The 109,900-nt window shown below is 66.8% G+C and carries 109 protein-coding genes (1 of these 109 cut by a window edge); 55 read left to right on the top strand and 54 right to left on the bottom strand.

Features of this window, described 5'->3' with window-relative positions:
- The 3 genes from ACODRW_RS12860 to ACODRW_RS12850 all read right to left on the bottom strand — a co-directional run.
- Positions 1-643, bottom strand: partial view of a 6-phosphofructokinase gene (locus tag ACODRW_RS12860; RefSeq protein WP_227104020.1) — the 5' portion only. The gene continues 575 nt to the left of window position 1, outside the view; the window shows 643 of its 1,218 coding nt (coding positions 1-643); it begins with the start codon at positions 641-643; the stop codon falls past the left edge of the window.
- 182 nt (positions 644-825) lie between these two features.
- Positions 826-1,626, bottom strand: coding sequence for a 2,5-didehydrogluconate reductase DkgB (gene dkgB, locus ACODRW_RS12855; RefSeq protein ID WP_235087733.1), 801 nt, complete (start codon positions 1,624-1,626; stop codon positions 826-828).
- 63 nt (positions 1,627-1,689) lie between these two features.
- Positions 1,690-2,883 (bottom strand): MFS transporter, encoded by a 1,194-nt coding sequence (locus tag ACODRW_RS12850; protein WP_488905894.1) that lies wholly within the window; start codon positions 2,881-2,883, stop codon positions 1,690-1,692.
- Positions 2,884-3,012: 129 nt separating this feature from the next.
- Between ACODRW_RS12850 and ACODRW_RS12845 the strand changes: the two genes are divergently transcribed.
- Positions 3,013-3,948 (top strand): LysR substrate-binding domain-containing protein, encoded by a 936-nt coding sequence (locus tag ACODRW_RS12845; protein ID WP_488905893.1) that lies wholly within the window; start codon positions 3,013-3,015, stop codon positions 3,946-3,948.
- Between the two features lie 79 nt (positions 3,949-4,027).
- Positions 4,028-4,789, top strand: a complete 762-nt coding sequence (locus tag ACODRW_RS12840) for an alpha/beta fold hydrolase (RefSeq protein WP_107799747.1) — start codon at positions 4,028-4,030, stop codon at positions 4,787-4,789.
- Positions 4,790-4,831: 42 nt separating this feature from the next.
- Here the strand turns inward: ACODRW_RS12840 and ACODRW_RS12835 are convergent, their stop codons facing one another.
- Positions 4,832-5,341: a GNAT family N-acetyltransferase gene (locus tag ACODRW_RS12835; protein WP_107799748.1), complete on the bottom strand. Its 510-nt coding sequence runs from the start codon at positions 5,339-5,341 to the stop codon at positions 4,832-4,834.
- A gap of 120 nt (positions 5,342-5,461) precedes the next feature.
- On the opposite strand from ACODRW_RS12835, the gene ACODRW_RS12830 reads away from it, so the two are divergent.
- Complete coding sequence (locus ACODRW_RS12830; protein WP_488905892.1) at positions 5,462-6,262, top strand: substrate-binding periplasmic protein; 801 nt, start codon at positions 5,462-5,464, stop codon at positions 6,260-6,262.
- Positions 6,263-6,273: 11 nt separating this feature from the next.
- On the opposite strand, the gene ACODRW_RS12825 is transcribed toward ACODRW_RS12830, so the two are convergent.
- The 4 genes from ACODRW_RS12825 to ACODRW_RS12810 form a co-directional block, all read right to left on the bottom strand.
- A complete protein-coding gene (locus ACODRW_RS12825) occupies positions 6,274-7,026 on the bottom strand; it encodes a LytR/AlgR family response regulator transcription factor (RefSeq protein ID WP_227104034.1) in 753 nt (250 codons plus the stop codon).
- A gap of 29 nt (positions 7,027-7,055) precedes the next feature.
- Positions 7,056-7,961, bottom strand: coding sequence for a sensor histidine kinase (locus tag ACODRW_RS12820; protein ID WP_107799751.1), 906 nt, complete (start codon positions 7,959-7,961; stop codon positions 7,056-7,058).
- Positions 7,954-8,256, bottom strand: a complete 303-nt coding sequence (locus ACODRW_RS12815; protein ID WP_107799752.1) for a hypothetical protein — start codon at positions 8,254-8,256, stop codon at positions 7,954-7,956. The genes ACODRW_RS12820 and ACODRW_RS12815 overlap by 8 nt, the downstream gene beginning before the upstream one ends.
- Before the next feature lie 153 nt (positions 8,257-8,409).
- Positions 8,410-10,125, bottom strand: a complete 1,716-nt coding sequence (locus ACODRW_RS12810; protein ID WP_488905891.1) for an ABC-F family ATP-binding cassette domain-containing protein — start codon at positions 10,123-10,125, stop codon at positions 8,410-8,412.
- Between the two features lie 370 nt (positions 10,126-10,495).
- On the opposite strand from ACODRW_RS12810, the gene ACODRW_RS12805 reads away from it, so the two are divergent.
- Both ACODRW_RS12805 and ACODRW_RS12800 read left to right on the top strand, forming a co-directional pair.
- Positions 10,496-11,080 (top strand): HutD/Ves family protein, encoded by a 585-nt coding sequence (locus tag ACODRW_RS12805; RefSeq protein ID WP_488905890.1) that lies wholly within the window; start codon positions 10,496-10,498, stop codon positions 11,078-11,080.
- 68 nt (positions 11,081-11,148) lie between these two features.
- Positions 11,149-11,508: a VOC family protein gene (locus ACODRW_RS12800; RefSeq protein ID WP_107799755.1), complete on the top strand. Its 360-nt coding sequence runs from the start codon at positions 11,149-11,151 to the stop codon at positions 11,506-11,508.
- Between the two features lie 74 nt (positions 11,509-11,582).
- Here ACODRW_RS12800 and ACODRW_RS12795 read toward each other — a convergent pair whose 3' ends face one another.
- The 3 genes from ACODRW_RS12795 to ACODRW_RS12785 form a co-directional block, all read right to left on the bottom strand.
- Positions 11,583-12,569 carry a DUF1176 domain-containing protein gene (locus tag ACODRW_RS12795; protein ID WP_488905889.1) on the bottom strand — a complete coding sequence of 329 codons (987 nt, stop codon included), beginning with the start codon at positions 12,567-12,569 and terminating at the stop codon, positions 11,583-11,585.
- Positions 12,570-12,650: 81 nt separating this feature from the next.
- On the bottom strand, positions 12,651-13,022 hold the full coding sequence (locus ACODRW_RS12790; RefSeq protein WP_107799757.1) for a VOC family protein: 372 nt from the start codon (positions 13,020-13,022) through the stop codon (positions 12,651-12,653).
- Between the two features lie 79 nt (positions 13,023-13,101).
- Positions 13,102-14,514, bottom strand: a complete 1,413-nt coding sequence (locus ACODRW_RS12785; protein WP_488905888.1) for an MFS transporter — start codon at positions 14,512-14,514, stop codon at positions 13,102-13,104.
- 296 nt (positions 14,515-14,810) lie between these two features.
- On the opposite strand from ACODRW_RS12785, the gene ACODRW_RS12780 reads away from it, so the two are divergent.
- Entirely contained in the window at positions 14,811-15,725 is a 915-nt protein-coding gene (locus ACODRW_RS12780) for a LysR family transcriptional regulator (RefSeq protein ID WP_488905887.1), read from the top strand.
- A 178-nt stretch (positions 15,726-15,903) separates the two neighbouring features.
- Positions 15,904-16,383: a protease inhibitor I42 family protein gene (locus ACODRW_RS12775; RefSeq protein ID WP_488905886.1), complete on the top strand. Its 480-nt coding sequence runs from the start codon at positions 15,904-15,906 to the stop codon at positions 16,381-16,383.
- Between the two features lie 181 nt (positions 16,384-16,564).
- On the opposite strand, the gene ACODRW_RS12770 is transcribed toward ACODRW_RS12775, so the two are convergent.
- The 6 genes from ACODRW_RS12770 to ACODRW_RS12745 all read right to left on the bottom strand — a co-directional run bounded on the left by ACODRW_RS12770 (position 16,565) and on the right by ACODRW_RS12745 (position 21,455).
- A complete protein-coding gene (locus ACODRW_RS12770) occupies positions 16,565-17,344 on the bottom strand; it encodes a PhzF family phenazine biosynthesis protein (protein ID WP_488905885.1) in 780 nt (259 codons plus the stop codon).
- On the bottom strand, positions 17,341-18,057 hold the full coding sequence (locus ACODRW_RS12765) for a helix-turn-helix transcriptional regulator (RefSeq protein ID WP_107799762.1): 717 nt from the start codon (positions 18,055-18,057) through the stop codon (positions 17,341-17,343). Before ACODRW_RS12765 ends, ACODRW_RS12770 begins: the two co-directional genes overlap by 4 nt.
- Positions 18,058-18,068: 11 nt before the next feature.
- Positions 18,069-18,494, bottom strand: a complete 426-nt coding sequence (locus tag ACODRW_RS12760; protein ID WP_107799763.1) for a DUF2000 domain-containing protein — start codon at positions 18,492-18,494, stop codon at positions 18,069-18,071.
- Entirely contained in the window at positions 18,487-19,032 is a 546-nt protein-coding gene (locus ACODRW_RS12755; RefSeq protein ID WP_488905884.1) for a GNAT family N-acetyltransferase, read from the bottom strand. The genes ACODRW_RS12760 and ACODRW_RS12755 overlap by 8 nt, the downstream gene beginning before the upstream one ends.
- A gap of 95 nt (positions 19,033-19,127) precedes the next feature.
- Positions 19,128-20,321, bottom strand: coding sequence for a serine hydrolase domain-containing protein (locus tag ACODRW_RS12750; RefSeq protein WP_488905883.1), 1,194 nt, complete (start codon positions 20,319-20,321; stop codon positions 19,128-19,130).
- 114 nt (positions 20,322-20,435) lie between these two features.
- Positions 20,436-21,455, bottom strand: a complete 1,020-nt coding sequence (locus ACODRW_RS12745; protein WP_107799766.1) for a threonine aldolase family protein — start codon at positions 21,453-21,455, stop codon at positions 20,436-20,438.
- 268 nt (positions 21,456-21,723) lie between these two features.
- On the opposite strand from ACODRW_RS12745, the gene ACODRW_RS12740 reads away from it, so the two are divergent.
- Positions 21,724-22,986 (top strand): hypothetical protein, encoded by a 1,263-nt coding sequence (locus tag ACODRW_RS12740; RefSeq protein WP_488905882.1) that lies wholly within the window; start codon positions 21,724-21,726, stop codon positions 22,984-22,986.
- 171 nt (positions 22,987-23,157) lie between these two features.
- On the opposite strand, the gene ACODRW_RS12735 is transcribed toward ACODRW_RS12740, so the two are convergent.
- From ACODRW_RS12735 to ACODRW_RS12720, 4 genes are all read right to left on the bottom strand, one after another.
- Complete coding sequence (locus ACODRW_RS12735; protein ID WP_486635488.1) at positions 23,158-24,102, bottom strand: ornithine cyclodeaminase family protein; 945 nt, start codon at positions 24,100-24,102, stop codon at positions 23,158-23,160.
- Positions 24,099-25,061 carry a threonine/serine dehydratase gene (locus ACODRW_RS12730; RefSeq protein WP_233246696.1) on the bottom strand — a complete coding sequence of 321 codons (963 nt, stop codon included), beginning with the start codon at positions 25,059-25,061 and terminating at the stop codon, positions 24,099-24,101. Before ACODRW_RS12730 ends, ACODRW_RS12735 begins: the two co-directional genes overlap by 4 nt.
- Positions 25,058-25,663 (bottom strand): helix-turn-helix transcriptional regulator, encoded by a 606-nt coding sequence (locus ACODRW_RS12725; RefSeq protein ID WP_486635489.1) that lies wholly within the window; start codon positions 25,661-25,663, stop codon positions 25,058-25,060. Before ACODRW_RS12725 ends, ACODRW_RS12730 begins: the two co-directional genes overlap by 4 nt.
- A 168-nt stretch (positions 25,664-25,831) precedes the next feature.
- Positions 25,832-27,271 carry a PhoPQ-activated protein PqaA family protein gene (locus tag ACODRW_RS12720; protein WP_488905881.1) on the bottom strand — a complete coding sequence of 480 codons (1,440 nt, stop codon included), beginning with the start codon at positions 27,269-27,271 and terminating at the stop codon, positions 25,832-25,834.
- 259 nt (positions 27,272-27,530) lie between these two features.
- Here ACODRW_RS12720 and ACODRW_RS12715 point away from each other — a divergent pair, with 259 nt between their 5' ends.
- The 4 genes from ACODRW_RS12715 (at position 27,531) to ACODRW_RS12700 (ending at position 31,429) form a co-directional block, all read left to right on the top strand.
- Complete coding sequence (locus ACODRW_RS12715; protein ID WP_227104067.1) at positions 27,531-28,532, top strand: substrate-binding domain-containing protein; 1,002 nt, start codon at positions 27,531-27,533, stop codon at positions 28,530-28,532.
- Positions 28,529-29,287, top strand: coding sequence for a hypothetical protein (locus ACODRW_RS12710; protein WP_488905880.1), 759 nt, complete (start codon positions 28,529-28,531; stop codon positions 29,285-29,287). Before ACODRW_RS12715 ends, ACODRW_RS12710 begins: the two co-directional genes overlap by 4 nt.
- A gap of 349 nt (positions 29,288-29,636) precedes the next feature.
- Entirely contained in the window at positions 29,637-30,164 is a 528-nt protein-coding gene (locus ACODRW_RS12705; RefSeq protein ID WP_488905879.1) for a hypothetical protein, read from the top strand.
- A 428-nt stretch (positions 30,165-30,592) separates the two neighbouring features.
- A complete protein-coding gene (locus tag ACODRW_RS12700; RefSeq protein ID WP_488905878.1) occupies positions 30,593-31,429 on the top strand; it encodes a glycoside hydrolase family 16 protein in 837 nt (278 codons plus the stop codon).
- Positions 31,430-31,620: 191 nt separating this feature from the next.
- Here the strand turns inward: ACODRW_RS12700 and ACODRW_RS12695 are convergent, their stop codons facing one another.
- Positions 31,621-32,250 carry a LysE family translocator gene (locus tag ACODRW_RS12695; protein WP_107799778.1) on the bottom strand — a complete coding sequence of 210 codons (630 nt, stop codon included), beginning with the start codon at positions 32,248-32,250 and terminating at the stop codon, positions 31,621-31,623.
- A gap of 317 nt (positions 32,251-32,567) precedes the next feature.
- The gene (locus ACODRW_RS12690; protein WP_488905877.1) at positions 32,568-33,014 is read right to left on the bottom strand and encodes a GNAT family N-acetyltransferase; all 447 of its coding nucleotides are present in this window, start codon (positions 33,012-33,014) and stop codon (positions 32,568-32,570) included.
- A 200-nt stretch (positions 33,015-33,214) separates the two neighbouring features.
- Between ACODRW_RS12690 and ACODRW_RS12685 the strand changes: the two genes are divergently transcribed.
- The 4 genes from ACODRW_RS12685 (at position 33,215) to ACODRW_RS12670 (ending at position 37,726) form a co-directional block, all read left to right on the top strand.
- On the top strand, positions 33,215-33,529 hold the full coding sequence (locus tag ACODRW_RS12685) for a DnaJ domain-containing protein (RefSeq protein WP_107799780.1): 315 nt from the start codon (positions 33,215-33,217) through the stop codon (positions 33,527-33,529).
- Between the two features lie 276 nt (positions 33,530-33,805).
- A complete protein-coding gene (locus ACODRW_RS12680; RefSeq protein WP_488905876.1) occupies positions 33,806-35,254 on the top strand; it encodes an alkaline phosphatase in 1,449 nt (482 codons plus the stop codon).
- A 188-nt stretch (positions 35,255-35,442) separates the two neighbouring features.
- Positions 35,443-36,804, top strand: coding sequence for an alkaline phosphatase (locus tag ACODRW_RS12675; RefSeq protein WP_253315479.1), 1,362 nt, complete (start codon positions 35,443-35,445; stop codon positions 36,802-36,804).
- 250 nt (positions 36,805-37,054) lie between these two features.
- Positions 37,055-37,726, top strand: a complete 672-nt coding sequence (locus tag ACODRW_RS12670) for a hypothetical protein (protein ID WP_107799783.1) — start codon at positions 37,055-37,057, stop codon at positions 37,724-37,726.
- A gap of 117 nt (positions 37,727-37,843) precedes the next feature.
- Here ACODRW_RS12670 and ACODRW_RS12665 read toward each other — a convergent pair whose 3' ends face one another.
- From ACODRW_RS12665 to ACODRW_RS12640, 6 genes are all read right to left on the bottom strand, one after another.
- Positions 37,844-38,380 (bottom strand): GNAT family N-acetyltransferase, encoded by a 537-nt coding sequence (locus ACODRW_RS12665; RefSeq protein ID WP_488905875.1) that lies wholly within the window; start codon positions 38,378-38,380, stop codon positions 37,844-37,846.
- A gap of 343 nt (positions 38,381-38,723) precedes the next feature.
- A complete protein-coding gene (gene tssA / locus ACODRW_RS12660) occupies positions 38,724-39,824 on the bottom strand; it encodes a type VI secretion system protein TssA (RefSeq protein ID WP_488905874.1) in 1,101 nt (366 codons plus the stop codon).
- A 31-nt stretch (positions 39,825-39,855) separates the two neighbouring features.
- On the bottom strand, positions 39,856-43,707 hold the full coding sequence (locus ACODRW_RS12655) for a type VI secretion protein IcmF/TssM N-terminal domain-containing protein (protein ID WP_488905873.1): 3,852 nt from the start codon (positions 43,705-43,707) through the stop codon (positions 39,856-39,858).
- Complete coding sequence (locus ACODRW_RS12650; protein WP_486635501.1) at positions 43,704-44,468, bottom strand: DotU family type IV/VI secretion system protein; 765 nt, start codon at positions 44,466-44,468, stop codon at positions 43,704-43,706. Before ACODRW_RS12650 ends, ACODRW_RS12655 begins: the two co-directional genes overlap by 4 nt.
- Positions 44,458-45,804, bottom strand: a complete 1,347-nt coding sequence (tssK, locus tag ACODRW_RS12645; RefSeq protein WP_227108596.1) for a type VI secretion system baseplate subunit TssK — start codon at positions 45,802-45,804, stop codon at positions 44,458-44,460. Before tssK ends, ACODRW_RS12650 begins: the two co-directional genes overlap by 11 nt.
- Positions 45,805-45,828: 24 nt before the next feature.
- Positions 45,829-46,290, bottom strand: a complete 462-nt coding sequence (locus tag ACODRW_RS12640; protein ID WP_235087660.1) for a hypothetical protein — start codon at positions 46,288-46,290, stop codon at positions 45,829-45,831.
- Between the two features lie 275 nt (positions 46,291-46,565).
- Here ACODRW_RS12640 and tssB point away from each other — a divergent pair, with 275 nt between their 5' ends.
- The 15 genes from tssB (at position 46,566) to ACODRW_RS12565 (ending at position 62,554) form a co-directional block, all read left to right on the top strand.
- Positions 46,566-47,111, top strand: coding sequence for a type VI secretion system contractile sheath small subunit (gene tssB, locus ACODRW_RS12635; protein ID WP_081545015.1), 546 nt, complete (start codon positions 46,566-46,568; stop codon positions 47,109-47,111).
- A 35-nt stretch (positions 47,112-47,146) separates the two neighbouring features.
- Entirely contained in the window at positions 47,147-48,625 is a 1,479-nt protein-coding gene (gene tssC / locus ACODRW_RS12630; RefSeq protein ID WP_081545014.1) for a type VI secretion system contractile sheath large subunit, read from the top strand.
- 65 nt (positions 48,626-48,690) lie between these two features.
- Complete coding sequence (locus tag ACODRW_RS12625) at positions 48,691-49,188, top strand: Hcp family type VI secretion system effector (RefSeq protein ID WP_048409970.1); 498 nt, start codon at positions 48,691-48,693, stop codon at positions 49,186-49,188.
- A 394-nt stretch (positions 49,189-49,582) separates the two neighbouring features.
- Positions 49,583-50,050: a type VI secretion system baseplate subunit TssE gene (gene tssE / locus ACODRW_RS12620; RefSeq protein WP_235087658.1), complete on the top strand. Its 468-nt coding sequence runs from the start codon at positions 49,583-49,585 to the stop codon at positions 50,048-50,050.
- Positions 50,050-51,849 (top strand): type VI secretion system baseplate subunit TssF, encoded by a 1,800-nt coding sequence (gene tssF, locus ACODRW_RS12615; protein ID WP_253315697.1) that lies wholly within the window; start codon positions 50,050-50,052, stop codon positions 51,847-51,849. The genes tssE and tssF overlap by 1 nt, the downstream gene beginning before the upstream one ends.
- Entirely contained in the window at positions 51,813-52,862 is a 1,050-nt protein-coding gene (gene tssG, locus ACODRW_RS12610) for a type VI secretion system baseplate subunit TssG (protein ID WP_488905872.1), read from the top strand. Before tssF ends, tssG begins: the two co-directional genes overlap by 37 nt.
- Positions 52,859-55,441 (top strand): type VI secretion system ATPase TssH, encoded by a 2,583-nt coding sequence (tssH, locus tag ACODRW_RS12605; RefSeq protein WP_488905871.1) that lies wholly within the window; start codon positions 52,859-52,861, stop codon positions 55,439-55,441. The genes tssG and tssH overlap by 4 nt, the downstream gene beginning before the upstream one ends.
- 11 nt (positions 55,442-55,452) lie before the next feature.
- Positions 55,453-55,896 (top strand): hypothetical protein, encoded by a 444-nt coding sequence (locus tag ACODRW_RS12600; protein ID WP_146176658.1) that lies wholly within the window; start codon positions 55,453-55,455, stop codon positions 55,894-55,896.
- Positions 55,897-56,114: 218 nt separating this feature from the next.
- A complete protein-coding gene (locus tag ACODRW_RS12595) occupies positions 56,115-56,567 on the top strand; it encodes a hypothetical protein (RefSeq protein WP_486635506.1) in 453 nt (150 codons plus the stop codon).
- Between the two features lie 258 nt (positions 56,568-56,825).
- Positions 56,826-56,996 (top strand): hypothetical protein, encoded by a 171-nt coding sequence (locus tag ACODRW_RS12590; RefSeq protein WP_158274300.1) that lies wholly within the window; start codon positions 56,826-56,828, stop codon positions 56,994-56,996.
- Between the two features lie 96 nt (positions 56,997-57,092).
- Positions 57,093-58,049, top strand: coding sequence for a hypothetical protein (locus tag ACODRW_RS12585; RefSeq protein WP_488905870.1), 957 nt, complete (start codon positions 57,093-57,095; stop codon positions 58,047-58,049).
- A gap of 410 nt (positions 58,050-58,459) precedes the next feature.
- Complete coding sequence (locus ACODRW_RS12580) at positions 58,460-59,128, top strand: endonuclease/exonuclease/phosphatase family protein (RefSeq protein WP_107799793.1); 669 nt, start codon at positions 58,460-58,462, stop codon at positions 59,126-59,128.
- Positions 59,129-59,219: 91 nt separating this feature from the next.
- Entirely contained in the window at positions 59,220-59,801 is a 582-nt protein-coding gene (locus ACODRW_RS12575; RefSeq protein WP_156183856.1) for a hypothetical protein, read from the top strand.
- A gap of 214 nt (positions 59,802-60,015) precedes the next feature.
- Complete coding sequence (locus ACODRW_RS12570) at positions 60,016-62,022, top strand: type VI secretion system Vgr family protein (protein ID WP_488905869.1); 2,007 nt, start codon at positions 60,016-60,018, stop codon at positions 62,020-62,022.
- 4 nt (positions 62,023-62,026) lie between these two features.
- Positions 62,027-62,554, top strand: a complete 528-nt coding sequence (locus ACODRW_RS12565) for a toxin-antitoxin system YwqK family antitoxin (protein WP_227104103.1) — start codon at positions 62,027-62,029, stop codon at positions 62,552-62,554.
- 204 nt (positions 62,555-62,758) lie between these two features.
- Here the strand turns inward: ACODRW_RS12565 and ACODRW_RS12560 are convergent, their stop codons facing one another.
- Together ACODRW_RS12560 and ACODRW_RS12555 are read right to left on the bottom strand one after the other, a co-directional pair.
- Positions 62,759-63,112 carry a VOC family protein gene (locus ACODRW_RS12560; RefSeq protein ID WP_107799797.1) on the bottom strand — a complete coding sequence of 118 codons (354 nt, stop codon included), beginning with the start codon at positions 63,110-63,112 and terminating at the stop codon, positions 62,759-62,761.
- A 155-nt stretch (positions 63,113-63,267) separates the two neighbouring features.
- Positions 63,268-63,909, bottom strand: a complete 642-nt coding sequence (locus ACODRW_RS12555) for a S24 family peptidase (protein WP_146176661.1) — start codon at positions 63,907-63,909, stop codon at positions 63,268-63,270.
- Positions 63,910-64,286: 377 nt separating this feature from the next.
- Between ACODRW_RS12555 and ACODRW_RS12550 the strand changes: the two genes are divergently transcribed.
- The gene (locus ACODRW_RS12550) at positions 64,287-64,628 is read left to right on the top strand and encodes a hypothetical protein (RefSeq protein WP_107799799.1); all 342 of its coding nucleotides are present in this window, start codon (positions 64,287-64,289) and stop codon (positions 64,626-64,628) included.
- Positions 64,629-64,963: 335 nt separating this feature from the next.
- Here ACODRW_RS12550 and ACODRW_RS12545 read toward each other — a convergent pair whose 3' ends face one another.
- The 3 genes from ACODRW_RS12545 to ACODRW_RS12535 all read right to left on the bottom strand — a co-directional run bounded on the left by ACODRW_RS12545 (position 64,964) and on the right by ACODRW_RS12535 (position 66,752).
- Positions 64,964-65,911 carry a sugar-binding transcriptional regulator gene (locus ACODRW_RS12545; protein ID WP_107799800.1) on the bottom strand — a complete coding sequence of 316 codons (948 nt, stop codon included), beginning with the start codon at positions 65,909-65,911 and terminating at the stop codon, positions 64,964-64,966.
- 173 nt (positions 65,912-66,084) lie between these two features.
- A complete protein-coding gene (locus ACODRW_RS12540) occupies positions 66,085-66,501 on the bottom strand; it encodes a putative toxin-antitoxin system toxin component, PIN family (RefSeq protein WP_488905868.1) in 417 nt (138 codons plus the stop codon).
- An 11-nt stretch (positions 66,502-66,512) separates the two neighbouring features.
- Positions 66,513-66,752: a ribbon-helix-helix domain-containing protein gene (locus tag ACODRW_RS12535; protein WP_107799802.1), complete on the bottom strand. Its 240-nt coding sequence runs from the start codon at positions 66,750-66,752 to the stop codon at positions 66,513-66,515.
- Positions 66,753-67,001: 249 nt separating this feature from the next.
- Between ACODRW_RS12535 and ACODRW_RS12530 the strand changes: the two genes are divergently transcribed.
- The 9 genes from ACODRW_RS12530 (at position 67,002) to ACODRW_RS12490 (ending at position 76,781) form a co-directional block, all read left to right on the top strand.
- The gene (locus tag ACODRW_RS12530) at positions 67,002-67,778 is read left to right on the top strand and encodes an L-iditol 2-dehydrogenase (RefSeq protein ID WP_019102568.1); all 777 of its coding nucleotides are present in this window, start codon (positions 67,002-67,004) and stop codon (positions 67,776-67,778) included.
- A 154-nt stretch (positions 67,779-67,932) separates the two neighbouring features.
- On the top strand, positions 67,933-69,240 hold the full coding sequence (locus ACODRW_RS12525) for an ABC transporter substrate-binding protein (RefSeq protein WP_107799803.1): 1,308 nt from the start codon (positions 67,933-67,935) through the stop codon (positions 69,238-69,240).
- Between the two features lie 80 nt (positions 69,241-69,320).
- Positions 69,321-70,253 carry a carbohydrate ABC transporter permease gene (locus tag ACODRW_RS12520; protein WP_488905867.1) on the top strand — a complete coding sequence of 311 codons (933 nt, stop codon included), beginning with the start codon at positions 69,321-69,323 and terminating at the stop codon, positions 70,251-70,253.
- Entirely contained in the window at positions 70,250-71,074 is an 825-nt protein-coding gene (locus ACODRW_RS12515) for a carbohydrate ABC transporter permease (protein ID WP_488905866.1), read from the top strand. Before ACODRW_RS12520 ends, ACODRW_RS12515 begins: the two co-directional genes overlap by 4 nt.
- Positions 71,071-71,754, top strand: coding sequence for an HAD family hydrolase (locus tag ACODRW_RS12510; protein WP_488905865.1), 684 nt, complete (start codon positions 71,071-71,073; stop codon positions 71,752-71,754). The genes ACODRW_RS12515 and ACODRW_RS12510 overlap by 4 nt, the downstream gene beginning before the upstream one ends.
- A 21-nt stretch (positions 71,755-71,775) precedes the next feature.
- Positions 71,776-72,873, top strand: coding sequence for an ABC transporter ATP-binding protein (locus tag ACODRW_RS12505; protein ID WP_488905864.1), 1,098 nt, complete (start codon positions 71,776-71,778; stop codon positions 72,871-72,873).
- Positions 72,874-72,893: 20 nt separating this feature from the next.
- Positions 72,894-74,285: a D-arabinitol 4-dehydrogenase gene (gene dalD / locus ACODRW_RS12500; RefSeq protein WP_488905863.1), complete on the top strand. Its 1,392-nt coding sequence runs from the start codon at positions 72,894-72,896 to the stop codon at positions 74,283-74,285.
- A 55-nt stretch (positions 74,286-74,340) separates the two neighbouring features.
- The gene (gene xylB, locus ACODRW_RS12495) at positions 74,341-75,813 is read left to right on the top strand and encodes a xylulokinase (protein ID WP_488905862.1); all 1,473 of its coding nucleotides are present in this window, start codon (positions 74,341-74,343) and stop codon (positions 75,811-75,813) included.
- Entirely contained in the window at positions 75,810-76,781 is a 972-nt protein-coding gene (locus ACODRW_RS12490) for a carbohydrate kinase family protein (protein WP_488905861.1), read from the top strand. The genes xylB and ACODRW_RS12490 overlap by 4 nt, the downstream gene beginning before the upstream one ends.
- A gap of 141 nt (positions 76,782-76,922) precedes the next feature.
- Here ACODRW_RS12490 and ACODRW_RS12485 read toward each other — a convergent pair whose 3' ends face one another.
- Positions 76,923-77,885, bottom strand: a complete 963-nt coding sequence (locus ACODRW_RS12485) for a LysR family transcriptional regulator (RefSeq protein WP_253314509.1) — start codon at positions 77,883-77,885, stop codon at positions 76,923-76,925.
- 60 nt (positions 77,886-77,945) lie between these two features.
- Positions 77,946-79,034 carry an agmatine deiminase family protein gene (locus tag ACODRW_RS12480; RefSeq protein ID WP_107799810.1) on the bottom strand — a complete coding sequence of 363 codons (1,089 nt, stop codon included), beginning with the start codon at positions 79,032-79,034 and terminating at the stop codon, positions 77,946-77,948.
- 182 nt (positions 79,035-79,216) lie between these two features.
- Between ACODRW_RS12480 and ACODRW_RS12475 the strand changes: the two genes are divergently transcribed.
- A complete protein-coding gene (locus tag ACODRW_RS12475) occupies positions 79,217-80,041 on the top strand; it encodes a substrate-binding periplasmic protein (protein WP_253314510.1) in 825 nt (274 codons plus the stop codon).
- 368 nt (positions 80,042-80,409) lie between these two features.
- Here the strand turns inward: ACODRW_RS12475 and ACODRW_RS12470 are convergent, their stop codons facing one another.
- The 6 genes from ACODRW_RS12470 to ACODRW_RS12445 form a co-directional block, all read right to left on the bottom strand.
- Positions 80,410-80,910, bottom strand: coding sequence for a hypothetical protein (locus tag ACODRW_RS12470; RefSeq protein WP_488905860.1), 501 nt, complete (start codon positions 80,908-80,910; stop codon positions 80,410-80,412).
- A gap of 204 nt (positions 80,911-81,114) precedes the next feature.
- The gene (locus ACODRW_RS12465) at positions 81,115-81,507 is read right to left on the bottom strand and encodes a DUF4280 domain-containing protein (protein WP_081545670.1); all 393 of its coding nucleotides are present in this window, start codon (positions 81,505-81,507) and stop codon (positions 81,115-81,117) included.
- A gap of 60 nt (positions 81,508-81,567) precedes the next feature.
- The gene (locus ACODRW_RS12460) at positions 81,568-83,265 is read right to left on the bottom strand and encodes a putative 2-aminoethylphosphonate ABC transporter permease subunit (RefSeq protein WP_488905859.1); all 1,698 of its coding nucleotides are present in this window, start codon (positions 83,263-83,265) and stop codon (positions 81,568-81,570) included.
- Positions 83,259-84,359 carry a putative 2-aminoethylphosphonate ABC transporter ATP-binding protein gene (locus ACODRW_RS12455; RefSeq protein ID WP_227104124.1) on the bottom strand — a complete coding sequence of 367 codons (1,101 nt, stop codon included), beginning with the start codon at positions 84,357-84,359 and terminating at the stop codon, positions 83,259-83,261. Before ACODRW_RS12455 ends, ACODRW_RS12460 begins: the two co-directional genes overlap by 7 nt.
- A 213-nt stretch (positions 84,360-84,572) precedes the next feature.
- Complete coding sequence (locus ACODRW_RS12450) at positions 84,573-85,595, bottom strand: putative 2-aminoethylphosphonate ABC transporter substrate-binding protein (protein WP_488905858.1); 1,023 nt, start codon at positions 85,593-85,595, stop codon at positions 84,573-84,575.
- 155 nt (positions 85,596-85,750) lie between these two features.
- On the bottom strand, positions 85,751-86,431 hold the full coding sequence (locus ACODRW_RS12445) for a DAPG hydrolase family protein (RefSeq protein ID WP_107799816.1): 681 nt from the start codon (positions 86,429-86,431) through the stop codon (positions 85,751-85,753).
- A gap of 96 nt (positions 86,432-86,527) precedes the next feature.
- Here ACODRW_RS12445 and ACODRW_RS12440 point away from each other — a divergent pair, with 96 nt between their 5' ends.
- On the top strand, positions 86,528-87,175 hold the full coding sequence (locus ACODRW_RS12440) for a TetR/AcrR family transcriptional regulator (protein WP_488905857.1): 648 nt from the start codon (positions 86,528-86,530) through the stop codon (positions 87,173-87,175).
- A 76-nt stretch (positions 87,176-87,251) separates the two neighbouring features.
- Positions 87,252-88,874 carry a sensor domain-containing diguanylate cyclase gene (locus tag ACODRW_RS12435; protein ID WP_107799818.1) on the top strand — a complete coding sequence of 541 codons (1,623 nt, stop codon included), beginning with the start codon at positions 87,252-87,254 and terminating at the stop codon, positions 88,872-88,874.
- Positions 88,875-88,936: 62 nt separating this feature from the next.
- On the opposite strand, the gene ACODRW_RS12430 is transcribed toward ACODRW_RS12435, so the two are convergent.
- The 4 genes from ACODRW_RS12430 to phnF all read right to left on the bottom strand — a co-directional run bounded on the left by ACODRW_RS12430 (position 88,937) and on the right by phnF (position 91,538).
- Positions 88,937-89,266, bottom strand: a complete 330-nt coding sequence (locus ACODRW_RS12430) for a hypothetical protein (protein ID WP_107799819.1) — start codon at positions 89,264-89,266, stop codon at positions 88,937-88,939.
- Positions 89,267-89,564: 298 nt separating this feature from the next.
- Positions 89,565-90,134, bottom strand: coding sequence for a phosphonate metabolism protein/1,5-bisphosphokinase (PRPP-forming) PhnN (phnN, locus tag ACODRW_RS12425; protein ID WP_227104127.1), 570 nt, complete (start codon positions 90,132-90,134; stop codon positions 89,565-89,567).
- Positions 90,124-90,816: a DUF1045 domain-containing protein gene (locus tag ACODRW_RS12420; protein ID WP_488905856.1), complete on the bottom strand. Its 693-nt coding sequence runs from the start codon at positions 90,814-90,816 to the stop codon at positions 90,124-90,126. The genes phnN and ACODRW_RS12420 overlap by 11 nt, the downstream gene beginning before the upstream one ends.
- Entirely contained in the window at positions 90,816-91,538 is a 723-nt protein-coding gene (phnF, locus tag ACODRW_RS12415; RefSeq protein WP_227104129.1) for a phosphonate metabolism transcriptional regulator PhnF, read from the bottom strand. Before phnF ends, ACODRW_RS12420 begins: the two co-directional genes overlap by 1 nt.
- Before the next feature lie 168 nt (positions 91,539-91,706).
- Here phnF and phnG point away from each other — a divergent pair, with 168 nt between their 5' ends.
- The 7 genes from phnG to ACODRW_RS12380 are packed head-to-tail and all read left to right on the top strand — an operon-like array spanning position 91,707 to position 97,298.
- A complete protein-coding gene (gene phnG / locus ACODRW_RS12410; RefSeq protein WP_107799823.1) occupies positions 91,707-92,147 on the top strand; it encodes a phosphonate C-P lyase system protein PhnG in 441 nt (146 codons plus the stop codon).
- Position 92,148: 1 nt separating this feature from the next.
- Positions 92,149-92,730 carry a phosphonate C-P lyase system protein PhnH gene (phnH, locus tag ACODRW_RS12405; RefSeq protein WP_488905855.1) on the top strand — a complete coding sequence of 194 codons (582 nt, stop codon included), beginning with the start codon at positions 92,149-92,151 and terminating at the stop codon, positions 92,728-92,730.
- 1 nt (position 92,731) lies between these two features.
- A complete protein-coding gene (locus tag ACODRW_RS12400) occupies positions 92,732-93,817 on the top strand; it encodes a carbon-phosphorus lyase complex subunit (RefSeq protein ID WP_107799825.1) in 1,086 nt (361 codons plus the stop codon).
- Positions 93,814-94,671 (top strand): alpha-D-ribose 1-methylphosphonate 5-phosphate C-P-lyase PhnJ, encoded by an 858-nt coding sequence (locus ACODRW_RS12395; protein WP_107799826.1) that lies wholly within the window; start codon positions 93,814-93,816, stop codon positions 94,669-94,671. The genes ACODRW_RS12400 and ACODRW_RS12395 overlap by 4 nt, the downstream gene beginning before the upstream one ends.
- A complete protein-coding gene (phnK, locus tag ACODRW_RS12390; protein ID WP_488905854.1) occupies positions 94,668-95,441 on the top strand; it encodes a phosphonate C-P lyase system protein PhnK in 774 nt (257 codons plus the stop codon). Before ACODRW_RS12395 ends, phnK begins: the two co-directional genes overlap by 4 nt.
- A gap of 4 nt (positions 95,442-95,445) precedes the next feature.
- Positions 95,446-96,153 carry a phosphonate C-P lyase system protein PhnL gene (gene phnL, locus ACODRW_RS12385; RefSeq protein ID WP_227104137.1) on the top strand — a complete coding sequence of 236 codons (708 nt, stop codon included), beginning with the start codon at positions 95,446-95,448 and terminating at the stop codon, positions 96,151-96,153.
- On the top strand, positions 96,150-97,298 hold the full coding sequence (locus ACODRW_RS12380; RefSeq protein WP_486635526.1) for an alpha-D-ribose 1-methylphosphonate 5-triphosphate diphosphatase: 1,149 nt from the start codon (positions 96,150-96,152) through the stop codon (positions 97,296-97,298). The genes phnL and ACODRW_RS12380 overlap by 4 nt, the downstream gene beginning before the upstream one ends.
- 143 nt (positions 97,299-97,441) lie before the next feature.
- On the opposite strand, the gene ACODRW_RS12375 is transcribed toward ACODRW_RS12380, so the two are convergent.
- Positions 97,442-97,588 (bottom strand): hypothetical protein, encoded by a 147-nt coding sequence (locus ACODRW_RS12375; RefSeq protein WP_157222177.1) that lies wholly within the window; start codon positions 97,586-97,588, stop codon positions 97,442-97,444.
- 45 nt (positions 97,589-97,633) lie between these two features.
- Positions 97,634-97,900 carry a hypothetical protein gene (locus tag ACODRW_RS12370; RefSeq protein WP_146176662.1) on the bottom strand — a complete coding sequence of 89 codons (267 nt, stop codon included), beginning with the start codon at positions 97,898-97,900 and terminating at the stop codon, positions 97,634-97,636.
- A gap of 331 nt (positions 97,901-98,231) precedes the next feature.
- Between ACODRW_RS12370 and ACODRW_RS12365 the strand changes: the two genes are divergently transcribed.
- The 3 genes from ACODRW_RS12365 (at position 98,232) to ACODRW_RS12355 (ending at position 100,258) form a co-directional block, all read left to right on the top strand.
- The gene (locus tag ACODRW_RS12365; RefSeq protein ID WP_107799831.1) at positions 98,232-98,456 is read left to right on the top strand and encodes a hypothetical protein; all 225 of its coding nucleotides are present in this window, start codon (positions 98,232-98,234) and stop codon (positions 98,454-98,456) included.
- Between the two features lie 660 nt (positions 98,457-99,116).
- Positions 99,117-99,815: a winged helix-turn-helix domain-containing protein gene (locus tag ACODRW_RS12360; RefSeq protein WP_488905853.1), complete on the top strand. Its 699-nt coding sequence runs from the start codon at positions 99,117-99,119 to the stop codon at positions 99,813-99,815.
- The gene (locus ACODRW_RS12355; RefSeq protein WP_107799833.1) at positions 99,791-100,258 is read left to right on the top strand and encodes a hypothetical protein; all 468 of its coding nucleotides are present in this window, start codon (positions 99,791-99,793) and stop codon (positions 100,256-100,258) included. The genes ACODRW_RS12360 and ACODRW_RS12355 overlap by 25 nt, the downstream gene beginning before the upstream one ends.
- Before the next feature lie 211 nt (positions 100,259-100,469).
- Here the strand turns inward: ACODRW_RS12355 and ACODRW_RS12350 are convergent, their stop codons facing one another.
- From ACODRW_RS12350 to ACODRW_RS12330, 5 genes are all read right to left on the bottom strand, one after another.
- On the bottom strand, positions 100,470-102,098 hold the full coding sequence (locus ACODRW_RS12350; protein WP_488905917.1) for a lactate permease LctP family transporter: 1,629 nt from the start codon (positions 102,096-102,098) through the stop codon (positions 100,470-100,472).
- Positions 102,099-102,256: 158 nt separating this feature from the next.
- Positions 102,257-105,082: an FAD-binding and (Fe-S)-binding domain-containing protein gene (locus ACODRW_RS12345; RefSeq protein WP_488905852.1), complete on the bottom strand. Its 2,826-nt coding sequence runs from the start codon at positions 105,080-105,082 to the stop codon at positions 102,257-102,259.
- On the bottom strand, positions 105,079-106,542 hold the full coding sequence (locus tag ACODRW_RS12340; protein ID WP_107799835.1) for a LutB/LldF family L-lactate oxidation iron-sulfur protein: 1,464 nt from the start codon (positions 106,540-106,542) through the stop codon (positions 105,079-105,081). The genes ACODRW_RS12345 and ACODRW_RS12340 overlap by 4 nt, the downstream gene beginning before the upstream one ends.
- Positions 106,539-107,246, bottom strand: a complete 708-nt coding sequence (locus ACODRW_RS12335; protein ID WP_107799836.1) for a LutC/YkgG family protein — start codon at positions 107,244-107,246, stop codon at positions 106,539-106,541. The genes ACODRW_RS12340 and ACODRW_RS12335 overlap by 4 nt, the downstream gene beginning before the upstream one ends.
- Complete coding sequence (locus tag ACODRW_RS12330; RefSeq protein ID WP_107799837.1) at positions 107,243-107,983, bottom strand: (Fe-S)-binding protein; 741 nt, start codon at positions 107,981-107,983, stop codon at positions 107,243-107,245. Before ACODRW_RS12330 ends, ACODRW_RS12335 begins: the two co-directional genes overlap by 4 nt.
- Positions 107,984-108,146: 163 nt before the next feature.
- Between ACODRW_RS12330 and ACODRW_RS12325 the strand changes: the two genes are divergently transcribed.
- Complete coding sequence (locus tag ACODRW_RS12325) at positions 108,147-108,911, top strand: FCD domain-containing protein (RefSeq protein ID WP_235087612.1); 765 nt, start codon at positions 108,147-108,149, stop codon at positions 108,909-108,911.
- Between the two features lie 171 nt (positions 108,912-109,082).
- Here the strand turns inward: ACODRW_RS12325 and ACODRW_RS12320 are convergent, their stop codons facing one another.
- Positions 109,083-109,427, bottom strand: a complete 345-nt coding sequence (locus ACODRW_RS12320) for an H-NS histone family protein (RefSeq protein ID WP_107799839.1) — start codon at positions 109,425-109,427, stop codon at positions 109,083-109,085.
- Positions 109,428-109,900: the final 473 nt, after the last annotated feature.

Genomic DNA, 109,900 nt, shown 5'->3' with positions numbered 1-109,900 from the left:
CTTCCGGCAGCAGCAGCAAATGCGGCGCTTCGCGCTCATTGCGCGCCGCCGCGGCGCAGGCCGCCGCCAGCCAGCCGGTATGGCGGCCCATGGTTTCCATGATGAAGACCCGGCCCCAGCCCATGCTGGTCATGTCCAGGCCCACCTCGCGCATCGCGCTGGCCAGAAATTTGGCGGAGGAGCCGTAGCCGGGGCTGTTGTCGGTGCCCACCAGATCGTTGTCTATGGTCTTGGGAACGCCCACCACCTTGAGCGGATAGCCCATGTGGCGCTCGAACTCCGCCAGACGCTCGGCGCAGCCCAGCGAGCCGTTGCCGCCGTTGACCAGCAGATAATGGATGTCGTGCCGGGCCAACACTTCCCGCAGCCGCCGCCAGTCGTCGCCGGCCTCGGCGAAGCTCCCTATCATGCGCCGGCTGACGCCGAAGCTGCCGCCGGGCATGAAGGCCAGTTGGGCGATGGCCTCGTCCGATACCGCGTCGGTATTGCACAAGCGGTCCTCCAGCAGGCCGGCCAGACCGTCGAAAGCGCCGTACATCGACAGGCCGCGCTGGCGCGCGGTTTCTATCGCGCCCTGCGCGGAAGCGTTCAACACCGCAGTCGGACCGCCCGACTGCAAATATACGGCACGGGGTTTGGACATCATCGCCACCTGGAGAAATGGAGAATCAAACGGCGCGGCGCGCGGCCGGGCCGGGAATACCACAAACATACCACTGGCCGGAAAGCCGCCTCAAGCCGGACGGCGCCGCCATTCCCCATTTCCTTGACCGGCGGCAAATCCGCGCGCAAGTTGCCGCCGCGCTACAGGCGGCCTTGGCCCTCCTAATCCCAGCGCGGGCTGAACTCCGGATCGGCCAGCCGCTCGCCGCGCTCCAGGCCGGCGATGGCGTCCATATCGGCCTCGCTCAAACTCAGCGTCTCCGCCTGCAGATTGGCGGCCAGATTGGCGCGCCGGGTGGACGACGGAATCACGGCCAGCCCCTGACGCAACAACCAGGCCAAGGCCAGCTGCGCCGGGCTGGCCCGATGCCGAGCGGCGATTTCGCGCAATAGCGGCTCGTCCATCACCTTGCCGTAGGCCAGCGGCATATAGGCGGTGACCGGCACCCCCTGCTCTCGGCAAAAATCCAGCAGCTTGCGGTTTTGCAGGAAAGGATGCACTTCCACCTGCTGGCTGGCGATCTCCCCCGGCCCCACCGCGGCCAGCGCCCGGCGCAGATGGGCGATGGTGAAATTGGACACGCCTATCCGCCGCGTCAGCCCTTGCTGCTTGGCCAGGGCCAGCGCTTCCATATATTCCGCCACCGGCAGCGCGTCGCCGGGCGACGGCCAATGGATCAGCGTCATGTCCACCTGCTCCACGCCCAGCAAGTCCAGGCTGCGGCGCAGGCTGTCCGCCAATTTTTCCCGCCCCAGGTTCTCGGTCCAGATCTTGGTGGTCAGAAACACTTGCTCGCGCGGCAAGCCGCTCTGGCGCAGCGCCTGCCCCACCTCGGCCTCGTTGCCGTAAATCTGCGCGGTGTCGATGTGGCGGTAGCCCAGCTCCAGCCCGGTCAATACCGAATCCACCACTTGTTGCCCTTCCAGGCGGAAGGTGCCCAAACCTATTTTTGGCATATCCATGATGAAACGTCCTTTCAATTGCGCGCCCTGCGGCGCTTTATTTCCATTGTCCTGCTCCGGCGGTCAAGCCGCCTGCGAACACATTGCCGGCGTCCGCGCCGCGCGGCGGTCCAGCGCGCCGGACCAAGTGGTCAGGGCCAAGGCGGCCAACACCACCAGCGCGCCTATCCACGGCGTGGCCAGCAGGCCCAGCTCCGCCACCACCCAGCCGCCGGCCCAGGCGCCGCCGGCGATGCCCACATTGAAGGCGGCGATGTTCAGGCCGGAAGCCACGTTCACCGCCTGCGGCGCGTCGCGTTCCGCCTGCCGCACCACATAGAGCTGCAGGCCGGCCACATTGCCGAAAGCCACCGCGCCCCAGGCCAGCACCGTGACCAGCACCCACGCCGGCGACGGCGCGGTGAAGCTCAGCGCCAGCAGCACCAGCGCCAGCAAGGCGAAGATGATCTGCAAGGCGCGCACCGGCCCCTTGCGGTCCGCCAGCCGGCCGCCCCAGATATTGCCCGCCGCCACCGACACGCCGTACACCAGCATCACCAGCCCCACCCGCGACGGCGCGAAACCGCTGACCTGCTCCAGAATGGGCGCCAGATAGGTGAAGGCGATGAAAGAACCGCCGTAGCCCAAGGCCGTCATCGCGTACACCAGCAATAGCCGCGGCCGCTTCAACACCGCCAGCTGCGCGGCCAGCGAGGCCGGCGGCGGTTGGGGAATATCCTTGGGCACCAGCAGCAGGCTGCCGATGAAGGCCAGCACCCCCAGCAGGGACACCGCCAGAAAAGTGGCTTGCCAACCCAGGGTCTGGCCGATGAAGGTGCCCAGCGGCACCCCGCTCACCAGCGCCACCGTCAGGCCGCTGAACATCAGCGCGATGGCGCTGGCCGCCTTGTCCTTGCTCACCAGGCCGGTGGCGATGGTGGAGCCGATGGAAAAGAACACCCCGTGCGCCAGGCCGGTCAGCACCCGCGCCGCCATCAGCGCCTGGTAGCCCGGCGCCTGCCAGGCCACCAGATTCCCCAGGGTGAACAAGGCCATCAGCCCCAGCAGCAAGGGCTTGCGCGGCACGCGGCCGGTCAGCGCGGTCAACAGCGGCGCGCCCACCGCCACGCCCAAGGCGTAAAGACTGACCAATAGGCCGGCGGACGGCAGCGACACTCCCAGGCTGGAAGCGATGGTGGGAATCAGGCCCACGATGACGAATTCGGTGGTGCCAATGGCGAAGGCGCTCAAGGTCAGCGCCCATAAGGCAAGCGGCATGGTGTTCTCCCAAAGAAAAGCCGAATCGGGCCCGCCGCGGCGGGCAAACGAATAAGGCCGCATTCTCCACGCTTGCCAGCCGCGGAAAAATCCGCTTCACTGACAAAAACTTTTGCTCAGGAATCAACAATGCTACCCATGGAAGCGCTGATTGCGTTTGTCTCAGTCATAGACGCCGGCTCCTTCTCCGCCGCCGCGGAGCGTCTGGGCCAAACCCCGTCCGGCATCAGCCGCAGCGTCAGCCGGCTGGAAAAACAGCTGGGCGTGGCGCTGATCACCCGCACCACCCGCCGGCTGGACCTGACCGCGGAAGGCCGCTGGCTGCTGGAACGCGCGCGCCGCATCCTGGCCGAGCTGCAGGACACCGAGGCTCAGTTGGCCGCCAGCCTTGCCCAGCCCAGCGGCCTGCTGCGCGTCAACGCCGCCACCCCCATCCTCACCCGGCTGATCGCGCCGCTGGCCGCCGGCTTTCTGGAACGCTACCCGCAGGTGCGCCTGGAGTTGACGGGCGCGGAAGGCATCGTCGATCTGATAGAAGAGCGGGCCGACGTCGCCATTCGCGTCGGCATGGGCGCGCTGGCGGACTCCAGCCTCAGCGCCCGCCGCCTGGGCAACAGCCGCATCCGCCTGGTGGCCTCGCCGGACTATCTGAGCCGCCGCGGCGCGCCGGACAGCGCCGACGCGCTGGCGCGGCACCGGCTGCTGGGCTTCACCGCGCCGGAAACCCTCAATCAATGGCCGCTGCGCCACCGCGGCGGCAACGGGCTGGCCATCCAGCCCGCGCTGACCGCCTCCAGCGGCGAAACCCTGTTGCACCTGGCCTTGCACGGCGCCGGCATCGCCTGTCTCAACGACCTGCTCACCGCCGAAGATCTGCAAAGCGGCCGCTTGTTGCCGGTGCTGGACGCCGTCAGCCTGCCGTGGAGCCAGACTATCTGGGCGGTGTTCTACAAACAGGGCGCGCTGGCGCCGCGCGTCGGCGCCTGGGTGGATTATCTCGCCGCGGAGCTGGGCCAGAGGCTGGGACAGCCGACGACGATGGAAAAAAATCAGCGTCCTTCATGAAGTTCAGGAACTGAATTAATTTTTCACTTACAAAAACAATAAGATAGATCCATTACGGCGGCCGCCGCCCGCTTGCGCCATGACCACCCTGCCCCCCAAGCTCATCGTCGCCATCGACGGCGTCGCCATGGAGTACATCGCCGTCGGCGCCGCCGCGCCGCCCATCGTGCTGATCAACGACGCCGGCACGCCGATGGAGGGCTGGTACAAAGTGCTGCCGGCGCTGGAAACGCTCAGCGGCGTGTTCGCCTACAACCGCTGCGGCATAGGCAACAGCGGCAACGCCCGCGAAGCGCAGACCGGCGCCGCGATGATGGAAACCCTGCGCGCGCTGCTGTTCAAGGCGGACCTGGCCCCGCCCTATGTGCTGGTGGCCCACGCCTTGGGCGGCCTGATCGCCAATCTGTTCGCCCGCAGCTACGCCGGCGAAGTGGCCGCCGTGGTGCTGCTGGACGCCGCCGCGCCGGAAGACATCAGCGCGCTGGACGCGCGGCAAGGCCGGCTGGGCCAGTTGCTGCGCCGGGCGCTGGACCTGGCTCAGGACCGGGACACCCTGAACGAGACCGGCCACCTGCGCCGCAGCGCGGAACAGATCGCCGAAGCGCCGCCCTTCCCCGACATCCCTCTGTTTGTGATCAGCGGCGGCGCGCCGGGCTTGTCCTGGCTCACCTCCAAGGCGGTGCTGGACGCGCGCGCCGAGGGCCAGCGCCGACTGGCGGCGCTGTCGCCGCGCGGCCGCCACGTCATCGCCGCCCGCAGCGGCCATTTTCCGCAATTCTCGGAACCGGAACGGGTCGTCTCCGCGGTGCGCGACGCGCTGACGGCTATCGCCTCTAGCTAAACGCCCGCCCCATGATGGCGTTGGCCAACAAGCCCCGACGCCTCACAAGCGCTTGAAGTAATAGGCGGTGGGATGCAGGCGTCCGTCCGGACGGGCGGCGTAATCCGGGATCTCCCCGCTCTTGCTCCAGCCCAGTTTGCGGTAGACGTCCTCCGCGCCGGAACCGGCCTCGGTGTCCAACACCAGCAGGCGGATGCCCTGTTTGTGTGCATGATCCTCCAGCGCCGCCATCAATTGGCGCGCCACGCCGCGGCCGCGGCGGGCGGAGTGCACCAAGAGCTTCTGCACCTCGGCGCGGTGGCGGCCGTTGCCGCGCTGGCAAGGCGCCAGTTGCACGCAACCCAGCAGTTCCTCGCCCTCTTCCGCCAGCCATAATTGCAGGCCGGCGCCCAGCAGCGCGTCCACCTGCGCCCAGTAAGCCGCGGCCTCGGCCTCAGGCAAGGGCGCGAGGAAGCCCACCGACGCGCCGCCGGTCACGCAGTCGGCCAATAAGGCGCTCAGGCGCGAGTAATCCCTGGCCGCCAGCGCCGGCGTCATTCTGATCGTGCTCATCTTTTTTCCCCCTTGAACGCCGCGCGCGGACCGCGGCCACAAGCCGGGACAAGCAGTTTTCATGCCGGAGCGCGGCGCGGCAAACCTGCTAGTCTGGAACAAACCCTATCGGACGCTGCCATGGTTTGGTCCCCGATGCGCCTGGCGCTGATCTGCTGCGCCGTTCTCGCCCCGCCCTGCCTCGCCGCCACGCCGCCGCCGGCGCGGGAGGTGGTGCTGGCCAGCGGGGAGTGGCCGCCCTATCTATCCGCCAAGCTGCCGCAGCAGGGCTATGCCTCCCACATTGTCAGCGAAGCCTTCCGCCTGGCCGGGATCACGGTGCGCTACCGGCATTTCCCCTGGGCCCGGGCCGAGGCCATGGTGCGCGGCGGCGAGATCGCGGGATCGGTGGTGTGGTCGATCACGCCGGAGCGCGAGCGATTCGCGCTGTTCAGCCTGCCGGTGGTGGTGGATGAGGAGGTGGCGTTTCACTTGGCCAAACGCCCGCTTTCTCCGACGGAGATGCCGGATTTGTACGGCTTGCGCATGGCCACGCCCAACGGTTCCAAACTGGGGGTATGGGGCGAGGCGGTGCGCGCCGGCCATATTCGCAACGACAGCACTCAGGACATAGAAAGCGGCATGCGGCAGTTGCTGGCGGAGCGCATCGATTTTTTCCCCCTGGTCAAATCGGTGGGGCAATCCTTGCTGCGCCGGCGCTTCACGCCGGAGCAGCGCGCCGCCATCGTCTACGCGCCCAAGGTGTGGGAACGCAATGAGTACCGCCTGATGCTGAGCCGGGCGCAGCCGCAAAGCCAGTGGCTGCTGGACCGCTTCAACGAAGGCCTGGTCCGGCTTAAAAACAGCGCCCAATACCGGCGGATGGAGCGGGATTTCGAGGATGGGGCTTACGATCAGCCTGTCTCTACGGCAAAACCTTGAAGCCTCCCGGCTTACATGCGCTGAAAGAGATGAGCGTAGCTGCGGCTGACTTCCAGCGGTTCCGGATAGCCGCGCAATTGCAGCATGAGGCCGCGCTGGCCGTCGTCGCGCTTGATCTGTTCGATGGCGTCCACCCGCACCAGGGTGGAGCGGTGGATCTGCCAGAATTCGTCCGGGTCCAGCGCCTGCAACAGTTCCTTGATCGGCATGCGGATCAAGGCTTCGCAGCCGACGGTCTGCACCCGGGTGTACTTTTCGTCGGATTGGAAAAACAGCACTTCGCCGGTGCTGATCATGCGCAGGCTATTGCCCACCGAGGCCTTGATCCAGCGCAGATAGTCCGGCCGCGCCAGTTGACGGCTCAGCTGCTGCAAGGAGGCCTGCCAGTGCGTCGGCAGCGCCAGCTGCCGCTGCTCCCAGCGCTGGCGCGTGCGCAACAGCCGCTCGTCCTCCACCGGCTTGAGCAGATAATCCACCGCGCCTTCTTCAAAGGCCTTGATCGCGTATTGGTCGTAAGCGGTGACGAACACCACCGGGCACAGGCCGTCTATCTCCATCGCCGCGGCGATGCCGTTCTGCACCGGCATGGTGATGTCCAGAAAAGCCAGGTCCGGCCTATGCTCGCGGACCAACTCCACCGCCTCCGCGCCGTCGCGGGCCTCGGCCACTATCCTCAACTCCGGCCACACCCGTTGCAGGGCCATGCGCAGTTGCTCGCGCATCAGGCGCTCGTCGTCGGCGATCACCGCGCTCAATTTGCTCATTAACGCTGTCCTCTTTACAAGCGGGCCGCTCACACCAAGGCGAACGGCAGGCCTATGGTGGCGCGGGTGCCGCCTGTCGGCAACACCTCCAGCAACAGCTGCGCGCGCTCGCCGTGCAACATGGCCAGACGCTCGCGGATATTGCTCAGGCCCAGGCCCTGCCCCGGCTGCTCCGGGAAGCCGACGCCGCTGTCGCTGACCGCCACCCTAAGCTCGCCGGCCAGCACCTTGGCGTCGATGAGAATCTCGCCGCCTTCGGCCTTGGGCTCCAGACCGTGTTTGATCGCGTTCTCCACCAGGGTTTGCAGCATCATCACCGGAAAGCGCGCGTCCAGCAGCGACTCCGGCACCTCCAGCCGCACCCGCAGCCGGTCTTCCATCCGCAGCTGCATGATGTCCAGATAGGCGCGCGACAATTCCAGCTGCTGGCCCAGGCTGGTTTCCGCCGGGGACTCCCGCCACTCCGGCAGCGAGGAGCGCAGATAGCGGATCAGCGCCTTTTGCATCAGCAAGGCGCGTTCCGGCGCGGTTTCCATCAACTGGCACACCGAGGACAGGGTGTTGAACAGGAAGTGCGGCTCGATCTGCGCCTGCAGCGCTCCCATCCGCGCTTCCGCCAGCTGGCGTTGCAGCGCCTCCACCTCGGCCAGCTCCTCCGCCTGCCGGCTGCGCACCACCGCCGCGTCGGCGCGCTGCTCCGCCCGGCGCTTGCCTCTGGCCACGATCTTGACGATGCAGACGGTCACGCCCAGGAAGAAGGCCAGCGCCGGAATCCCGATGATGCCGCCCAGGATCAGGCCCAGAAAACAGATCAGCAGCAGCCGGCCCCAGCCGACGGCGGCCAGCCAGTCGAAAAACAGCCACCAGTAGATGGAAGCCTTGTGGCTGACGAGTTCAATGCCCGCCAGCGCCTCCGCATGTTTTTGCCTATCCATGATACGCCCCCCGGTCTTGCTTCATTTCTTCCTCGGTCCCCTGCGTCAGCGCCGCCGGCCTCGACGGCTTCGGCGCGACGCAGGCCTTGACCAGGAAGGACATCAGTATCAAAAAAACCACGGCGCCGCTCAAGGCCAGCACGCCGCTCAAAATCAAGGCCAGCAGCGAGACCAAGGCCAGCCGCCCCCAGCCGAGGCCGGCCAGCCAGTCTACATAAAGCCGCCAGTAAATGGCGATTTTGTGCTTGACGCCGTTCAGTCCGTCCAGGGCTTCCGCGTGTTTTTCCCGATCCATGTTCAGCTCCTTGCAATGCGTTGTGGTTGACGCTGCTCACTGTAGCCAGCGCCAAACGCGGCCGACAGCGGCTTGCGACGAAACGCGCAAGGCGATGGATGAAGCGGCGAAACACGCGACGAACGGGCGGCGTTTTTAACGCCGCCCTTCGCGTTACAAGCCCAGCTCCCGTTCCAGCGCCCCCATCTCCCGCCGCCATTCACGCTGCAATTGCGGCTTCTGATGCTTGGGCTTGCGCGCCAGATCCGCGCTCAGCAAGGCCTCCAGTTGATACAGGCGCTCCAGCTGCCGCTCCGCGCCCTTGGGAACGGACGCGTCGCCGGACGCCGTCGGCTGATCGGCCACGGCCGCGACGGCCTGCGGGGTGAACAGCTGGGCGTAGGCGCCGGCGGCGTCCGGCCACTCCCGCAGCCGGCCCTCGCTGACCACCCAGAAGCGGTTGCACGATTGCTCGATCAACTCGCGGTCGTGCGACACCAGCAGGAAGCCGCCGGCAAAGTCCGCCAGCGCCTCCGCCAGTTCCCGCTTGCCGTCCAGATCCAGGTGGTTGGTCGGCTCGTCCAGCCACAGCAGATGGTAGCTGGCCAGCGACAGCGCCAGGAACAGCAGCCGCGCGCGCTCTCCGCCGCTGAGAGTGGCCACGGTCTGTCCGTGGCGCGCATAGGCGAAACCGGCGGAAATCAGCGCCTGCCGCCGCTCCGCCTCGCTCAGCGGCGCGAAGGGGTACAGCGCGTCCGACAGCGCGGCCGCGTCGTCCAGCCGGCGCAGCGACTGATCGTAATACGCGACGCGCGCCGCCGGGTGCGGCCGCCAGCCCGCGCCGGCCTCGCCTTGCAGCCAGTCCTGCCAGCACTGGCGCAACAAGGAGGACTTGCCCGCGCCGTTGGCGCCCAGCAAGGCCACTTTGTCGCCGCTGCGCAGGCTCAGCTCGTCGGCCTCGAACAAGGCCGGCAAGCCGGGCGCGGCGCTCACCTGCAAGCCCTCGAAAGCCTGCAAGCGGTCCGCCGCCAGCGCTTGGCCTTGCAGCCGCAAGCGCCACGGACTGCCGCGGCTGACGAAGGCTTGCTCCTCCTTCAGCCGGTCCACCCGCTTCTGCATGGACTTGGCCTTGCGCACCAGCTTTTCGTTGTCGTGCTCGCGGCCCCAGATCGCCAGCCGCTTGCTGCTGGCGTTCAGGCGGTCTATCTCCTTCTGCTCGCCGGCGCGGCGCGCGCGCGCCGCGTCGTCCGCCTCCGCCAGCGCAACCCGCGCCTGGCTGCACGGCAGCTCGAAGCGGTACAGGCGCTGGTCCCGCAGAATCCAGCTGTGCGAAGTCACCGCGTCCAATAGCCGCGCGTCGTGAGACACCAGGATGAAGCCGCCCTGCCAGCGGCGCAGAAAGTCTTCCAGCCACAGCAGCGACGGCAGGTCCAGATGGTTGCTGGGCTCGTCCAGCAGCAGCAGATTGGGCTGGCGCAGCACCGCGCGCCCCAGCAGCAGCCGGGTGTGCTGGCCGCCGCTGAGACTGGCCGCCGGGGTGTCGGCCGCGGCCGACAATTCCAGCTCGTCCAGCAGGCTGTCCACCTGCCAGCGCTGCTCCGGCTGACGGTCCACCGCCTCCAGCAGCGCCGAGCGCGCGCTTAAGCCCGCCAGCCTCGCCGGCAGGTGCTGCTCTACGTATTGCAGCCGGCACAGGCCGGCGTATTGCACCGCGCCGGCATTGGCTTCGCGCTGGCCGGCCAGCACGTCCAGCAAGCTGCTCTTGCCGCAGCCGTTATGGCCCAACAGGCCGATGCGGTCGCCCAGTTTTACGGTAAAGGAAAGGTCCTGGAACAGCGGGCCGTGGCCGGCGTCCAGTTGCAGGGATTGCGCGGAAATCAGGGTTGTCATGCTCTTGCTCTCGTTTTTTCGGGACGTGACAGTCCCTGTCAACAGGAGCGCTGGCGACAACATGGGAGTCGGGAAAGACTCGGCGAGTGAAACTCGAAGTGAAGAGTGGCTTTGCTCCGACCCGGTTATCGCAGCGCGATGGAACTCGGGCAAGAGCCGGCAAATGCGCTAAACAAGCGAACCGACATTTCTGGGCGCGCAAATTGAAGCATATTTACCTCCTTTCTTTTTTATTCAAGGTGATGGAAACCCGAAGTGTAAACCAAGCGCGGCCGCCTATTCCAGTCCTGCCCGCGTCCGGCGACGCCGGCGGCGCGCTCCTGCTAGACTGGAGCGCCCTTCCCTCCCCGCAATCACTCAAAGGCCCGCCATGACGCTCATCCGCCTGCAAGACTGCCCGCCCAGCCCGTGGAAAAACGGCGGCGGCAGCACCCGGCAATTGCTGATCTCCCCGGCCGGGGCCGGCCTGGACGATTTCGACTACCGCGTCAGCCTGGCCAGCGTGGCCAGCGACGGGCCGTTCTCGCGCTTCGACGGCGTGGACCGGCAGTTGCTGATCCTGCAAGGCGCGGGGCTGGAGTTGGAATTGGACGGCCGCGGCCGTCTGCGGCTGACGCCGGGCGGCGAGCCGCTGGCCTTCGCCGGCGAAACCCCGGCGCAAAGCCGGCTGCTGGACGGCCCGCTGACCGATTTCAACGTGATGACGCGGCGCGGCCGCTACCGCTCGCGCCTGGACAGGCTGACGCTGGACGGCGCGCTGGAATTACGCGCCGACGCCGAGCTGACCCTGCTGCTGGCGCTGGAGGACGGCGCGCGGCTGTGGCATGACGGCCGGCCGCAGCCGCTGGCGGCCTGGGACGCCGCCGTCGCCCGGCGCGGCGAAACGCTGCGGCTGCAAGCCGCGCGACCGCTGTCGTTGTGGCGAGTGGAACTGGAAGCCGTCGATCCGGCCTGATCCGGCCTATAATCGTTTAGGCCGTTGAAATAGGCCAAAAGGCTTTTTCACCACAAAAGGAGATTCCCATGGCATCACCTGTTTCCTATATCGAGATCGGCGCCGGAGACGCGGCCCCTGTCGGCGCCTTCTTCGCCGAACTGTTCGGCTGGAGCTTCCATCCGATGGGCACGGACGGCGGCGGCTGGTTTCAGGCCGGATCGATTAAAGCCGGCCTGCACGGGGGGGATGCCGCGCCCCGGATCGATCTCTTCTTCCAGGTGCCGGACCTCACGGCCGCCGTGGAGCGCGTGCGGGCCTTGGGCGGCCAAATCGACGGCGGCATCGCGGAGGAGCCGGGCTTCGGCAAATTCGCTCAGTGCCATGCGCCCGGCGGCCTGAGCTTTGGCTTGCATCAGCCCGAAGCCGCCGCGTCCGCGTCGACATAAGCAAAGACCGGCGCCACGCCAACGACGGGATCTCGGTCCGCCCCCGCCACGGAGCGCGGGCGGACCGAGCCCGCTTATTTCTGCCGCGTCACCCAGCTGCGCAGCGACACGCCGCCGGGAATGCCGCGGCACTGCGGCGCCTCGGCGGCGTGCATCAGTTCGAAGCGGCCGCCGGTCCAGGCCCAGGCGCTGCTGACGTTGCAATCGCCTATGCCCCGCCCCTTGGCGTAGCTGCTGAGCACGCCCTGATTGAATTCGGCGTTCATCAAATAGGCGGCGTCGCCGTCGGCCAGCTTGGCCAGCGCCGGCCGATACGGCGGCTTATCGTTGGCTATCCACACGCTGAAGCCGCCCTGATAAGCGCCGCGGCCGCATTCGCGCAGCACCAGCACCTTGTCGGCGCTCAAGCGGTGGACGTCTATCGTCGGGTTCTCCGCATCCGGCATATCCTCCCAGCAGCCGCGCTCGCGCACCGCTTTGAGAATGGGCGCCGCCAGCGCGGCGTCGCCGGGCCGGGCCGCCGCCGCCGCCGGTTTCAGCAAAGGCGTCGGCAAGGCCGGCGGCACCGAGGCTTCCGGCTTCGCGCCCTTTTTTACCAGCGCGCCGGGCGTGCCCAGACGGCCCTGGACCTCGTCCATCTTCAGCAAGGCGGCCTTGAGGCCGGCCAGCGACAGCGTCCATTGCAGCTTGCCGTCGCCTAGGCTGATCGCGTCCGCGTTGAGCATGCGCGGCAGCAGCTGCGCCATCTGCCCGGCGCTCAAGCTCTGCTCCGTTTTCAAGCCGCTCAGTTTGAAATCGCCCAGCCGCAGCGTCAGCGGCCCCGCCTTGCCGTCGTCGGCGTCCGCCGCGATCAACTCCCCGGTCAGCGGCGCATTGGGGCCGCCGTCGCGCTTGAGCAAGAGGCTGACCGGATTATCGCCGTCCGCGGCCTGGGTGCCGTTGGCTTCGCAATGGCGGGTGTTGTCGCAGGCCACCGCCCAGTCCTTGTACGACTCCGTCTTGGCCCATGCCGCGGCGGGCAGACTCAGCGCCGCCAAGGCGGCCATGATGTGTATTCGCATGATTACCCTTCGTTGTATTCCATGCCGGCCGCGCAGCGGCGAGGCCAGACCGCCAAAGCGCAGCAGGCATGACGCAAACGCTCAGTCCCGCTGGCACACCCGCAGCCGATGCCCGTCCGGGTCCAGCATCAGAAAGGTGCGGCCGAAGACCTCGGTGCTCGGCGGCTGCGCGATGCGCAGATCGGGATCGTTCCGCCAGGCCTGATAGAGCTGGTCCACCGCCTCGCCGGATGCCAGCATGATACCGGCTTCGACGAATCTCGGGACGTCGGCATGCGGCGCGTCCCCGCCGCTCCACAGGGCGAACAGCGCCTCGCCGCCGGCGCTGAAGGCGACGTAACGCGGGCTGACGAATACCGGATCGGCGGCGAACAAACGGCGGTACAGCGCGGCGGAGCGCTGGATATCCGTCACATACAGCAATTGCAGATTGGCTTGGGGGGTCAAGGTCATGGCTTGCTCCTTTTCACTGAAATGCGGCTTGCGCCGTGGAAAAGAAGCAGTCTGCCTGCCCCCTGCTGACAGCATGGCGTCAGCAGAGCGCGGCTTTTCTGCGCCCATGCGCCGACGCCAACAGCGCCAGCAGCATCAGCGCCGCCGCCAGCCCAAAAGCGGCGCGCGCGCCGGCGGCCACTTGCTGCGGCGCGGCGGCGGCGATGTCCGCGGCTCCGCTGGCCGCGGCGAACACCGCGCCCATCAAGGACGCGCCGGTGATCAAACCCAGATTGCGCGACAGACTGAGCAGGCCGGACACTAGGCCGCGCTGCCGCGCCGCGGCGCCGGTCAGCGCCTGAGTGTTGTTGGCGGCCTGGAACAAGGCGTAGGCGGCGGTGATCAGGGTCAGCGGCAGCAAATAGCCGGCCAGGCCCAGGCTGGCCGGCAGCAAGGCCAGCGCCAGCGCGCCCGCGCCTATGCCCGCCAGGCCGGAGCGCGCCGCGATGTCCGAGCCATAGCGGTCCACCATCCGCCCGGCCGGCACGCCGCTCAAGGCCGCCACCAGCGGCCCCAGCGACATCGCCAGGCCGACGCCGGCGGCGTCCAGGCCCAGCCCCCGCGCCAGATAGAACGGCCCCACCACCAGGGTGGCCATCATCACCGTGGACACCAGGGCGTTGCCGAGCAGACCGGCGGCCAGCGCCGGGTCTCTTAGCAGAGCCAGGTTCAGCAAGGGCGAGGCGGCCTTGGACTCGGCCCGCAAGAAGGCGCGGCCGCCGACGACGGCCGCCAGCAACAAGACGGCGTTGAGCGCGCCGAAGCCCCCCTGGGCGTGACCGGGCTTCAGGGTCAAGCCCAGCGCGTAGGCGGCCAGGGTCAGCGCCAGCCAGCCGCTGCCGGCGAGGTCGAAACCGACGCGCTCGGCGGCGGGGCCGCTTGGCGCCGGCACGCTGCGCCAGACCAGGCCGAAAGCCAGCGCGCCCAGCGGCAACATCGGCCAGAACATCGCGCGCCAGCCGAAGCCCGCGATCAGCGCGCCGCCCAGCGACGGGCCCAGCGCGGTGCCGACGGCGGACATGGCGCCCAACAATCCCATCGCCCGCCCCACTTCGCCCTGCGGGGCGATGTCCGCGACAAAAGCCATGCCCAGGGCCAGCATCAAGGCCGCGCCTACGCCCTGCAAGGCGCGTCCGGCGATCAGCGCCCAGAAGGCGTCGGCCGCGCCGCAGCCGGCCGAGGCCGCGACGAACAAGGCGATGCCGGCCAGCAAGGCGCGCCGGCGGCCGAACTGATCGCCCAGCCGGCCGGCGTTGACGCTGGCCAGCGTGATCAGCAGCAGATAGGCCAGCACCACCCATTGCGCTTGCTGGAAGCTGATCCGAAAGGCCGCGGCCAAGGCCGGCAGACCGACGTTGGCCACGCTGGCGCCCAGCGAGGCCAGCAGGATAGACAGCGCCAGGCCGGCCAGCGCGGCGGCGGAAGAAGACGAAGAGGGTGGAGAAACAGACATGAGGGCGGCTCCCGCCCGCATCCGGCCCCGAACGCCGGGGCCGTCGACACGGACCCGATACAGGCTACGCCGCCGCCACAGCAGGCGGAAGACGCATGGTTTACACTAAATAGTTGCGTTTGACGCCAGGTATCGCTGTACTAATGAGTCTGTGTACCATCTGCGGCGGGATTGTAGACAAGAGCGTTGAAAACGGCTTCGAAATGCTCATCTACCACGTGTACATTCCGCTTTCTCAGCCGTTTTCGTCTTGCCCTTGCTCGCGAGACATTGAATAGGCTCTTTAAGGCGAAGCCATGCCCATACCCGATCTCAATCTGCTGATCACCCTGGACGCGCTGCTGAACGAAGGCAGCGTGGCCCGCGCCGCGCGCCGCCTGCAGCTCAGCCCCTCGGCGATGAGCCGCGCGCTGGCGCGCTTGCGCGAGGTCACCGGCGACCCGCTGCTGGTGCGCGCCGGCCGCGGCCTGACGCCGACGCCGCGCGCGCTGGAACTGCGCGAACGGGTGCACGCGCTGGTGCTGGACGCGGAAAGCGCGCTGCGCCCGGCCGGAACGCTGCGGCTGGACCGCTTGCAACGCAGCTTCACCCTGCGCTGCAGCGACGGTTTCGTCGAAAACTTCGGCCCGCGGCTGCTGGCGCGGCTGCAAGGCGAGGCGCCGGGCGTGCGTCTGCATTTCCTGCCCAAGCGCGACAAGGACAACGCGCCGCTGCGCGACGGCGCGGTGGATCTGGACACCGGCGTGGTGGGCCACGAAGCCGGGCCGGAGTTGCGGGTGCGCATGTTGTTCCGCGACCGCTTCGTCGGCGTGGTGCGCGCCGGCCATCCGCTGGCGGCCGACGCCATCGACATCGCCCGCTACGCCGCCGGCCGCCATGTGTTGGTGGCCCGCCGCGGCGGGCTGGTCGGGCCGGTGGACGAGGCGCTGAACGCGCAGGGGCAGCGCCGCGACGTCGCGGTCACCGTGGGCGGCTTCGCCGCCGCGCTGGCGCTGGCGCGCGCCAGCGATTTGATCGCCACCGTGCCCGAGCGCCATACCGGCCATCTGCGCGCCGGCCTGCACAGCTTCGCGCTGCCGCTGGCGGTTGCGGAGATCACCATTTCCATGATCTGGCATCCGCGCCTGGACGCGGACCCGGCGCAGCAATGGCTGCGCGCCTGCGTCAAGGCGGTGTGCGATGAACAATTGGCGGCGGAGGCCGCCGTTTGAAGCGCGCCGCTCTAAAAACCTGTTTACCTGCGTATCGCCGACGCGCAGCAGATCGTAAACAGGTTCTAAAGCGCTTCAGTAAGCTGGCGACTCCATGACTCGCTTCAACGCTGACTCGCTTGCCAATCCATTAGGCAGCCAATCAACTTCTGATCACTCATATTCAGCGAGATAAAGTATGCATAGTTTTTATAAGACACTGATGGTCACATCTTTTTGCTTAATTCCGGCAACTTGCTTTTCTTCTGAGAAAGGGGCTCAAATGAAATCAGATTCATTCGGCTATTATGATTTAAATATTGGCGATTATTCAGCGCCAGAACAACATCACGACCTGCCTAAAGAAGGGAATGGCCATATTGAAGTCAGCTTGGATCGTAATTTTTCGATTACCTTTCCTGACAATCCCTCAACAGGAGCCTCTTGGGGCTTAAGGACACTTCCTGCGGAATTGATGTTTCTGAGTTCCAGCCATAAACCATCTGACAAATGCGGCGGCGTCAACAATGAGGGCGTGCCGCCAGTTGGATGTGGCGGATTTACAAGCTATATATTTAAAGCATTAGAAAAAGGAACCGGGACAGTAAGATTTGAGTATGGCCAACAGTGGAGCAAGGATGCTAAAAAAGTCATAACGGTAAAAGTTACTGTTAAATAACGGAATAGTTCCGAACGATCATATCGGCACTATTCTCTCAGAACCTGTTGACGATCTCGGGAGCTAAGGCGAGACAAGGCGAAAACGAGCGAAAAAGCGGAATGTACGCGTGGTATATAAGCATTTTGAGCTTGTACTCACCTGCAATGCTTCACGAAGCGCTGCAGACATTGAACCGGCTCTAAACGTAAATCTCGCCCCTCAGATACAGCCGCGCCTGCCCCAGCAAAGCCACTTCCGCGCCTTCCACCCGGCACTCCAGGCTGCCGCGGCGCGCGCCGCCCTGGCGCGCCTGCAAGCAGGTCTTGCCCAGCACGCCGGCCCAGTACGGCGCCAGCCAGCAGTGGGCCGAGCCGGTGACCGGATCTTCGTCCACGCCCACGCCGGGGCCGAACCAGCGGCTGACGAAATCGCAGTCCGCGCCGCGCGCGGTCACCGCCACCCCGCGCTTGGGCAAGCCGCGCAGCCGCTGGAAGTCCGGCCGCAGCGCCGCCAGCCGCGCCGCGTCGTCCAGCACCACGATGTAGTCGTCGGCGGCCAGCACCTGGCCGGCATCCAGGCCCAGCGCCGCCAGCAGGCCGGGCGGCTCGGCGCAGGGGCGCGGCGTCACCGCGGGGAAGCGCAGCTCGATGCGCTCGCCGTCGCGCCGCGCCGTCAATTCACCGCTGCGGGTCTGGAAGACGATGCGTTCGCCGCGCCAGCCCAGCTCATGGAACAAGACCCAGGCGCTGGCCAGCGTGGCGTGACCGCACAAATCCACCTCGGTGGTGGGCGTGAACCAGCGCAGCGCCATCCGCTCGCCGTCCACCACCAGGAAGGCGGTCTCGGACAGATTGTTTTCCATGGCGATGGCTTGCAGCGCGGCGTCCGGCAGCCAGGCCGGCAAGGGACACACCGCCGCCGGATTGCCGTGGAACACCGCGTCGCAGAACGCGTCCACCTGGTAGATGGGAATCTTCATGCCTTGTCCTCCCGCGCATCGCCGCGGATTTCGTCCAGATAGTTGTAGACGGTGTAACGGCTGACGCCCAGCGCCTCCGCCGCGCGCTCCACCCCGCCTTTGACGATGAACAGGCCCTGCTCCAGCATCTGCGCCACCGCCTGTTTCTTGTCCGCCTTTTTCATCCGCGCCAGTGGCTTGCCGCCGCGCTCCAGCGCCTGGGCGATGATGTCCTGCATCGCCTCGTCCATGGCCGGCGGCTCCGGCGCGGCCGGAGGCGGCGGCGGCGCGCGGCCCACCAGCGCCTGCAGGCAGGCCAGCGCCGCTTCCAGCTGGCTGCGGTCGCTGTTCAGGCACAGCGCGGCGAAGGGTTCGCCGGCGGCGGTCTTGAAGACGGCGCTGGCGGACAGCAGCCGCCGGCCGTCGCGGCTCAGGGTGTGGTAGCCGGACACCAGCGCCGGTTCCGCGCCGCCCTGACGCATCGCCTGTTCGATGGCGGCGAAACCGCGGTCGCCGGCCGGGCCGCCCAGGATGGCGTCCCCTAGACGGCGGCCGGACACATGGCCGTTCTCGATGGCGACGACGGAGCGCTCCGGCCGGCTCAGATCATGCAGCACCACCTCGGTGTGCGCGTCCACCATGGCCCCCACCAATTTGACCGCGGCGCTCAAGGCGCGCAGCACCGCCTGTTTTTCCGCCTGGGCCGGATCGGCCGCCGGTTTCGGGTCTTCCATGCGGCCGCCCGTCAACGGTAAAGACTGAATTTGCGCGTCAGCGCGCCCAACGCCGCCTCGTCGCCGCACAAGGCCACGCCCCAGTATTCCAGCGCGGCGGCCGGGGTGGCCGCGGTGCGGCGCAGTTGTTCGGCGCTGCCGCCCTCGCCCATGGTGTCGGTGAAGTCGACGCAGACCACGCCGGCCTCGGCGGCGGCCTGGCGCAGCCGCTCCAGCTTGGCGGAGTTGTCCGCGCGCAGCACGATGAAGGGATCGGCCGAGATCGCCGGGTGCACGCCGCCGTCGGCATCCACATAGTCCACGTGGTTTGCCGCCGCGTCCGCGCGCCGCAGCCGGCAGGCCAGGGCCAGCGCCAGATGGCCCAGCACATTCATCGCCCGGCCCGGCTCCAGCCGCTTGTGGATCACCGCCACGTATTTGCGTTCCGCCTCACTCATCGCCGCCGTCCTCCGCCTCATGCTCCGCGCGCAACAAGGCGTAATTGGCCAGCGACAGATAGCGGCCGTCCTTCCATTCGCACTCGCGGCTGACGCCCTCCAGGGTAAAGCCGACGCTCCGCAACAGTTTACCGGAGCCCAGATTGTCCACTTCCACTTGCGCGTAGACGCGGTTGAGCGGGAAGCGGCGATAAGCCAGCCTCAGGAAACCGCGCAGGGCTTCCCGCATATAGCCGCGGCCCCAGTGTTCCGGCAGCAGCCAATAGCCCAGTTCGGCGCAATGGTGCTGTTCCGACCAGGAGCTGATGCCCACCGCGCCCAGGAAGCGCCCATCCTCCCGCGTTTCCAGCGCCAGCCACAGGCCGCTGCCGTCGGCGCGGATGTCGTCGAACCAGCGCATCTGCGCGCGGCAGTCCTCCTCGCTGGCGTAATGGATGCCGTAATGCTTGATCACTTCCGGGTGCGACAGCCCGTAAAACACATTGGGCAAATCCTCGGCGCGAAATTCGCGCAGCGTCAGCCGTTCCAATTGCAACATCGTTTCCCCTTCACGCCAGCGGCCCAAGCTCGAATCTTGCCGGGCTTGGGCCGCCATAATTCAACAATTTGTTGAAATTTACATTTTTGGTTGAATTATTGCAAGAGGGGCGCCACGCCGTAGACCGCGTCGCGCAGATCGGCGACGAAGCGCCCGGACATGCCTTCGTACAAGGTATTGGTGAAGGCCACCACGCTCAGGCCGCGCGCGCGGTCCACAAACCAGGAGTGGCCGTAAGCGCCGCCCCAGCGCCAGGTGCCGGGCGATTCCGGCGAGGCGGCGGCGGCCGGATCGCGCAGCACCGAGAAGCCCAGGCCGAAACCGAAGCCGGGCATTTCCGGCAGTTCCTGCGCTCCGGTGTGATTGCGCGCCATCTCCTCCACCCACTCCGGCGGCAGCAAGGGCGCGCCGCCCTGGCGCAACGCCTCCAGCAGGCGCAGGAAATCGTCGGCGCTGCCCACCATGCCGGCGCCGCCGGACGGATAGGCGCCGGCGTCCAGCGCCCGCTGCGGCGCAAAGCGTATGCCCACCGTGCCTTCGAACGGCGCCACGATCGCCGGCTGCTCCATCCGCCACGGTTCGGCCTCGCCGTTGACGTAGATCGCGGCCAGGCGGCCCGGCTCCAGCGCGTGAAAATCGGTGTCGTCCATGCCCAAGGGCTCTGTGACCCAGCGGCGCACCGCCTGCGGCAGCGGCTGGTCCGCCACCCGCTCCACCAGCGCGCCCAGCACGTCGGTGGCCAGCGAATAGCCCCAGGACTGGCCCGGCGTATACAGCAGCGGCACGCTGGCGATGCGGCGCAGATTCTCCGTCAGGGTGAGGCCGTCGGCGTCCATGCCGTCGGACACTCCGGCGCGGGCGTAGGGTCCGTCGCCGTCCTCCTCGAAAAAACGATAGCCCAGGCCGGCGGTATGGCTGAGCAGCTGCCGCGGCGTGATCCGCGCCGGCGCGCCGTCCGCCAGCCGCGCCCGGAATTCCGGCAGCCAGCGGGCGATGTCCTCGTCCAGGTCCAGCCGCCGCCGCGCCGCCAGCGCCATCGCCGCCGTGGAAACAATGGGCTTGCTGACGGAGGCGAGCCGGAACAGCGCGTCCTCCCGCATCGGCAAGCCGGCCTCCCGGTCCGCCCAGCCGGCCGCGCGGCGGTAGGCCGGCGCGCCGTCCTTGGCCACCAACACCACCGCCCCCACCAGCCGCCGCTCGCTCAGCGCCTGTTCCAGCACCGCGTCCACCCGCGCGTCCAGGCCCGCTTCCAGACGGCTGGGCCTCACGCCGCATTCCACATTCGACATATCGCTTCCTTTGGCTTCAAAACAGCCACCACGATAAGCGACGGCCGCGCCGGGAAAAAGCGGGCGGCGCTCCGCGCTATCGTGAGAAATTGTCCGGAATGGGAGACCGGCGCTTCAGAGGCTGGCGCGTATGATGTCCGCCGCCCGCTCCACCTGCCCGCGCGTCACCAGGCTGCTGCTGATGAAGCGCACCAGATCCGGTTTCCAGGCCAGCGCCAGCACGCCCCGCTCCGCCAGCCTGGCCACCATGGCCTTGGCGTCCGCCGCTTCGATGAACACCATATTGGTCTCCACCGGGTACTTCAGCCGCGCCGCCGCGCTCAATTTGTCGCCCAGGATGCGGGCCTTGTCATTGTCTTCCTGCGTCACCTGCTGCCAGCGCCGCATCTTGTCCAGCGCGATGCCGGCCATCAGGCCGGATTGGTGCAGGCAGCCGCCGTACCATTTGCGGAAGACCTTGGCCGCCTCTATCTTGCGGGCCGGGCCGGCCAGGATGGAGCCGAAGGGCGCGCCCACGCCCTTGGAGAAGCAGAAATTCAGCATGTCCGCCGGCCCCAAGTAACGCGCCGGCGACAGGTCCAGATGGCTGCAAGCGTTGAGCACCCGCGCGCCGTCCAGGTACAGGCTCAGCCCCATTTCGTCGCACAGCGCGCGCATGCGCAGCATTTCCGCCGCCGGATAGACGATGCCGCCGTAGGTGTTGATGCTGCTTTCTATCGCCACCGCCTTGGGCTCCGCGTACAGGCTGGACCAGCGCGCCTTGGCGTGAATGGCCCGGCGCGCGTCGTCGGCGGTGAGGATGCCGTCCGCGCTGTGGTAGGGGTTCAGCACCAGGCCGCTATTGGCGCTGACGGCGGAGGATTCGAAGAAATTGATGTGGTAGCCCACCTCGGTGACGATCTCGTCGCCGGGCCCGGCCAGGCAGCGCAGCCCCACTTGATTGCTCATGGTGCCTGAGGGCATGAACAAGGCCGCTTCCTTGCCGAACAAGTCCGCGCAGTAGGCTTCCAGCTCGCGCACATAGCGGTCTTCGCCGTAGCAATCGTCGCCGATCTTGGCGAAATCCAGCGTCTCCACGTCGCTCTTGCTGACCCGCGTCAGGGTGTCGCTTCTCAAATCGATGATGTCCGGCATGTCTGGCTCCGTTCGTGAACGTCGGCTGGAGGATGGCAAGCGGCGGCAAGGAAAGCGTCTGGCGAGCACGCGCGTCGGCGCCCGTCGTCCAGTCCGCGCCATTGGCGTGCCAATGAAACGCGAAGCCGATGCTAGGGGCCGGACATCAATGATTCAACACTACTTTTGATAAGGTAGCCGCCGGTCGGCGCGCTAGTTATTCGTACGGAGTGCGATTTTACGCTGGAGAACTACCATGGTAGCCACGCCGCCAATCAGCGAGGCCATCATGAAAAACCTGAAATATCACGGCTTGTGGGCAGGCCTGTTGCTGCTGGACATCGCCGCGCTGTACGGGCTGTCGCTGCTGATGGCGCAGCCCTTTTCCCGCCCGCAGCACGCCAGTCATTTCGCGCTGGGCCTGCTGACCACCGCGCTGGCGGCCGCGCCGATGATCCGCTTCCTGGTCATAGGCTGGGGCGCCCGCTACGAGGAATTCCGCAACCGGCTCAACAACGGCGCGCTGATCTATTATCTGCGCCAGTTCTGGCAGCCGCGCACCGACAAACACCCGCAGCTGAACGCCTGGCCGCTGCCGGAAAACGAGGAGGTGGAGGCCGCCGCCGAGCAATTGTTCGAGCAGATCTACCGCGAGCACTACGGCCGCGCCGCCTTTCTCACCCCGATGATGCTGATGCTGATCGCCACCCTGTGCATGAGCGTGCTCTATCTGCTCGCCGTCAACGGGCAGCTGGACCTGCCCTTCGGCACCCAGATCGTCTGCGCCGCCATCGCCGGCGCCTATCTGTTCGTGGTCAGCGATATGGTGCTGAGCGTGCGCAAGCGCAGCCTCAATGTGGCGGACGTGTACTGGTACGCGCTGCGCATGATGCTGGCCATTCCCATCGGCGCGGCCGTCAGCGCCGCCGGCGACTCCGAAACCGTCTCCGCCGCGCAGACCGTGGCCGCCTTCGCCGTCGGCGCCTTTCCGATGGACTCCCTGTTCAAGCTGCTGCGCCGGCTGGTGGCGCTGAACCTGAACGCCAAGGAACAGCCGCAGGAAAACGACCAACTGATCCAGCTGGAAGGCGTGACCGCCAATATTTCCGCCGCGCTGGCGGCCGAGGGCGTCAACTCGATAGAACAATTGGTGTGCATAGACCCGGTGCTGCTCTCCATCCGCACCGGCTTTCCGTTCAAATTCGTGTTGCGGCTGGGCTCCCAGGCCATCGTCTGGCGGCACTTCGGCCAACACGCCGCCGCCCTGTCCGCCATGGGGCTGGCGGACGCGCCCGCCATCGTCACCCTCAACGAGATGCTGAAAAAAGAAGCGGGCTCGGCGCTGCGCCAGCAGGCGGACAATGTGGTCGCCGACATCGTCGCCCGCTTGCAGGCCAAGGACGGCGCCGCGCTCTCTGCCGACACCGTCAAATTCAACTTCCGCCAGGTGGGCAAGGAAAACTACACCCGCTTTCTGATGGCGGCGCAAAAACAGGGCGGCCACGCCCGGCCGCCCTTGCGGCCGGTGCACGGTTTCCCGCACGCGGCCTGAGAACCTGTTTACGATCTGCTGCGTTTCGTGAGACGCCCCACGGTGAGCACGGCTTCGAAATGCTCATGTGCCAAGAGTACATTCCGCTTTCTCAGCCGTTTTCGCCTTGTCTCGCCCTTGCTCGCGAGACGTTGAACAGACTCTGAGAACCCCTTGACGGTCAAGCGCGTCTCAGGCCTGAGCCTCCAGCACGCATTTGGCGATCTGCGCGTCCTGCACCGCCAGTCCGGTCAGGTCCGCCAGCGTGATCTCGTCCTCGCTTTGCCGGCCCGCCTGCTCGCCGGCCAGCACCCGCCCCAGCTCCGTCAAGCGTTCGCGCTCCAGCAGGCCGGCGGCCAGCGCGTGCGACACCTCGCCGTAAGCCGCGCACTGAGCGACGGAGTCCACCACGATGCGGTCCGCGGCGGCCACCCATTCCGTCTCCAGTTCCTGCTTGCCGGCGGCGTCCGCGCCCACCGCGGTGACATGGCTGCCGGGCCGCAGCCAGCCGGCCCGCAGAATGGGCCTGGCGGACGGCGTGCAGGTGACGATCAGCCGGCAGGCGCGCGCCAGCGGCTCCGCGTCCAGCGTGGTCCGCACACGGTAGCCCTCGGCTTCGAACTCGGCGGCGAAGGCCGCCAGCTCGGTCTCGGAACGCCCCCACACCCACGTCTCCCGGCATGGCGTCACCGCCTGCAAGGCGCGCAATTGCAGCCGCGCCTGCAAGCCGGTGCCGACAATGCCTATCGCCTCCACCCGGCGTGGGGCCAAGACCCGCGCCGCCAGCCTGCCGGCCAGCGCGGTGCGCCAGGCGGTGAGCCAGCCCTCGTCCCGCAACAGCGCCAACGGCGCGCCGGTGCGGGCGCAGAAGCACAGCACCAGGCCCTGATTGCTGGGCAGGCCGCGCTTGGGATTGTCGTAGAAACCGGACGACACCTTGACCGCGAACAGGCTCTCGCCCTCCACATAGCCGGATTTCACGCAGCAATCGCCATTGGCCGCGGCAAAGGCGAAATGCTGCACCGGCGGCAGTTGCGCACGGCCGGCGGAATAAGCGATGAAACCCTGGCGCAGCAGCGCTTCCGCCCGCTCCAGATCCAGCCGCGCCAGGATTTCATCCTTGTTGAAGGTTTTCATGACACCGCCTTCAAAAACTTATCCAGCACGATGTTGCGGCCGCACAGCACCACCGCCACCTTTTTGCCCTGGTAGCGCGGCGCCTGCCGCAACAGGCCGGCCAGCGCCACGCCCGCCGCGCCCTCCGTCATCCAGCGCTCGCTTTGGGCCAGCAAGCGCAGCGCCGCGCGGATCTCCGCCTCGCTGACCAGCGCGCAATGGCGGATCAAGGCCTGGCACAGCTCGAAAGTCACCGCGCCCGGCTCCACCCCGCCGGCGGTGCCGTCGGACAGGGTGTCGCCCTCGTCCACCTCGACGATGCGGCCGGCTTGCAGACTGGCGTGCATGGTGGCCGCCGCCTCCGGCCAGCAGCCCACCAGTTCCGCGCCGGGCGCCAGGCGCCGCAAGGCCGCGCCGATGCCGGAAATCAGGCCGCCGCCGCCCACGGAGACAAAGACCGCGTCCAGCTCCGGGCACTGCTCGGCCAGCTCCATGCCCACCGTGCCCTGGCCGGCCACCACGTCCAGATCGTTGTACGGCGACACAAAGGGCAGACCCGCCCGCCGCGCCGCCTCGCCGGCGCTCAGTTCCGCCTCCAGCGCGCCGCCGTCCACCAGCTTGAGCTCCGCCCCCAGCGCGCGGATGGCGTCCAGCTTCACCGCGGCGGCGGACGCCGGCGCGTACACCGTCACCGGCACTTGCAACAGCCCGCCGGCCAAGGCCACCGCCTGGCCGTGGTTGCCGGTGGACGCGGCGATCACCCCTTCCCGCCGCGCCGCCGGGTCCAGCAGCCGCAGCTTGTTGCTGGCGCCGCGGAATTTGAAGGAGCCGGTGCGCTGCAGATGCTCGCACTTCAGATACACCTCGCAGCCGGTCAGGGCGGACAAGGCCGGGCTGTGCTCCAGCGGCGTGACCCGCGCCTGCGGGCGGATGGCCTGGTGGGCGGCGGCGATGGCGTCGAACAGGGAATCCAGTGTCATGCTTGCTCCTTCAGCTCTTTCAAATGCTTGAAAACCGTGGCGCGGCCCATGCCCAGCACATTGGCCACGTAGTTGGCGGCGTTCTTGCCGCGAAACGCGCCCTCGTGCAGCAGCGCCTCCACCAGCTCGCGCTTGTGCTCGCGGTTGAGAATGGACAGGCTGAGCTGGCGCTGTTGCAGCCAGCCGTGAATGAAACGGTTGATGCGCTCCTGCCAGTCGTCCTCGAACAACAAGGCCGGCTGCGCCACCAGCTTGCTGCCGGACAGGAACAGGTCCAGCGCCGCCCGCGCGCCCTCGAACACCGAGATGTCCAGGTTCACGCACATCATGCCGAGCACGACTCCGGCGTCGTCGCGCAGCACCACGCTGATGGAACGCAGCTTGCGGCCGTCCCAGTTCAGTTTTTCGTAAGGACCGATCACCGTCGCGTCCGGCGTGTTTTCCAGTTCGTCCAGGCCGGAATCGTCGCCCAGCTCGCGCTTGGAGAAATTGTTGGCGATATAGGCCACAGACTGGGTGGCCAGGTCGTGCAGCACCACTTCGGCATAGGGATAGAACAAGGTGGCGATGGCGTCGGCGATGGACTGGTAACGGGACAGCATGGCGGCACTCGCAATTGGATCAATGAATCCAGAGTAGACTTTGAAATCCAAAATGTAAACAAAAAAATCCAGATTGGACTAAAAAATACAAAACATGAGAAAAATAAAAGCCGGCTCAGCCGGCTTCGAGATCTGGCGCAGGCGGCCAAACCGCCCGCCCAAGCGCGATCAGCGCCCCAGTTGCAAACGCGGCGCGCCAAACGGCACCGGCTCGCCGTTGGGATAGGCGTGCGGCCACACCAAGGGCGGCGTGCTCCAGGCGAAATCCTGGCCCTCGAACTCGATGAAATAAGCCTGCCAGCCCGGCAGCGAAGCGTCCGGCTTGAACTCGAAACGGCAGTTGCCGCGGCGGCACTGGCCTTCAATCGCCTTGGGCTGATAACGGATGCCGGAATTGAAGCGGAAATCCCGGCTCGCGGGGTTATGCGCCAGCCACAGCGTCGCCTTGCCCGCCTCGCGCTCCGCCACGCTGACGCGCAGCCGGCCGCTGGCCGGGTCCGCGTCCACCTGCGCCCGCGGCATCGGCTTGCCGGCCAGCCAGCGGCGCATGAACTGCCGCAAGGCCTTGCCGATCTGATCGCCCTTCACATAGTGCGACTGATTGGGCAGATAGCGCAGCTGGGTGGGGCCGGCGAAGTCCGGCAGATAGCTCCAGGCGGAATCCGGCACCGCGAAGTCGTCGCCGGAAGCGGAAATCATATACTTGCTCAAACGCGCCATCCCGGCGCGGTAATTGACCACGTCCTCGAAGCGCAACAAGGCGTCCAGACCCGGCCCTCCTTGCAGCACATCCTCGGTGATGCCGTTGCGCTGATAATCGCGCAGCGCCGCCGGCCACTGCTGGCCGTAGCTGTTGTAGACGTGGGTGAAGTTAACGCGCACGTTCCAGAAATCCGCCACCACCGGCACGATGGCGCTCACCCGCTTATCGTTCAAACCGGCCAGCCAAGCGGCCCAGCCGCGCTTGGACGCGCCGGCCACCACGAAACGCTCGCTGCCCGGCAGGCTGCGCTGCAAGGCGTCCATCGTCGCGCTCACCGCCTGCGTCATCGGCAGATGCAGGGAGCTGAAACGCTCCGCCTGCGGCTGATCCACCGTTTTGCGCCAGGTATAGGCCACCAGCGCGTCCTCGCGGCCGGCCGGCTGCTCGTCCAATTGCAAATCCTGGTTCGGCACGAAATACAGCTCGGCCACCGGCACGCCCAGATCGCGCGCCAGCGCTTCCGCCGGCAAGCGGTCCGGCAGTTTGGGCGGCTGCGCGTGATTGCTGCCGCCGTTGACGTACAGCAGCACCGGCGCGCCCGGCTTGCGCGTCAAGGGCAGGGCCAGCTTGTACTGCTGCTCCCACAGCGGCGCATTGCTCCCAATGCCGCTGCCGGCTCCCGGCCATTGCTGCGACACCATCCGGTACATGCGCACCTCCACCCCGTCCTCCACCACCGAGCTGAGCAGCTCGGCCGGCTGCTGACTGGCCTTGGCCTGTTGCAGATAGTCGGCGACCACGGTGGAGGCGGGCTGAACCGGCAAGGACTTGGCCGGCGCGACGGCGGGCCATGACAAGCACAACGCGGCGCAGGCGCGCAGCGCGAGGGGGAGTGAAATGTTCATCGGCGGAATGTATTAATTGTTAGAGAGTAGGTGCTAGATTTTGCAGGGATTAGGGTAAACACTCAAGCGTCACTCCACACGCCCCCGCCAAGCGTCCTCTACGGCCATGTTTCCATAACAGCCGCCGCTGCGGCAGAGCTTGGCCTGCCCCCATCATGACGACGCCCATCGATGACGAGGGTGAGGCCAAACCCCTCAAGCGCATGGATAGTCCGCTCCTGCCGCCCTCCCCGCTGTGCTCTATAAAGAAGCCATATCCTTGAGCCTGGCCGCGCGGCCGGGCCTGGCCGGCGGCTTGCCGGCGCATTCATTCGACAGGCGGGGGAGCTCCATGCGGCGGCGCGCGTTTTTACTGGCATCTCTGGGCCTGCTGGCCTGGCCCCGGCTGGCGGCGGCCGCGACGAAGCCCGCGGTGACCCTGGTGCTCAAATCGCTGAGAAACCCTTTCTTCAGCGTGATGACGGCCGGCGCGCGCAGGCACCACGCGCAGCACAGCGGCGACTATCAGCTGACGATAGACGGGGTGCAGGGGGAGACCGACCTGGCCGGGCAGATCAAGATCGTTGAAGCCTGCATCGCCCGCCGCGAGCAGATCCTGCTGATCACGCCGGCGGACTCCCGCGCCATCATCCCGGCGCTGATCAAGGCGGTGCAAAGCGGCCTGTTGGTGATCAATCTGGACAACAAGCTGGACGACCGGGCGCTGGCCAGCCACGGCGTCAACATTCCCTTTGTCGGCCCCAGCAATTTCAGCGGCGCGCGCGCGGTGGGAGACTATGTGCTGCGGGCCTTGAAGCCGCGCAGCAAGGCGGCCATCATCGAGGGCCTGCCCGGCTCCATCAACGCCAAGGCGCGCAGCGACGGTTACCGGGAGGCGATAGCCAGCGCCAATATGACGCTGGCCGCCCTCGCCTGGGGCGATTGGGAGCGGGACGCCGGGCGGGCGGCGGCGCTGAAGCTGATGAAACAGACGCCGGACCTGGCCGCGCTCTTGTGCGGCAACGACAATATGGCGATTGGCGCGGCGCAGGCGGTGACGGAATTGAAGCGGGACGGCAAGGTCTTGATCGGCGGCTACGACAATATCCCGGAGATGGCCGCGCTGCTGGCGTCCAAGCGCATTTACGCCACCGCGGACCAGCACCCGGCCTTGCAGGCGGAGTACGCCATCCGCCTGGGGCTGGAATCCTTCAATAAGCGGCTGACGCAAAGCGAGATGCAGAGCATTGTGCGCACGCCGGTGGATCTGGTGAAGTCTTGAGCCCGTCGCCCGCGTTCAGACGGCTGGCGGCGGCGCTGGCCGGCGCCGCCTGCCTGGCCCAGGCCCAGCCGCTGCTGACCGTGGTGGCGGACGCGCATCCGCCCTATCTGACGCCGGCCCGAGACGGCCTCGGCGGCCCCTACGCCGACGCTTTCCGCTACCTGACGGCCAAGGCCGGGCTGGAGGTGGCGCTGAAAGGCGTGCCGGCCAAGCGCGCGTATTTCCTGGCCGCCGCGGAGAAGAACACCTGCGCGCTGGATGTGAACTTCGACCAGGGCAAGGCGGAAACCGTCAGCTATGTGGCCGCCATCTCGCCGGTGGTCTTGCAGGCCTACGTGGCCCGCGGCAACGCGGCGCCGTTCAAGAATCTGCGCGATATGCAGGGCATGACCCTGGGCACGGTGGACATCGCGGAAGCGCGCGATCTGCTCAGTTCCGCCCAACTGAGCTACATCCCCATCGCCAAACCGGCGCTGGGTTTCAAAATGCTGGCGGCCAAGCGGCTGGAGGTCTTCGTCAGCGACACCCCGCCCGCGCCGGAGGACGGCCCGCCGCCGCGCAAGGCGCTGGCGCTGACGCCGGCCGAGCGCTGGCTGATCTGCCATCCGGACACGCCGCCGGCGATTCTGGCCAAGCTCAGGCAGGCTTTGCGCGCCGGCTTGTTCGCCAAGGAAACGGCCTTCATCTGGGACAAATACCGGCTGCACGGCTTGTTCCTGGAAACCCAGGCCGCCTGGGAGCGGAGCCGCCAGTAGGACGCTTCCCCGCAAGCCGGACCGAGGCGGGGCCTTGCGGCTGAGACGGCGGCTTGGCGCATGGCCGGCCGCAGCCGCCCCGGAATATCGCCCAAGCACTCCTCTCCCTCACCGCCCCGCGCGGAAGTCGTTCTCAAGGCCGCGCCGCCGACGCCGGAGGCCTCCTCGGCCAGGCTTCGGCGCACGGCGCTCGCCCGCCACCTGTCCCAAAGCGCAGGCATCATTAATGCCTTTTGCATTAATCTTCAACGATAAATCGCGTCATGCCCTGTTGGCGCAATAACTTACAGCCGCCCGCTTTTAAAAAACCCCATCGGGCCTGCGCGCCCGACGTTTTCAGGATTCCCTCATGCCCAATCGCCTCCTCCCAATCTGTTCCGGCGCCGCGCTGACGGCGCTAACCCTATGCCTGTTGTCGGCTGCGCCGGTTCAGGCGGCGGATTGCCGCGTCACCCCGGATGTGAACGCCAGCGTCAAATCCATGGCGGACAACACCGCGATGGAAGGCCATGTCAGCATCCATATCCTCGGCCAGCCCACCCAGGCGGGCAAATCGCAGTTCGACAGCTGGGACCAGTTCAAGGCCGCCTTCACCACCTGGCAGGGTTATCCCGGGCCCAAAGGCCCCAAACCGGCCATATGCGGCACCCGGGCGGCGGAGTCCGATTGCGTGCCGGAGGGCACTCTCTATCCCAAGGGCTGGCCCGGCGCGCTGCCCAGCACCTGCAAGACAGTGAACGCGGCCGGAGTCTGCACCCTGTCCACCCCGTTTCCCGCAGGGCAGCCCATTTTCCTGTCATTCCGCTACGCCAAGAACAGCAAGGGCAAGTGGATCCTGAATACCGCCTATCCCAGCCTGAACTCGAATTGCTCCTAAGAACCTGTTCACGATCTACTGCGCTGCGGCGATACCGCGTTAAAAACAAGCTCAAAATGCTCATGTACCACGTGTACATTCCGCTTTTTCGCTCGTTTTTGCCTTGTCTCGCTCTTGCTCGCGAGATCGTGAACAGGCTCTAAGACCCGCTAACAAAACCCCTGATCCCGCGTTGCGCCTCCTTGTCGTACGACTTGTACTGCCTGCGTCGGCGCGCCTTGGCTCAGGTTCTCTGCGAGCTTTTGTTAGCGGCTCTAAGCAGCGGTTCAATGTCTGCCGCGCTTCAGCGATACGGCGTTGAACGGCTCTAAGCCGCGGGCCTGGCCGCGCTTGGTAAAACTGCCAAGCGCGGCCGCGCTGCGCCGCTCTCGCTTCCGGCTATGCTGGACGCTCGACAAACTCGCGCGAGATGAGCGATGAAAAGCAAGATGGCGGCAGCCGCCGCGATTACGGCGCTGCTGAGCAGCGGCGCAGCCGCGGCCAATTGGCAGTTGGCGTGGCAGGACGAATTCAACGGCGCGGCGCTGGACGGCGCCAAATGGCGGCTGGAATCCGGCCCCGGCCCGTGGGGCCTGCATGAGCTGCAGTACTACACCGCCGGAGACAATGTGGCCGTGCGCGACGGCGCGCTGCATATCGCCGCGCGGCGGCAGGCTTACGGCGGCCGCGACTATACCTCGGCGCGCCTGCGCAGCCAGGCCGCCTGGCGCTACGGCCGGATCGAGGCGCGCATCAAGCTGCCTTACGGCCAGGGCATGTTTCCAGCGTTCTGGATGCTGAACCAGCGCTGGGATCAGCCCGCGCATTACGGCGAGATCGACATCCTGGAAATGGTGGGCAGCGAGGCCGGCGCGGAAAACGCCACCGTCTGGGGCAGCGCGCACCGGCCCAAGCCCGGCGCGCCGGCCGGGACGGTGCAAACGGCGTCGGCCTCCTATGTCACGCCGGATCTGGGCTGGTTCAACGACCGTTTCCACGATTTCGCCGTGGAGTGGTCGCCGGCGGCGATCCGCTACTTCGTCGATGGCCGGCTCTATCAGACGGTGACGATGAAAACCGACGGCGGCGACGGCTGGAGCGCCTTGCAAGAACCGGCCTTCATCGTGCTGAATCTGGCGGTGGGCGGGGATTGGGCCGGCGCGCCGGACGCGTCCACGCGCTGGCCGCAGGAGATGGTGGTGGACTATGTGCGGGTGTACCGGGACGCCGCCGAACCCGCCGCGCGCCGTCGGGCGCCGGCGTCGGCCGCCTCGCCGCTGCGTTGAGCCGTCATCCCGCTGTCACGGGCGGCGGATATATTGGCCGGAGGGTTCAGGAACAAGTCCTCCCCTCCTTATGTATCTATCGATGTTCTCTTGCCGCCCCCAGGGGCGGCTTTTTGTCGCGCCCGGCGATAGGCCCACATAAAAAAACCCGCCGGATTCGGCGGGTTTTCCGTGGCGGCAAAACAGCGCGCTCAGCTCATATCGCTGCGGCGGTACAGGCTGAGGCCGATGGCCAGCACCGCCAGCATGCCGGCGCAGCTGCGGTTGATCCAGCCCATCACGCGGGCGGAGAAGGTGCGCATCGCGTGGCGGCCGCCGTAGGCGTAGATGAACATCATCACGCAGTCCACGCTGGCGGTGACCACGGCCAGAATCATGTATTGCGGCACCGCCGGCTGGTCCTGGCGGATGAACTGCGGCAGGAAGGCGGTGAAGAACAGCAGGCCCTTGGGATTGGACAGGCCCACCACCAGGGAACGCAAAAACGTGCCGCGGCCGCTGGCCTCGCCGCTCTGGGCGCTGGCGGCCAGCGCCTGGGTGGGCGCGCGCCACATCATCCAGGCCAGGTAGACCAGATAGGCGGCGCCGCCCCATTTGACGATGGAAAACAGTTGTTCCGACGCTTGCAGCAAGGCGCCCAGCCCGCAGCCCACGGCGGCGATCAGCAGCAGATCGGACAGCACCGCGCCGGCAAAGCCGTAGCTGGCGATGCGCATGCCGTGGCTGGCGCCGTTGTTGAGCGCCAGCAGCATGGACGGACCGGGGGTGATCATCACGGCGCTGACGGCGACGATGTACAGCAATAAGGTGGCGAAACTCATTCAAAACTCCAGGACGGCTATCATCTATGACTTGGCGCGGCCCCCCGGAAACAGTCGACGACGACGGCGCGCGAAACGCGGCGTCTTGGCATGAAGCAGGGAACTGGGTAATGCGGACAGGGGCGGCAAACAACGCAGAGCCGGCATCATAATATAAAAGCCGGCGCGGCTGTAGTGGCATATTGGCTTATGCTTATGCGCTTAAAGAAGAAGCGCTCCCTCTTTACCTGCCCGCCACGCGCCTCCGGACGCCCGGGAACGCGCGTATCCGGCACGCCCCCGGCCCCTTCAGTCTCGTCGCCGGAGGCGCGCCTCGCTCAGCCCTCGCGCCGCTTCTCGTACACCACATCTCCGCCCTCGGCCGGGCCGGCCTGCCGCCAGCCCTGACGCTGATAAAAACCGTTGGCGCGGATGGCCGCGTCGCCGTCGGTCGTCAGCCGGATCACCGGATGGCGTTGAAACAGCGCGGCCTCGGCCTGGCTCAGCAGTTGCCGGCCCAGGCCCAGACCCTCGAACGCCGGCTTGATGAACAAGGCGAACACTTCGCCGGCGTCCAGGTCCGCCATGGCGAATCCGGCCGGCTGGCCGTCCTGCTCCGCGATCCAGGCGCAGGGCGCGGCGGCGATGGTTTCGGCGATGGTCTCGGGCGTGATGCCCAGGTCGGCCAGTTGCTCGATGGAAAGGTGGTTTTGCCAGACGCTGGTGCGGATGTCGAACAGCGCGGCGATGTCGGCGCGGACGGCCGGACGGATGGTGGAACTCATACGCTTCCTTGCGGGCCGCCTCCTCCCCGGATCGGCAGGCGGCTCTAGATTAAAGAACATAACCGGGCCGGGTGGGACCGCCCGCCGGCGGCATAGTTCACCTACCGCGGCCCCGCGCCGGGAACCAGCGTCCGGCCAGCCGCTCCATATTGCTATTCCGTCCGCAAGCGCGGGCGGCCCTCTGCCAAGGAACCGTGTCGATGCGATTGATTGCGCTGCTGTTGTTTGCCCTGCTGGCCTACTGGCTGATCCGCCGGGCGCTGAGCCCGACGCGGCCGGACGCCCCGCCGTCCGGCGCCGTCTCCGAGACCGAGCGCGCCTGCCAGGTGCTGCAAGTCGCCTGGCCCTGCTCCGCGGAAGAACTGAAAGCCGCTTACCGGGCGCGGATGGCGGAATACCATCCGGACAAGGTCAGCGCCCTGGGCCTGGAGCTGCGCGAACTGGCGGAACGCAAGAGCAAGGACATCAACGCCGCCTATCAGCGGCTGCTGCCGCTGTGCGCCGACCGGCGCTAAGAACCTGTTTACGATCTCGCGAGCTAAAGCGAGACAAGGCGAAAACGGCTGAGAAAGCGGAATGTACAAATGGTACATGAGCATTTCGAAGGTGTGCTCACCGTGTAAGGCTCCACGACGCGCAGCAGATCGTAAACAGGTTCTAAGCGCAGCCCGCCAACGCCGGCCCCGCCTCGCCGGTTGACCCCGCAACAAAATCTTCATCAAACCCTCTCCTGGCCGAAACATGCGCCCACTATGCTGTGCCGGTTTTTTTCATGCCCGGAACATAACATCATGCGCATCCTCAGCCTGACCCTGGCCGTGACGGCCGCCATCGGCCTGGCCGCCTGCGGCAGCAGCGGCGGCTCCGCCAGCGGCTCCGCCAACAACAACCAGGGCCTCCGTCCCGCCGCCAAGAACGTGATCTTCTTCCTGGGCGACGGCATGGGCATCAACACCACCACCGCCGCCCGCATTTACTCCGTGGGCGAAGACGGCGAGCTGACCATGGACACGCTGCCGGAGAGCGGCTTTGTCAAAACCTTCTCCAACGACGCCCAGGTCACCGACAGCGCGCCGTCCATGTCCGCCTACATGACCGGCGTGAAGATGAACAACGAAGTCATCTCCATGTCCACCGACACCCAGGCCAAATCCCCCACCGCGGACTTCACCTCCAACTGCGGCAGCGGCAACGGCCAGCCGGTCAGCACCCTGCTGGAGCTGGCCAAGGCCGGCGGCAAGGCCACCGGCGTGGTCACCACCACCCGCGTCACCCACGCCACCCCGGCGGCCACTTACTCCCACGTTTGCCACCGCGACGCCGAATCCGACATCGCCGCCCAATTGGTGCCGGGCGGCGCGCTCTTCAACGCCAAGCTGCAAGACGGCGTGGACGTGGTCTTCGGCGGCGGCCGCCAGTTCTTCCTGCCCAAGGCCGCCGGCGGCAAGCGCGCCGACGGCCGCGATCTGGTGGCGGAGCTCAAAGCCAAGGGCTACGGCTACGCCGCGGACAAAACCGGCTTCAACGCGCTGGACCCGGCCAAGACCACCCGCGCCGTGGGCCTGTTCACCAGCAGCCACATGAGCTACGACCTGGACCGCGACGCCTCCAAGGAACCCAGCCTGGCCGAGATGACCGCCAAGGCCATCTCCATGCTGGCGGACCGCAAGGACAAGCAAGGCTTCTTCCTGATGGTGGAAGGCGGCCGCATCGACCACGCGCTGCATGAAACCACCGCCAAGAAAGCGCTGCAGGACACCGTGGCCTTCGATCAGGCGATCAAGACCGCCATCGACGCGATGAAACAGCGCGATCCGGACCTGAAAAACACCCTGATCGTGGTGACCGCGGACCACGACCACACCCTGGTGCTCAACGGCTACGCCCAGCGCACCGGCAAGACCACGGCCGGCAACCCCGGCGTGCTGGGCCTGGTGAAGAACTACAGCAACGGCAGCCTGGCCACCGACGCCGACGGCATGCCCTATTCCATCATCGGCTTCGGCAACGGCGAAAACCGCGTCAACGGCAACCGCAACGCCGCCGCCGCGCTGACCGACGCCGTGGTGTCCGCCAACGACTACCACCAGGAAGCGGCGGTGCGCATGCCGGCCGGCGGCGAAACCCACGGCGGCACCGATGTCTACATCGGCGCCATCGGCCAGGGTTCGGACGCCTTCCACGGCTTCCTAGAAAACATCGACGTGTTTGGCCTGGTGAAGAAAGCGGCCGCGCTCTGAGAACCTGTTTACGATCTCGCGAGCAAGGGCGAGACAAGGCGAAAACGGCTGAAAAAGCGGAGTGTACACACGGTACACGAGCATTTTGAAGACATTTTCAACGCCGTATCGCTGACGCGCAGCAGACCGTAAACAGGTTCTGAGCCGCCGCCCCCAAACGCTACACAAACCCATACAAGAGAACCGCAATGAAACCGATGATGAAACCGCTGCTCAGCGTCGCCGCGCTAGCCGCCGCCCTGCACGCGCTGCCGGCCCAGGCCGCGGGCGAAGCCAAGAACGTGATCTTCTTCCTGGGCGACGGCATGGGCCCCACCACCGTCACCGCCTCGCGCATCTACAAATACGGCGAAGCCGGCAAGCTGAACATGGAACAGCTGTCCCGCACCGCCCGCGTCAAGACCTTCTCCAACGACGCGCAAACCACCGACAGCGCGCCGTCCATGTCCGCCTATATGACCGGCGTGAAGATGAACAACGAAGTCATCTCCATGTCCGCCGACACCCGCGCCATCGACCCCAATAGCAACGGCACCGGCAATTGCGGCAGCGGCAACGGCCAGCCGGCGACCACCCTGCTGGAACTGGCCAAGGCCAAGGGCAAGGCCATCGGCGCGGTGACCACCACCCGCGTCACCCACGCTACCCCGGCCGCCACTTATTCCCACGTCTGCCACCGCGACGCCGAATCCGACATCGCCGCCCAGGCGGCGCCGGGCGGCGCCGGCTACAACGCCAAGCTGGGCGCCGGCCTGGACGTGCTGATGGGCGGCGGCAGCAAATTCTTCCTGCCCACCGCCTCCGGCGGCAAGCGCCCGGACGGCCGCAATCTGCTGACCGAAATGCAGGCCAAGGGCTACACCCTGGTGAGCAGCGGCAGCGAGCTGGCCGCCTTCAACCCGCAGTCCGGCAACAAACTGCTGGGCATCTTCAACAAGGACCACATGGACTACGAGCTGGACCGGGTGAAGAACAGCCTGAACCAGCCCAGCCTGGCCGACATGACCGCCAAGGCCATCGACACCCTGGCCCGCAACGGCAACGGCTATGTGCTGATGGTGGAAGGCGGCCGCATCGACCACGCGCTGCACGGCACCAACGCCAAGCGCGCGCTGGAAGACACCATCGCCTTCGACAACGCCATCAAGACCGCGCTGGCCAAGGTGGACCTGAACAACACCCTGATCGTGGTCACCGCGGACCATGACCACACCATGACCATCAACGGCTACGCCAAGCGCGGCAACCCCATCCACGACATCGTGCGCGGCTACGCCGACGGCAAGGAGTCCAAGGACGCGGACGGCGCCACTTACACCGCGCTGGTGTTCGGCAACGGCCCCAACCGCAAGGCCAGCCGCGTGTCGGTGGACTCCGCCACCGCGATGGGCGACGACTACCAGCAGGAAACCGGCATCCGTCTGTCCAGCGAAACCCACGGCGGCGGCGACGTGATGCTGATGTCCGGCGGCGCCGGCTCCAAGGGCTTCAAGGGCGTGATGGACAACACCAAGGTGTTCGGCCTGGTGAAAAGCGCGCTGGGCCTGTAAGAACCTGTTTACGATCTGCTGCGCGTCGTGAAGCGTTGCATGGTGAGTACGAGCTCAAAATGCTCATGTACCACGTGTACATTCCGCTTTTTCACTCGTTTTCGCCTTGTCTCGCTCTAGCTCGCGAAATCGTAAACAGGCTCTAAACCCCCGCGCCGGCGCCGCTCCAGGCCCGGCGCGGCCGTTCCGGATGCACCCCATTCGGCTTGCCCACGGGCAAGCCTACTTTTACGCATGAAGAAAGACCGCGATGAAAATCCTGCTGCCGCTGGCCCTGCTGGCCCTGTCCCCGGCGCTGCGCGCCGCCGCGCCGGATCTGGTGGCCACCATCCGCTACGAAACCGTCACCATCGGCAAGGACGGCGTGGAAAAAACCATACGCTATCGGGAAAAACTGACCCGCCAGGGTAAGCACGTCTGGCGCGAACGGCTGAACGCCCCCGCCGACGACCACGATCACGACGACGGCCACGGCCATGAGGACGGCCACGACCACATCGACTACGCCGCCGCCAGCCGCCACGTCTGGCTGGACGCCAAAGGCCAGCCGCGGCTGGAGTTCGCCCTGCCGCAACAGCGGCTGCTGGTGCAAGTGGGCCAGCGCGAATGGAGCGACGTGGGCTTCGACGGCTCCTGGATCCTGGCCAGCCAGCTGGTGGACATCGAAAAACTGAAAGGCTTCACCGTCAGCCCCGGCGCGGACGGCAGCCGCTGGTATCGCAAAACCGCCAAGGGCCACAGCAAGCAATTGCAATGGAGCGCGCGCTGGGCGATGCCGCTGCGGGTGGAATCGCGTTCGCAGGACGGCCGCCATCGCGAAAGCATGCGCGTGGAGATCCGCCCGCTGGCCGCCGGCCAGCCGCTGCCCTGGGCGCAAACCGGGCGGCTGCGAGGCAAGGACTATATGGACACGCTGGACTGAGCCCTTGCCCGCGCCGTCCTTCCGGGCCAGGCATCCTGGCCTTGGAGTCCGTTCGCGGTCCGCTGCGCGCGGCGCAGCGCGCCATGCGAGCAAGCCGCCTTCCCAAGCGGCCTCGCCCTAGCTCGCGGGAGCGTGAACGCGCTCCAGCAGCTGGCAGGGCCAGCCGTCCACATCGAATGCGGCGATGCGCTCATAACCGCAGGACTCGTAAAAACGCGCCAAGGCCCCCGTGCCCCCGCCATAGCAATCCACGCGCAAGCGCTTGACGCCGGCCAGCCTCGCCTGTTCGTCCGCGAAAGCCATCAAACGCCGGCCTACGCCCCGCGCGCCGGAGCGGCGGGAGGCGACCAGCAAGCGCACGTAGATTTCGGGCTCCGTCGCGGCCGGCGCATAGGGCATGGCCTCCCCCAGCACCAGGGCGGCCAACACGGCGCCGCCTTCCTCCTCCGCCACCCACGCTCCCGGCAGCGAGCACGCCTCGACCACCCGCTCCACTTGTCGCGGCTGGCTTGACCACGGCTCACTTCCCCATTGCTCCGCGTTGCCCATGGCGACGAACCAGGCGATGATTTCATCGAAAATTTTCAATACCGCGGGCGCGTCGGCCGCGCTCGCGCGGCGGATGATCAGCCCGTTCCACTCCACATTCGCCATCTGGCCGTCCTTCACTGAATGCCCGTCAAGCGGGAGGCGGCTTCTCCGCCTCAAGTCCCGTTTTTAAACGCCTGCTCAAAGCCTCGCGCACAAGGGCGAGACAAGGCGAAAACGAGCGAAAAAGCGAAGTGTACAAGAGGCAATGAGCATATTGAGCTTGTTCGCCGTATCGCCGACGCGCAGCAGACTTTGCACAGGCTCTGAGAACGTGTTTACGATCTCGCGAGCTAAGGCGAGACAAGGCGAAAACGAGCGAAAAAGCGGAATGTACACGTGGTACATGAGCATTTTGAGCTCGGTTTCAACGCCGTATCGCCGACGCGCAGCAGATCGTAAACAGGTTCTAAGGCAACACCCCCAGCAGGGACCACAGCCGCCGCGCCTCGGCGTCGCTGTCTATCAGCTCCGCCAGCAGCTCCCGCAAAGGCTTCTCCCCCCACTCCACCGCGCGGTAGATCAGATAGGGCACCGGGCTGTGCGGCTCGGTGCGCGCCAGATAATCGGCGATGCCGCGCAACTGGCGGTAAGCGTCCTCCCGCCCCTGCGGCTCGCGCTGGGCGAAAACGGGAGCGGACGCCGGCGGCGGCGCGCCGTGGCCGGATTCGGCCAGGGCCGGCGGCGCGGCGGCCTCGGCCTGGTCGACGGCGGCGGCTTCCGGCTCCGGCGGCGGGCCGGGATGCAGGACGGCCAGCTCCTGCAAGGCTTGCGCCGCCTGCTCCAGCGTCTGGCTCAAGGGCGCGTAGGACGGCGCGTCCGCGCCCATGCGCTCGTCGCACCAGCTCTGCAGCCGCGCCAGCCATTGCCGGCTGCGCGCCAGCGCGCCGCGGCTCTCCTCCAGCGCGGCCGGCGGCAGCGCGCGCACCCAGTCGTTCAGCTTCTGCTGCTCGTGGCGCGCCTGTTCGCGCTCCAGCTTGCCCTCGTCGCCGCCGGCCAGCAGCCGGCGGTTGAGGTCCTGCCACTGCCGCAGGGTCAGCGGCTGCCGCTCCTGCGGCGGCGGCGCGTTCAGCAAGGGCACCTGGGCCGCCAGCGTGGCGGCGTAGGTTTTGGCCAGCCATTCCAGCGGGCCGGTGCGAAAGCTCAGATCGTCTTGCTGCGGCAAGGGGTGCAGGCTGTCCCAATACTGCTCGCAGCACTGCGCGCTCAACGCCAGCGCCGCTTCCAGGCCGGGCAGGCCCAGCAGGTGCAGCCAGGATTCCCCCAGCCAGCCGGCCACCATCAAATCCTTGCTGCGCTCGGCCAGCAGCGCGGAGGCGAGGCGCTCCACGCCGGACCAGTCCGCGCGTTTCAAATCGCTTTCCCAGATGCCGGCGGGCAGGCTGGGATCGTCCTCGCGCCGCAGTTCGCGCAGTTGGTCGTATTCCGGCGCGTAGCGCAGCGGCTCGCCGCCGGGATTGTCCGCGGCGATGGGTTGCAACAGGGTTTCCAGACGCGACATGGCGCTCATGGCCGTTTCCTCAAGGTGTTCAAAGCGCGCATCAGCTGCCCTCTATCGCGGCCAGCCGCGGATTGGCGGCCGCGCGGAACGGCGACGGCGGTGCGGCGTACGGCAGGCTGGCCACGGCCAGGCCGCTCTTGCCGCCCGGCGCCTGCAAGGTCAGCCGCAAAAACATCTGCGCGTCGCCGTTGCCCAGCAAGGCCGGGTTGCGCACCGGCAGCGCCAGCATCAAGCCCACGTCGTTGATGCCTTCCACGCTATTGGTGCGCAGCGGCGAATTGTTCTCGCGCAATAAGCGCAGCAAGCCCCATTGTCCGCCGTAGTTCCAGCTGGCCAGCCGGTCGAACACGGTCAGCCCGCTTTGCGTCGAATCCTCCACCGGCGCCTGCTGCGATTCCTTGGCCCAGCGCAGGGTCGCCGTCACCGGCTGGCCGATGTTCCAGTGCAGGCGCTGGCCGTCGCCGCCGGGGTAGCGCAGGCGCTGGCCGCCGCTGGCCAGCGTCCATTCGATCACCTGGTCCGCCGCCTGTTCGTGTTCGCGGTCGGTGCGCCAGCGCACTTCCACGTCCACGCCCTGCCACGGCCCGCCGCCCTCGCGGGCGAACATCGGGCCCAGCCAGGCGCGCGCCGCCTTGGCCGCGTCCAGGAAGCGCCGCGCCGCCTGGGCCTGGCCGGACTTGAGGTCCTGCAGGCCGGCGGCCGCCAGCCCGCCGCTGTCGTCCATCAGGCGCATGAATTCCGCCACCCGTTCCGGCGCGGCGTCCGGCGCCGCCAGCTTGGCGGCGAAGGGGAAGCGGTTGGCCAGGTATTGATTGAAGAAGGCGCTCAGCTTCTGGTAGGCGGCGGCGCCGGCCTGGGTGCGCAGCGCGCCGCAGCGGTCGCTGGCCAGGCTGACCAGGGTCTGGGCGCGGTCGGAGAAGACGTTGCCGGCGGCCGGCAGCTCCACCTGGTCCAGCACCGCGCGGCAATTGCCCACGTCCATCTCGTTGAAATCCTTGACGATCATGGTTTCCAGCACCGCCGGCGCGCTGTTGGCGGCCTTTTCCTTGTAGTGGCGCAGTTCGACGGCGGCGCTTTGCCAGCGTTGCTGCAATTGCTGGTCACTGACCGGCAACGAGGATTTGTGCGAGGCCAGCCAGCTCAGCGCCGGCGCCTGGGCCTGGGTCAGATTGCCCACCAGCTCCAGCTGCGCGCCCAGGTATTGCTGCAGCTCGCGCGCGCCGCCGGCGCGGAAGGCGCGGGCGCCGGCGTTGCGCGAGCCGTCCCACCAGCGGAAGCTGCCCTGCAGCGGCTGGTACAAGCCCAACCCTTGCAGGCTGCGCTCCGCGTGGCGCAAGGATTGCAGCGCGCGCCGGTCCATCTCGCGCAGCACGCTGTCGCGGAAGGCGGGCTGGGCCAGTTCGTCCAGCGCCGCCAGCACCGGGGTGGCGGCCTTGGCCTGGGCGTCGAAGGCGTTGCCCTCGTCGATGGAGCCGCCGTTCAGGCCAACCGACGGCTCGGCGCGGCGGCTGCTCAGAGCGGCCCACATCGCCCGCGCCGCGCTGTCCTGCAAGGCGCGCTCCAGGCCCTTGCGGTAGGCCGGCGGCATCTGGCCGGCGCTGCCGGCCAGGTATTTCTGGTAGCCGTCGTAATGACGCAGCGCCGCCGTCATCGCGTCGGCGTCCATATTCGCCAGCCCGCCCGCCGTCGGGCCGCTTTCGCCCTGCGCCCGCGCGCTGGCGACGAAATCCTGTTTCAGCAGCGAGGCCAGGGTCACGTTCAGCTTGAGCACCTGGTCCTGCAGCTCCAGGCCGCCGGACGGCCCTTGCGCCAGCAGCGCCGAGCTGGCGCCCACGCCGCCCAGCCAGCGCTTGCGGAATTCCTGGCGCGCCACCGCAGAATGGTCCACCACCCGCGCCACCGCGTCCCGCCCTATCAGGCTGGAGCGGCGCGCGCCGTCCAGCATCGCGCTGTAGCCGGGCACCAGATCCTGGCCGGCGGCGCGGCTCCAGGCGCTGTTGGTGGCGTTGACCAGGCTTTGCAGCAGGCCGATGTGGCCGGCCACGCTGTCCAGTTCCGGCAAGGAGTTGCCTTGGCCGGACTCCAGCATCAGCAGCTGTTTCTGCAATTGCTGGGCGGTGAGGTCGAAGGTTTGATTGGTGTAGAGCTGGCCGAGCCAGGCTTGCATCAGGCCGCTGAAGTGTTCGCCCACCTGCGGCCGGATCTTGGAGAGGTCGATCGGCGCGGCCACCAGTTGATCGCTGGACAGCAGGATGCGGCGCAGATTGTCGCGCTGGGCGTTCTGCGGCGCGCGCAGGCTGAGGCCGAACAGGCCGTTGGCCAGCTCCGCCGCTTCGTCCAGCGTGGTGTTGCCGTCGCGCACCGCGTGGTTGAACTGATTGACGCGCTGTTCCAGCTTGACCGCGTCGCCGGCCAGTTGCCGCGCCAGCAGATAGGCCGGCCATTTCTCCGGCGCGGCGGTGTCGTCGCTGACGCTGTCCGCGCCGGCCTCGCCCAAGCGCCGCACTTGTTCGGCGTCGCGCAGCAGCCGCTGTTGCAAGGGCAGCATCACCGAGCGGCGCAGCGCGTATTCGATGGTGTCGTCGATGCGGCCGTCCACCGGGGACATCAGCGAGGTGGGCAGCAGCAAGGTGCCGAAACGGCGTGAGGGCGCGTCCTTGAGCGCGCGCCAGAAGGCGGCGACGCTTTGCCGCGCCGCCGCGTCGTTGCCCAGTTCCGGCCGCGGCCCGCCGCGGTCCAGTTGCAGAATGCGCAGCTGGCGGCCCAGCGCGTCGGCGTCGTCGGTGGCCGCGTGCCAGTACCAGCTGATGCCGGCCAGCCACAGGGCGGCGAACAAGCCCATGCCGGCCAGGGTCCAGCGGTGCCAGCGCTGGCGCAGCCGCAGGATGCGCGGCACCGGCTGGGCCAGGCCCTGCTCCGCCAGCACCCGCTGGCGCAGCAGCCGGCCGGCGAACAGGGGCAGCGCCGGCGGCGCGACGGTTTCTTCCAGATCGTCCTGCGGCGCGGCCTGGGCGCCGGTGAAGTAGATGCCGCGCAATTGCGGCGCCTCGCCCAGCGCGTTGCCGCGGAACACCGGATCGCACAGCGCCTGCAGATTGGCGCGCACCGCCTCGAAGCTGCGCGGCAGCAGGTACAGATCCGTGGACACGCCGCCTTGCAGGGCGCCGAATTCGGCTATGGTTTCGCTCAGGGTCAGCCGCAGCCGCGTCAAGGCCTGTTCTATCCAGTCGGATTGATAGGCGGCGCTGGCGGCGTAGGGCGAGGACCAGCCCAGCATCGCGTCGCGCGCTTCGCGCGGCAGCGCCTGCGCCAGCTCCAGGAAGCCCGGCGCCTGCTCGGTCTCGGTCACCACCAGATAGATGGGCAGGCTCAGGCCCAGCCGTCTTTGCAGATCGGAAAACTTCTTGGCCGCGGCCAGGCCGGCGCTGACCGCCAGGTGCTCGCTCCACAGCTGGCCGGCGGACACGGTCCAGATCAGCGCGTCCAGCGGCCGCGCGGCGCGGCTGCGCAAGAGCACGCCCAAGAGCCGCCGCCAGGCCGACAGCGGCGCCAGCGCGCCTTCCGGATGGCTAAACATATCGTCCGGTATCACCAGCACCGCGCCGTCCCCGCCGTACCACCAGCGGCCGAACCAATTGGCCTCGCCCTCGCTCTTCAGCTGCAGCGAGGCGCACAAGGCCTCCACATTGCGCACCCGATCGCCCACCGCCAGCACCCAGGGGGTCTGGTAGCGGTCTTCCGCGCCGATCTCGCGCTCGAAGCGGCGCACCGAGCCGCGGAAGCTGCGCCGCGCCGGATCGGCCTCGCGCCGCAGCCACCAGATCAGCGCCGCCAGCGCCAGCAGGATCAACAGGGTCAGCAGCACAATGCCGGCTAGGGTCTGTATCGTCATTTGCTCTGCCCGTCCCCGTCCGCCCCGCGGTACAGCATGGGCTCCACCCGCGACACGATGTCATGCCAGAAGGCGTGCCCCACCACCGACATGCCCACCAGGATGGCGGCCACGCCCACGGCCAGCCGGAAGCCGTCCGGCAGCATGCGCCGCACCGTCAGCCGCAGCGGCGGCACATTGCTGCTGCGCTCCAGCGCCGGCGCCAGGCTGCGGATGTCGGCGTCGCGCTGGTAGGCGAAGGCGAACAGCTCGCGCCGCCATTCCTCGTGCTGGGCCAGCCCGCCCGGCCCGCGCAGCCGGCCGTAGAAACCCAGGGTCAGCGTTTGCAGGCAGACATTGGCCAGATCGCGCCCGGCCGGATCGCGCTCGCGCAAGACCCGCTCGATCAGCGCCGGCACCTTGTCGCCGGCGGCGCGGCTGCCGAACAGCCGCTGCTCCAGCGGCGTGGCCTGCCACAGGCTCTGCCCCGGCCAGTCGTCGAACAACAGCCGCTCGTCTATCAGCGCGACGAACAGATACTGCAAGGCCTCGATCTGGCTCTGCCCGGCCGCGCCCACGCGCGCGCCGGCGGCGCGGCTCAAGCGCCGAGCCAGCAGCCCGCCCTGCTCGGCCGCCAGTTCGGCGGCGGTTTCGGCCTTGTGGCCGCCGCCGGCCAGTTCCCGGAACACTTGCAGCCATTCGGCGTAAGCGTCTTCGAAAGTGGCGCTCAGCGGCGCTTGCGCCAGCGCCCCCAGCGGCTGGGACAGCGCGCTATCCAGCATGGCGTTCTCCATCGGCGTCCTCGCGCGGGTCCGCGACGAAGAGCAGCGCCTCCCACGGCTCCAGCGCCGCGCCGCCGGCCGGCAGCGTCATCCTCAGCGGCTGATCCGCTTGCAGCCAGTCGCCGTTGGCCAGCACGGCGAACAGCCGGGTGTCGTCGCCCACGCTGTAAGCCACTTGTTCGGCGCGGTCCAGCGGCTGGAAGGACAAGCCGCGCATGCGCTGGCGCGCCAGCGTGGCCACATGGGATTCGGAGGCGATGATGGCCTGGCCCAGCCATTGCTGGGCGGCGGAATCCGGCGCGCCGCCGGGCATGCGCAGGCCCACGATCAAGCGCCCGCTGTCGCGCGCGGCCTCCGGCAATACGATCCAGAAACCTTCTTCGTCGCGGTTGAACGGCAGGCTGCGGTAACCGGCGCGCACCCGGTCCAGCGCGGCGGACAGCCAGTTCAGCAGCGGCTCGTAGCTGGCCAGCAGTTCCTGGTAGTTGAAAGCCGGGAACACCGGCGCGCCGGCGCCCGGGTCCAGCGCGGTCAGCGAGCCGGCCATGCCGGCCAGCAGGCCGAACAGGGCGGCCGGATGGGCGGCGCGGCTGCCCAGCGCGGCTTCCGTCTCCGGCAGCCGCGCCCACAGCGCCGCCAGCTGGCGGCGGATTTCGTCGATGTCGTCGTCCTTGCCGGCCTCCTTGGCCTGGCGCAGACGTCCGCTGAGAAAGACGCATTTTTCGCGCGCCTTGGCGCACAGCGCCGCCACCTTGCGCCCCAGCAGGCTGTCCGGCAGCAGCCGCGGCGACGGCGGCGCGTAGGCGCGGCGGGCAAAGCCGCCGCCCTGCTGGGCGATGCGCAACAGCGGCAGGCAGATCATGTCGGCGCGTTCGGCCTCGGTGACCAGGCGGATGTCCGGCCGCCACAGCGTCAGGCTGGCCGGGTTCTCCCCGCTGCTCAAATCCGGCACCGCCTCGCTGTTTTCCGAGCGGAAACGCCCGGCGGCCGGGTCCAGCCGGCCGGCGCGCCACAGGGGCGGCAAAGCCAGGTAAACCGTCACCGTGCGGCCCGGCGCCTCCGCCGCGGCGGCCGTCACGTCGCAGCTGAGCGCCGCGCCGTCGCCGGCGTCGAAACGCAGCGGCAAGCCGTCCGGCAACACCGCCTCCAGCGCGGACACCCGCGCCACGCCGCCGGCCAGCGCCGCCTCGTCCAGCTCCAGCTCCAGCACGCCCCAATACAGCGGCTGGGCCGCCGCCGCCAGCGCCGCGGACACCCCGTCCGCCCTCAGCGCCTGCCATTGAAAATGCTGGGGCAGCAACTGCATCCCCTCGTACCAACACACCGCCTGTGGCACTGCTTTCAAACCGCTCTCCCCCCGCTACGGCTCCATCAGCCGCATATTCTTGCTTTCAAAGCGCAGCCAGACCTTCTTGCGCGCGTCCAGGCTCAGCCGGTGCATGCCCGGTCCGGCGTAGCTGGCGTACACCAGCAGGCCGGCCGCGGATTCGCCCCGTATCGGCACGTCCTCGGTTTCCAGATGCTGGCCCGGCACCAGCTCCAGCTCCCACACCTTGAGATCCGCCGGGTAGTCGCGCAGCAGCTGCTCGCGCTGCTCAAACCACTTGGCCGCCGGCAGCCCCAGCAGCAGCTTGTACAGCTCCGGGTCCTTGGCGGCGACGAAGTCCACCGCCAGCGGCGTGTCGTCGTTGGCCATGCTGACCACGTCCAGCGTGGCCGCCTGCAATTTGACCGAGGGGCCGAAGCCCAGCGACGAGCACCCGCCCAAGCCCAAAGCCAAAGCGCAGAACAGCCCAGCCAGATACCCGTTGCGCATCCGCATCACCCCGACGCCATTATCCATTGCAAATAATATTGGCAAAAAAACGCCGACAGTTCTATAGGAATTGTTAAGCCATGGTCATTGAAAAATGCAAGTTGCAAGCATTTGTCAGCAAAAAGGGCTTCCATACGGCGGCTTGAGCCGGCTTCAATGGAAAAGAACGACCAGGCCCGGCCGGGCAACAATGGTCTGACAATCATGCAGTTTCGCCCAAGCGGACCGGATACGCGGCCCGCCGTCGGCGTCCCCAGCTTCCCAACCGATCGAGGTCTGTTATGGCAGAGAGCACACAGCACAAGCTGGACCGGATTCGTCCGCCCCGCGTGCAAATCACGTATGACGTGGAAATCGGCAACGCCCTGGAAAAACGGGAGCTGCCGCTGGTGGTAGGCATCATGGCGGACCTGGCCGGCAAGCAGGAGCAGCCGCTGCCCAAGCTCAGCGAGCGCCGCTTCGTGGAGATAGACCGCGACAACTTCAACGCCGTGCTGGCCTCGCTGACGCCGCGCGTCACCGCCCAGGTGGACAACGCGCTGTCCGACGACGGCAGCAAGCTCAATGTGGAGCTGAAGTTCAACCACTTCGACGACTTCGACCCGGTCAACATCGTCAAGCAAGTCACCCCGCTGCGCCGGCTGTACGAGGCGCGCCAGAAGCTGCGCGACCTGCTGACCAAGCTGGACGGCAACGACGAATTGGACAAGCTCTTGCAGGACGTGGTGGCCAACACCGAGGAACTGCAAAAGATCAAGAGCGCCCGCCCGGAGGCCCCGGCCGCCGCGGAAGCCGCCCCGGCGCCGGACGCGCCGCCGGCCGCCTGACGCCCCGCCCGACCCCCTGATACCGGAGACATCTCATGGCTAAGACCCAAGCCGAAGCGCCCAGCGGCGACGCCGCCTCGCTGTCGCTGCTGGACCGCATCATCCAGGAAGGCCGCATGGCCCACGACGACATCCAGCAGGAGTACGCCAAGGACCTGCTGTCCGAATTCGCCACCCAGGTGTTGGACGAAGGCATGGCCATCGACAAAGACACCGTGGCCATGATCAACCACCGCATCGCCATCATCGACCAATTGCTGAGCAAGCAGCTCAACAACATCCTGCACCACCCGGACGTGCAGAAGATGGAAGCCTCCTGGCGCGGCCTGCACTTCCTGGTGATGAACACCGAAACCAGCAGCCGCCTGAAGCTGCGCCTGCTCAACGCCACCAAGGACGAGCTGCAGAACGATCTGGAAAAGGCGGTGGAATTCGACCAGAGCGCGCTGTTCAAGAAGATTTACGAGGAAGAATACGGCACCTTCGGCGGCCACCCCATCAGCCTGCTGATCGGCGATTACGAATTCGGCCGCCATCCGCAGGACGTGGCGCTGCTGGAAAAGCTGTCCAATGTGGCCGCCGCCGCGCACGCGCCGCTGATCTCCGCCGCCAGCCCGCGCCTGTTCGACATGAGCAGCTTCACCGAACTGGCGGTGCCGCGCGACCTGTCCAAGGCTTTTGAAAGCGCCGAGCTGATCAAATGGCGCTCCTTCCGCGCCAGCGAGGACTCCCGCTACGTCAGCCTGGTGCTGCCGCACATCCTGCTGCGCCTGCCTTACGGCCCGGACACCAAGCCCACCGAGGGCATGAACTACGTGGAAGACGTCAACGGCACCGACCACGGCAAATACCTGTGGGGCAACGCCGCCTACGCACTGGGCCAGCGCATCACCGACGCCTTCGCCAAATACGGCTGGTGCGCGGCCATCCGCGGCGTGGAAGGCGGCGGCGCGGTGGAAGGCCTGCCGGCCCACACCTTCGGCACCGTGTCCGGCGACATCGCGCTCAAATGCCCGACCGAGATCGCCATCACCGACCGCCGCGAGAAAGAGCTGGACGGCCTGGGCTTCATCGCGCTGTGTCACAAGAAAAACACCGATCTGGCGGTGTTCTTCGGCGGCCAGAGCGCCAACCAGCCCAAGGTCTACAACACCAACGCCGCCAACGCCAACGCCCGCATCTCCGCGATGCTGCCCTATGTGCTGGCCGCCTCGCGCTTCGCCCACTACATCAAGGTGATCATGCGCGACAAGATCGGCAGCTTCCTGACCCGCGACAATGTGGAAACCTATCTGAACAACTGGATAGCGGACTACGTGCTGGTCAACGACAACGCGCCGCAGGAAGTGAAGGCCCAGTACCCGCTGCGCGAAGCGCGGGTGGACGTGACCGAAGTGCCGGGCAAGCCCGGCGCCTACCGCGCCACCGTCTTCCTGCGCCCGCACTTCCAGCTGGAAGAGCTGACCGCGTCCATCCGCCTGGTGGCGGAGCTGCCGCCGCCGGCCGCCGCCTGACGCCACACCAAGGGCCCGCCGCGCGGCGGGCCTGAACCGATACCCTCCAAGGAGCAAGCAAAGCAATGGACGCCATCATTCTGGACCTGGGCAGCGACATCAAGGGCGAGTGCAAGCTGGAAGGCTACACCGACAAGATCGAAGTGCTGTCCTACAGCCACAACGTGGCCATGCAGGTGACCAACGACGTCAGCAACACCGAACGCACCTCCGGCAAGCCGCATATCGGCGAATTCAGCCTGACCAAGTTCACCGACAAATCCACGCCGGAACTCAACGCCTACTGCTGCCAGGGCAAGAACATCCCCGAGGTCAAGATCACCATAGGCCGCAACGCGGCGGACAGCAGCGGCAAGGTGCTGCCCTACATCGTCTACACCCTGACCAACGCCATCCTGTCCAATGTCAGCGTCAGCGGCGGCACCGGCGGCAAGCCGGTGGAAAACCTCTCGCTCAACTTCACCAAGATCAAGTGGGAGCTGACCACCCAGAAAGACACCGGCGCCAAGGACGGCAACGCCGCCGCGGTATGGGACCTGGCCGCCAACAAGTACTCCAAATAAGTCGATTGAATCCGCCGCGGAAGCCCATAAGCACAGCGGGCGTTCCGGGGTCTTTTGGCCACGGCAGCACACGGAAGAACACGGACAAACCCAAAGGAAGCATCGGGCTTGCATGGACTTCATGACCACGGGTGTTGTCTTGTTCTGTGCTTTCCGTGCGCTTCCGTGGCAAAGAAGATTTTTTCGTGTCTTTACGTGGGTTTTGTGGCTTAGCCACGGAAAAACACGGACAAACCCAAAGGCGGCGCCTGGCTTGCGTGGGCGATGACCACGGGTGTTGTCTTGTTCCGTGTTTTCCGTGCGCCTCCGTGGCAAGAAAGATTTCTTTCCTGTCTTTACGTGGGTTTCGGGGCCAAGCGTTTTTCCATGGCCCATGCACTTTTAGGATACCGCGATGCGCCAAGCCGCCCAGTTTCGCCCGGGTCTGTTCGAACTGCTGGCCGACGCCGAACCGCGGCAGCGGCTGGAGGCCGAGCCGCTGCTGCGGGTGGACCGCCGCCGGCTGCAAGAATCGGTGCGGGCGGAACTGGCGCGGCTGCTGTCCAGCCGCCGCGCGGCACAGCCCTACCTGGCCGAACTCAGCGTCATCGACTACGGCGTGGCGGACTGGAGCGCGCTGCACCCGGAGCGCACCGAAGACCGCCAGCGGCTGGCGCGCGAGATCCGCCAGGCGATACGCAGCTTCGAACCCCGGCTGGCCGCGCCGCGCGTCAGCGTGGACACCGTGCCGGGCCGCGGCCTGCTCCTCAGCGTGCGCATAGACGGCGAACTCCAGGCCGAGGGCAGCCGCTGGCCGGCCGCCTTCGTCGCCGAGCTGGACCCGTCCGGCGCGCGGCTCACCGCCTGCGAGGACGCCGGCTGATGGAATCGCTGGACCCGCGCCTGCTGGACTACTACCAACGCGAACTCGCCTACCTGCGCCACGCCGGCGGCGAATTCGCCCAACGCTACCCCAAGGTGGCCCACCGCCTGCAACTGAGCGACGGCGAATGCCCGGACCCGCAAGTGGAACGGCTGCTGGAAGGCTTCGCCCTGCTCTGCGCGCGGCTGCAACGCCGGCTGGACGACGACTACTCCGAACTCACCGACGCGCTGCTGGAACAGCTCTACCCGCACGCGCTGCGGCCCATGCCCTCCTGCGCCATCGCCCGCTTCGAGCCGGACCCGGACAAGGGCAAGCTGGACGCCGGCTACCGCATCGAACGCGGCACCCCGCTGTTCGTGGCCACCACCGCCGGCGACAGCCTGCGCTTTCGCACCAGCGCCGCCGTCACCCTGTGGCCGCTGCGGCTCGCCGCCGCCAGCCTGCTGACCGAGGACGAAGCCCAGGCCGCCAGCGGCCTGGCCCAGGCGCGCGCCGCCCTGGTGCTGCGACTGGAGAAACTGGGGCCGGAGCCGCTGGGCGCGCTGCCGCTGAACAGCCTGCGCATCCACCTGGCCGGCTCCCCGCTCAACGCCGCCGCGCTCTACGACCTGCTGTCCGCCCACAGCCTGCAAATCAGCTGCCGGCTGCCGGAGCGGCCCGGCCTCGCGCCCTCCATCCGCCCCGGCGCGCTGCCGCGCGCCTGCGGCTTTGGCGCCGACGAAGCGCTGCTGCCGGCCGAGGACGGCGTGCACCCGGCGCACGCGCTGTTGGCGGAATACTTCGCCTGCCCGGAAAAATTCGCCTTCTTCGACCTGCCGCTCAGCCTGCCGCGCCAGGCGGAGCGGCAGCTGGAAATCGTCATCGCCTTTGAGCGCGCGCCGGCCGGCCGCCTGGGCATCCAGCACGGCGACATCGCGCTGGGCTGCGCGCCGGTGATCAATCTGTTTCCGCACACCTCGGAACCGCTGCGCCCGGACGGCAGCCGCAGCGAATACCTGCTGGTGGCCGACGCCCACCGCGACCACAGCGTGGAAATCCACTCCATCCGCCAGCTGCGCGCCGCCGGCCCGGACGGCGCGCGCCGCATCGCCCCCTATTTCGCCTGCAGCCACGGCGAGGGCGGCGACGGCCGCTACTGGCACGCGCGCCGCGTGCGCGGCCTCAACCGCCTGCGCCCCGGCAGCGACATGCTGCTCACCCTGGTGGACGCCGATTTCGACCCGCTGGCCGCCAGCGAGCTCAGCCTCACCGCCGAGCTGCTGTGCACCAACCGCCACCTGGCCGAGCAACTGCCGGCCGGCGCGCCGCTGATGTTCGAACTGCCCGGCCCGGTGGGCCAGGCGCGGCTGCTGCGCCCGCCGCGGCCGCAAACCGAAGCCGCGCTGGACGGCGCCTCGCGCTGGAAACTGGTGTCCCAGCTCAGCCTCAACCACCTGTCGCTGAGCGAAGGCCCGCAAGCGCTGGCCGCGCTGCGCGAAATGCTGGCGCTGCACAATCTGGGCGAACAGCCGGCCGCGCGCCGCCAGATCGAAGGCATCGTCGCGCTCGGCAGCGAACGCATCGTCGACCACGTCGGCGCCGACGCCTGGCGCGGCTGGCGCAACGGCCTGCTGCTGACGCTGGAGCTGGACCCGGCCTGCTTCGCCGGCGGCAGCCGCGTGCTGTTCGCCGCCGTGCTCGCCCACTTCTTCGCCCTCTACGCCCACGCCAACCGCTTCGTGCGCACCCGACTCGTCCACCAGCAACAGGAGATCCAGACATGGCAGCCCCCGCCCGGCCCCAGCCTGGTTCTGTAGCCGAGCGGCTGCTGACGCGGCCGCAGGGCTTTGAGTTCGCCCAGGCGGTGATGCTGCTGGAACGGCTGACGCCGCAAGCCGCGCCGCTGGGCCAGGGCGCGGACCCGGCGCGCGAAGCGCTGCGGCTGCGCGGCCCGCTGCTGCCCGCCTTCGCCGCCAGCGAACTGAGCGCGCTGGAACCGGGCGCGCTGGGCGGCGACGCGCGCGACGGCCAGCCGGCGCTCGATGTCGAATCCTTCGGCCTGGGCGGCCCGGACGGCCCGCTGCCCTACGCCTACCAGGAATGGCTGCAACAGCGCCGCCAGGACAAAGACCACGCGCCGGCGGAATTCCTGCAACTGTTCCAGCACCGGCTGCTGGCCCTGCTCTACCGCGCCCAGCGCAAATACCGGCTGGCGCCCAGCTTCGCCGCGCCGCGGCTCAGCCCGGCGCGGCCGCTGCTGCTCAGCCTGTGCGGCCTGCTGCCCGCCGGTCTGCAACAACGCCAGGCGGTGCCGGACGCCGCGCTGCTGGCCCGCGCCGCCCTGCTGGCGGACCGCCGCCGCTCGCTGGCCGGCTTCGCCGCCTTGGCCAGCCGCCACCTGGCCGCGCCGGTGCAGGCCAGCCCCTACGCCGGCGGCTGGCGCGAGATCCCGCCGGCCAGCCGCACCAGCATCGGCCCCCACGGCCGCAACGCCGCGCTGGGCCAGGGCGCGCTGGCCGGCCGCCGCGCCTGGGACGAACACGCCGGCATCCGCCTGACCGTGGGCCCGCTGGACCCGGCTGGCTACCGCGCCTTCCTCCCCGGCGGCGAACGCCACCGCGCGCTGGCCGCGCTGGCGGACTTCTACTTCGGCCCGGACCTGGACATCCAGCTCAGCCTGCTGTGGCAAGCGCCGGCCGCCGCGCTCAAACTGCAAGCCCGCGCCGCGCCGCGGCTGAGCTGGGACAGCTGGCTGGGCGGCCCCGGCGGAGCGCGACAGCTGGACACCCGGCTGCAACGGCCGCCCCCGGCCGGCGAGGACCCGGCATGAGCGCCGAACTGTCCGAACTGGTGGCCCGCCTCAACCCCAGCTGCCGCAAGGCGCTGGAGCTGGCCGCCCAGCGCTGCCTGCAACAAAGCCACTACTACGTGGAAATCGAACACGTGCTGCTGGAGCTGCTGGAACTGCCCAACGGCGACCTGCCGCTGCTGCTGCCCAAGCTGGGCCTGAGCCCGGACCAACTGAGCGCGGAGCTGCGCCGCAGCCTGGACCAGTTCAAGCGCGGCGAAACCCGCGCCCCGGCCTTCTCCAGCCACACCGTGGCCTGGCTCAAGGAAGCGCTGCTGCTGGCCACGCTGCGCCAGCAGGCCAGCATCCGCTCCGGCCTGCTGCTGCTCACCCTGCTGGAGCGCGACGAACTGCGCAATCTGCTGCTGATCGGCGCGCCCTGCCTGCTGCGCGCGCCGCGCCAGCCGCTGAGCGAACAACTGGACGCCTGGGCCGCCGCCTCGCGCGAAGCCCCGTCCGCCGCCGCGGCGGAGCCGGCCGGCGCGCTGGCGCGCTTCACCCACGACCTGGTGGCCGACGCCCGCGCCGGCCGCATCGACCCCATCGTGGGCCGCGACGGCGAAATCCGCCAATGCCTGGACATCCTGCTGCGCCGCCGCCAGAACAACCCCATCCTGGTGGGCGCGCCCGGCGTGGGCAAAACCGCGGTGGCGGAAGGCCTGGCGCTGCGCATCGCCCACGAGGAAGTGCCGCCGGCGCTGGCCGGCGTCGGCCTGCTGGCGCTGGACCTGGGCCTGCTGCAAGCCGGCGCCGGGCTCAAAGGCGAGTTCGAACAAAGGCTGCAAAGCGTGATGGACGACATCCGCGCCGCCGCCCGGCCCATCATCCTGTTCATCGACGAAGCCCACACCCTGGTGGGCGCCGGCGCGGCCGAGGGCCACAGCGACGCCGCCAACCTGCTCAAGCCGGCGCTGGCGCGCGGCGAGCTGCGCACCGTGGCCGCCACCACCTGGCAGGAATACAAGAAATACTTCGAGCGCGACCCGGCGCTGGCGCGGCGCTTCCAGCCGGTGCAAGTGGAAGAACCGGACGAAGACAGCGCCGTGGCCATGCTGCGCGGCGTCGCCGCCCGGCTGGAACAACACCACGGCGTGCGCATCCTGGACGCCGCCATCCACGACGCGGTCAAGCTGTCCCACCGCTACATCTCCGGCCGCCAGCTGCCGGACAAGGCCATCAGCGTGCTGGACACCGCCTGCGCCCGCGTGGCGCTGGCCCAGCACGACCAGCCGCCGCAGCTGGAAAACCTGCGCCACCGCCAGGCCATGCTGGACGAGGAACTGGAGCGGCTGCTGAACGAACAGGCCACCGGCCTGGACCACGCCGCCCGCATCGCCGCGCTGCGCCAAGACAGCGCGCGCCAGCTGCAAGCCATGCGCGAACTGACCGTGCGCTGGCAGGACGAATTGCGCGCGGTGCGCGAAATCCTGCGCACCCGCCAGCAACTGCTGGACTTCCTGGCCAGCGAGCCCGAGCTGCCCGCCGGCGAACCGCCGCTGCTGCTGGAAGAAGCCGAAGACGGGCCAGCGACCGCCGACGAGGACGAAGCCGCGGACCCGGCGCTGCGGCTGGCGGAACAACTGGCGCGGCTGGAGGCCGGCCTGGACGCGCTGCGCCAGGACGACCCGCTGGTGCCGGAGCATGTGGATTCCAAGGCGGTGGCCGCCGTCATCGCCGGCTGGACCGGCATCCCCGTGGGCAAGATGCTGGCCGACGAAGCCTACGCCATCCGCACCCTGGCCCAGCGCATGGGCCAGCGCGTGATCGGCCAGCCGGCCGCGCTGGGCAAGATCGCCCAACGCATCCAGGCCTACCGCGCCGGCCTGACCGACCCCGGCAAACCGGTGGGCGTGTTCCTGCTGCTCGGCCCCACCGGCGTGGGCAAGACCGAAACCGCCTACGCGCTGGCCGACGCGCTCTACGGCGGCGAACGCAATCTGATCGTGGTCAACCTGGCGGAATACCAGGAAGCCCACAGCGTCAGCCAGCTCAAGGGCGCGCCGCCCGGCTACGTCGGCTACGGCCAGGGCGGCGTGCTGACCGAAGCGGTGCGGCGCAAACCCTACAGCGTGGTGCTGCTGGACGAAATCGAAAAAGCCCACCCGGATGTGCTGGAAGCCTTCTACAACGTGTTCGACAAGGGAGTCATGGAAGACGGCACCGGCCTGACGGTGGACTTCAACAACACCATCATCCTGGCCACCAGCAATGTGGGGGCGGAGCTATTGCAAACCACGCCAGGCGAACAACTCGCCACCCAGCAGTTCGACGAACGCCTGCGCAAAACGCTGTTACAAGCCTTCCGCCCCGCCTTCCTCGCCCGCATGACCGTGGTGCCCTATCCGCCATTGGCGGAACGCACATTGGAAAACATCGTGATCAATAAGCTGGAAAAACTGCAAGCCCGCTATAAGGCGGCGACAGGGAAACAATTCGACTTCGACCCGGCCATTGTGAAAGCGGTTTTGGCTAAATGCAGCTCTGCCGGCGCGCGGGATATCGAGAACGTGTTGATGGCGCAGGTGACGGGGAAGTTGGCGGAGTGGGTGTTGGAACCCTAGGAGATATGCACATGAACTTACTCAGAGGACTGAATAGTTACGCTGAAGCTGTGACAATACTGACCTACAAAACTGCTGGCGGGTTCGCCCCCATACCCAATGAAGTTCCAGCCAAGCCGCCTAAGGACGCCTGTGATGTACAAAAAGGAACCGATGGCGAAACCCGTTACTCCCAAGACTCCGCCTGGATCTACTTTATGCAGAAGAATCACACAGGAGACAACGCGATAGTTGAATACACCACGAACCCAAACATGGCGAATCAGTTTAGTCGTCCGCTTACGATTGGCATCGAGATAGCAGATGCATGGTGCTATTCATGCGAAAAAGACTCATTTGAAAGTGGAGTAATGATTTTTCGAAGAGCCCCATTTATAAAAATACACGGCCTCATGATCAGCAAGCCCCAAATGCATGCTAGTCGTTCGGAAAAAGACACAATTTTCTTTACGTAGCTAGTGCAGTTGGCCTCGATGGCACAGATAGATATTTCTCACTTATGAGACAAACCAATGCCTCACCCTATCGACACTAAAGCTACCCTACCCGCCCCTTTGACTATCAAGAACAGGCTATTTAGATAGAAACAGCAAGGGCAATGAAGGCTTTTTATTTATCCACGAACACTGACCAGTGAAATACAATTCACCAACATTTTTCTAGAAAGAATAACATGGATGATGACTTCTTTTTTTCAGGCATAGGTAGTACGCGCGAAAAAAATTCTACACTTCTTAAGGCTAAGCAGTCACGCTACCATGCAATAAAAGAAGTGCCCATAAACAAAATACAACTACGAGGAGACTCCTACACAACCGGCGTTCATCATGAGCTAATGATTTTTCTAGAAAATTCAATAAATATAAGGGTATCAAGAACAAATGGGGAGGACACCCTTCAATTAGATGCTATAGATACAGGGAAATATGCAAAAAATGTACTACATGAAAAGAAAATAACCGACAAAAAAATAAACACAAAAACCGTTTTTATTGCATTTTCAGAAACAAAAAATGCTAGACCATACTACGACCAAGCAGATTGCCAAACCTTTGCGGCAGAAGTCTACAAAAAAATAACCGGAGAATCGCTTAACTCGAATTTAGGTGACGATGACTTCATTTAAGACGAGCCAACTATGCCAACTCAAATTAAGATAGAACACAAAAGAAGCACCTGTGCTAGAGGCGGACATATACTCACCACCAAGAACCTGAAATACGCCCCACTCAATTTATTTATTTTTATAGCCTACGGAAATACTAAGGGCCGTAGGTTGGGCTAAATGCAATGAAGCCCAACGTTTACCATTCACCATCCAAAAGCGACATAACCTTGGGCTTTCCTATTCACGCATAAAATAAACGCAATCCACTAAACCACCATGCTCCGCCCCTCCGACAAAACCACCCCGCTCTCGCTCAGCGCCTCCGTGCTGAAAGAGCTCTACCCGGACAGCCTGTCCAGCGACGAGGCGCTGAATGTGCTGGGTAACTTCACCCTGGCCGGCTTCAGCGACAGCGCTCTACCACAGAACAAAGCTCTTCTATCCTAGTTAGCAAGTTAGCGGAACGAATTTAGAATCGATACGATGATTTAAGCAGCAACCGGCAGAGTATCAACTCATTGGAAACAAACACAGGGAGGCCGCATGATTACCGTTATGACCCTCAGTGGTGGCTCGGGCACCATGTTTTGCAGTTGCAAGAATGGGGACTGCCAAGACCACAGCCTCATTTCCATTACCACTCAAAACCATGAGGTCTATCAGTTTCAATACTCCGCCGGCCATCAAACAATGTATCTCAGAACCGCCAAGGATAAGATCACCCAGTTTTGGACCAACACCAAAGCCGCTCACATCCGGGTCCGGCATGTGATTTACATCCCCAGCAAGAATGAAGTGGCGCACATTCTAAGAAGCAAGCCGCCGGAAATCGGCATCCCGCCAACCAGCGCCATCGGCAGGCCGCCGCCAGCCCATCAGAGCATGGGTTCGGTAGTGGAGATGAAGCCGCCCACCATGACCATGCGTCGCGGCGATGATGTCTTGATTGACATTGGCGGCAGCCATGGCGATGAAAAGGCCTTCTCGCATAAGCCGCTATTAAAAAAAATGCCGACGGCGCTGGGCTTGGATCAAGACAGAATGATCCAATTCATGACGGAGAATAATGGAAAAAACCTGGGCAACTGCGCGGAGGTGGTGGCGGCGGTGCTTGAGGCCGGCATCACCGACGCTCGGGATAGGCCGCTGACCACCGGCTACACGCTGCCCTTATGCGCTTGCATCTGCTGCTGCCATTCGCCTACCTCGGTGAGCAAACTGGCCTTTAACATCCAGAAAAACACCCTGGCGCAACTCAGCGAACAAGGCCTGCTGAGCACGGACTTGCTGGGCTACGCCCCCAATAAAATCTCCCAAGCCGGGAAAAGTCAACGTGACGAATTCGACTTATTCGATATCGACTTTGACTCGCTGTCTTACTACCAGAAAGATGACAATTGCTGTACCTCCCTGATTAAAATCATCTGGGACACTTTATCCATGTGCACCTTCAGCACCTACTCCAGAGCGCATGGCGGGGGCCAAGACAAGCAGCACTAACACCGCAGCATTAATTTGGAAGCTGTTTACCATCTGCTACGCGGTCAAGATCAAAGCGACTTGGCTTGCCAGCCGCACTGGAAACCGCGTATTCGATGCTCCCCAGGTCCCTTCAAGCCTGCCGTCGGGTGGCAGGCCCGAGGTCTTAAGCGGCTGCTTGTTCGAGCACCGCGACGTTAGCGCGGGGCGAGTTCAGCCGCGCCTCGGGCCTGACGGGGCCCGACGGGAAGCCGTAGGCCAGGCTTGCAGGGCGGCCTTTGGGGTGAAGGGGAATTTGGCCGAGCAAATTCCCCTTCCTGCCCGCCGGGCAGCCCCGGCAATGCAAACCATCATCCGCATAGCGGATTCAATGTATTGGGCAATACCTGAAAAGATCGTGAACAGACGTTTAGAGCCGTCAAGGAGCAACGATGCGCGTAGCCAGCTTCAATCTGGAAAAAAACGGCGAATCCTCGCCGCTGGATAAAAAGGCGCAGGTCGAGACCTTCATCCACCAATGCTGCTCCAACGACAGCTGGGACGTTGACGTGGTGTTTCTGTGCGAAGTGCACTCCGCCAGGCTGGACGACTATTACGATTATTTACGCGGCGTGTATCAAAACTATGATGTCCACGCCTTTGCCGGCGGCCACTCCAACGGCTACATCGTGATAACCAGAAAAGGGCTACATCTCGAAGTTGTCAGCCAGGGACACTTGAAAGGCCTGAACCGGGACTTGATCGCGGTCGTGGCCCAAGGCGTCAACGGCTACACCGGCCTCTTGTTTCTGGCTCACTTCAAATCCGGCCAGGGCGGGCTGACCAAGAGCCAGTTGCGGGACTGCACCAGCCTGGACGGACACTGGGTGGCCACCGGCGATCTGAATCTGGACTACACCCGAGTAGAGGAGCTGGACACCCCCGGCGTGGCCTATGAATGCTGGCAAGGACAGGCCACCCACGCCAAAGGCGGCATCCTGGATTGGGTGCTGGCCTCGGTCGACGTCAAAGTCGCGCCTTTCGACATCAGCGGCTGGGCGGACGCGTTCGACATGAGCGGCCCGGACCATCGCCCCATCGTCTTCGACGTCCTCAGCTGAGCGCCGCTGCCGCGAGACGCCCATGCCCCGCCATCGGCCTGACTGATTATTCGACAAAGCAATACTAAGCCCACCTTTGAGGAGCATAGCGATGAGTCTAAGGTTGAGATTTGAATTGCTGAAGAGCCTGGTGAATGTCACATCGATAGAAGGCGACGGCAAGTTTCCCGGCAATGCCAACAGCAGCTGCACCGGTCAGGTGCTGACCTGGTTTCGCGCCTTGAGCGGCAACTTGAAAAGCGGCACCGGCCTTAGCGAATCGCTATTAAGCCCGCAGCAACAGGCCACCCAATTGCATTTTGAACAGCTGAATAACGGCAACACCAGAATACTGGCGTCGATAGCGGAGAAAACCGTCAATATGCGCGGGCAAAACTCCGCGGAAAACATCAAAGACAAAACCCCATGGTCAGGCAAATACAAGCTCTACATCATCGCCAGTTCCAAAGGCAGCGGCCATGCGTTGGGCGTCTATTTTCCCTGGACGGGCAGAGTCCAGTTTTACGATCCCAACCTGCTAGTGTGCGAAATGAAGAAAGACGACGACATTTACCCTTTATTATCGCAATGGGTCAGGATGTACGACGGGCTGGACGCGCCGGACTCGATATGGGGGCACGAAGACCTGTACGTCATTCCCGAGTCCAAATTAAAAACCACCTATATCGTATGACGCGGCAATCGCAGGCATCGATGCGCGCCAGCCCCCGAGCCGGGGGCAGAGGGAAAGTGCACATGAAACACCGCACCCCATTCACCCCCTCAAGCCGGCCTGGCCAGCGGCAAGCCGCCCTATTGGCCGTCTTGCCGCCGGAGACGCCCAGGCAGGAGAAGAGTCAATCCCGCCCCGCCGCTCATGCTCTATTTCCCAATATTTGAGAACCGTCATGCCCCGCCCCTCCGATAAAACCACCCCGCTCTCGCTCAGCGCCCCCGCGCTGAAAGAGTTGTACCCGGACAGCCTGTCCGGCGACGAGGCGCTGAACGCGCTGGGCAGCTTCACCCTGGCCGGCTTCAGCGACAGCGCGCTGACGCTGGACAAGGCGGTGGCCTCCCACCTGACGCTGAGCCTGCGCCGCGACGACAAGACCCGGCCCGTAGACGGCCTGTGCGCGGCGATACGCCAGCTGCCGGGCGACGCCACCGCGGACCGCTACAGCGTGACGCTGCGGCCCTGGCTGTGGTGGCTGAGCCTGGCCGGCAACAACCGCATCTTCCAGAACCAGAGCGTGCCGGACATCGTAAAAGCGGTATTCGCCGGCCACGGCTTCAGCGACTACCAACTGAAGCTGGACGCCACCTACCCCAAGCGCGAGTACTGCGTGCAGTTTGGCGAGAGCGATCTCAATTTTGTGATGCGGCTGCTGGAAGACGCCGGCATCTTCTGGTTCTTCACCCACGCCGACGGCAAGCACACCCTGGTGCTGGCGGACGGCAACAGCTATTTCCCGGACTGCCCCAATAACGCCAAAATCCCCTACCTGGGCCAGGACCTGGGCGGGCGCGAGCTGGAAGGCGTGCGCAGCGCCGGCATCAGCCGCCAGGCGGTGGCCGGCGGCTACCGCGCCGGCGATTACGAATTCACCACCGCCAGCGCCTCGCTGTACGCGCAGGCGCTGGCCAAGTCCGATCTGCCCAATCTCTACCAATACCCGGGCGGCTACGCCAAGAAGGCCGACGGCGACGCGCTGGCCAAGCAGCGCAGCGACGGTCTGCGCGCCGAGGAAGTGGAACTGGTGGGCGACAGCGACTGCCGCTGGCTGATCCCCGGCCACTGCTTCACCCTGAGCGGCCACCCGGACCCGGCCTGCAATATCGCCTGGGTAATCACCCGCGTCAGCCACGAAGCCGGCCAGCAGCATTACCGCAACCGCTTCGCCGCCATCCCCAAGGCCACGCCCTACCGCCCGCCGCGGCTCAGCCCCAAGCCGGTGATGCACCCGCAGGTGGCCAAGGTGGTGGGCAAGGCCGGCGAGGAGATCTGGACCGATAAATACGGCCGCGTCAAAGTGCAATTCCCCTGGGACCGCGACGGCAAGGACGACGAATCCAGCTCCTGCTGGCTGCGGGTGATGCAGCCGTGGAGCGGCAAGGGCTTTGGCATGCAGTTCATCCCGCGCATCGGCCAGGAGGTGATTGTCAGCTTCATCGACGGCGACCCGGACAAGCCGCTGGTCAGCGGCTGCGTCTACAACGGCGACAACGCGCTGCCCTACGAACTGCCGGCCAAGCAGGCCCAATCCGGCCTCAAGACCAACTCGACAAAAGGCGGCGGCGGTTTCAACGAATTGCGCTTCGACGACAGCAAGGACAAGGAGGAAGTGTTCTTCCAGGCGCAGAAGGACTACACGGTGAAAGTGCTCAACGACGCGGCCGCCGACGTGGGCCACGACGAAACCCTGGTGGTGAAGAACGAGCGCAAGCGCAGCGTCACCGAGGGCAACGACAGCCTCAGCGTGGACAAGGGCAACCGCACCGTGGAAGTGAAAACCGGCAATGAAACCCTCAACGTCAAGGGCAAGCGCACGGTCAAGGTGGAGGGCGACCAGAGCCACAGCACCGGCGGCAATCACGAACACAAGGTCAGCGGCAACTACACGCTGACCGTGGACGGCAACCTCACCATCAAGGTCAGCGGCACCCTCACCCTGCAAAGCGGCGGCGCCTTCACCGCCAAGAGCGACGCCGCCTACACCGCCCAGGCCGGCACCAGCCTGACCAACAAGGCCGGCACCGGGCTCACCAACCAGGCGGGCACCGAGCTGACCAATAAAGCCGGCACCACCCTGACCAACGACGCCGGGGTGTCGCTGACCAACAAGGCCAGCGCCAGCCAGACCGTGGACGGCGGCGGCATGCTCACCCTCAAGGGCGGGCTGATCCAGCAGAACTGACACGATGGCGGAACCGATAGACCTCCAGCAAGACCAGCAGCGCTTCGTCGGCCAACTGGCCGACGGCAAGCTGCAAGGCCCGGCGCGCATCGACCAGGCCGGCGCGCCGCTGGCGCGCTTCCACTACCAGGACGGCCAGTTGCACGGCCCGGCCACCCTGCTGCACCCCGGCGGCCAGCCCTCGGCCCAGCTGCATTACCAGCGCGGCCAGCTGCACGGCGCCGCGCAGTACTGGTCGCCGGAGGGCGCGCTGCAACGCCAGGCCCATTACCGCCACGGCCTGCCGCACGGCGAAACCCGCACCCTGTTTCCCAACGGCCAGGCGGCGGAGCTGGCGGTCTACCGCAACGGCCTCAAGCACGGCCTGCAACAGCGCTACCACCCCAACGGCGCGCTGGCGGAACGGCAGAATTTTGTCGAGGGCAAGCCGCTGGGGCCGCCGGAACGCTTCGCCGACGACGGCCGGCCGCTGAACGCGGACGGCAAGCCGATGGCGCGCTGGCGCTGGTGGTGGAGAAAGATGATGGGGTGAGCGCGGGGCCTAAGAACCTGTTTACGATCTGCTGCGCGTCGGCGATACGGCGTTAAAAACAAGCTCAAAATGCTCATGTACCACTCGTACATTCCGCTTTTTCGCTCGTTTTCGCCTTGTCTCGCTCTTGCTCGCAAGATCGTAAACACGTTCTAAGAGCGGCTAATATTGTCAGTTTCACGTCTTTCGACAATCAGGACGGCTCTACATTTCTTGAACGAACATCACCGTGTTTCCGGCTGGATCGCTGACTTGCGCAAGCTTTATAAATCCTAGGTCCTGTGTTTCGCTAGCGGTAACACCAGCGTCTTGGCAAACTGCCCTCTGTGTTTCGATATCGTGGACACCGCATACCACAGATGATTTACCCGCAAGGCTAGGGTCAGGAGCCAGCGAAACTTGAATCCAAGCATTTTCCGCCAGCTGCCATTCGGCGACGCCCTCATAAGGTGTGATATCTGGCTTGCGCCCAAGCCATTTGGCGTACCATTCAACGGCTCCGTCGAAATCATTCACGTGAAGAACGGAGACTACACTCGTAAAATTGTTATTCGACATTTCCTTATTCTCCTTCGCAAATAAAAATATCCATTTTTTAAACTTGTAGGCTCACATTACGATTTCTTCAGTGCGTGAAATGCTGCCTAGCCGCGCAGCGGATTCAAGGCTTTGAACAAGACTTCCCGTCAGCAAAGACCATGAACAGGCGAGCGCTACACCTGCCGCCCCAGCCACACCACCCGTCCCAACACCGAGAAATCCGCCGGCGGCGCGGCCAGGTCCACCTCAAACGGCGGATAAGCCTCATTGGCGCTGGACAGCCCCAGCTTGCCGCCCGGCAGCCGCTGCGCCCGGCGCACCACCACCTCGCCGTTCAGCTCCAGCGCGTACAAGCCGCTGCCCGGCTGCGTCTCCGCCCGGTTGACCAGGGCCAGATCGCCGTCGTTCAACACCCCGGCCATCGCGTCGCCGGCCACCGCCACCACCGCCAGCTGCTCGGCCGGCAGCTTGAGCCGGGACGCCAGCCAGCCCTGCGCCAGCGGCAAGGCCGCGCCGGCGCCGTAACACGGCACCTCCACATGCGCGCCCTGCGGCGCATAGCGCTCCACCGTCTCGCCGGTCCGCGGACCGGCCTCGCCCGGCAAGGCCTCGCCCTCGCCGAACAACAGCCAATCCGCCCGCACGCCGGTCAAACGCGAAAACTTGGCCACCAGCACGGCGGACGGCTGGCGCGCGCCGCCTTCGTAGTTTTGCAGCGACACCAGCGAGATGCCCAGTTTCTGCGCGGTGACGTCGCGCGCTTCTTTCAGCACCGTATCGCGGATAAACCTCAGTCGTTTGCCAAGAGATTCCACTGCCCACCCCCTCAGATTCAACAACGGACCCAGCTGATAGACGGAAAAACAACATTCGCAGTCCATGCAATGCATTGACTTTATTGAATATCTTTATTTTTCCGCATGACGGACCACGCTCGCATTTGCAATAAACCTCAATCGTGGTCAGATGTTTCCATGCCGATGACAAGAAGCGGCCGACGCCGTCAAGGCTGAGCCGGCCCAGGCCCGGCGGCCATCCGCCAGGCCGCGCTTGCGTCAAGGCCAAACCAGGCGCCGACACGATTCGTGCATTCTAAGCCCGCCCTCTGGAAAGCGCGAATCCGGCCGGTCCAGCCCCGGCCGGCGCGCCGGCGGCAAGCCGGCCGCGCCGCTGGCCCCCTTTAGGAGCAGCCATGCCGATACGCACCCTCCTCGCCCGATTCGCCAAGCCGCCGCCGGCCAAGCCGCTCGCCCGCCTGATCAAGACCGTGCAGCAATTGCACGCGCAGCGCGCCGACAACCCCGCCCTCGCCGCCATCGATCTCGAGCTCGCCTATCTGTCCCGCTGCTGCGAGCATTACGACGACATCGCGGACGAGCTGCGCCAGTGCTGCGAGGCGCTGAGCGCGCTGCTGCTGATGCTGCGCCACACCGAAAACGCGCAACTGCGCGGCAAGGCGCTGTGGGCCTTGCTGGAGCCGCTGCAGCAACGTTTGCAGCTGGCGGCGGCCAAGCTGGAGGCGGTGACCTCCTGAGCGGCGGCGTGACCGTCGCGCCAGCCAGCGCGAGACTGGCGCTTGCGGCCGAGACGGCGGCCAGCGCAAACGGCGCCCATGCGTTTTAGAAGCCGCGCTCGCCGCGCCGCGGCTCACGCTGCGCAAGAGAGACGGGCCGGTTCCGAGCCCGCCCGCGCTCATGCGCGCCACCTTTCAGAGCCTGTTCAAAGTCTCGCGAGCCAGGGCGAGACAAGGCGAAAATGAGTGAAAAAGCGGAATGTACACGTGGCACAAAGCATTTTGAGCGTGTACTCACCGTGCAACGCTCCACGAAGCACAGCAGATCGTAAACAGCTTCTTAGAGGCCGCTGGCCTCATCCTTCCAGCATCTTGCGCGCGCAGGCCTCGTCGGTGACCAGGCCGGACAGCCATTCTCCGCGCAGCGCCGCCAGGATGGCCGCCGCCTTGCCCTCGCCGCCGGCGAAGGCGATCACCGGCTTGGCCGGCCGCTGCCGCAAGGCCAGGCTGGTCACCCGCTGCTGCACCGCTTCGCCCACCAGCCGGCCGGCGCTGTCCATCGGCCGGCCCAGCAACTCCGCCACCGCCTGGCGCGCCATCAGCCCGGCAATCTCCTCCTGATCCAGAAAGCCGTCCTCCTGCAAGGGGCAGCCCGGTTCAATGGCGCCGATGCCGATGAAGGCCACGTCGGCCTCCGCGCCCAGCGCTTCCACCGCGCGGTACAGCCGGTGGTGGCACCATTGCGCGCGGTCGTCGGCGCTGTCCGCATACAAGGGCGCCGGCAGCAGGTAGTAACGGCTTTGGGTTTTCTGCGCCGCCGGCAGCGCCACATCGTAGCGGTTGGAGCAGCCGTCGTGGGCGATGGTGCCGATCAGCGACACCAGCCGGTGCTGCGGGCTGTGGATGTCGCCCAGCTCATCGATCACGGCCTTGAGCGTGCGACCGGAGCCCAGCGCCGCCACCAGCGGGCGCGGCTGCTGCAAATAGCGCTCGAACACGCGCGCGCCGGCCACCGCCAGCTTCTTGCGCAGTTCGGCCGGGGTGTCTGCGTCGGCCGGCACCACCTCGCACAGTTGCAGGCCGAAACGCCGGCGCAAGGCTTCCGCCAACTCCAGGCAGGCCGCCACCGGATGCGTCACCGTCACCTTGACCAGGCCCTGCTCCACCGCCGCCGCCACCAGCCGCTGCGCCACTTGGCGCGACACTTGCAGTTGTTCCGCGATCTCGTGCTGGGTCTTGCCCGCCACGTAATACAGCCAGGCGGCCCGCGCCGCCTGGTCCAGCTTTTCCTGCTGTTTGGACAAAACACCCTCCTCGCTTACCAATCCTTGTCGCTACGTCAAAGCAGCTCAGAGCCTGTTCACAATCTGCGACGCGTCGTGAGACGTCACACGGCGAGTACCACTTCGAAATGCTCATGTATCACGAGTACATTCCGCTTTCTCAGCGCTGTTCCCCTTGTCTCAACTCTTGCCCGCTAGATCGTGAACCGGTTATCAGAACAGAAAATGGCCGGGGTGACGATGCGCGCGCGGCCGATGCTGCCGCGTTGCAGCAAACCGGCGCGGCGGTCCCCCGTCACCAGATAGTCCGCCTCGCCCGCCAAGGCCATCGCCAGCAGGAAAACGTCGTTCGGATCCGTCGCCTCCACCCCAGGCGGCAGCGGCGGCAAAACGTCCAATACGATGGCGCGCTGCAAATTGTTAACCATGGTGCCAACGCGATGCGCGGGCAGGATGGCCCTGAGCTTGGGGTAACGGCTGGCGCGGCGCAGCTCATCGAGTTGCGCCACGGAGGTCAGCAATTCGAAGCGCGAAGCGCGCCAGGCGCGATAGATGACATCCGGTGGACCGCTTGGCGCAATCAACGCGCCCAGCAGCACATTGGTGTCCAAGATGACCCGCATCAGTCTTCACGCGCCCATTGCACCGCTTCGTCTATCAGCTCGCTCAGCTCCGTTTCGCTCATGCCGGCCGCGGCGCTCTTGGCCTGCTTGGCGGCGCTCTCCAGCAAGTAGGCGCGCACGGCCTCCTCGATGAAACGCGACAAATCGCCCTTGCGGCCGCCTCCTTGCGCGGCGATGAACATGCGCACGGACTGATCCACCTCCGGCGACACGGCGATATTCCAGCGAACGGTGTTCATGATGACATCCTCCACAAGGCGTTTATACACATAGGTGTTTATACGCCAAGCGGCATAGCGCCGCAATGACAAGCCATGCCACGCCGGAACCGGCCCCGCCGTCGTCACGGGCGGCAAGTTTTTCTTAAAAATCATGCTGCTATGCAGCACTTCTTTTTCGCCCTCTGCGCTTGACAGCCTTCTTCATTTTATCGAATATTTGCCCACAACAAGAGCAAATGCTCAAAAACAATCTTTGGAGGAGAAAGCATGAAGTTGAAACACAAGGTGGCCATCGTCACCGGCGCGGCCGGCGGCATCGGGCTGGCGGTGGCGCGCCGCTATCTGGCCGAAGGCGCGCGCTGCCTGCTGGTGGACCTGCGGCTGAGCCCGGAACTGCTGGCGCTGGCCGGCGGGGCGGACGCGGACAACACGGCCTTGCTGGCCGCCGACATCGGCAAGCGCGACGATATCGAACACATCGTCCGCGCCGCGATCGAGCGCTTCGGCCGCGTGGACATCCTCTACAACAACGCGGCGCTGTTCGACCTGGCCCCGCTGCTGGAAGCCAGCTGGGACAGCTATGAGCGGCTGTTCGCCGTCAACGTCAAGGGCATGTTCTTCCTGATGCAGGCGGCGGCGCGGCAAATGGCGGCTCAGGGCGAGGGCGGCAAGATCATCAATCTGTCGTCCCAGGCCGGCCGCCGCGGCGAGGCGCTGGTGGCCCATTACTGCGCCAGCAAGGCGGCGGTGATCAGCTACACCCAGTCCGCCGCCCTGGCGCTGGCGCCGCACGGCATCAACGTCAACGCCATCGCGCCCGGCGTGGTGGACACGCCGATGTGGGATCAGGTGGACGCGCAGTTCGCCCTTTACGAGAGCCTTGGCCCCGGCGAGAAAAAACGGCGGGTGGGCGCGGCGGTGCCGCTGGGCCGCATGGGCAGGCCGGAGGATTTATGCGGCGCGGCGGTGTTTCTCGCCTCCGCCGACGCGGACTACATCACCGCCCAGACGCTGAACGTGGACGGCGGCAACTGGATGAGCTGAGCCGCCACGCCGGCAAACCGCCCTGATTCACGCCTCAAGACCCGATCCAGAACCGCAGACACCGCCCCGAGCGGGCCCGAGCCGCCGCCGCATCGCGCACGGCAAGCCGGCCGCACCAGCGTTGTCCGCAACGCTTCAAGCAAGGAGAAACGCCATGACCAGACCCTGCCGCTTCCCGCTGGCCGCCGCCCTGCTGCTGGCCGGCTCCGCTCACGCCGCCACCCTCACCATCGCCACGCTGAACAACCCGGACATGATCACGCTGAAAAAGCTGTCCCCGGCCTTCGAGGCGCAAAACCCCGGCATCAAGCTCAACTGGGTGGTGCTGGAGGAAAACATGCTGCGCCAGCGCGTCACCACCGACATCGCCACCAAGAGCGGCAAATTCGATCTGATGACGATAGGCACCTACGAAGCGCCGATCTGGGCCCAAAAAGGCTGGTTGCAGCCCATGGATCAACTAGCGCCCGGCTATGAGCTGGCCGATGTGGTCAAGACCGCGCGCGACGCGCTGTCCTACAAGGGCCAGCTGTACGCGCTGCCCTTCTACGTGGAAAGCTCGATGACCTATTACCGCAAGGACTTGTTCGCCAAACTGGGGCTGAACATGCCGGAGCGGCCCACTTACCAGCAGATCGCCGGCTTCGCCAAAACGCTGAAGGAAAAGGGCGGGGTGTACGGCATCTGCCTGCGCGGCAAGGCCGGCTGGGGCGAGAACATGGCCTATCTGTCCACCCTGATCCACACCAACGGCGGCCGCTGGTTCGACGAGCAATGGCGGCCGACGATAGACAGCCCGGAGTGGAAGCAGTCGCTGAACTTCTACGTGGACCTGATGCGCCGCTACGGCCCGCCCGGCGCCAGCACCAACGGCTTCAACGAGAACCTGACCCTGTTCGCCAGCGGCAAATGCGGCATCTGGATAGACGCCACCGTGGCCGCCGGACTCTTGTTCAACCCCAAGGAATCCCAGGTGGCGGACAAGGTGGGCTTCGCCCAAGCGCCGACGGGGGTGACGCCCAAGGGCTCCAGCTGGCTGTGGTCCTGGGCGCTGGCGGTGCCCAAGTCCTCGCGCCAGCAGGCGGCGGCCAAGCAGTTCGCGCAATGGGCCACCTCCAAGGACTACATCCGGCTGGTGGCCAAGGATCAGGGCTGGACCTCGGTGCCGCCCGGCACCCGCCTGTCCACTTACCAGCAGCCGGAATACCAGAAGGCCGCGCCCTTCGCCAAATTCGTGCTGGCGGCGATCCAGCAGGCCAATCCCAATGAGCCGGCGCTGAAAAAAGTGCCCTATACCGGCATCCAGTATGTCGGCATCCCGGAGTTCCAGTCCTTCGGCACCGTGGTGGGCCAGGCCGTTTCCGGCGCGCTGGCCGGTCAAAGCAGCGTGGACGCGGCGCTGAAAGCCGGCCAGGCGGCGGCGGACCGGGCGGTGCGGCAAGGCGGTTATCAGAAGCCGTAAGAACCTACGGAGTCTGCCCCCAGCGCTTCGCCGCTCCCATCCACCCACGACCGCCGTCGCGGCGGTCCGGAGGAAAACCCATGCCCTCTCCCGCTCACACTTTGCGCGCCGACGCCGGCGCGGCCCCGCCGCCCAGGCCGCGCCGCGGCGGCATACAGCGCTGGCTGCTGGCCCCGGCGGTGCTCAGCCTGTTGCTGTGGTCGCTGGTGCCGCTGGCGATGACCCTGTATTTCTCGGTCAACCGCTACAGCCTGCTGAGCCCGGACGAATCCGGCTTCGCCGGCCTGGACAATTACCGCTTCCTGTGGAGCGATCCGGCCTTTGTCCCCTCCATCGCCAACACCTTGCTGCTGACCGGCGCGGTGCTGCTGATCTCCGTCGTCGGCGGCGTGCTGATGGCGGTGCTGTTCGACCAGCCCTGCTTCGGCCGCGGCCCGGCCCGGCTGCTGGCCATCGCGCCCTTCTTCGTGATGCCCACCGTGGGCGCGCTGATCTGGAAGAACATGCTGCTGCACCCGGTCTACGGCCTGTTCGCCGCCGCCGCGCAAGCGCTGGGCCTGCCGCCGGTGGACTGGCTGGGCCAGTACCCGATGTTCTCTCTCATCCTGATCGTCAGCTGGCAATGGCTGCCCTTCGCCTTCCTGATCCTGCTCACCGCCATCCAGTCGCTGGACCCGGAGCAGAAGGAAGCCGCCCAGATCGACGGCGCCGGCCCGCTGGCCATGTTCTTCCACATCGTCCTGCCGCATCTGAGGCGGCCCATCGGCGTGGTGGTGATGATTGAAACCATCTTTTTGCTATCGGTGTTCGCGGAGATCTACGCCACCACCGGCGGCGGCCCCGGCACCGCCACCACCACGCTGTCCTTTTTGATCTACGCGGTGGGCTTGCAGCAGTTCGATGTCGGCCTGGCGTCCACCGGCGGCGTGCTGGCGGTGGTGCTGGCCAATATCGTGGCGGTGTTCCTGATCCGCATGCTGGCGCAGAACTTCAAGGAGGAACGACAAACATGAACGCGAAAGCGATGCTGTCCTGGCGCTACGCCGCCACCTCCGCCGCGGCCTGGCTGATCGCCCTGCTGCTGTTCTTCCCCATCCTGTGGATGCTGCTGACCGCCTTCAAGACCGAGGCCCAGGCCTACCAGCTCAGCCGGTGGTTCCAGCCCACGCTGGACAGCTTCCGCGAGGTGTTCGCCCGCAGCGACTACCTGGCCTTTGCCGGCCACTCCGTCGCCGTGTCCTTCGGTGCCACCGCGCTCAGCCTGCTGCTGGCGGTGCCGGCCGCCTACAGCCTGGCCTTCCATCCCGGCGCGCGCGCGCAGCCGCTGCTGCTGTGGATGCTGTCCACCAAGATGCTGCCTTCGGTGGGCGTGCTGCTGCCGGTCTATCTGCTGCTGAAACAGGGCGGCCTGCTGGATACCGTGACCGGGCTGGCGCGGGTCTACGCGCTGGCCAATCTGCCGATCGCGGTGTGGATGGCCTACACCTATTTCTGCGAAGTGCCGCGCGAAATCCTGGAGGCGGCGCGCATGGACGGCGCCGGCCTGTGGCAGGAAATCACGCATATGCTGCTGCCGATGGCCCTGCCCGGCCTGGCGTCCACCAGCTTGCTGTTGCTGATTCTGAGCTGGAACGAGGCGTTCTGGAGCATCAATCTGTCCAGCGCCCACGCCGCGCCGCTGACGGTGTTCATCGCCTCCTACTCCAGCCCGGAGGGCCTGTTCTGGGCCAAGCTGTCCGCCGCCTCGCTGCTGGCGGTGGCGCCCATCCTGGCGCTGGGCTGGCTGACGCAAAAGCAGCTGGTGCGCGGCCTCACCTTCGGAGCGGTCAAATGAGCGCCGCCGTCGCCCATCTGGTCTGCGATTGCGACGGGGTGCTGCTGGACAGCGAGGCCGCCGCCCAGCGCGCGCTGCAAACGCAGCTGGCGGCGCGCCTGCCGTCCGGCGTGGACGCGGCCGCGGTGATCCAGCCGCGGCTGGGCATGACGCTGGAAGCGCTGTTGGCCGACATCGCCCGCCAGCACCCCTTGCCGCTGACGCCGGACGAGATCGCGCGCATCCGCCGGGCGGTGGACGCCGAGGTGGCGGCGCGGCTGCGGGCCGTGCCCGGCGTGGCCGCCGCCTTGCGCGCCATCCCCTTGCCCAAGGCGGTGGCCAGCAACAGCGCCGGGGCGCGGGTGCGCGCGGCGTTGCGCCGCACCGGGCTGTGGCCCTTGTTCCAGGGCCGCGTGCATTGCGCCGACGAGGTGGGCGCGGCCAAGCCGGCGCCGGATGTCTACCTGGCGGCCTGCCGCTCGCTGCGCGCCGCGCCGGATGCCTGCCTGGCGCTGGAGGACAGCGTCACCGGCGTCGCCGCCGCCCGCGCCGCCGGCCTGCGCGTGCTGGGCTTCGCCGGCGCCGGCCACATCGCCGCCGGCCACGCGGAGCGGCTGCTGGCCGCCGGGGCCGGCCTGGTCTTCGACGATATGCGGCGGCTGCCGGAGCTGGTGCGCCGGCTGCAAGCCCGTCCGTTCTGAAATACTGAAAGGAGAAAACGCATGGCAAGCGTCCAATTGCGCCATGTCGGCAAACGCTACGGCGACGGTCCGGAAGTGATGTCCGATATTCAACTGCACATCGACGACGGCGAGTTCGTCGTCTTCGTCGGCCCGTCCGGCTGCGGCAAGTCCACGCTGCTGCGCATGATCGCCGGCCTGGAGGAGATCAGCGACGGCGAGCTGGAGATAGGCGGCGAACGCATGAACGAGGTGCCGGCGGCCAAGCGCGGCATCGCCATGGTGTTCCAGTCCTACGCGCTCTACCCGCATATGAGCTTGTACGACAATATGGCCTTCGGCCTCAAACTGGCCGGCAAGAGCCGCGCCGAGATCGACGCCGCGGTGCGCCGCGCCGCCGCCATCCTGCACATCGACCACCTGCTGGAGCGCAAGCCCAAGGCCCTGTCCGGCGGCCAGCGCCAACGGGTGGCCATAGGCCGCGCCATCACCCGCCAGCCCAAGGTGTTCTTGTTCGACGAGCCGCTGTCCAATCTGGACGCGGCGCTGCGGGTCAAAATGCGGCTGGAGTTCGCCCGCCTGCACCAGCAACTGAAAACCACCATGATCTACGTGACCCACGACCAGGTGGAGGCGATGACGCTGGCGGACAAGATCGTGGTGCTGTCGGCCGGCCGCGTCGAACAAGTGGGCGCGCCGCGCGCGCTCTACCACCATCCGGCCAACCGTTTCGTCGCCGGCTTCATCGGCTCGCCGCGGATGAATTTTCTGCCGGGCCGCGTGTTGAGCATCCAGCCGGCAGGCGTGGCCGTGCGTCTGGACGGCGGCGGCGAGCTGCTGGCGGCGGTGACGGCGCAAGACCTGAAGCCCGGCGACGCCGTCGCCGTAGGCGTCCGCCCGGAACACCTGCAACCGGCCCCCGGGCCAGCGGCGCTGCGCGCCCGCGTGGCCGCGGTGGAAAGCCTGGGCGACTGCGCCTATCTGTACGCCGAGGCGCCGGACGCCGACGAGCCGCTGATCAGCCGGATCTCGGACGCGCAGGACTTCGCCGCCGGCGACGAAACCGGCTTCAGCGCCCTGCCGCGACACTGCCACCTGTTCCGCGAGGACGGCCAGGCCCTGCCGCGCCTGCCGCGCTAAACCCCGCCATGGAACCCGCGATGACACTTGCCCCCACCCCGCCGCGCTGGCTGCACATCGGCGCCGGCGCCTTCCACCGCGCCCACCAGGCCGTCTATCTGGACCAACTGGCCGGCGCCGACGCCGAGCCCTGGCGGCTGGCCGTCGGCAATATCCGCGCCGACCTGAACCCGCTGCTGGAGCAGTTGGCGGCGCAGCAAGGCCAGTACACGCTGGAAACCGTCAGCCCGGCCGGCGAGCGCCGCTACCGGCGCATCCGCGCCATCGACGCGGTGCTGCCCTGGGACCGCCAACTGAGCGCGCTGATAGGCGAAGGCGCGCACCCGGCCACCCGGGTGATCTCCTTCACCGTCACCGAAGCCGGCTACTACCTGAACCAGGAGCAGGCGCTGGACACCGCCAACCCGGAGCTGGCGGACGATTTGCACGGCGGGCTCAACACCCTGTACGGCGCCGTCGCCGCGATTTTGCGCGCGCGCGCGGCGCGCGGCGGCGGCGCGCTCACCTTGCTCAACTGCGACAATCTGCGCCACAACGGCGAGCGCTTCCGCCAGGGCCTGGAACAGTTTCTGACCCTGCGCCAGGAAACCGAGCTGCTGGCGTGGACGCGCCGCCACAGCAGCTGCCCCAACGCCATGGTGGACCGCATCACCCCGCGGCCGCCGCCGGAACTGGCGGAGCGGGTGGCCGCCGCCACCGGCTGGCGCGACCCCTGCGCGATCACCGCCGAATCCTTCATCCAGTGGGTGATAGAGGACCGCTTCGCCGCCGGCCGCCCGGCGCTGGAGCGCGTCGGCGCGCAGCTGGTGGCCGATGTCCAGCCCTATGAGGAAGCCAAGATCCGCATCCTCAACGCCAGCCACAGCGGCATCGCCTGGGCCGGCAGCCTGCTGGGCCTGGACTTCATCCACCAGGGCGCGGCGGACCCGGACATCCGGCAACTGGCTCACGACTACGTCAGCCAGGACGTGATCCCCTGCCTCAGCCCCAGCCCGCTGGACCTGGCCGGCTACCGCGACAGCGTGCTGGAGCGCTTCGGCAATCCGGCGCTGGGCGACAGCAATCAGCGCGTGGCGGCGGACGGCTACGCCAAACTGCCCGGCTTCATCGCGCCCACGCTGCGGGAATCCATCGCCGCCGGCCGCCGGCCGGACGCCTGCGCCATGCTGCCGGCGCTGTTCCTGCGCTTTTTGCAACGCTGGCGCGCCGGCCGGCTGGGCTACGCCTACCGGGACGGCAGCATGGACATCGCCGCCTGCCATCGCATGCTGGCGGCCGCCGACCCGGTGGCCGCCTACTGCGCGGACCCGGCGCTCTGGGGCCCCTTGGCCGGCAGCCCGGCGCTGGTCGCGCCCTTGCGCGCCGCATTGGCGCGGGTGGACAGCTGGCTGGACGGCCGCGGACGGGGATAGACTGCGCGAGAGAGCCGCCATCCGGCCGTCCGCCACTCCCTCCAAGGACAAAACCATGTATCTGGGCATTGATCTGGGCACTTCGGAAATCAAGGCCGTGCTGCTGGACGGCGACAACCGCCCGCTCGCCAGCGCCGGCGCGGCGCTGGACGTGTCGCGGCCGCGGCCGGGCTGGGCCGAGCAAGACCCGGAAGACTGGTGGCGCGCCGCCTGCGCGGCGGTCGCCAAGCTGCGCGAGCAGGCGCCGGCCGCGCTGGCCGCCACCCGCGCCGTCGGCCTGTCCGGCCAGATGCACGGCGCGGTGCTGCTGGACAGCCGGGACCGGGTGCTGCGGCCGGCCATCTTGTGGAACGATTTGCGCAGCGTGGCCGAATGCGCCGAGCTGACCGCCGCCGCGCCGCGGCTCCACGCCGTCGCCGGCAACCTGGCCATGCCCGGCTTCACCGCGCCCAAATTGCGCTGGCTGGCGCGGCATGAGCCGGAGAGCTTCCGCGCCGTCGCCGCCGTGCTGCTGCCCAAGGACTATCTGCGCCTGCGCCTGAGCGGCGACAAGATCACCGACACCTCGGATGCCTCCGGCACCTTGTGGCTGGACGTGGGCCGCCGCGATTGGTCCGAGGAGCTGCTGGACGCCGGCGGACTGTCGCGCCGCCAGATGCCGCAGCTGGTGGAGGGACTGGCGCCGGCCGGACGGCTGAGCCCGGCGGCGGCCGCCGCCTGGGGCATCGCTCAGCCGCCGCTGATCGCCGGCGGCGCCGGGGACGGCGCGGCCAGCGCCGTCGGCATCGGCGCGATCGCCCCGGGCGACGGCTTCCTGTCCCTGGGCACCTCCGGGGTGATCTTCGTCGTCGACGACCGCTTCCGCCCCAATCCGGCGCAGGCGCTGCACGCCTTCTGCCATGCGCTGCCCCGGCGCTGGAGCCTGATGAGCGTGATGCTGTCCGCCGCCAGCTGTCTGCGCTGGTTCTGCCGGCTGGCCGGCGTGGACGAGGCGACGCTGCTGACGGAAGTCGAGCGGCTGAGCCCGGCGGAGCAAGCCGCCGCGCCGGTGTTCCTGCCCTATTTGTCCGGCGAGCGCACTCCGCACAACGACCCCTTCGCCCCCGGCGCCTTCTGGGGCCTGAGCCAGGCGCACGGCCGCGCCGCGCTCGGCTACGCGGTGCTGGAGGGCGTCGCCTTCGGCATGGCGGACGGGCTGGACGCGCTGCGCGCCGCCGGCGCCGCGCCGCGAGCCTTGTCCCTGGTGGGCGGCGGCGCGCGCAGCCCGTTCTGGGCGCAGTTGCTGGCCGACGCGCTGGACGCCGAAATCCTCACCCATCAGGGCGGCGAAGCCGGCGCCGCGCTGGGCGCGGCCCGCCTGGGCTGGCTGGCGGACGGCGGCGACCTCGGCGCCGTCTGCGCCAAACCGCCGCTGCGGGCGCGCTGCGCGCCGGACGCCGCCCGGCATCAGGCCTTGCAAGCTCGCCTGCGTCACTTTCGCGCCCTCTACCAGGCGCGGCCCCCCTCATTTGCGGAGACCCCGACATGATTCTGTGCTGCGGCGAAGCCCTGTACGATTTTTTTCTGGAACCCGGCGCGGCGGAATGGCCGCAGCTGAACTACCGCGCCGTGCCCGGCGGCTCGCCGTTCAATGTGGCCGTGGGCCTGGCGCGGCTGGGCCGGCGCGCGGCCTTGCTGACGCCCTTGTCCAACGATTATCTGGGCGCGCAACTGCGGCGGCTGTTGGAGCGGGAGGGGGTGGACGGACGCTATCTGCTGCCACGCGATCTGCCCACCACTTTGGCGATGGTGAGCGTGGACGCAGGCGGCCAGCCGCAATACGGCTTCTACGGCGAGCGCGCGCCGGAAGCCAGCCTGCGCCCGGAGGAGCTGCCGACGCTGGACGACGAAGTCGCCGCCGTCCACTTCGGCTCCTACGCCTTGGTGGGCCGCCCCGGCGGCGAGGCGCTGCAAGCGCTGGCGGCCCGCGAAAGCGGCCGGCGGCTGATCTCGCTGGATCCCAATCTGCGGCTGAACGTGGAGCCGGAACGGGCGCGCTGGCGGCAATGCCTGGACATCCATCGCCGCCACGCCCATCTGATCAAGGTCAGCGCCGAGGATCTGGCCCTGCTGTATCCGGGACAGGAGATCGAAGCCTGCGCCCGCGGCTGGCTCGCCCCGCCATGCCAGTTGCTGCTGCTGACCCGCGGCGAACAAGGCGTGCGCGTGTTCAGCCGCCGTCACGGCGAATGGGAACAGCCGGCCGCCGCCGTCCAGGTGGTGGACACCGTGGGCGCCGGCGACAGCTTCCAGGCCGCGCTGCTGTGCCGGCTGGCCGAGCTGGGCCGGCTGAGCCCGGACGGGCTGGCGGCGCTGAGCCGGCTGAGCCCGGACGGGCTGGCGGCGCTGAGCCGGGCGGAAACCGAGGATCTGGTCCGCTTCGCAACGCACGCCGCCGCCCTCACCTGCGCGCGGCGCGGGCCGGACCTGCCGCGACGGGCGCAGCTGGCGGACTAAGCGCCTGTTCAAAGCCTCGCGAGCGAGGGCGAGGCCAGGCGTTGCGGCGGAGAAAGCGGAATGTGCTCGCGGCGCATGAGCATTTCGAAGCGGCGCTCGCCGCGCCGCGTTTCACGAATAGCGGCAGACTGTGAACAGGTTCTAAAGCGGCGCCGACTCGCCGCCGCCCTCTGCCCGCAGCCAATCGAACAGATTCGCCATCGCCTCGCTGCGCAGCGCGTCGCGCGGCCGGGACAACCACCATTGCGCGCCGGGCCGGCGCGGGTAGCCGGCCAGCTCGCGCAGCCTGCCTTCGGCCAGCGCCTCCTCCAAGGCCGGCGACGGCAGACAGGCGATGCCGTGGCCGCGCAGGGCCGCGTCCAGCGCCAGCTGCGGCGCGTCGTAAACGGCGGCGACGCCGAAACGCGGCGACAAGGCCCGCACCGCGGCCTCCGCCTCCTCCGGCATGCGCGTCTTTTCCAGGCAGATCAAACGCGCCAGCTGCGGATGGCGCTCGGCCGGCAACGCCGCCAGCTGTTCCGCCAAGGCCGGCGCGGCGACGAAACGCCAATCCTCGCGCAGCCAGGCCGCGTCCTCCCAGCCGGCCGTCGCCATCGGCTGCCGGCCGATGACGATGTCCACGTCGATCTCATCGGCCTGGCCCGGCTCCTCGTCGATGGATAACAAGGGCACGATGTCGGGATGGGCGGCGCGCAGCCGGTCCAAGCGTCCCTGCAGCCAGCCGTGCAGTAAAAAAGCCGGCCCCACCAGCACCACCAGGCCCGGGTCCGTGTAGACCGCGATGCGGTCCAGCCCGCGCCGCAGCGTGTCCAGCGCGCGCCGCACGCTTTGTTGCAGCATTTCGCCGGCAAAGGTCAGTTCGATGCCGCGGCCCACTCGCTGGAACAAAGGCTGGCCGACAAAGGCCTCCAGCTGTTGAATCTGGTGACTGACCGCGGACTGCGACAGATGCAGCGCCTCGGCGGCGCGGGAAACGCTGCCCAGGCGCGCGGCGGCTTCGAAGCCGGTCAGCAGCCGCAGCGAGGGCAGGCGGCCAAGCGCGCCCGTCGCCGGGTCTTCCCGCTCGGCCGCCTGCGGCCCGCCGCTGTTATCGCCTCTCTCCATCCGAATATGTCCTCCTGATTTCCGGTCGGCGCGGACGCGCAGCGGGCTGTGAACGCATGCTCAAGCCGGTTGCTGCTGGGTCGCGCAATGAATGCCCCCGCCGCCTGCGGCGATGCCGTCGATGTTCAACTGCACCACCTCGCGTTGCGGGAAGAGCTCGCGCAAGGCCGCGCCCGCGTTGCGGTCCGCCTTGGCGTCGCCGAACTCCGGCGCGATCACCGCCCCGTTGCAGACGTAGAAATTGATATAGCCGGCCGCCATCTCGTGGCCCTCGTACTCCGGCCTCACCCGCTCCGGCCCCGGCAAGACCACCACCTCCAACTTGCGGCCGCGCGCGTCCCGCGCCTGGCGCAGCAGGCTCAGATGACGGCGCGTCACCTGGTAATCGTAAGACTGCGGATCCGTCTCCAGGCCGGCCACCACCACGCCGGGGCGGGCGAAACGGGCGTAAAAATCGGTATGGCCGTCGGTGATGTCGCGGCCGGCGATGCCGGGCAGCCAGATCACCTTGTCCACGCCCAGCAGCCGGCGCAGTTCGCGCTCGCACTGCGCCTTGCTCAAGCCCGGGTTGCGATTGGGGTTGAGCACGCAGCTTTCAGTGATGATGGCGGTGCCTTCGCCGTCCACCTCGATCCCGCCGCCCTCCAGCACCAGCGAGGTCCGCACGACCGGCGCGCCGCTCTTGGCCGCCACCGCGGCCGCCACCTTGGCGTCCCTACGGTGCGCCTGCTTGCCGCCCCAGCCGTTGAAGTTGAAATCCACCGCCGCCGCCCCGCCCTTGCCCTTGACGAAGATCGGGCCGCTGTCGCGTATCCACAGATCGTCCAGCGGCTGCTCCACCAGTTCCACCTTGGGGCCGCACAGCTTGGCCGCCAGCGCCATGTCCTCGGCCCGCGTCAGCATGCGCACCGGCTCGTGGGCGGCGATGGCCTGGGCCACTCGCGCCAGATCCCGCCGCACCACCGGCAGCAAACTCGTGCCCCACACCTCCAGGCTGGGACCGAAGGCCATCCAGGTGGCGGCGTGGCCCTCGCCCTCGTCCGGCATGCGGTAGCCGGCCGCGTTCGGCTCCGCGCTCCAAGCGCGGGCGGCCATCATGCCGCCCGCCGTCAACAGGCTTGCGCCCAGGAATTGTCGTCTAGTGCTCATCGCCGTGTCTCCAAGGCCGGTTTCCAGCCACATGGCCGTGCTTGGCATTGTGCAAGCGGACATGCATTTGAAAAAGCGATGAATTTTGCGGAAACCTATCTATTTCTATCATGTATTTGCCGCCGCCGCGCGCCGGCGGGAAGAATGACATAAGCTGAAGACGGAATACAGGAGGGGCCGGCATGCGTCTCGCGCTTTGCATCATCATCGCCGTCATCGCGGCCCAGGCCCGCCTGGCCCTGGCGCAGGATCCGGAACTGGTGATGGGCTACCGCACCAATGAACGGCGTCCCTATATCGACGACGACAACGACGAAGGCATCTATAAAACCCTGTACAGCCGCGCCTGCCAAAGAATCGGCTGCACGCTGAAAGTGGTGCGCCTGCCAAAGAAGCGCGTGCTGCAAGCGCTGGCGCAGGGCGAGGTGGACTTCTATCCCGGCTACACCTACAACGCGGAGCGCGAGCCCATCGCCCTGTTCCTGCCCAACGGCCTGCGCGAGCGCCATGTCGTCATTACCCGCGCCAGCCACCCCGCGGTACGCGGCTACGCCGATCTGGACAATGGCGTGGAGCTGCGCAGCCTGGGCAACCCTGACCTGATTCCCCTGCCGTGGCAAGCGCGCATCAAGGTGCTGCAAGTGCCGGAAATGGATGTGGAGCGCGCCTTTCGCCTGATCAGCGCCGGCAAGGCGGATTTCTACATCTACGACGAACTGACGCTGCGCTTCTACTGGGAGCGGCTGCGGCCGGCCGGGCTGACGCTGCACCCGTCGCTGGAGCCCTGGCAAGCCATGCATATGGGCTTTTCCAAACACTCCCGCTTTTACCGCGCGCAGCCCAATCCGGATTACCGCGCCGACCAGCCCTTAAACCCGGACAACTACCCGCTGCGGCTGGACCCGGCCTCGCTGGCCGGCAGACTGACGGCCGCCTTGCAGGCGATGAAGCAATCCGGCGAAACCGAACGCATCGTCGAACACTTTCTCCAGACGCCGGCCCGGTAAATGGAAAGCCACCGGCTCCCACCCCCATAAACAAAACCCCTGACGCCGCCGTACGGCGCGTCAGGGGTTCCTGCGGCAGACTTTAAGAATCTGTTTACGATCTCGCGAGCAAGGGCAAGACAAGACGGAAACGAGTGAGAAAGCGGAATGTACAGGTGGTACATGAGCATTTCAAAACCATTTTCAACGACGTATCGCCGACGCGCAGCAGACTATGAACAGATTCTAAGAGCCTGTTCACGATCTCGCGAGCAAGAGCGAGACAAGGCGAAAACATGCGAAAAAGCGGAATGTACTCGTGGTACATGAGCATTTTGAGCATGTTTTTAACGCCGTATCGCCGACGCGCAGCAGATCGTAAGCAGGTTCTAAGGCGTGACCCGCATATAGGGCGTGGTGCTCAACGTCGCGCTGATGGAGCAACCGCCGGACAGCTGGGCCGCGTCCAGGCCGATCACGGTTTCGCTGCCGTTATCGGCAATGCTGCCGACTATCTTGGTGGGCCCGCACAGGCCGCCGGCGATCGGCGATTTCACGTTCACCGCCACATTGTCCAAGGTCAGCTGGGTGGCGGTGTCCACATGGCCGGTCCACGGCGAGGCGAGCGAGGCGGAGGGCTTGATCACCTTGCACAGCGCGCCGCCGCTGAACGAGGCGCTGGTGATGGCCACATTGCCGTAGCCGTCCACGGTGCCGCTGAACACCGCCTTGCAGTCCAGATCGATGCCGAACTTGCCCACCTTGGCCGGCCCCACCGCGGAAAACGGCATAGGCGCGCCGCCGGGACCGGGCGGAGTGATGGTGACGGCGAAGGCGGAAGCGGCGGCCAGGGTGAGTGCGGCGACGGCGAGACGATGGAAAAAGCTCATGACGGCTCCTTGCTTGAGAAGGTTGATTCATGCCGATCGGCAAGAAGCCAATAAATTATTATGCCAATTAAATTGAACGTTTGATTTTCATCAAGCCGCCGCCCGTCGGCCGCCTGACCTATAGACGGAGGCACAAGCGTCAGCTGTCATAGCGCGCGGGAGCATTGAGGGTGTCCGCGAAGCGCGGCGGCCTTGAACCGGCTCTCAGGGAATCATCACCGTGAACTGGCCGGGCGCGTTGATCTTGATCACCCCGCCCCAGTTGCACATCAGCATGCTGTTGCTGTCCAGCGCCGGCATATTGCCTATCAGCACCGTGGGCGCGCCCGGCGTCCACGGCGCGGCGGTGACCGGGATGCAGGGCATGGGCGTCAGCACGCCCATGGCGGCGGCGGTGGCGGCCGCCACCATCGGGTTGGCCGGGCTTTGGCACATGCCGAAGGGCATGACGTTGAGCATGGGCACGTTGTCCATGATGTTGGCGGCCGGCACGCCGCCGGCCATCACCCGGTTGGCGGGCAACACCACCAGGCTGCTGGGGGCGACGCCGAAGCTGCATTGCAGCATCGCGCCCATGCACACTTGCGGACATCCCATGCGCGTCTCCTCACTCCGGCGGGCCAAGACATGACATCGTCACGCCAAAGCAAACCGCAGTCAAGCGCGGCCGCGCCAGCCCTGGCCGCGTCGGCACAAGAGCCGTTCCAGCCCCAGCAGCAAGAGCGAAACCGCGGCCGAACTCAAGGCGATCAGCGTGGCCATCGCCGCCGCCGCCGCGGTGTCGCCGGCGTCGTCCATGGTGACGATGGCCACCGCGGCCAGGCTGTTGTCCGGACTGGCGATGAAGATCAACGCCGACAGCGTGGTCATCGCGGACACGAAGAGATAGCGCATCACATCCAACAGCGCTGGCAGGCACACCGGCAAGCTCACCCGCCGCAGCGTCACCCAGAACGGCACTTTGAGCGAGGCGGCCACCGCTTCGAACTCCCCGTCCAGCTGCTTGAGCGCGGTGCTCATGGTCAGGTGGCCGGTGGTGTAAAAGTGGGCGATGGTGCAGGCGGCCATCAGCGTCATGCCGCCGTAGAGCCCATGCAGCGGATTGTCCGGATGGTTGAAGAAGAACACATAGCCCAGACCCAGCACCAGGCCGGGCACCGCCATCGGCAGCATGGCGAAGAAGCGCAGCAGCGCGCGGCCCAGCGGCGCGGCCGGCAGCTTCTCGCAGGCGTAAGCGCCGGCGAACACCAGCAGGCTGCCCGCGCCGGCGGTGAGGCAGGCCAGCTTCAGGCTGTTGAAATAGGCGCTCCAGCCGCCGCCGTCCACGCTGTCGAACTGATAATGCGCCAGCGTCAGGCTCAAGTCGTAAGGCCAGTATTTGATGAAGGAGGCGGCGACGCCGACGCCCAGCAAGGCCAGCAGCGGCAGCGAGATCGCCGCCAGCAACAGCCAGGCGGCCAGGTCGCGGCCCGGCGACGGCCCCGGCGAAAACGGCACCGCGCGCGCGCCGAGCGCCGCCTGCTGGCGACGCGCCATCCGCCGCTCGATGAAGAAGGAAAACACCGCCGGCAACAGCAGCATCAGGCCCACCACCGCGCCGCGCGGGAAGTTCTGCTGCCCCACCACCTGCTTGAAGGCTTCCACCGCCAGCACGTTGTAGTCCCCGCCCACGATCTTGGGCACGCCGAAGTCGGTGATCACTAGGGTGAACACCACCAGGCCCGCCGAGACCAGACCGTAGCGCGCGCCCGGCAGGGTGATGGTGAGAAAGCGACGCAAGGCGCCGGCGCCCAGCGCGCGGCCGGCCTCGTACAAACGCGCGTCCGACGCCGACAGCGCGGTCAGCAGGATCAGCAGCGCATGTGGAAAGGTATAGAAGGCTTCGCCCAAAACCATGCCCCAAAAGCCGTAGACGCTGCCGCCGGCCAGCCAGGATTTGAGCAGGCCCTGGTTGCCGAACAAATACACCAGCGAGATGGCCGGCATCAAGGACGGCGCCAACAGCGGCGACAAGGCGATCTGACGAAACACGCCGCGGCCCCAGACGCGGCTGCGGCTCAAGCCCCAGGCAAAGGCGAAGGCCAGCGGCAGCACCAGGGCGGTGACGGTCAGTGCCAGCCACAGGCTGTGGCGGGCGGCGCGCATCAGGCCGGGGCTGTCCAGCACCTGGACGAAATTGGCCAGGCCGACGAAGCCCCCGTCCATGTCCAATACCGATTTGCCGAAGATGAACAGCAGCGGCAGGCCCAGCGCCAAGGCCAGCAAGGCCGTCAGCGTCCATACCAACGCGGCGGCGACGCGGCGCTCGCCGTCGGCCGGCGCCGCGCGCCGGCCTGGCAAGGCGCGGCTCAGCATGCGCCCTCTCCGGCATAGGCGCGCAGCAGCGCGGCCGGCAATTCCACCGGCACCACCTCGCCCGGCGTCAGCGGCTGGCGTTGCAGCATGGACGGGCAGATTTCAGCGTGCAGCAGCTGGCCGGGCATGCCTTCCGGCTGCAGGCGCAGCCGGGTCATCGCGCCGCCGAAGCTGATGTCGGCCACCCTCGCCAGCAAGGTGTTGGGCGCGCCGTCCCAGCGCGCCTTGACGATGATGTCTTCCGGCCGCAGGAACAAGGTCAGCGCCTCGGCCTGCGGCAAGGGCGCGTCCAGCCGCAGCAGGCAGTTGCCGACGGCGGCGCCGTGGGCGTCCCGCCGCCGCGCCGGCAGCCAGTTGGCGGCGCCGACGAATTCGGCGACGAAGCGGCTGGCCGGCCGGCGGTAGATTTCGGCCGGCGTGCCGATCTGCTCGATGCGGCCGGCGTTCATCACCACCACCCGGTCGGCGATGGCCAGCGCCTCGGCCTGATCGTGGGTCACCATCAGCGTGGTGACGCCCAGCCGTTTTTGCAGGCCCTTGAGCTCGTCGCGCAGCTTGTCGCGCACCCGCGCGTCCAGCGCGGACAGCGGTTCGTCCAGCAGCAGCAGGCCGGGCGAGGTGGCCAGCGCCCGCGCCAGCGCCACGCGCTGCTGCTGGCCGCCGGACAACTGGGCCGGGTATTTGTCCTCGGCGCCGGGCAGGCCCGCCAGGTCCAGGAGTTCGCGCACGCGGCGGGCGTGGCGCGCGCCGCCGCCGCGCGGCTTGAGGCCGTAGGCGATATTGTCGGCGACGCTGAGATTGGGGAACAGCGCGTAGCTCTGGAACACGATGCCGTAGTCGCGGCGCGCCGGCGGCTCGTCGGTGATGTCGCGCTCCAGCAAATGGACGCTGCCGGCGTCCGGCCGTTCCAGCCCGGCGATCAGCCGCAGCAAAGTGGTCTTGCCGCAGCCGGACGGGCCCAGCAGGCAGACGAATTCGCCTTTGCGGATGGACAGCGATACGCCGTCCAAAGCGGTAAAGCCGCCAAAACGGCGGCTGAGGCCGCGGACGGACAGGTGTTCGGACAAGCCGTCCAGGCTATCGGCCGGTTTCATGCGCAACTCCAGGGTGTCTTAGAACCCGTTTACGATCTCGCGAGCAAGGGCGAGACAAGGCGTTGCGGCTGAAAAAGCGGAGCGCACACACGGTATATGAGCATTTTGAAGACGCACTCACCATGTAACGCTCCACGACGCGCAGCAGATCGTAAACAGGTTTTTAAAAAGAAACGACGCCGCCCGGCGGGCGGCGCAATGACGGAAGCCGGCTCAGCTCTTGGGTTCGGCCTTGCTTTCGTAGCGGCGCGACCATTCGCGCAGGATGGCCTCGCGCTGCTTGGCGGCCCAGGCGAAATTGTTCTTGCTCAGACGCTGGGCGTAATCGGCGGGGATGAAGGGATTGGGCTTGGCCACGCCGGGCATGGCCAGCACCGCGTAGTTCTTTTCATACAGACGCATCGCCGGCAGGCTGACCGAGAAATCCGCCAGCTTCTGCGCGGCGGCCAGCTTCTTGCTGCCCTTGATGATGGCGGTGGCCTCCAGATCCCAGCCCAGGCCCTCCTTCGGGTAGATCAGGTCGATGGGCGCGCCCTTTTCCTTGAGCTGAGCGCCGCGGTATTCGAAGGAAATGCCTATCGGATACTCGCCGGCGGCGGCCATCTTGCACGGCTTGGAGCCGGAGTGGACGTACTGGGCCATATTGGCGTGCAGCTTGTCCATATACTCCCAGCCCTTTTTCTCGCCCATCATCTGCAACCAGGCGGACACGTCCAGATAACCGGTGCCGGAGGACGCCGGATGCGGCATCACGATCTGGCCCTTATAGACCGGCTTGGCGAGGTCGGCCCAGCTCTCCGGCTTGGGCAGGTTTTTCTTGGCGGCTTCCACGGTGTTGAAACAGAGGGCGGCGGCCCACACGTCCATGCCGGTCCACTTGGGCGGCTTGGCCTTGTCGACGAATTCCGGGCTCAGCTTTTCCACGCCCTTGGGCGCGTAAGGCTGCAGCATGCCCTGCTGGTCCAGAATCATCAGGCTGGTGGCGGCCAGGCCCCATACCGCGTCGGCTTGCGGATTGTTTTTCTCGGACAACAGCTTGGCGGTGATGATGCCGGTGGATTCGCGCACGAAACGGATTTCGATGTCCGGGTTGGCCTTCTCGAAAGCCTCTTTGTATTCCTTGACCTGGTCCGCCTCCAGCGCGGTGTACACGGTCAGAGTGGTGGTGGCCTGCGCCAGCGGGGCCGTCAGGCCGGACAGGGCCAGGCCGGCGGCCAGGACAATCAGCTGTTTCATCGACATCGCTCCAATGGGTTTAGACGTATAGACCTCATGGTCCATGCGCCGTCCGTCAATCAGCCGCCACCTTACGACGCGCCGATGACAGCGCGGTGACGGCCGGGTGAAGCTTGTCTTGCGCGGCTGGATGTCCTGCCCGCCGGCGCGGCGGCCTACCAGGCCAGCGGCCCTTTCTCGCCGTTGGCGTGCTCGCCGTAATACAGCGACGGCAAGAACCGCGCCAGGCAGCTGAACTCGTTGTAGCAATGGCGCATCAGCTCCAGGCCCAGGCGTTCCGGCACCGGTTCGCCGCTGCCGTCGGCCGCGCCCAGCAAAAAGCGGCTGCGCAGCACCGCGCCGTGGGCGGTGTCCCGCGTCAGGTGCACCATCTCGCCGTCCAGCGGGTCGCCGTCGGCGCTGAGCCGCGGTTCGTTGCCGAAAGCGATGCGCGCGCACACCGCGGCCGAGGCCTCGCCGCGCGCCAGCGCCGCGCTCAAGCGGCCGGCGCCGAAGAAGGTTTCCGGCGGGTGGAACTTCAACACCGCCGCCACCGGCGGAATCTCGCCCAGCGCCTCCACCGCGCGCACGGTGGAGCCGATATAGCCGCGGCCGGCGCGGCGGCGGCCGTCCCAGCCGCGCAGCTCCACATGGTCGTGCGGGTGCCACCAGCGGATGTGCCGGGTGGAATCGAAGAAGGTGAACCACCAGTCGAACATGCGGCCGGCGCAGCCGGGCATTTCGGTGCGCGCGGCCACCAGCAAGCGGCCGTCGTCCAGACGGCGCACGCCGGTTTCCAGCATCAGCGGGCCGGGCTGCAACAGCTCATCGTAAGATGTTTCATAGTGAGAATTCACAGTACACTCCTTGGCTTGAAGATCAGCGCGGCGCGACGCCGGCGCTGGTTAATTAAGAAACGCATTGCGTTTCCATATTGAGGAAACCTTACCCCGATGTCAAGCCAGGATCAGGCCTCGCCGCGCGCGCGCGGCCGCCCCGCCGCGCCGGAACACGCTTTGAAGCAACAGGTGCTGGACGCCGCCACCGAACTCTTGCTGAGCCAGGGCTACCAGGCCGCCACCATGGCGGCGGTGGCGCAGCGGGCCGGGGTGGCCAAGAAAACGGTGTACCGCTTCGCCGACAACAGCGAGCAGTTGCTGGGCGCGGTCATCCACGGCTGGACCGACGCCTTCGTCGCGCCGATGAGCGAGCCGCTGACGGAGGCCGCCGCGCTGCCGCAGGCCTTGGAAGCGCTGCTGAACACCGTGGCGGCCAAGGTGCTCACGCGCGAGGCGGTGGGATTGTTCCGCCTGCTGATAGGAGACTTTCCCGGCCGGGAACAGGCGCTGGCGCAGTACGCCGAGCACGGCGTGCAGCGCTGCGCCGCGCTCTTGGCCGGCTGGCTGGAACGCCAGGCGGAACAGGGCTTGATCCACTGCCCGCAGCCGGCGCAAACCGCCGAACTGCTGCTGGCGATGACGATAGCGGAGCCGCTGCGCCGGATGGCGCTAGGCCTGACGCCGCCGCTGCCGGAGCATGACCCCGGCGAGCGCATCCGCGCCGCGGTGGCGCTGTGTTGCGCCGGCCTGCTGCCGCGCTGAGCCGCCCCGCCGGGCCCGGGCATACAAGGCCCGAAACCTTGACTAAACTGTCTTGAAGACAACCTTATTTGCGACCATGAGCCTGCGCCGCGTCCTTGATAGCATCGTTACCCGCTTGCTGCTGCTGGCGCTGGGCATCGTGGTGGCCGGCGCGGTGGCGCGCTACTACGCGCTCAGCCAGTTTCTGCGCGAGGATTTGAGCAAGGTGGTGCAGAACCAGCAGATGGCGCTGGCCAGCTACGTCGCCCGCGACGTGGACTTCAAGATCCAGCAGCGCCAGGCCCTGCTTCAGCGGTTGGCCGCCAGCCTGCCCCAGGAGCTGCTGCAACGCCCGGCGGAACTGCAAGCCTGGCTGCGCCTGCATTGCGACTTCCAATGCCCGTTCTCGCAAGGCCTGTACGTGGTGACGCCGGACGGGCGCGCCATCGCCGACTATCCGTCCATGCCCGGCCGCGTGGGCCGGGACTATTCCGACCGGGACTATATCCGCGTCGCCCTGTCCAGCCCGCCCAATCTGGACCGCGTCGTCATCGGCCGCCCGCTTATCGGCCGCATCAGCAAAAAACCGGTGCTGCCGATGGCGGCGGCGCTGCCCTGGCGCGACGGCCGCCCGCAAGGCGCGCTGGCCGGCATTACCGCGCTGGCCGCGCCGGGCTTCATGGACTTGCTGCTGGCCTCCCACATCGGCGGGCCCAATAGCGGCTTTTTGCTGATCTCGCCGCAGGACAAGATCTTCGTCGCCTCCTCCCAGCCGGACATGGTGCTCAAACCCACGCCGCCGGCGGGGATCAATCCCTTGCACGACCGGGCGATGACGGGGTTTCGCGGCGTGGGCATCACGGTCAACGCCCAGGGGCGCGAGGAAGTCTCCGCCATCGCCTCGGTGCCCAGCACCGGCTGGTTCGTGGTGGCGCGGCTGCCCAGCAGCGAGGCCTTCGCCACCGTGGGACGGGCGCAAGCCTTTTTGCTGAAAAACGCGGTGATCGCCGTGCTGGTGTTCGCCCTGGCCGCAGGCGCGGGCCTGTATCTGCTGTTCCGCCCGCTGTTCCGCGCCGCCAGCCACGCGGACCGCATGACCCGCGGCGAATTGCCGCTGGAACCGCTGCCGGTCAAGCGCAACGACGAGGTGGGCTATCTGCTGGCCGCCTTCAACAGGCTGCTGAGCAAGCTGGACCAGCATCAGGCGGAACTGGCGCGCATGGCCCATCACGACACCCTGACCGGCCTGCCCAACCGCGCCTTGCTGGCCGACCGCCTGACCATGGCGCTGGCGCGCGCGCAGCGCAATGCAAGCCGGCTGGGCTTGTTGTTTCTGGATCTGGACGGCTTCAAGCAGATCAACGACGGCTACGGCCACAAGGCCGGCGACAAAGTGTTGTGGCAGGCGGCACAGCGCCTGGGCGGCATCGTGCGCCAGACCGACACCCTGGCGCGCATCGGCGGCGACGAGTTCGTGCTGTTGATCGGCGATCTGGGCGAGGACGCGGAGGAAGCGGCCCGCATCGTGGCGGCCAAATGCATAGAGACGATGCAAACGCCTTTCGACATCGGCGGCGAACAACGCCAGCTGGGCATTTCCGTCGGCATCGCGCTGGGCAACGGCGACAGCAGCGCGGACAGCCTGCTGCAGGCGGCGGACCAGGCGATGTACCGGGCCAAGAAGTCCGGCCGCAGCGGCTGCGAAAGCGTCACGCTGTAAAACCCGTTTACGATCCCGCAAGCCGTCCGGCGGCCCTGCCAGGCCGCCGTGACTGCCGCTGTCTATACGATTTCGGGGATGGGCTCGATATAAGCCACCCGCTCGTTATTGTGCAGCACTTCCACCGCCGTGTACTTGGGCGCGCCCGGCGGCAGCACCCTGTCGTAGTGGGCGTGCGCCACCGCCAACACCTGCGGCCACATGCCGGGCTTTTGCACCAGGTGCAAGTCCAGCATCAGGATGGCCGGGTTGATGCCTTGCGGCTCGCGCATGCACAGCAGCGCCTCCACGCCGGGGTTGGCCACCACCACGTCGCCTGCCACATGCAAGCTCTTGGGGTGACCCGGCATCACGTTCAGCCAGGCATGCCAGTTTCTCGATTGCAAAGCCATATCCATTCTCCTGCCAACGGCGGGACGACCATTGCATGCGCACCGCTCAGAACCTGTTTACGATCTGCTGCGCGTCGGCGATACAGCGTTGAAAACCACTTCGAAATGCTCATGTACCACCTGTACATTCCGCTTTCTCAGCGGTTTTCGCCTTGTCTCGCCTTAGCTCGCGAAATCGTAAACACGTTCTCCGGCGTCCCGCCAGCCGGAGACGGCGCGCGGCTCGCCGCCACGCGGCCGGCGAACTGCCCCGGTTATAGCAAGCGGCGGCGGCTTCGCCGGCGCGGTTTTCCAGGCATTAAGGACAGTCCGCCTCCCTGCCCCGCGTCAGCAGCCGCAGCAGCCGCTCGCCGGCCTCGGCCAGTTCGCCGTCGTTTTGCAGCACCGCCGCGTCCGGCGGCGGCGTCAGCGCGGCGGCCTCCTCCAGCCGCAGGGCGACGCGCTCGGCCGATTCGCGGCCGCGGCCGGCCAGCCGCGCCGCCAGCGCCGCCGGGCTGGCGACGACCCACACCGGCCGCAGGCCGGGAAAACGCCGCGCCGCCAGCGGCAGCGCCGAGCGCGAGCCGTTGACCACCACGTCCAGCCCCTGTTCCAGCCATAACGCCACCTCCATGCCCAGGCCATAGGCCAGACCATGCCGCCGCCAACTCAGGGCGAAACAGCCGCTGCGCTCGCGCTGTTCAAACTCCTCCCGGCTCAAGGCCACGTGGTTCTCGCCGCCGGCGTCGGCCGGCCGGGTGATGTAGCGGTGGGCGAACACCAGCCGGCCGGAGGCCGGCAGCCGCGCCCGCGCATAAGCCAGCAGGCTGTCCTTGCCGGCGCCGGACGGGCCGATCACATACCACAGCGCGCCGGGCTCAGGCTTCATAGCGCGCCACCTGACCGTCAAAGCCGCAATGCGCGAGGTAGCGGAAAGCCTCGCCCGCCGCCGGCTCGACAAACACCGCCACGCCGTCCACCCGCGCGCGGGTGAAGGCGGAGAAATGCCGGCGCGCCGCCTGTTCCAGCGCCCGCCCCGTCGCGCTGTCCAGCCTCAGCCTGCCGCTCAGCGTCAGGTGAAAGCGGTAGTGTTCGAACACATAGGGATAGCCCCAGCGCAAGCTTAGCTGCTCCTGGCGCGGGTCCAGGCCGGCGCGCGTTTTCCGCGGCGATTCGCGATCGGCCAAGGGCTCCAGCTCCACCACGCAGGCGGCGGCCAGCTCGGCCAGCTCCGGCGGCGGCGCCGGCGGCCGCAGCGCCAGAAAATCCGCCAGCCAGGCCACCTCCAGCGCCAGCTCGAAGGGCTGGAAGCGTTGCGCCAAGGCCGCGGTCCGCGCCAGCAGCGCCGCCTCGTCCGCGCCGGCGCGCAAGGCGAACGGCGCTTTCAGCGTGGCGTGCCATCCGTAACGGGCCGGCGCCGCGGTCAGCTCCGCCCAGACTTCGGCGTCCAGACCCGGCGCGTGCGGCGGCAACACTTGCAGGCCGCTGTGCCCGTCCTGGCCCAGCCAGCCGCTGCCGGCGCGCCAGAAGGCGCTGTCCGGCCGCGGCGCGTAATACAGCGCGTAACGCATCAGGCCTCCTCCATCACCAGTTGCACCAGATCGCCGTTGAAACAGGTGATCCCGTATTGCACCGGCCGCCCCTGCGGGTCCACGTTCAAGGACTTCACATGCAGCACCGGCCGGTTCTTGGGCAGCCCCAGATAGTCCACCGTCTCGCTGTCCGGCAGCCGCGCGCTGACGCGGGTGAAACGCCGGGTGTAATCGTCTACGCCGAAATGCGCCAGCGCGCGCGTCACCGAGCGCTCGCGCCGGTAAATCTCCGGCAGGCCGGGAAAACGCGCCGCCGGAAAGAACAAGATCGCCCAGTCCACCACCCGCAACGCCACCCGGCTCAGGGTCTTGATGCGCAGCAGCGGCTCGCCCACCGCCACTTGCAGCAAATCGGCCAGTTCGGCGTTGGCCGGCACCGTGTCGCTGGCCAGGACGTCGATGTCCGAGTTCAGGTTCTGACTGGCCATGTTCTGGGAAAAACGGGTGCGCTTGCTGATCGCGTAGTCGATCGCATTGTCCTGGACAAAAGTGCCGCGCCCCTGCTCCACCCGCAACAGGCCGCGCTCCACCAGCGTGGCCACCGCGCGCCTGATGGTGTGGCGGTTGACGCGAAAGCGCTGGGCCAGTTGCAGCTCGGTGGCCAATTGCTCGCCGGCGCGGATCGCGCCGCTGGCGATCTCCTCGGCCAGGCTGTTTTCTATCTGCCGCCAGACGGCGACCCCGGAACCTCGTTCAATCATCGTTCACGCCCTCTCGTTCCCATGGCGGCCAAGGTCTAGCCCCGCCACCCAATCGTCACAAAACCTTCATCGCCGCATGCTGTTTGCGCCTTATCGCCGGCCATTATCATGGATACGTCTATACGTTTATATGAATTTTTGTTGAAACCGCACAGGGGAATACCCGATATGGAAACCTCGACCCGACAAGATTGGCTCAGCGTGCTGGCCCACACCCCGCCGCCGCGGCTGCGCCGGCTGCTGGGCCCGCAATTGCCGCCGGCGCCGCAAGTGGAATGGCTGCGCCGCGCCGAAACCGGCCTTGTCATGCTGCAGGGCCGCGCCGGCGGCGGCGGCGCCCGCTTCAATCTGGGCGAAGCCAGCGTCAGCCGCGCCAGTTGCCGAATCAACGGCCGCCTGGGCCACGGCTGGGCGCTGGGCAGCAACGGCGAACACGCCGAATTGATCGCCCAGGCCGACGCGCTGCTGCAAGACCCGGCGCGACGGGACGGTTTGCTCGCGCAATGGATAACGCCCTTGCGCGCCGAACGCGCCGCGCGCCGCGAACAGGCGGCGCGCGAAGCCGCCGCCAGCAAGGTGGAATTCTTCACCCTGGTCAGGGGGGAATGAGATGAATGAAATGCGCGCCGCCTTCTCCGACCCGGTTCACGACAGTCAGCGCTGCTTCCGCGCCGCGCTGGCCGCGCTGGCCGAACCCCTGCTGCCGCAAACGCTGCCGGCGCTGCCGGCCGAGCTGCCCGGCCTGATGCCGGCCACCGCCGCCCTGCTCTATGCCCTGCTGGACCAGGACGTCAGCGTCTGGCTGCCGCCGCTGCCGGCGGACACCCTGGCCAGCCTGCGCTTCCACACCGGCCTGCGCCTGGCCGCCGCGCCGGAACAGGCCGACTTCGTGGTGCTGCCGCTGGGCGCGCCGCCGCCGCCGCTGGCCGCGCTCAAGGCCGGCGAGCCCGAATACCCGGACCGCTCCGCCACCGTGCTGCTGGAAACCGCCGGCTTCAACGCCGAACAGGTGGAAGCCGACGGCCCGGGCTTCGCCGCGCCGCGCCGTTTCGGCGTGAACGGCGCGCCGGACGATTTCTGGCGGCAATGGCGGGACAATCACGCCCGTTTTCCGCTGGGCGTGGACATTTTTCTGATCTGCGGCGAGCGCGTGGCCGGCCTGCCGCGCAGCACCCGCGTCAAGGAGGGTTGAGATGTACGTAGCCGTCAAAGGCGGAGAAACCGCCATCGCCCGCTCCTGGGACTTGCTGGCCGCCAAGCGCCGCGGCGACGCGGCGACGCCGGAACTGAGCCTCGCCCAGATCCGCGGCCAATTGCGGCTGGCGCTGGCCAGGACGATGCAGGAAGGTTCGCTGTACGACGAGGAGCTGGCGGCGCTGGCGCTGAAACAGGCGGCCGGCGACTGCGTGGAGGCGGCCTTCCTGCTGCGCGCCTTCCGCACCACCCTGCCGCGCTTCGCCGCCAGCCGGCCGCTGGACACCGCGGCGATGCGGGTGCGCCGACGCGTGTCCGGCACCTTCAAGGACGTGCCCGGCGGCCAGGTGCTGGGCCCCACCGCCGACTACACCCAGCGGCTGCTGGACTTCGGCCTGGCCCAGGCCGGCGAGCCGCCGCTGCCGACGCTGGCGGACGCGCCGCTGCCGGAACGGCTGCCCTGCGTGCTGGACACCCTGGCCCAGGAAGGGCTGATCGAACCGGAAACGCCGCCGCCGGGCGATCCGGAACCGGCCGACCTGACCCGCGAGCCGCTGCTGTTCCCGGCCGGCCGCGCCGCCCGGCTGCAAAACCTGGCGCGCGGCGACGAGGGCTGGCTGCTGGGCCTGGCCTACTCCACCCAGCGCGGCTACGCCGAAAGCCACCCCTTCGCCGGCGAAATCCGCATGGGCGAAGTCAGCGTCGTGGTCTGCCCGGAAGAACTGGGCTTCGACGTCGACATCGGCGAAATCACCCTGACCGAATGCCAGATGATCAATCAGTTCGCCGGCAGCCGCAGCGCGCCGCCGCAGTTCACCCGCGGCTACGGTCTGAGCTTCGGCGAGGCCGAACGCAAGGCGATGGCGATGGCCTTGGTGGACCGCAGCCTGCGCGCCGCCGAGCTGGGCGAAACGGCGCACGCGCCGGCGCAGCAGCCGGAATTCGCGCTGTGCCACAGCGACAACGTCGAAGCCTCCGGCTTCGTCCAGCATCTCAAGCTGCCGCACTACGTCGACTTCCAGGCCGAGCTGTCGCTGATACGCCAGCTGCGCCGCGAACACGCCGCCAAGGAGACACAAGCATGAGCACCGCCGCGCCATGGGCGTACAACTTCGGCTTCCTCGACGAAAACACCAAGCGCATGCTGCGTCGCGCCCTGCTCAAGGCCGTGGCCGTGCCCGGCTATCAAGTGCCCTTCGGCGGCCGCGAAATGCCGCTGCCCTACGGCTGGGGCACCGGCGGCATCCAGGTGACGGCCAGCGTGATCGGCCGCGACGACGTGCTCAAGGTCATAGACCAGGGCGCGGACGACACCACCAACGCGGTCAATATCCGCCGCTTCTTCGCCCGCGTCGCCGGCGTGGCCACCACCACCCGCAGCGCCGAAGCCAGCCTGATCCAGACCCGGCACCGCATCCCGGAAACCCCGCTGCGTGCCGGCCAGGTGCTGGTGTTCCAGGTGCCGGAACCGGAACCGTTGCGCACGCTGGAGGCCAGCGAACAGGAAACCCGCAAACTGCACGCCCACCAGGATTACGGCCTGATGCACGTCAAGCTGTACGAGGACATCGCCCGCTACGGCCACATCGCCGCCAGCTACGACTACCCGGTGCTGGTCAACGGCCGCTACCTGGCCTCGCCCTCGCCCATTCCCAAGTTCGACAACCCCAAGCTGCACCTGAGTCCGGCGCTGCTGCTGTTCGGCGCCGGCCGAGAAAAGCGGCTGTACGCGATCCCGCCCCACACCCGGGTGGAAAGCCTGGCCTTCGACGACCATCCGTTCCAGGTGCAGCGCTGGGAACAGGCCTGCGCGCTGTGCGGCGCCGGCGACAGCTATCTGGACGAAATCATCACCGACGACGCCGGCGCGCGCCAATACGTCTGCTCCGACAGCGACCACTGCCGGCAGCGCCGCGACACACAGGAAAGCCCGCAATGAACCCGCCCCTACTCAGCGTCCGCGGCCTCGGCAAGGACTACGGCAACGGCAACGGCTGCTTCGGCGTCGATTTCGATCTCCACGCCGGCGAAGTGCTGTGCGTGGTCGGCGAATCCGGCTCCGGCAAATCCACGCTGCTGGCCGCGCTGGCCGGCAAGCTGGCCGCCGACGCCGGCAGCGCGCGCTTTCGCGAACGCGACGGCCGCGAGCACGAACTCACCGCCATCGCCGAATCCGAGCGCCGCCGGCTGGCTCGCAGCGAATGGGGCTTCGTGTCCCAGCACGCCCGCGACGGCCTGCGCATGAACGTCTCCGCCGGCGCCAATATCGGCGAGCGGCTGATGGCGCTGGGCCAGCGCCATTACGGCCGGCTGCGCCAGACCGCCGGCGACTGGCTGGAACGGGTGGAAATCGGCCGCTCGCGGCTGGACGATACGCCCAGCGCCTTCTCCGGCGGCATGCAGCAGCGGCTGCAGATCGCCCGCAGCCTGGCCACCCATCCGCGGCTGGTGTTCATGGACGAACCCACCGGCGGCCTGGACGTCTCGGTGCAGGCCCGCTTCCTGGACCTGACCCGAAGACTGGTGCGCGACAGCGGCATCGCCGTCATCATGGTCACCCACGACCTGGCCGTGGCCCGTCTGCTGGCGCAACGCACGCTGGTGATGCAAGGCGGCCGCGTGGTGGAAGCCGGCCTCACCGATCAAATCCTGGACGATCCGCAGCATCCGTACACCCAGCTGCTGGTATCCTCCATCCTGCAGGCCTGAAGCCATGAAGCTATTGATAGACGCAAGGCAAGTGAGCAAGACTTTCACCCTGCACCAACAAGGCGGCCTGACGCTGCCGGTGCTCGACGAGGTCTCCCTGCAGGCCGCCGCCGGCGAATGCGTGGCGCTGGCCGGCCCTTCCGGCGCCGGCAAGAGCACGCTGCTCAAGGCGCTGTACGCCAATTACCTGGTGGAGCGCGGCAGCATACGCATCCGCCACCGCGACGCCTGGCTGGACATGGCCGCCGCCTTGCCGCACGAGATCGCAGACGCCCGCCGCCACACCCTGGGCTACGTCAGCCAGTTCCTGCGCGCCATCCCGCGGGTGCCGGCGCTGGACATCGTCGCCGAGCCGCTGCGCGAATGGGGCGTGGACGCCGACGCGGCGCGGCGCGAGGCCGGCGCTTTGCTCGCGCGGCTGAACATACCGGAACGGCTGTGGCGGCTGCCGCCGGCCACTTTTTCCGGCGGCGAACAGCAACGGGTCAATATCGCCCGCGGCATGATCGCGCCGCGGCCCATCCTGCTGCTGGACGAGCCCACCGCCTCGCTGGACGCCGCCAACCGCGCGGTGGTGATTGAACTGATGCGCGAAGCGCTGGCGCGCGGCGCGGCGCTGGTGGGCATCTTCCACGACGAACCCACCCGCGACGCCGTCGCCGACCGCGTGTTTGAAGTCCCGCTGGCAAACAAATCGGAACACCTAGCATGAAACGGATATTGAACAATGCCCGGCTGATCCTGGCCGACGGCGTCGTCGAACGCGGCGCGCTGGAAATAGACAACGGCGTGATCGCCGCCGTCCATGCCCAAGCGCTGAGCGCCCCCCCGCCCCACAGCGAAGATCTGGACGGCGACGACCTGCTGCCCGGCCTGGTGGAAGTGCACACCGACAATCTGGAAAAACACCTGATGCCGCGCAACGGCGTGCTGTGGCCGACGCTGCCGGCCGTGGTCACCCACGACGCGCAATGCGTGGCAGCCGGCATCACCACCGTGCTGGACGCGCTGTCGGTGGGCGATCTGGAAGGCGACAGCGTGCGGCTGGACACCCTGCAAAGCGCCTTCGAGGCGATAGACGCCGGCATGCGCCGCCGCGTCTTCCGCGCCGAGCACCTGTTCCACCTGCGTTGCGAACTGGCCTATCCCACGCTGCTGGACGCGCTGTCCCCCTTGATCGGCCATCCGGCGGTGCGTCTGGTGTCGCTGATGGACCACACCCCCGGCCAGCGCCAATACCGCGACCTGGCGCAGTACAAAAAGTACTACGCCAAGAAAAACGTCAGCTGGAACGACGACACCTTCCTCGCCGCGGTGGAGCAACGCAAGCTCAAGCAAGACCGCTACGCCGAAAGCCACCGCCAGGCGGTGGTGGAACTGGCGCGCGCGCGCGGCATCGCCCTGGCCAGCCACGACGACACCGAGCTCAGCCATATCGACGAGGCGGTGCGCGACGGCGTGGCCATGTCCGAATTCCCCACCACCCTGACCGCCGCGCGCGCCGCGCGCGAACAGGGGCTGATGACGGTGATGGGCGCGCCCAACATCGTCCGCGGCGGCTCCCACTCCGGCAATGTCGCCGCCCTGGAACTGGCCGGCCACGGCCTGCTGGACATCCTGTCCTCGGACTACGTGCCGGCCAGCCTCTTGCACGCCGCCTACCTGCTGGGCCGCCAGCCGGGCTGGAACCCAAGCCGCGCCGTCGCCACCGTCACGCGCAACCCGGCCCGGGCGGTGGGATTGGCGGATCGCGGCGCCATCGCCGTCGGCCAGCGCGCGGACCTGGTCCAGGCGCGCGAGCGGGACGGCATTCCGCTGGTGCGCCAAGTGTGGAGCGCCGGCCTGCGCGTATTCTGATAAACGGCGTCCACGCCAAAAGGGCCGCGTTATCGCAACGCGGCCCCATTTCATTTCAATCCGACAATCCTCATTTCGCCCGCTCCGGCGGGGCGAGGAGAAGCCCGCGCCTGACTTTGCTGCCACAAACCAGGCGCAGGCGCTCACTCGCGCCGCAAGGGCGCATTCAAAGCCTTCTCCTTGCCAATATGCAAGAGCAGCATCAAAACGCCTATGCCCAGCGCCTTCATCCCGCACCAGAACAAAGCGATGCTAAATACGCGACAACATACAAAACCGATCAGCGACACAATTGATTTCCCAATCCAAAAATAAACGCCACTACTGACCAATAATCAAATGGAAAACGCTTCCGACTTCACCGCCCAATAAATATCCAAACGCTCCTTGCGCGTCAGATACACCTTGCCGCCCACGCCGCCGCCTTTCAGGGCGACGCTGCATATTCTCAAAGCGCGATAGAGTCCAGGCACCACCGCGCCCATGGCGGAGGTTTTTCTAATCAGGTTTTCGATATAAACCGTCAAACTCTCCAAATCCTGCCGCCAAATCATCTCCCGCTCTTGGGCCAAGCCTTCCAATACTTTTTCATTTCCCGCCATTAACACGGCCACTGCCTCCAAAAAACATCAGCGGCCAGCTTAACCCTGTTGATACTAAATGTCTTTATCCAAACCAGTACAATTTATTATCAGCCATTAGAAATGATTATCGTTTTGACCGCCGCCTCAGGTCCGATATCGGCCCGAACAGGGCCAACAACGGCCGCAGCAATCATTATCATTCCTTACCACCCCTGGCAAAAAGCTTAATTCTCAAGGCTTGCGCCCCCGCTCATCCAAACTGCATGCTATGATCTCCGCTCTGTTCCGTGGGCGCGAAATACGCTTTCGACTGCCTAAATGTATTGAATAACAACACACATCATTCAGCATGCAATATAAAAACAAAGACCACGCCAACGCCGGCAATCCTCTAATGGAGCAACTCGCCAACAGCGCCAAACTCTCCGCACTGATCCTATGCCTGGATCAGGCGCAATTGCTGAGCGAGCAACTGTTAAACGAACTTAACAGCAGAGATAAAAGAATTAATGCGATAGAGCAGGAGCTGCTGCGAGCGCAACAAGAAATCACACAGCTTAAATCCACGCATTAAGCCAAAAGCGCCGCTGGTTTTAACAAGCGGCCGCAGCCATTTGCCAGAGCCGTCAATTCCACTCAGTCCTCAATAGCAAGCGACAGGCCATCTTATTGGCGGCTCCCTTATCCCGGTTTTTCATGCGCGCTTCGCGCCGGACTCGCCTCGGCGGGCGTTTCGGCTCCGTTCCGGCGCCGGCGCGCTGTAATCGCGTCGCTACAATTCCGTAGTCATCGCCGGCCGCTCCGGCCTTTCGCCAAATCCATGGTTTTCGTTGCGGGCCGGCCACGCCGAATACGCCGGATTCCCCGACGCCGCCATCCCGGCGGCAATGCCCTACAGGCCTGAGTTCCAGCGGACTTCGCCGTCCGCTCGCGCATGCGGTCCGCGCGGCGAACGCGGCCATCCTCTTGAAAAGAAGCGGATTCTGTTGGAAAATATTTGACGTCAAATCAAGAGCGCGCCCGGCGCTCTTGTCATTTCCGCTTACCTTTCGGCTCCCCCGCAACATCACTTGGCAAGGCCAGCTTGGCAGTTGGGTATTGCTACCTATAATCGATTTAGAGCAAATTACCTATGGGGTAATTTAAAATATCGCCGAACCCGTCCTGGCCGTAATATCAAATGCCGCAAGGCGTTTCCAATACCGGCCGCGGCGTGGGAAGAAAGATTATAAAAATGAGATTCCATATTGAAGACAAAGTCGTCTTCGACCCTGACGAGGGCAGCCTGCTGCCCGGGGATCAAGACAAGATCATCCTGAAATACAATGAAGCGCTGCTGCTCAAGCTCTTGCTCTCCGGACTGTTCGAAAAAAACGAGCTGATTGAAAACGTATGGGGGAAAACCATCGTCACCGACTCCAGCTACCACAAGCTGGTATTCGATCTGCGCGCGCAGCTTGAGAAAAGCGGGCTGGATCCCAAGATCATCAAGACCATTCCGAGACGCGGCTGCCAATTCGTCGGCGCCTTCGCCACGCTGGAGCCGCGGGAGGACGCCGACGGCGCCCTGCCCGCGCCGGAAAGCCTCCCGCCCGCGGCCGGAGCCGCACCGGCGCCCAAGCGGCGCATGGCGCGCTGGCGGTTGCCGGCCCGCGTCGATCGTCGCCAGGCGCTGGCCATGCTGGCCATCACCGCCGCGGGCCTGCTCTTGGGCTGGCACGCCTCTTGGTGGATTCCGCAAATGAACATTCATAAAATGCGCGACGGCGCGCGCAGCCTGTTCGTGGTGGGCAATGTCTACCGCGACGCGCCCAAGCTACCGGAAAGCGGCGGCGACGCCTTCTACATCAAGAGCGGCAAATGCACGGCGAGTTATCTGTGCGACAAGAAATACGGGAGCGATCTCAATTGCAAAAACAAAATCGTGTTCTGATCGCTCTCGGACTGTTTCTGATCGCGCTCTATCTGGGCTATGCCGGCCACAACTACATCATGGACAGCCGCACCATCTGCACCGCCCGCATCTCCGAGCTCAAATTCCCGCGCAATAGCGGAGAGACGGCGATCACCAGCGGCTTCATCGATCTGGACATGAAGAACGAGACCATCCACTTCTTCCTGCATTCGCCCACCGGCGACTACATCAACCGCCTGCTGCAGTTCAACACCAGCTACGGCTGGAACGGCGAGGCCAACGCGGTCACCATCGTCAAAAAGACCAAGTCGCCGTCCGAGTACGGCAGCCTGGCCAGCGAATACCATATCTTCGACATCGGCACCCGCCACCTGATCAATATGGTGCCGGTCACCAACCATGTCACCCAGGTCAATTTCGACTCGATCAGCTTCTTCTGCGAAAACCAGGAAATCCTGTAAGCCGCCCCCGGCCCGGCGCGTCCACGCCGCCGGGCCTTGAGCCGGGTTCTCAGAACCTGTTCACGATCTCCGAGCCTGTTCAAAGTCTCGCGAGCAAGAGCGAGACAAGGCGAAAACGAGCGAAAAAGCGGAATGTACACGTGGTACATGAGCATTTTGAGCTTGTTTTGAACGCCGTATCGCTGAAGCGCAGCAGACATTGAACAGGTTCTCAGAAATACGCCATCGCGTAAGTCATCGCCCCCACCAGACTGCAAAAGATCAGGCTGTGCTTGAGGGTGAAACGGAACAGGTCCGCCTCCTTGCCCACCAGGCCCACCGCCGCGCAGGCCACGGCGATGGACTGCGGCGAAATCATCTTGCCGGTCACGCCGCCGGTGGTGTTGGCCGCCACCAGCAAGATATCCGACACGCCCAGTTGATGCGCGGTGGACGCCTGCAAGGCCGAGAACAAGGCATTGGACGAGGTGTCGGAACCGGTCAGGAACACCCCCAGCCAGCCCAGGAAGGGCGAGAAAAAGGGAAAGGCCTTGCCGGTATTGGCCAGGCACAAGGCCAGCGTGCTGGACATGCCGGAATAATTGGCGACGAAGGCGAAGGCCAGCACCATGCCGATGGACAGGATGGGCCGCTTCAGTTCCAGCAGGGTTTCGCCGAAGGCGGCGGCGGCCTGCGCCGGACGGAAGCGCAGCAGCGCGATGGACAGCAAGGCCGCGACAAAAATGGCGGTGCCCACGGCGGACAGCAAGTCCAGCTTGTACAGCGCCTCGTAAGGCTTGTCCGCGGCCACGATGGGCGCGGTCTTGATCACCAGATTGTCCAGATACGGCACATGGAACTTCAGCACCCAGTGCTCCAGCGCGCCGCCCTTGGCGAACAAGGCCTTGAACGGTTTCAGGCTCCACAGCGTCACCAGCGCGGTCAGGATCAGGAACGGCCCCCAGGCGCGGGCGATCCGGCCCAGGCCGAAGCCGGATGGCTGGCGCGGGCTGGGCGCGCGGCGGCCGGCGAAAGTGAAGATCTCGCGCGGCTGCCACACTTTCAGGAACAGCGTCAGACACACCAGGCTGACCAGGGCCGAAGTGATGTCCGGCAGTTCCGGCCCGATGTAGTTGGAAGTGAAATACTGGGTAACGGCGAAGGAGCCGCCGGCCACCAGCACCGCCGGCCAGGTTTGGCGCACGCCTTTGAGGCCGTCCATCATCATCACCAGCCAGAACGGCACCAGCACCGACAGAAACGGCAGTTGATGTCCGGCCTTGGCGCCGATGGCGAAAGGGTCCAGCCCGGTGACCTGACCGGCGACGATGATGGGAATGCCCATGGCGCCGAAAGCCACCGGCGCGGTATTGGCGATCAGGCACAGGCCGGCCGCGTACAGCGGATTGAAGCCCAGGCCCACCAGCAGCGCGGCGGTGATGGCCACCGGCGCGCCGAAGCCGGCGGCCCCCTCCAGGAAGGCGCCGAAGGAAAAGCCGACCAGCAGCATCTGCAGGCGCTGATCCTCGGTCACCGACAACACCGAGGCGCGGATGATGTCGAACTGTCCGGTCTTGACGGTGATCTTGTACAGAAACACCGCGGCGATGATGATCCAGGCGATGGGCCACAGGCCGTAGGCGAAGCCGAAACCGGCGGCGGCCAGCGCCATGTCCGCCGGCATGCCGTAGAACAGCGTGGCCACCAGCAAGGCCAGCAGCACGGTCAGGCTGCCGGCGACATGGCCCTTGAGCCGGAACACCGCCAGCGCCAGGAAAAAGAAAATAATCGGCAAGGCCGCCATCAGCGCCGACAGCGCCATGCCGCCGGACGGAAAGTAGTTTTGGGTCCAGATCATGATGTCTCCTCTGTAGTCTCTCCTTCTTCTTGCGCGCACAAACATCCGCGCGGCGGCGGACCAGCCGCGGCCGTGTGGACGGAATGCGTTCAGGGAAGGATGTTTACCGGCGTTTCAACTCGGCGCCGGCCGCCCGGGCGGCGGCGCCATCAATACGGCCTTCATAGCGGGCCGCTTCCAGGGGTGGTGCAAAAATCCAGCAGCGCCTCGATGCTGCGGTATTCAAAGCCGGCGTGCTCGCTCAGGCCGATCTGACAAGTGCGGCTCATCGACACGCCGTGGCGGCAGCCCTGGGGCAAGGCCGGCGGCAGCCGTCGCAAGCTGTGCGCGTTCAGTTCCGGCACGGTGAAGCCCTTGTCGCCGGCGAAGCCGCAGCAGGCGATGTCCGGCACCGTCAGCCGCTCGGCGCAGCGGCCGGCCAGCCGCTTGAGCGCGTCCGCCGCGCCCATCTCGGCGGCGCTGCAGGGGATGTGCAGCGCCAGTTGCTCCAGCTTGCGCGTCACCGCCAGCCGCGGCGCGACGAAGGCGTCCAGAAAGCGGGCCGCGTCGAACAGACGCAAGCGCGCGTCCAGCCGGCCTTGGCGCTGGGCGGACAGGATGCGCGCCGCGCACGGCCCGTTGTCCAGGTAAACCGGATGGCGGCCGTCTTCGCTGGCGGCCAGCAAGGCCCGGTTCAGCGCGTTCTGACTGATGTCCAGCGCCTCCGCCGCATTGGCCGAGGCGAAGGGCTGGCCGCAGCACAGGCCATCCTGGCCAGCCGGATAGCGAGGGCTGAAACCGGCGCGGCGCAGCAAGGCCAGCGTGGGCGCGGCGGCGTTGCCGCCGTCGGCGTCCGCGGCCAGCGCGCGGTTGACGCAGCTGAGGAAGAGCACCACCGGCTCGCCGTCGCCGCCGGCGGCGGGCAGACAGCCGGCCGGCCGCGGCAGCTGCGCGGGCAGCAAGGGAATCACCTTGTGGCGGCGGCGCAGCCGCAGGCTGATGCGGTGCAGCCGCTCCGGCCCGAATAGATGCGCCAGCGCCAGGCCGGCGCGGACGGCGGACGCGGCGGCGCCGATGTGGCGGGCGGCGAAGCGCGCGGCGCGGGGCCGCGGCGACGGGCCTTGCAAGCGCTTCATCAATTCGCCGGTATTGATGCCCACCGGACAGCGCGTCGCGCACATGCCGGTGGCGGCGCAGGTATCGATGGCGCGGTAGCGGAAATCGGCGCGCAGCGCGGCCAGCTCTTCCGCAGCGCCGCCGTCGCGGCTCAGTTGCTGGATGCGGCGCCAGGCGACGATGCGCTGGCGCGGGCTCAGCGTCAGCCCGTGCGACGGACAGGCCGCCTCGCAAAAGCCGCATTCGATGCAGCGGTCGACGAGGGGATCGGCCGCCGGCAAGGGCTTGAGGTTTTCCAGGTGCAACCGCTCGTTGTCGGTGATGATCACGCCGGGATTGAGCAGGCCGTCCGGGTCGAACAAGGCCTTGATGCGGCGCATGATGTTCCAGGCGGCGTCGCCCCACTCCTGGCGCACAAAGGGCGCGACATTGCGGCCGGTGCCGTGCTCGGCCTTCAGCGAGCCGTCGTATTCGCCAGCCACCAGCGCGCTGACGTCTTGCATGAAGGCGTCGTAACGCGCCACCTCCCGCTCGCTGTCGAAACTGGGCGCGAACACGAAATGCAGATTGCCGTCCAGCGCATGGCCGAACAACAAGGCCTCGTCATAGCCGTGGCGGTCGAACAAGGCTGTCAGCCTGGCCACGCCGTCGGCCAGCTGCGGAATTGGGAAAGCCACGTCCTCGATCACCACGGTGCTGCCCAGCGGCCGCACCGCGCCCACCGCCGGAAACAAGCCCTTGCGCAAGGCCCAATAGCTGTCGCAGACCGCGGCCTCGCGGCTGAAGCCGCTGGACAGGCGCGGCGCGAAACCCGCCAGCAGTTGGTCTATCGCCGCGCAATGGCGCTCCAGCTCCGCCTCGGAACCGGCGCGCGCCTCTATCAGCAAACAGGCCTCCTCCGGACCGAACGGCCGCGCCAGGAAATCCGGCAGCCCCGGCTTGCCGTGCAAGGCGCGCAGGCTGCGGCTGTCTATCAGCTCCACCGCCGCCACGCCGTGGGCGTTTGCGGCCGCGCTCAGCGCCGACACCGCGCGGCAGCACGGCTCCAGCGCGTCGAACAGCAGCAAGGCCGAAGCCTTGTGCGGATGCTCGACCACGCTGTGGAAGGTGATTTCGCTGATGAAGCCCAGCGTGCCCTCGGAACCGATCAACACATGGCTGAGCATGTCCACCGGGTCGTCAAAATCCAGCAAGGCGTTGATGCCGTAGCCCGTGGTGTTCTTCAGCCGGTATTTGCGGCGCACCCGCTCGGCCAGCGCCGCGTCGGCGCGCAGTTCGGCCGCCAGGCCGGACAAGCCGGCCAGCAGCGCGGCGTGGGACTGGCGGAAAGCCGCCACGCTGGCGGCGTCGCCGGTGTCCAGCACAGCGCCGTCCAGCAGCAGCAGGCGCATCGCCGCCAGCGTGTGATAGCTGTTGTCGCGGGTGCCGCAGCACATGCCGCTGGAGTTGTTGGCGGCGATGCCGCCGATCTTGGCGCTATTGATCGACGCCGGGTCCGGGCCGATCTTGCGGCCGTAAGGCGCCAGCAGGGCGTTAGCGTGGCTGCCTATCATCGCCGGCCCCAGCCGGACGCGCGCGCCGTCGTCCAAGATCTGGCCATGGTTGAAGCCATCGCCCAGCAAGACCAGCACCGAATCGCTGACCGCCTGGCCGGACAAGCTGGTGCCGGCGGCGCGGAAGGTCAGCGCCACTCGGTGGCGGCGCGCCAGCGCCAGGATGGCCGCCACTTCCGCCTCGCAGTCGACGCGGGCGACGATTTGCGGCCGCAGCCGGTAGAAGCTGGCGTCGGTGCCGTAAGCCAATGTGGACAGCGGGTCGGTGTAGATGCGCGCCGCCGGCATCGCCGCCAGCAAATCCTGATGGAAAGCCTGATGCGCCGGGCTCATGCTCATGGCCGCTCCCCGGCGGCGCGGCGCGCTTCGCGTTCGCGCACCAGCTCGTGCAGGGTCTTGGGCGCCGGCGTCAGCGGCGCGTGGTTCTGGGTCCAGCCCAACTGGCCGCCAAGCGCGAGCTTGCGCAGCCGGGTGGCGCCCCAGCCGAACCAGCGGTACAGCCGCGGCGAGGCGTGGACCTGGCGCCAGCCCTTCCAGGCCAGCCGCTCCGCCGCGCTGGCCGCCGCGCCCTGGCCGCGCAGCGGATGGCTGACCGCCTCCCCGGCCGGACGTTGGCTTTCCTCGCGCAGCCGCATCAACATCTCGGGGATGGGGATCTTCACCGGGCAGACCTCGCCGCAAGCGCCGCACAGGCTGGAGGCGGTGGGCAGATCGCGGGTGTTTTCCAGGCCCAGCAGATGCGGCGAAATGATCTCGCCGATCGGCCCCGGATAGGTGGTGCCGTAAGCGTGGCCGCCGATGCGGGCGTAGACCGGGCAATGATTCATGCAGGCGCCGCAGCGTATGCATTGCAGCGTCTTGCGCAATTGCGCGTCGGCGTAGGCCTGGCTGCGGCCGTTGTCCAGCAGCACCAGATGCACTTCACGCGGACCGTCTTTTTCGCCGGCGCGGCGCGGGCCGCTGATCATATTGAAATAAGTGGTGATGGGCTGGCCGATGGCAGAGCGGGTCAGCAGGCTGTACAAGGGCGGCACGTCGGCCAGCTTCTCCACCACTTTCTCGATGCCGGTGATGGCGATGTGCAGGTCCGGCACCGTGGTGCACATGCGGCCGTTGCCCTCGTTCTCCACCAGGCACAGCGTGCCGGTTTCCGCCACCGCGAAGTTGACGCCGGACAGGCCGACGTCGGCGTCCAGATAGAGCCGGCGCAGCGCGCCGCGGCCTATCTGTATCAACTCGTCCACGTCCTCGGTGTAGGGCGTGCCCGGCAGCTTGTCGTGGAATAGCCGCGCGATGTCGGCCTTGGTCTTGTGTATCGCCGGCATGATGATGTGGGTGGGCTTTTCGCCGGCCAGCTGCACGATGTACTCGCCCATATCGCTTTCCACCGCGGCGACGCCGCGCGCTTCCAGATAATGGTTGAGTTCGATTTCCTCGCTGACCATGGACTTGCCCTTGACCATCAGCCGGCCGGCGCGCGCCGCCACCAGACCGTGGATGATGCGATTGGCCTCGTCCGCGGTCTCGGCCCAATGCACTTGCACGCCGTTTGCGCTCAGCCGCGCCTCCAACTGCTCCAGCAAGTCCGGCAGCCGCGACAGGCAACGCTGGCGAATGGCCTCGCCCAGCGCGCGCAAGGCGTCCAGCTCCGCCGGATCGTCGAAAGCCGACAAGCGCTTGGCCATCAGGAAATCCATCGCCCCGCGCAGGCTGTGGCGCAGTTCGCCGTCGGCCAATGCCGCGCGCGCCTGCTGCTTGAATTGGCGCGAGGGATAAAGCTCGATCTTGTGCTCGCTCATGGTCGGGCCTCCTCCGCCTGCTCCAGCTGCGCCGGATCGATGTGCTCGGGCAGCTGCGCCAGCACCAGCAGTTCACGCGGACCGTGCGCGCCGTAGGCCAGCGTCAGCTGGATGTCGGCGGTCTTGGACGGGCCGGAAATCAGCAAGGCGTTGGTAGGCATGCCGTCCTGCCAGTTTTCGCAACGCATCGCGCTGTAGAAGTCCGGATAGAGCGTGGCGGTGTCGAACAGGACGATGTGCAGCGGCGGCACCAGGCTCATGGTGCGCGGCTCCTGCGCGTCCGGCCACAGCACCAGGGTGCCGGTGGCGGCGATGCCGCAGCGCGCCGCGGTGAACGCGGCCTCGATCTCGAACAGCTCGGCCTTCCAGTCGTCGACGGCGCGGTCGAAGAAACGCAGCGCCGGCGGCGTCGGCAAGCCTTGCAGCACCGCCTCGGCGCGGCGGCCGTGCGCGGTGTCGGACAGCAGCAAGGAGGCCGGCCGCCGCTGCGCGATCCACACCGCCAGCCGCGTGTGCCAGTCGTCGGCGCGCACCCATAGCACCTCGGTCTTCACCGCCCGCATCGCCCGCGCCCAGCCGCGCAAGGCGTCCAGGCTGTGCTGCGGCGGCGCGAAGCGCCGGAAATGCGCGTCCAGCTCCGGCCGCGGCAGCTCCTCGCGCGGCGCGGCGCGCAGCTTGGCCAGAATGGCGTCGCGGGCGCTCATGCCTTGCCTCCCACGCGCTCCAGCAGAAAGCTGGCCAGATGCCGGCCCCGAAACGCCCCGCCCTCCTTGGCCAGCTTGCCGTTGATATTGAGCAGACAGCCGCCGTCCGCGGTGATGAACTCCACCGCGCCGCTGTCCCGCAGCGCGGCGGCCTTGTCCGTCACCATCGCCCCGGCGATGTCAGGATGCTTGATCGAAAAAGTGCCGCCGAAACCGCAGCACTCGGATTCATGGTCGTGCACCACCCGTTCCACATTGGCCAGCCGCTCCAGCAAGGCCCAAGAGGACAGATGCACATTCATTTCACGGCGGGCGGAACAGGAGGTGTGCACCGCCACCTTCACCTTGGGGCCCTGATCTTGCGGCCGCCAGTCCAGATGGTTGAGCAGAAAATCGCTGAACTCCACCACCCGAGCGGCCGCCGCGCAGGCGCGCGCCTCGTCCGGCTGGCCGGCGAACAGCTTGGGCCAGTGGTGCTTGATCATGCCGCCGCAGGAGCCGGACGGCACCACGATGGGCCAGTCCTCGGCAAAACAGTCCAGCTGCGCCCGCGCCACCGCCAGCGCTTCCGCCGGATGGCCGCTGGTATAGGCCGGCTGGCCGCAGCAGCTCTGTTGCTGCGGAAAGTGCACTCGCAAGCCCAGGCCTTCCAGCAAGGCGATGGCGTCCACGCCGGCCTGCGGCAAAAACAGGTCGAGCAGACAGGTGCCGAACAGATACACGTTGGCAGGCTTCATCCGGTTTCCTTTGTAAATTGGTAAGACCAATTATTTTTATTAAAACAACTCTAGAGTGATTGCTTGAGTCCGTCAATATGACGACGCGGATTCCCGCACCGGCTGTGGTAAGCTGCACTCACTCTGGTCTGACCAATTTTTCCGAACCGACAAGCCCGGCGCCATGGCCTATCCCAAACTGAACATCCCCAAACTCTCCGACGTCATCGTCGAACAACTGGAAAAGCGCATTCTGGACGGCGTGCTCAAACCGGGGGATCGCCTGCCTCCGGAACGGCAGTTGGCCGAGGAGTTCGGCGTGTCCCGGCCCTCGCTGCGCGAGGCGATCCAGCAACTGGCGTCGCGCGGCCTGCTCAGCAGCCGCCAGGGCGGCGGCACCTGGGTGACGGACCGGCTGGAGACCGCGTTTTCCGACCCCTGGGAAAAGCTGCTGAACCAGCATCAGGACTTGCACGGAGACTTATTGGAATTCAGACGGGTTCTGGAAGGCGCGGCGGCGCGCAGCGCGGCCAACCGCGCCACGCCGGCCGACCTACAGCGTCTGGAACATTGCGTGAATCAATTGCAGAACGCCTACGACGGCGGAGATCTGGCCCAACAGGCGCAGGCCGACGTGCGCTTTCACCAGGCGGTGGCCGAGGCCTCGCACAATGTCTTGTTCGCCCATCTGAGCGGCAGCCTGCTGGCCATGCTGCATCGGCACGTCAAGGACAATATCGCCGATTTGTTCGCGGTGGGAGAAGTGGCGGACGCGCTGCGCGCGCAGCATCTGGCCATCTGGGAAGCTATCCGCGACAAACAGCCGGACGCCGCGCAGCAAGCGGTGGAACAACATCTGGACTTTGTCGCCACCACGCTGCAAAGCAGGCAGCGGCAAGCGGAGCGCGATGCGCGAGCGCGCATGCGCCTGGAACATCAGGACCCTTGAAACGCGCCTGAGCCGGCCGCCGCGGCGCCAGCATCCATCCAAGCTCTCGCGGGCCAGCGCGAGACAAAATGAAAACAGCGGAAGAAGCGGAACGCGCTCGCGGCGCACGAGCATTTCGAAGCGGTGCTCGCCATGCCAGGCTTCACAAGGCGCGGCAGATGGTGAATGCTTCTAGACCTGCCCCAATCTTTTCTGACTCTTGATCACAAAGCGCTCGCGGTCCTCTCCCCTGGCCTCCGCCTCCACCAGCCACACCGGCGGCCTGCCGCGGCCGGACCAGGTCTGGTGAGGCATCGCCGGGTTCTGATATTTGGGCGTCACGCCGTTTTTGGCGTAGAGCTTGGGCAGAATCAGGCCGTAAGCCATGGCCAGCCGCTCAATTTCTTCTATCCCTTTCTGCTGACGCAACTGAACGCGGTCCGTCAGGGTGTTCAGCAGGAAAACCGCGGCTTCTTTCAAAGCCTGGTCCGAGGAGGAGTCCAGCAAGTCCTCGTTGATCAACTGTTTTTTATTCATGCACGCCTCCTAAGCTTTGCCGGACTGTCGCGTCCCTATCCCACCCCGGCCAATCCGCGCCCGGCATTCTCATGTCTATGCCATCCATCGTTAGCCGCCGATTTGAGCCAGGCTTTAACCTTGTCCGGCATTAACTCTTTGCGCTAATGCCGGACGTGAATTGTTTTTCCGCGGATATTCTATCCCCGCCACCCCAATGGCTTGGAATAGGAATAAACTGATTTTTCCCAGAAAATCACGGCTTTGCGTCCAGCGGCGTCAAAAGCCGCCGCCGCCGCCCCTTAAACCCTCTTTCTCACCCTGCGCCCGCCAAGGGAAATATTTTGAGAAAAGCCTTGCGCAGCCTGAAAAGCCTAGGTATAGTTCGCTTCCTGTCGAGACCGACCGGGCGAAAGCCGGGAAGGACGAAACACTCCGTGGGGGTATAGCTCAGCTGGGAGAGCGCTTGCATGGCATGCAAGAGGTCAGCGGTT

The organism is Chromobacterium sp. FG89 (assembly GCF_057808735.1).
This window is presented reverse-complemented; position numbering and strand designations above follow the sequence as displayed.

What these genes read in the sequence shown, in the direction of transcription:
- ACODRW_RS12675 (WP_253315479.1), top strand. Translation starts at nt 35,443, where the DNA reads ATGAAACCGATGATGAAACCGCTGCTCAGCGTCGCCGCGCTAGCCGCC.
- tssF (WP_253315697.1), top strand. Translation starts at nt 50,050, where the DNA reads ATGGAATCGCTGGACCCGCGCCTGCTGGACTACTACCAACGCGAACTC.
- ACODRW_RS12720 (WP_488905881.1), bottom strand. Translation starts at nt 27,271, where the DNA reads ATGAACATTTCACTCCCCCTCGCGCTGCGCGCCTGCGCCGCGTTGTGC.
- ACODRW_RS12685 (WP_107799780.1), top strand. Translation starts at nt 33,215, where the DNA reads ATGCGATTGATTGCGCTGCTGTTGTTTGCCCTGCTGGCCTACTGGCTG.
- ACODRW_RS12550 (WP_107799799.1), top strand. Translation starts at nt 64,287, where the DNA reads ATGCCGATACGCACCCTCCTCGCCCGATTCGCCAAGCCGCCGCCGGCC.
- ACODRW_RS12590 (WP_158274300.1), top strand. Translation starts at nt 56,826, where the DNA reads ATGCTCCGCCCCTCCGACAAAACCACCCCGCTCTCGCTCAGCGCCTCC.
- phnG (WP_107799823.1), top strand. Translation starts at nt 91,707, where the DNA reads ATGGAAACCTCGACCCGACAAGATTGGCTCAGCGTGCTGGCCCACACC.
- ACODRW_RS12450 (WP_488905858.1), bottom strand. Translation starts at nt 85,595, where the DNA reads ATGAAACAGCTGATTGTCCTGGCCGCCGGCCTGGCCCTGTCCGGCCTG.
- ACODRW_RS12790 (WP_107799757.1), bottom strand. Translation starts at nt 13,022, where the DNA reads ATGACCTTGACCCCCCAAGCCAATCTGCAATTGCTGTATGTGACGGAT.
- ACODRW_RS12740 (WP_488905882.1), top strand. Translation starts at nt 21,724, where the DNA reads ATGAAAAACCTGAAATATCACGGCTTGTGGGCAGGCCTGTTGCTGCTG.
- ACODRW_RS12770 (WP_488905885.1), bottom strand. Translation starts at nt 17,344, where the DNA reads ATGAAGATTCCCATCTACCAGGTGGACGCGTTCTGCGACGCGGTGTTC.
- ACODRW_RS12705 (WP_488905879.1), top strand. Translation starts at nt 29,637, where the DNA reads ATGCCCAATCGCCTCCTCCCAATCTGTTCCGGCGCCGCGCTGACGGCG.
- ACODRW_RS12360 (WP_488905853.1), top strand. Translation starts at nt 99,117, where the DNA reads ATGAGATTCCATATTGAAGACAAAGTCGTCTTCGACCCTGACGAGGGC.
- ACODRW_RS12840 (WP_107799747.1), top strand. Translation starts at nt 4,028, where the DNA reads ATGACCACCCTGCCCCCCAAGCTCATCGTCGCCATCGACGGCGTCGCC.
- ACODRW_RS12695 (WP_107799778.1), bottom strand. Translation starts at nt 32,250, where the DNA reads ATGAGTTTCGCCACCTTATTGCTGTACATCGTCGCCGTCAGCGCCGTG.
- phnL (WP_227104137.1), top strand. Translation starts at nt 95,446, where the DNA reads ATGAAGCTATTGATAGACGCAAGGCAAGTGAGCAAGACTTTCACCCTG.
- ACODRW_RS12815 (WP_107799752.1), bottom strand. Translation starts at nt 8,256, where the DNA reads ATGGATCGGGAAAAACACGCGGAAGCCCTGGACGGACTGAACGGCGTC.
- ACODRW_RS12460 (WP_488905859.1), bottom strand. Translation starts at nt 83,265, where the DNA reads ATGCTGAGCCGCGCCTTGCCAGGCCGGCGCGCGGCGCCGGCCGACGGC.
- tssA (WP_488905874.1), bottom strand. Translation starts at nt 39,824, where the DNA reads ATGAGCGCCATGTCGCGTCTGGAAACCCTGTTGCAACCCATCGCCGCG.
- ACODRW_RS12760 (WP_107799763.1), bottom strand. Translation starts at nt 18,494, where the DNA reads ATGAGTGAGGCGGAACGCAAATACGTGGCGGTGATCCACAAGCGGCTG.
- ACODRW_RS12475 (WP_253314510.1), top strand. Translation starts at nt 79,217, where the DNA reads ATGCGTCTCGCGCTTTGCATCATCATCGCCGTCATCGCGGCCCAGGCC.
- tssG (WP_488905872.1), top strand. Translation starts at nt 51,813, where the DNA reads ATGGCAGCCCCCGCCCGGCCCCAGCCTGGTTCTGTAGCCGAGCGGCTG.
- ACODRW_RS12325 (WP_235087612.1), top strand. Translation starts at nt 108,147, where the DNA reads ATGGCCTATCCCAAACTGAACATCCCCAAACTCTCCGACGTCATCGTC.
- xylB (WP_488905862.1), top strand. Translation starts at nt 74,341, where the DNA reads ATGTATCTGGGCATTGATCTGGGCACTTCGGAAATCAAGGCCGTGCTG.
- ACODRW_RS12485 (WP_253314509.1), bottom strand. Translation starts at nt 77,885, where the DNA reads ATGGAGAGAGGCGATAACAGCGGCGGGCCGCAGGCGGCCGAGCGGGAA.
- ACODRW_RS12835 (WP_107799748.1), bottom strand. Translation starts at nt 5,341, where the DNA reads ATGAGCACGATCAGAATGACGCCGGCGCTGGCGGCCAGGGATTACTCG.
- ACODRW_RS12830 (WP_488905892.1), top strand. Translation starts at nt 5,462, where the DNA reads ATGGTTTGGTCCCCGATGCGCCTGGCGCTGATCTGCTGCGCCGTTCTC.
- ACODRW_RS12535 (WP_107799802.1), bottom strand. Translation starts at nt 66,752, where the DNA reads ATGAACACCGTTCGCTGGAATATCGCCGTGTCGCCGGAGGTGGATCAG.
- ACODRW_RS12570 (WP_488905869.1), top strand. Translation starts at nt 60,016, where the DNA reads ATGCCCCGCCCCTCCGATAAAACCACCCCGCTCTCGCTCAGCGCCCCC.
- ACODRW_RS12400 (WP_107799825.1), top strand. Translation starts at nt 92,732, where the DNA reads ATGTACGTAGCCGTCAAAGGCGGAGAAACCGCCATCGCCCGCTCCTGG.
- ACODRW_RS12745 (WP_107799766.1), bottom strand. Translation starts at nt 21,455, where the DNA reads ATGCCGGACATCATCGATTTGAGAAGCGACACCCTGACGCGGGTCAGC.
- phnN (WP_227104127.1), bottom strand. Translation starts at nt 90,134, where the DNA reads ATGAAGCCTGAGCCCGGCGCGCTGTGGTATGTGATCGGCCCGTCCGGC.
- ACODRW_RS12365 (WP_107799831.1), top strand. Translation starts at nt 98,232, where the DNA reads ATGCAATATAAAAACAAAGACCACGCCAACGCCGGCAATCCTCTAATG.
- ACODRW_RS12750 (WP_488905883.1), bottom strand. Translation starts at nt 20,321, where the DNA reads ATGTCGAATGTGGAATGCGGCGTGAGGCCCAGCCGTCTGGAAGCGGGC.
- ACODRW_RS12655 (WP_488905873.1), bottom strand. Translation starts at nt 43,707, where the DNA reads ATGACGATACAGACCCTAGCCGGCATTGTGCTGCTGACCCTGTTGATC.
- ACODRW_RS12785 (WP_488905888.1), bottom strand. Translation starts at nt 14,514, where the DNA reads ATGTCTGTTTCTCCACCCTCTTCGTCTTCTTCCGCCGCCGCGCTGGCC.
- ACODRW_RS12395 (WP_107799826.1), top strand. Translation starts at nt 93,814, where the DNA reads ATGAGCACCGCCGCGCCATGGGCGTACAACTTCGGCTTCCTCGACGAA.
- tssC (WP_081545014.1), top strand. Translation starts at nt 47,147, where the DNA reads ATGGCTAAGACCCAAGCCGAAGCGCCCAGCGGCGACGCCGCCTCGCTG.
- ACODRW_RS12625 (WP_048409970.1), top strand. Translation starts at nt 48,691, where the DNA reads ATGGACGCCATCATTCTGGACCTGGGCAGCGACATCAAGGGCGAGTGC.
- ACODRW_RS12850 (WP_488905894.1), bottom strand. Translation starts at nt 2,883, where the DNA reads ATGCCGCTTGCCTTATGGGCGCTGACCTTGAGCGCCTTCGCCATTGGC.
- dalD (WP_488905863.1), top strand. Translation starts at nt 72,894, where the DNA reads ATGACACTTGCCCCCACCCCGCCGCGCTGGCTGCACATCGGCGCCGGC.
- ACODRW_RS12515 (WP_488905866.1), top strand. Translation starts at nt 70,250, where the DNA reads ATGAACGCGAAAGCGATGCTGTCCTGGCGCTACGCCGCCACCTCCGCC.
- ACODRW_RS12845 (WP_488905893.1), top strand. Translation starts at nt 3,013, where the DNA reads ATGCTACCCATGGAAGCGCTGATTGCGTTTGTCTCAGTCATAGACGCC.
- ACODRW_RS12780 (WP_488905887.1), top strand. Translation starts at nt 14,811, where the DNA reads ATGCCCATACCCGATCTCAATCTGCTGATCACCCTGGACGCGCTGCTG.
- ACODRW_RS12800 (WP_107799755.1), top strand. Translation starts at nt 11,149, where the DNA reads ATGGCATCACCTGTTTCCTATATCGAGATCGGCGCCGGAGACGCGGCC.
- phnF (WP_227104129.1), bottom strand. Translation starts at nt 91,538, where the DNA reads ATGATTGAACGAGGTTCCGGGGTCGCCGTCTGGCGGCAGATAGAAAAC.
- ACODRW_RS12480 (WP_107799810.1), bottom strand. Translation starts at nt 79,034, where the DNA reads ATGAGCACTAGACGACAATTCCTGGGCGCAAGCCTGTTGACGGCGGGC.
- dkgB (WP_235087733.1), bottom strand. Translation starts at nt 1,626, where the DNA reads ATGGATATGCCAAAAATAGGTTTGGGCACCTTCCGCCTGGAAGGGCAA.
- ACODRW_RS12810 (WP_488905891.1), bottom strand. Translation starts at nt 10,125, where the DNA reads ATGACAACCCTGATTTCCGCGCAATCCCTGCAACTGGACGCCGGCCAC.
- tssB (WP_081545015.1), top strand. Translation starts at nt 46,566, where the DNA reads ATGGCAGAGAGCACACAGCACAAGCTGGACCGGATTCGTCCGCCCCGC.
- ACODRW_RS12730 (WP_233246696.1), bottom strand. Translation starts at nt 25,061, where the DNA reads ATGACACTGGATTCCCTGTTCGACGCCATCGCCGCCGCCCACCAGGCC.
- ACODRW_RS12530 (WP_019102568.1), top strand. Translation starts at nt 67,002, where the DNA reads ATGAAGTTGAAACACAAGGTGGCCATCGTCACCGGCGCGGCCGGCGGC.
- ACODRW_RS12650 (WP_486635501.1), bottom strand. Translation starts at nt 44,468, where the DNA reads ATGCTGGATAGCGCGCTGTCCCAGCCGCTGGGGGCGCTGGCGCAAGCG.
- ACODRW_RS12380 (WP_486635526.1), top strand. Translation starts at nt 96,150, where the DNA reads ATGAAACGGATATTGAACAATGCCCGGCTGATCCTGGCCGACGGCGTC.
- ACODRW_RS12510 (WP_488905865.1), top strand. Translation starts at nt 71,071, where the DNA reads ATGAGCGCCGCCGTCGCCCATCTGGTCTGCGATTGCGACGGGGTGCTG.
- ACODRW_RS12560 (WP_107799797.1), bottom strand. Translation starts at nt 63,112, where the DNA reads ATGTCGAATAACAATTTTACGAGTGTAGTCTCCGTTCTTCACGTGAAT.
- ACODRW_RS12670 (WP_107799783.1), top strand. Translation starts at nt 37,055, where the DNA reads ATGAAAATCCTGCTGCCGCTGGCCCTGCTGGCCCTGTCCCCGGCGCTG.
- ACODRW_RS12520 (WP_488905867.1), top strand. Translation starts at nt 69,321, where the DNA reads ATGCCCTCTCCCGCTCACACTTTGCGCGCCGACGCCGGCGCGGCCCCG.
- ACODRW_RS12435 (WP_107799818.1), top strand. Translation starts at nt 87,252, where the DNA reads ATGAGCCTGCGCCGCGTCCTTGATAGCATCGTTACCCGCTTGCTGCTG.
- ACODRW_RS12345 (WP_488905852.1), bottom strand. Translation starts at nt 105,082, where the DNA reads ATGAGCATGAGCCCGGCGCATCAGGCTTTCCATCAGGATTTGCTGGCG.
- ACODRW_RS12580 (WP_107799793.1), top strand. Translation starts at nt 58,460, where the DNA reads ATGCGCGTAGCCAGCTTCAATCTGGAAAAAAACGGCGAATCCTCGCCG.
- ACODRW_RS12420 (WP_488905856.1), bottom strand. Translation starts at nt 90,816, where the DNA reads ATGCGTTACGCGCTGTATTACGCGCCGCGGCCGGACAGCGCCTTCTGG.
- ACODRW_RS12565 (WP_227104103.1), top strand. Translation starts at nt 62,027, where the DNA reads ATGGCGGAACCGATAGACCTCCAGCAAGACCAGCAGCGCTTCGTCGGC.
- ACODRW_RS12795 (WP_488905889.1), bottom strand. Translation starts at nt 12,569, where the DNA reads ATGCGAATACACATCATGGCCGCCTTGGCGGCGCTGAGTCTGCCCGCC.
- ACODRW_RS12370 (WP_146176662.1), bottom strand. Translation starts at nt 97,900, where the DNA reads ATGGCGGGAAATGAAAAAGTATTGGAAGGCTTGGCCCAAGAGCGGGAG.
- ACODRW_RS12640 (WP_235087660.1), bottom strand. Translation starts at nt 46,290, where the DNA reads ATGCGGATGCGCAACGGGTATCTGGCTGGGCTGTTCTGCGCTTTGGCT.
- ACODRW_RS12665 (WP_488905875.1), bottom strand. Translation starts at nt 38,380, where the DNA reads ATGGCGAATGTGGAGTGGAACGGGCTGATCATCCGCCGCGCGAGCGCG.
- ACODRW_RS12465 (WP_081545670.1), bottom strand. Translation starts at nt 81,507, where the DNA reads ATGGGATGTCCGCAAGTGTGCATGGGCGCGATGCTGCAATGCAGCTTC.
- ACODRW_RS12820 (WP_107799751.1), bottom strand. Translation starts at nt 7,961, where the DNA reads ATGGATAGGCAAAAACATGCGGAGGCGCTGGCGGGCATTGAACTCGTC.
- ACODRW_RS12585 (WP_488905870.1), top strand. Translation starts at nt 57,093, where the DNA reads ATGATTACCGTTATGACCCTCAGTGGTGGCTCGGGCACCATGTTTTGC.
- phnK (WP_488905854.1), top strand. Translation starts at nt 94,668, where the DNA reads ATGAACCCGCCCCTACTCAGCGTCCGCGGCCTCGGCAAGGACTACGGC.
- ACODRW_RS12430 (WP_107799819.1), bottom strand. Translation starts at nt 89,266, where the DNA reads ATGGCTTTGCAATCGAGAAACTGGCATGCCTGGCTGAACGTGATGCCG.
- ACODRW_RS12595 (WP_486635506.1), top strand. Translation starts at nt 56,115, where the DNA reads ATGGATGATGACTTCTTTTTTTCAGGCATAGGTAGTACGCGCGAAAAA.
- ACODRW_RS12700 (WP_488905878.1), top strand. Translation starts at nt 30,593, where the DNA reads ATGGCGGCAGCCGCCGCGATTACGGCGCTGCTGAGCAGCGGCGCAGCC.
- ACODRW_RS12805 (WP_488905890.1), top strand. Translation starts at nt 10,496, where the DNA reads ATGACGCTCATCCGCCTGCAAGACTGCCCGCCCAGCCCGTGGAAAAAC.
- ACODRW_RS12470 (WP_488905860.1), bottom strand. Translation starts at nt 80,910, where the DNA reads ATGAGCTTTTTCCATCGTCTCGCCGTCGCCGCACTCACCCTGGCCGCC.
- ACODRW_RS12825 (WP_227104034.1), bottom strand. Translation starts at nt 7,026, where the DNA reads ATGAGCAAATTGAGCGCGGTGATCGCCGACGACGAGCGCCTGATGCGC.
- ACODRW_RS12490 (WP_488905861.1), top strand. Translation starts at nt 75,810, where the DNA reads ATGATTCTGTGCTGCGGCGAAGCCCTGTACGATTTTTTTCTGGAACCC.
- ACODRW_RS12690 (WP_488905877.1), bottom strand. Translation starts at nt 33,014, where the DNA reads ATGAGTTCCACCATCCGTCCGGCCGTCCGCGCCGACATCGCCGCGCTG.
- ACODRW_RS12765 (WP_107799762.1), bottom strand. Translation starts at nt 18,057, where the DNA reads ATGGAAGACCCGAAACCGGCGGCCGATCCGGCCCAGGCGGAAAAACAG.
- tssE (WP_235087658.1), top strand. Translation starts at nt 49,583, where the DNA reads ATGCGCCAAGCCGCCCAGTTTCGCCCGGGTCTGTTCGAACTGCTGGCC.
- ACODRW_RS12455 (WP_227104124.1), bottom strand. Translation starts at nt 84,359, where the DNA reads ATGAAACCGGCCGATAGCCTGGACGGCTTGTCCGAACACCTGTCCGTC.
- ACODRW_RS12735 (WP_486635488.1), bottom strand. Translation starts at nt 24,102, where the DNA reads ATGAAAACCTTCAACAAGGATGAAATCCTGGCGCGGCTGGATCTGGAG.
- ACODRW_RS12330 (WP_107799837.1), bottom strand. Translation starts at nt 107,983, where the DNA reads ATGAAGCCTGCCAACGTGTATCTGTTCGGCACCTGTCTGCTCGACCTG.
- ACODRW_RS12525 (WP_107799803.1), top strand. Translation starts at nt 67,933, where the DNA reads ATGACCAGACCCTGCCGCTTCCCGCTGGCCGCCGCCCTGCTGCTGGCC.
- ACODRW_RS12320 (WP_107799839.1), bottom strand. Translation starts at nt 109,427, where the DNA reads ATGAATAAAAAACAGTTGATCAACGAGGACTTGCTGGACTCCTCCTCG.
- ACODRW_RS12575 (WP_156183856.1), top strand. Translation starts at nt 59,220, where the DNA reads ATGAGTCTAAGGTTGAGATTTGAATTGCTGAAGAGCCTGGTGAATGTC.
- tssH (WP_488905871.1), top strand. Translation starts at nt 52,859, where the DNA reads ATGAGCGCCGAACTGTCCGAACTGGTGGCCCGCCTCAACCCCAGCTGC.
- ACODRW_RS12340 (WP_107799835.1), bottom strand. Translation starts at nt 106,542, where the DNA reads ATGAGCGAGCACAAGATCGAGCTTTATCCCTCGCGCCAATTCAAGCAG.
- ACODRW_RS12775 (WP_488905886.1), top strand. Translation starts at nt 15,904, where the DNA reads ATGCATAGTTTTTATAAGACACTGATGGTCACATCTTTTTGCTTAATT.
- ACODRW_RS12755 (WP_488905884.1), bottom strand. Translation starts at nt 19,032, where the DNA reads ATGTTGCAATTGGAACGGCTGACGCTGCGCGAATTTCGCGCCGAGGAT.
- ACODRW_RS12600 (WP_146176658.1), top strand. Translation starts at nt 55,453, where the DNA reads ATGAACTTACTCAGAGGACTGAATAGTTACGCTGAAGCTGTGACAATA.
- phnH (WP_488905855.1), top strand. Translation starts at nt 92,149, where the DNA reads ATGAATGAAATGCGCGCCGCCTTCTCCGACCCGGTTCACGACAGTCAG.
- ACODRW_RS12680 (WP_488905876.1), top strand. Translation starts at nt 33,806, where the DNA reads ATGCGCATCCTCAGCCTGACCCTGGCCGTGACGGCCGCCATCGGCCTG.
- ACODRW_RS12440 (WP_488905857.1), top strand. Translation starts at nt 86,528, where the DNA reads ATGTCAAGCCAGGATCAGGCCTCGCCGCGCGCGCGCGGCCGCCCCGCC.
- ACODRW_RS12505 (WP_488905864.1), top strand. Translation starts at nt 71,776, where the DNA reads ATGGCAAGCGTCCAATTGCGCCATGTCGGCAAACGCTACGGCGACGGT.
- ACODRW_RS12725 (WP_486635489.1), bottom strand. Translation starts at nt 25,663, where the DNA reads ATGCTGTCCCGTTACCAGTCCATCGCCGACGCCATCGCCACCTTGTTC.
- ACODRW_RS12335 (WP_107799836.1), bottom strand. Translation starts at nt 107,246, where the DNA reads ATGAGCGCCCGCGACGCCATTCTGGCCAAGCTGCGCGCCGCGCCGCGC.